The sequence below is a fragment of the Massilia aurea genome (assembly GCF_024753205.1).
GTDB classification, from domain to species: domain Bacteria; phylum Pseudomonadota; class Gammaproteobacteria; order Burkholderiales; family Burkholderiaceae_D; genus Telluria; species Telluria aurea.
The window spans coordinates 402,556-517,898 of sequence record NZ_JANUGZ010000003.1; the positions used below are offsets into that span (position 1 = coordinate 402,556).

Below are 115,343 nucleotides of genomic sequence, written 5' to 3' on the forward strand. Positions count from 1 at the left end.
GGCTCCTTCGTCAATGCCGGTCTGGTCGATGAAGTCAGCGTGCTGATATTGCCTCTGGTCGATGGGCGTGGCCATCATCCCGCGTCGTTTGAAATTGACGAAGATTCCTGGAAGCAGCCGAGCTATCTGAAACTCGAATCGGCAGAGGTTCAGGATGGTGGCGGCGTGTGGCTGCGTTACAAGCGGTCGTGACGCGTTCGGCGCGCGAAGATCATTGATTAACGCGCGCGAGCGGTTCCTTGAACGCTTACGGGGGTACGCCTCCAAGTGGTGCTACGCCTGGCGGGCCTCCTGCCTGGCCCGCGATTCCCGGTGCGTCTGAATCGTGGAGCAAATAGATTCCGCAAGCAAGTTCTCCGAGCCTGTGACGTCGGCAACGAGAACAAACGGAACATATCGGCACCGCGGGCAATCACGCAGAAGGCGGTGATCAGCGCGATACACGGCGCAATCTGCAGCAGATTGTCGAATCGAAGCGCTGCAGCAAAACAAAGTAGCACCGATACCGATGCCAGCTTTTTTCACAGAATCGGGTAAATATCAGATTACGCACCAGATACGTGGCCAGGATGCCACCTACAAATACCGCTGCGAATCGAAGACTCATTCGATCAGCCAACCTTCGGTGATCGCTGCGACCGAGACAAGCAGCAAGAGCAAACCTGGACCACCGACGGAACCAGCGACGCCAAGGGCTCGGCTGTTGGAGTGACATTAAAAACAGCTCAATCAGCCATGTGGGTAGAGATGTGGGCAGACCGAATTGAAAAAGCCCCTTCATAGGAGCTTTTTAGTGTTTTTGGCGGAGAGAGGGGGATTCGAACCCCCGGTAGGCTATGAACCTACACACGCTTTCCAGGCGTGCGACTTAAACCACTCATCCATCTCTCCTGATGGTCGACGTGTACGTTCCACGAAGCCGCTCATTATAACAACAATTCCTGGTAGTACAAGACCGACCTGACAACGGTCGGGCAAGCCCCTTCCCCCCAACCACCCGCGAATGGTATCGTTCCCGGCTGGCCTGCCCATCCGGCACGCTACCCGCAACGGATACGTCGTGAAACGCACATCACTTTATCTCATCATCTTCGCCGTGGCCGCAGCTGGCGCCGGCGCCGGCTCCTGGCTCGCGAACCGCACCCCGACCGGGGCACAGGAAACGAAGCCTGCCCCCGCAACCGCAACCGCAACCGCCACCAGCACGCAAGACGCCAGCGCCATCGCAACCGAGCTGCGCGCCATGCTCGACGCCTACCGCAAGATCATCGTGCTGACCCACGATGAGGCCACGCTGCCCGCCGCCGAGCGCGCGCAGGCAAACCGCATCGGCCAGCAGCTGTTCCACGAAAACCAGGAACGCATCGGCCGCGTCGAGACCGCCCTGACCACGCTGATCGCGTCGAACAACCCACGCCGCTTCGACGCCATCAGCACCCTGCTCGACTATATCGAGTCGGGCGACGGTCTGTACGACGCTGACCGGCTGGCGTTTCGCGAAACCCTGCGCAGCCTGCAGGCGCAGATCGCCAGCGATTCATCGCTCGCCGCGATCAAGCTGCACAAGCGGATTTCGGAAGACCTCGACGCGCTGGCCGAGATCGAGCGCAATTATGAGAAGGAGATCCGCGCGATCTTCGGGCGCTACGATACCCGCGCGATCGAGCTGAAGCGCGAGAAGTGGGACAGCTACATCGCTTACCTGAAAAAGCTCTACACGCGCGAGCGCATCCTGAAGGAATACGGCGTCGTGCTGCCCTACCCCGCTGCGCCGGAACCAGAACCTGCTGCCCCAGAACCGGGCGCGCCGCCGCAGGCCGGGCGCGAAGGCGCCGAGATCTTCGGCAAGTCGCTTCCGAAAAAGACCGTGCTTCTCACCTTCGACGACGGCCCGCACCGCCGCTACAGCGAAGAAATCGCCGCGATCCTCAAGCAGTACAACGCGCCGGCGATCTTCTTCAACGTCGGGCGCAACCTGGGCGCGCTCGACGCGCAGGGTGCCGCCAAGCTGAGCGCCAATGCCCAGGTCAGTCGCAAGCTCAAGGACGCCGGCTACGTGCTGGCCAATCACAGCCTCACGCATGCGCAGTTATCGAAGCAGACGGGCGCGAAGCTCAAGTCCGAAATCCTCGATACCGATACGCTGCTCAAGGCCGTCGATCCGCAGCGCTCGTCGCTGTTTCGCTTTCCGTACGGCGCGCGTAATCGCGAGGGCATGCAATTGCTGGCCGATGCGCAGCTCACGTCGATGATGTGGAATATCGATTCGCTCGATTGGGCCGACCCGGTCCCGTCGTCGATCGCCGACCGCGTGCTGCGCAGCGTCGAGAAGGAAGGCCGCGGCATCATTCTGTTCCACGATATCCACGAGCGCACCGTCAAGGCGTTGCCGATGATTCTGGAACGCCTGGCGGCCGAGGGCTATCAATTTGCCGGTTGGGATGGTGCCAAGTTCCAAGTCGACAGCAAGGCAGCGCCCGCGCCGGCACCACGTGCGGCGGCCACCGGCTACGCCAATTCGTGGGCGATCCTGGTGGGCATCGACAATTATCCGAAGTGGCCGCGCCTGGAATATGCGGTGCGCGATGCCGAGGGCGTCGAGCGGCTGCTGGTGCAGAAGTTCGGCTTCGCGCAGGAACGCGTGATCACGTTGAAGAATGAGCAGGCCACACGCCAGGGCATCCTGGCCGCGTTCCACGATCGCCTGGCCCACGGCGGCTTGCAGCCGAACGACCGCGTGTTCGTGTTCTTCGCCGGGCACGGCGCCACGCGCAAGCTCAGTTCGGGGCGCGACCTTGGCTACATCGTGCCGTTTGACGCCGACCCGAACAACCTGGCCACCGATGCGATTCCGATGACCGAAATCCAGAACATCGCCGAGAGCCTGCCGGCCAAGCACGCGTTGTTCGTGATGGACGCCTGCTATAGCGGCCTTGGCCTGACACGCGGCGCGGCCAATGCGTCGTTCTTGCGCGATAACGCGCGCCGCCTGGGCCGGCAGATGCTGACGGCTGGCGGCACTGATCAGCTGGTGGCCGATGGCGGGCCAAATGGCCACTCGGTCTTTACCTGGACCCTGATGCAGGGCCTGGGCGGCAAGGGTGACCTGAATGGCGATGGCTTGATCACGGCCACCGAGCTGGCGGCGTATGTGGCGCCGGCCGTGTCGAGCGTGTCGCAGCAGACGCCCGCCTTTGGCAGCTTGCCGGGATCGGAAGGCGGCGACTTCGTGTTCGAGCTGCCCGAAGAAACCGAGTTCCTCACGGCCGGCACGGCGCAGTTGTCGAACGATGCGATTGCGCTCAATACGCGGCTCGATGCGCAGGCATCGAAGGCAACGGGCACCGTCGTGGTCAAGGATCTGCAGGGTGGCGAGACGCGGCTCAAGGCGCCGGCGGCGGTGCCGGTGTCAAGCCGGCAGCAGGCGCAGCGTGCCAACGATCTGGGGCTGCAGCTGTATCGGGAGAAGCAGTATGCGCAGGCCGAGGCGCAGTTTACCGAGGCGCTCAAGCTGCGGCCGGATTTTGCGCTGGCGGCGAACAATCTGGGCTTCGTGTTTTACAAGCAGGATCGTTTTGTCGAGGCGGCGCGCTGGTTTGAAAATACCGTCAAGATCGATCCGTCGCGGGCGATCGCGTATCGCAATCTGGGTGATGCGTATGTCAGGTCGAAGCAGCCGCAGAAAGCCAGGGCGGCGTTCACCACGTATCTCGAATTAGCGCCGACCGGTGCGGGTGCGACGTATGCGAAGGAGCAGTTGCAGAAGTTGTGATGGTGGTTCGCGTCATAAAAAATGCCCGTGTTCGCAATGCGACCACGGGCATTTTTTTCACCGGCCTGCAGGCCGGTGCAGACGCTTGCGATTACGCCGATTCTTTCAACTGCTCCAGAATCGCTGGATTTTCAAGCGTCGACACATCCTGCGTGATGTTCTCGCCCTTGGCCAGCACGCGCAGCAGGCGGCGCATGATCTTGCCTGAGCGGGTTTTTGGCAGATTGTCACCGAAGCGGATTTCCTTTGGCTTGGCGATCGGACCGATCTCCTTGCCCACCCACGCACGCAGTTCATTGGCGATTTTCTTGGCTTCTTCGCCCGTTGGCCGCGCGCCCTTGAGCACGACGAAGGCGCAGATCGATTCGCCCGTCGTGTCGTCCGGGCGCCCCACCACCGCCGCTTCGGCCACCAGCGAATTGGCCACCAGCGCCGATTCGATTTCCATCGTGCCCATGCGGTGACCCGAGACGTTCAGCACGTCGTCGATGCGGCCCGTGATCGTGAAGTTGCCCGTGTCCTTGTTGCGGATCGCGCCGTCGCCCGCCAGGTAGTATTTGCCACCCAGCTCATCCGGGAAATAACTGGTGCGGAACCGGTCCGGGTTGTTCCAGATGGTGCGGATCATTGACGGCCATGGGCGCTTCACGACCAGGATGCCGCCCTGCCCGTTCGGCACGTCGGCGCCGGCTTCATCGACAATCGCGGCCATGATGCCCGGCAGCGGCAGCGTGCACGAACCCGGCACCATCGGCGTCGCGCCCGGCAGTGGCGTGATCATGTGGCCGCCCGTTTCGGTCTGCCAGAAGGTGTCGACGATCGGGCAGCGTTCGCCGCCGACGTTCTTGTAGTACCACATCCAGGCTTCCGGATTGATCGGCTCGCCGACCGAACCCAGCAAACGCAGGCTCGACAGGTCCGAATTCTTCGGATGGACTTTCTCGTCCACGTCCGATGCCTTGATCAGCGAGCGGATCGCCGTTGGCGCCGTGTAGAAGATGCTGACCTTGTGCTTTTCGATCGTCTTCCAGAAGCGGCTGGCGTTCGGGAAGGTGGGCACGCCCTCGAACACGACCTGCGTGCCGCCGACGGCCAGCGGGCCATAGGCGATGTAGGTGTGGCCGGTGATCCAGCCGATGTCGGCGGTGCACCAGAAAACGTCGTCGGGCTTCAGGTCGAACGTCCACTTCATGGTCAGCGCGGCCCACAGCAGGTAGCCGCCGGTCGAGTGCTGCACGCCTTTCGGAGTGCCGGTCGAGCCGGACGTGTAGAGGATGAACAGCGGGTGCTCGGCGTCGACCCATTCCGGCTCGCAGTCGGCCGACTGGCCTTCGACCAGCTCGTGCAGCCACAGGTCACGCCCTTCCTGGAAGGCGACGTCGCCGCCGGTGCGCTTGTAGACGATGACGTCCTTGACCGTGTTGCAGCCGCCCATGCCAAGGGCTTCATCGACGATGGCTTTCAGCGGAAGCGATTTGCCCCCGCGCTGCTGCTCGTCGGCCGTGATGACCGCGACTGCGCCGGCGTCGATGATGCGCTCCTGCAGCGACTTGGCGGAGAAGCCGCCAAACACCACCGAGTGGGTCGCGCCGATACGGGCGCAGGCCTGCATCGCGCTGATGCCTTCGACCGACATCGACATGTAGATGATGACGCGGTCACCCTTCTTGATGCCGCGCGATTTGAGCGCGTTGGCGAATTTGCAGACGCGCTCGTGCAGCTCGCGGTAGGTCACGCGGTTGACGGCGCCGTCGTCGGCTTCGAAGATGATCGCGGTCTTGTCGGCGTTGCCGTTTTCAAGGTTGCGGTCGAGGCAGTTGTACGACGCATTGAGCTGGCCGTCGCCGAACCATTTGTAGAACGGTGCGTCGGACTCGTCGAGCGTGCTGGTGAATGGCTTGTGCCAGTCGAGGTTCTCGCGCGCCAGGCGGGCCCAGAAACCTTCGTAGTCGCTGGCGGCTTCGGCGCACAGCTTGTCGTAGGCAGCCATGCCGCTGACGGTGGCGTTGGCGGCAAAGTCGTGCGGCGGCTGGAATACGCGATGTTCTTGCAGGCCCTGGGATTGCTCCTGCGTCGTCTCGTTCTCGGACATGTCAGTCTCCATTCTAGTTAGTGGGTTATGCCGATACCATAGGGGCGCTCGCTTACTGAGCCCTTACACATCGCCCCGGCGACCAGGCGTTGGGCCAGCCTGCGCCGCCCGATTCATTCTAACGCCGTCCGTTGCAAAGCGGGCAAGTGCTCTGCCGACGCCACCGTAACGCCAACGCCGGTGTAAAATGCCGTGCTGAATTTTCTCGCATTTCCTGGAGTTCCATCCCGATGTCGTCTCTGCCCCCGAACCAGCCTTTTCGCAAGCTGTCACCCCTCAATTCGCTGATTTTCTCGAGCCGCTGGCTGCAACTGCCGCTCTACCTGGGCCTGATCCTGGCCCAGTGCGTCTACGTCTTTCACTTCTGGGTCGAACTCGTCGACCTGATCGGCGCCGCCATGGGCAACGCCGATTCGCTCAAACACATCATCGATGCCGTCAGCGTCCCGGGCGCTACTCGCCCTACCCGGCTCAATGAAACCATCATCATGCTGGTCGTGCTCGGTCTGATCGATGTGGTGATGATCTCGAACCTCTTGATCATGGTGATCATCGGGGGTTATGAGACGTTCGTGTCGCGCATGCATCTGGATGGTCACCCGGACCAGCCAGAATGGTTGTCGCACGTGAACGCGTCGGTCCTGAAGACCAAGCTGGCGATGGCGATCATCGGCATTTCGTCGATTCATCTGCTCAAGACCTTCATCAACGCGTCGTCATACGATGTGAAGACGCTGTTCTTCCAGACCCTGATCCACTTCGCGTTCCTGCTCTCGGCTATGGCGATTGCCTACACCGACCGCATCGTGATGAGCACGCACAACGACAAACACGCTTAAAACAAACATTCCTGGTACCCCTGAAAGAGCGAACATGGCAACCGTGATTACCCAAGACGACCTGATCGAATCGGTCGCGGCAGCACTGCAGTACATCAGCTACTACCACCCTGCGGATTACATCCAGCACCTGGCGCGCGCCTACGAGGCCGAGCAGAGCCCGGCCGCCAAGGATGCGATCGCCCAGATCCTGACCAATTCGCGCATGTGCGCCGAAGGCAAACGCCCGATCTGCCAGGACACCGGCATCGTCAACGTGTTCCTCAAAATCGGCATGGGCGTGCGCTTCGAGGGTTTCACGGGCACCGTCACGGACGCCGTCAATGAAGGCGTGCGCCGCGCCTACAACTTCGCCGACAACAAGCTGCGCGCCTCGATCGTGGCCGACCCGCATTTCGAGCGCAAGAACACCAAGGACAACACCCCGGCCGTGGTCCACATGGAGCTGGTCGAGGGCGAAACCGTCGACGTGAAAGTCGCGGCCAAGGGCGGCGGCTCGGAAAATAAAACCAAGTTCGTCATGCTCAACCCATCCGACTCGCTGGTCGACTGGGTGCTGAAAACCGTGCCGCTGATGGGCGCGGGCTGGTGCCCGCCGGGCATGCTCGGCATCGGTATCGGCGGTACCGCCGAAAAGGCGATGCTGATGGCCAAAGAGTCGCTGATGGAAGACATCGACATGTACGAGCTGCGCCAGCGCGGCCCGAACAACAAACTCGAAGAACTGCGCATCGAGCTGTGCGACAAGATCAACGCGCTGGGCATCGGCGCGCAGGGCCTGGGCGGCCTGACCACGGTGCTGGACGTGAAGATCAATATGTACCCGACACACGCGGCGTCGAAGCCCGTGGCGATGATCCCGAACTGCGCCGCCACGCGCCATGCGCACTTCGTGCTGGACGGCTCGGGCCCGGTCTACATCGAACCGCCTGCGCTGTCGAGCTGGCCTGATGTGAACTGGACGCCGGACACGCAGAAATCCAAGCGCGTCGACCTGAACACGCTGACCAAGGAAGAAGTCGCTTCGTGGCAACCGGGCCAGACGCTTCTGCTCAATGGCAAAATGCTGACGGGCCGCGACGCGGCGCACAAGCGCATCCAGGACATGCTGGCCAAGGGCGAATCGCTGCCGGTGGACTTCACCAACCGCGTGATCTATTACGTCGGCCCGGTCGATCCGGTCGGCGACGAAGTGGTCGGCCCGGCTGGCCCGACCACCGCCACACGCATGGACAAGTTCACCGACATGATGCTTGAGCAGACCGGCCTGATCTCGATGATCGGCAAGGCCGAGCGCGGCCCGGCCGCCATCGAGTCGATCAAGAAGCACCAGTCGGCCTATCTGATGGCGGTCGGCGGCTCGGCGTACCTGGTCTCGAAAGCGATCAAGTCGGCGACCGTCGTCGGCTTTGCGGACCTGGGCATGGAAGCGATCTACGAGTTCGACGTGACCGACATGCCAGTGACCGTCGCCGTCGATTCGACCGGCACGTCGGTCCACACGACCGGCCCGAAGGAATGGTCGGCCAAGATCGAATCGCTGCGCGGCGTGCCGATCAACGTCGCATAACACCTCTCCCCTTCAGCATGGTCTCCACCACGCTTTCCCACGACGCCCCGGTCGGCATGTTCGACTCGGGCGTCGGCGGTCTCTCGGTGCTGCGCCACATCCAGGCGCAGCTGCCGCATGAACACCTGTTGTATGTCGCCGATTCCGGCTATGCGCCGTATGGCGACAAGCCGGAGTCGCTCGTCATTGCGCGTGTGCTGGCGATTGCTGATTTTCTGATTGCGCAAGGCGCCAAGGCGATCGTCGTGGCATGCAATACGGCCACCGTGGCGGCGGTGCGCGTGCTGCGTGAGACGCATCCGGGCATGCCGGTTGTCGGCGTGGAGCCGGGGTTGAAGCCGGCTGCTGCACTCACCCGCATTGGCAAGGTGGGCGTGCTGGCGACGGCGCGCACGCTGCAAGGCGCAAAGTTCTTGCTGCTGCGCGACCAGATCCATCGTGAGACCGGCGTGGATTTCTTGCTGCAGCCGTGCGTGGGCCTGGTGGACCAGATCGAACTGGGCGAGCTGGACTCCAGCGCCATGATGGCCACGCTGGACCGCTTCATTGCGCCGCTACTGGCGCAGGATGCCGATACGCTGGTGCTGGGCTGCACGCACTATCCGCTGGTGCGTGGGGCGATCGAGCGGTTGCTGGGTAGCTCTGGACATGGTGACGTGGCGCTGGTGGATACGGGGGATGCCGTGGCGCGGCAACTGGCACGCTTGCTCGTGGCTGGTGGGTTGGCGCGGACTGTTGGTTTGGATGCGCTGCCAGCTGGGCTAACAGGCTACACGACAGCCAGTGCGGTGGCGCTGACGGCGGCGTTTCGCAGCCTGCTGGGGATCGATCCGCCCGTGTACGCGGTCAACATTGCCGAGCCGCAAGCGCCCTCTGCTTCGACATGCAATTAAATTTGCAAGCACGGGCTAAAGTTTATATAATCTTGTTCTGTCGCGGAAACAACGAGACAGATGTAGTAGTTCAGTGGTGGCTGTAGCTCAGTTGGTAGAGTCCAGGATTGTGATTCCTGTTGTCGTGGGTTCGAGCCCCATCAGCCACCCCACAGAATGCAAGTAAAAAGCCCAGTCTTCGGACTGGGCTTTTTGCGTTCTGATCGGAGCAAAAGCCGGGGTCAGGTCTGACATTCGGACACGACCTCAAGATTGAGCCTGTAGTCCTTCCTGCACGGCATCGAAACTCTTTGCTCAGCAAACTTCCTAGGCTCTTGCTGCTATGTTAAGCGTGAGCTCGTGTCCGAATTTGATACCTGACCCCGGCTTCCCTGGCTTCACACGGCAACGCGAGAACGTCGATCGAGTCGGCGCTGCGCTCCTGGATGGCAGTCACGTCGTCTTCGGTGAGTGCGGGTGCTCCCCCGTCCGGACAAGCGCCGCGCCATAAGCAAGCAAGTGTTTGCTGAGTTATCTCTGATCCGGGTAAGTCAACCTCACATCTCAAGCCCGCTGACCCACGCCAAAATCTGGTAGCGACTATAAATAGAAAATATCCCTAACTCAATTGGGAGGGGCTATGGCCTATTTCATCTATTCTGGGGACGTGGAAAAACTAAACGGTCGCGCACCATTTTCAGACGGCGAGTGTGTAGCACTTGTGCAGGCAACGACAAGTGTTGGGCATACGAGCCGATGGAGGCCAGGACCTCGCGTAGTCGACCTAAGCTATATGAATCCGGGAACGGTGATCGCGAACTTCGTATTCGACAAGCAGGGTAATGGGCGCTTTCCGAATCAGCATGGATACCATGCAGCTCTTTTCGTGGAACTTTGCGGGAGGGGCGTATCGAGCGCCAAAAAAAGGAATATACGTGTCATGGACCAATGGCGCACGCGCATCCCGAATACCGTCAGGCAGCGGGAAATCGTCGCGCGGGGCAAAAGTAAGGCCCAAGGAAGTGCCTATTCCGACTCAGATAACGCAGACCAGTTCTACGTGGTGGTTTCCAAATGAAGGCAGCACTGCTCGCAATTATCTTGGCTTCTGGCGCCGTGCAAGCAGAGGTAATCGACTGTCCTGCGAAGAATTCTGGAGCGCGACTCATCGGGGCCGGCATGTTTGAAGGTGATGGAAAACAGTACGAATTGATGGGTGAGCCGAAAATGGTGCGCGGCGGCCACGATGTCAGATTCGGCTTCAGTGGTGGCGAGGTGAGGTGGATAGCCTGCTGGTACGAGCCCACTACCGCTCGCTGGTATCGCGTTAGCGCTTCCGCGAGACATTGCATACTCAAACAGCGAACAGTGGAGTCGCGCCAAGTGACAGCATCCGTCCAGTGCAAATGATTTTGCGCTTCTACTTCGGCCAGGCCCAAAAAAGTAGCGTCAGGTCAGAAAGATGGGGGCGGGTCCGACATTCAGACACGTGCCCTAGATTCATCCTGTTGTTCTTCCAATGAGGCAAACAATGTCTTTGCTAAGCCAAACTTTTCAGTCTTCGACGTTATGGTAAGCCTGAGCTCGTGTCCGAATGTCAGACCTGACCCCGGCTTTGGTTTAAGTCAGCGGCTGGCAATCATCACCTGCTCAACCCCATTCCATACCAACTGCGTATTCAAATCCCGCGACGCCGACAATTTGCCGTTGACGTACAAATTGGTCCGCAGCGCATACCTTCCCTGCGACGCATCCTTCGGCAACGTGATTTCAAACGAGTTTTCAAAGCGTCCGCCCGAGTTGTTGGTCAGCGCTTTGGAGCCTGATTTGAACTGCTTGCCATCCTGATCGAACACCACCAACTCTTCGCGCACTTGCATGACCGGTGTCGTCGCACCGTTCACCAGTTCAACGGTTGAGTTGACCACCACCGGTTTGCCACGCTGCACCGTGCTGGCATTTAGGCGTGGCTGGTACGACACCACTTGCGGCTCGGCTGGCAGGCGGCCGCGGGTGCGGATGAAGTCGTTGTCGACCTGGGCGGCGGTGCGGGTCTGACGTGATTGCGAGTTGATGGCCACGCAGCCCAGTGCGGCCACGATGCCACCGGCGGCGGCGCCCCTTGCTGCGCCGCGTTTGCCGTCCATCAGTGCGCCCAGCAGTGCGCCGGCTGCGGCGCCCATCAGTGCCGACGAGCCGACGGCGCACGGGTCCTGCTCGGCGGCGACGCCGCCTTGCGGGTACTGCGTTTGCGACATGCCGCTCTGGCCCGTGGTGGCGCAGCCGGATACCAGGCTCGTCAGCAACGTCAGCACAACGATCTTTTTCATTGGCGTTTTCATGGTTTTCCCTGATGAGACTGCATTATCTGATGGTGGTTTCTTCTTGCAGCATCTGGCGTTCGCGATCGCGGATCTGCTGCATCATGCTGTCGAGCTGCGGATTGTTCGGATCGGCACGACGTGCGCTTTCTACATAGGTTTTGGCGGCATCAAATTTTCGCTGCAACAGCGCCTGCTCAGCATCACGCAGGAACATCGTTGCCATCGACGTGCGCTGCGCTGCGCCCGCGTCTTGCGTACCTGACGCAGTCGGCGCGGTCGGCGCCCGCGGCGCAGCCGGCTCCTGCACCTGGCTTGGTGCGCGCGGAACCGGAACGGCGCCTGGCATGAAGACCTCGGCAGGCGGCGCCGGTTGGGCTGCAGCCGCAGCGGCGGCGTCCAGTGCGTCGACCTCCCATTTGAGCTGGTTCAGGCTGGGTTCATCGCGGTTCAGGCCCGTCAGTTTGGCCAGTGCGGCCCTTGCTTGCGCCTGATCACGTGCATCGAGCGCGCTGCGCACGTCAGCCAGCGCTGCCTTGATGGATTCCTGGGTCGCCTCCAGCCGGGTGCGCAAGGCTTCGGCCTCCGGCTTGTTTGAACACGCCGCCGTCAATTCGTTCAGTCCTGCGCGCGCACGACCAGGCCGGCTGTCTTGCAGCAAGCCATCGATTGAACGGAAGTTGCGCTGGCAGGCGTTGTCGGTCTTTTCAGCTGCTGCAATCGCACGTTGTAAGGTGTTGACCTTGGCGCGTTCCTTGTCGCCGCATTCGGCGCTGGCCCGTAGCGCCTGGGTACGCGCGGCGGCGAGGTCGCCCGACGTGACCGCCTGGGTGCCCAGGTCGAAGGCAGATTCGCAGGCGTTTTCCTCGATCACCGGCTTGTCCCCGGAACCCACGTTGTAGAGCACGACCAGCAGCAGTGCGATCCCGCCGGCAATCCACTTGCCCTTCCCGCCTTTGCGCGTTGCAGGCGGTATCGGCGCGCGATCGGCTGCAGAACGGAAAGGCGCTGCGGGCGCAGATGGCGGCGGCACGGCAGCAGCAGGCGGGACGCTTGCCGCCGGCGCGGCAGCAGATTGCGGCGTTACGACAGGCGCAGCTGGAGCGGGAGGCACAGGCACGCTCGGCGGCGCTGGTACCGCAGCAACCGAAGCAGGAGCAGCGACAGGAGCAGCACCCTGCCCCACCTTGCGCACCGCCCCATCCACCCCTTCACCACAGAATGGACAGAATGCCACCTCACCCTGCAGCGTCGCGCTGCAGCCAGAACACTGTTTCAAAGTCTCGTCCTCACAGCATCGGTGGCAACGGCGGCGGCGAGGCCGGCGCCCCGAACAGCATCGTCAATTCCGGCAACTGCCCCAGCTCACCCCACGCTGCAAGGCCCACGCGCCACACCTTCGTACCAGCGACCACGACCTGTCCCGCCTGCACCATCTGCGCGATCTGCTGCGGGGTGTACGGGCCGAACTGCTGCCCGCCAATGCCCAGATGATATTGATGCTCGACGAGCGGTGGCGGCATACCCAGTGGCGGTGGCGTCGCACCCAGCGGCGGCGGCATGCCAGGCATGCCCGGCGCGCCCGCCGGGAACGTGGCAGCTGGCGCAGTAGCCTGCGGGGCCAGCAAGGCGTCTAACTTGCCAGCATTGAACGCATCCGGCTTGATCACGTATTTCAGGCGCAGATGGCCGTCCTCGCCCGGCTCGCGCACTTCCCAGTCATACGCGTCTTCATCGGAATCCGGCACGACGCTCGCCCACTCCGTCAGCACCTCGAGCAGTTGCTCGTCGGCGCGGTCGATGTCGCGCTGGCTCATCCCCTTGCGGCGCGCCTTCTCGGCCAGCTCGCGCTTGGCTTCGCCGGCAATCGCGCTGGCAAAGCCCTTGCGATCATCCTGCGCGCCGGTCGCGTCTTCCACCAGTTTTGGCGTGTAGACGGCCGTCTCGTAATAGCTGGCCAGCGCCGCCAGCGCGACGGTCTGACTCGCGTCGAGTTCAGCCAGACGTTCCTGCACCCGCTCGACAATGGCGTCGCGGTAGGTGGCCGGCAAGCCATTCTGGCGAATCGCCCGTTCGTTGCCGATGCGGCGCACGTCGCCGCGCGCGACGGCAAACTGGTACTGTCCGCGCGGGATGACGCGTTGGGTCGAGCGGGTCAGGATGCCCAGCATGATCGCCTGCAGGTACTGCTTGAAGTCTTCGGCCAGGCGGTTGATCTCGTCAGTCGTCGGCGCCATCGGATGGCTGAACTGGGTCGAGTCGATGTGCGTGTGGGTCGGGTTCTTTTCGGCTTCCTTGCGGTAGCTGGTACGCCACCCTTCCATGCCGCGCAGCACCGTCATCGGGATACCGGACAGTTCGCAGTAGCAGACGGCGCGGCCCGGCACGCCGGTCTCGACGATCGACAATTGCGCCGCGGTGATATTGGCCTGGGTCGGCACACAGGTATTGAGCTCGGCGCCAAACAGGCGTTTAAAACGGTCGGCATTGGCCACGCCCACGAAGCATTTGAACTGGTCGGCCTTCACGGTGAAGTCGCCCGACAGGTTCGCATCGATCCATGGCATCGCGCAGGCCAGCAGTTTGCGGAAGCGGTCCATCCGTTCGGCCGGGTTCATCTGTTCCAGCGCCTCGATCAACGGATCGTGGTCGACGTTGTCCGCGTCGCCCGCACCGGCCAGCGTCAACTGCCGCTCGGCCATCCGTTTTACTTTGTTGATGATCTCGCTGCGCTGGGCGGCGTCGCCCAGCATCGGGAACAGCACCTTCGAGCCGCCCAGGTCCTTGAACGCCTCGTCCGCCCATTCGCGCAGTTGCAGCGCGTTCGGCATCGGCACGTTGCGCTCGGCTACCGGCACCGTGATCAGGGTGGCGTGGTCCTTGTTCAGGTCTTGCTGGATGATGGCGTTGGCGTGCTGCAGCTGGCCCAGCATGGTCAGCACGGCTTCGCGGCCGGCTTGCAATTCGCCGACCAGGCCGTTCCAGATGGCGCGGCCCTGCGCGTCGACGCCGTTCTTCTTGCCCAGCCAGGCAGACAGGTCGGCCATCAGGATCGCCGCTTCGTCGGCCGCCTTGGCGCGCAGGTGGAACTTGAGCGCGTTGGCGATTTCGGTGCGCAGGTGGTCCAGCACCGTGACTGCCTGCTTTTCATTATTGCTGCTGAAGAAGCCGCCCCGGGTCTGTTCGAGGTTGGCCAGCAGGCGTTCGTATTCGCGGGTACGCACCGCTTCCTTGATTTCGCGATAACGCTCGCTGTTGAGCTTGAGTGCGCTGATCAGGCCGGTGCCCGGTGCTTCGAGCCGGTCCTTGATCTGCTCGACCAGCGACAGCACGTATTCGAGGCCGCCGAAATCCTTGTTGTCGAGGTAGGCGTAGAGCTGGTCGCGGATCGCGTGCTTGATGCGTTCCAGCACCTCGCGCCGGCGTTTGACCACGCGGTCTTCGGTCGTATCGGCGGTGGAATCCTGGTCGCGCACCGAGTCGCGCTCGAGCTGCTGGACGGTTTCGCGCACCTGCGTCGGCCACTCGGCGCGATCGAAGCCGGTACGGATGCTGTCGATGCGTGCGTTGACGCGCTGCTCGACGCCGGCCAGCAGCAGGCCGTGCTTGTCCTGCAGCAGGTCGTCGACGAGGGCGTAATCGAGGAACTCGCCGCTCGAGCGTTTCAGCTCGACGTTGCGGTCGGAGAAGGTCGGGAAATCGCTGAACGGCGCGGCGCGCAGCGCCATCTGGGCCGCCATGAATTCGTCGCGCTGCTTGTCGGTGGCGCGGTTCACGCCGGTGTCGACGCCGCCCACGCCAAAGAAGGCCTTGAGCATGGCGCCGGCCCAGCGGTGCGCGCGCTCTTCGCGCCGCGCTTCCTGGCGCGTGTCGAGCACGGCCTGGCCAAACGACGAGAAGCGCTTCGAGTACGACAGGCGCATGTCGGCAAAGCGGTTCTTCGGCACCAGCGCGTCGTGCAGGAAGTTCTTGTGCTGCGCCTGGTTCACGGCCACCGAGCGCTTGCGGCGCGCGAAGTCGCCCGAGGCAAAATCTTCGAACAGCGTGTCGGCCACCATGTGGTAGACATCCTTGACGTCATTCGTGTGCTGCTGGGCCAGGTTGCCCGAGTCGATCAGATAGACTTCGCTGTACGGTTCGCGCGGCAATTCCGGCTGATCGTAGGCATCCCAGCGGCCCACGTAGCCCTTGTTGCCGAGCATGGCCGATTCGAGTTCCATCAGCGCGGCGTAGCCGTTCGCTTCGGTGCGCTCCTTGTTGGCGCCCGCGTAGCCGGTCGGCAAGAACAGCATCAGTTCGACGTCGGCATTGCCCACTTCGGACTTGGCCAGCCAGCGCGCCAGCAGACCCATGTCGAGGAAGGCGCCGGAGCCGGTGCCGCCGGCAACCGAGCCCACGATGACGATGCGGAACTTCTCGGTTTCCATGCGCAGGCCCAGGCGCGCCAGCTGCTGCTCGTGCGACAGGCCGGCCTTGAGCGTCTTGAGCTTCAGGCGGATCTTGTCGCGGATCTTGGTGTACTTGTCAAACAGGTACAGGCGCGAGACGGCGCGGATCTGGCCCGCGCCCTTGGATGGGTCGATGCCCAGTTCACGGATTTTCTTCGGCGTCAGCGACAGCCATTCCTTGATGTGCGGGTATTTCTCGAGCGCGTCGTCGTCACGGCTGTACTTGTCCATGTCGAACGCTTCGACGATTTTCTCTTCGTCGGTGAACTTGACCTGGTCAAATTGCAGGTCTTCGGCCTGGGCGCGGCCGCTGTCGATGACGGCGCCCGTGTCGAGGTCGAACTGGATGAACTGCGCGACCGGAAATTCGGCCAGGCTGTCGACGCGAGTGCGCGCCCCGTTGCCGCCCCACAGGGTGTTGAGGATGCGGCGGCGCACACGCATCAGCACTTCCATGCCGGTGCCGCCGATGCCGATGAACAGCGTCGGGCGCAGGTCGATGCTCTGCTCCTGCTTGCGCTCGCCGGTGCCGGCGCCGATCGTTTGGTTCAGATTATCTGCCATGTCGCGTGGTTCCTGGTCTGGGTACTTATTTGCGGGAAGACAGCAGCATCAACACCAGCGCAATCAGGCCGATCAGCGTCAGTGGCCCGATGATCAGGGGCGCCATGAACTTCGGTGCATTGATTGCCGCCAGTACGACGCCGGTCGACAGGCTGGCCAAAAAGATGAACAGCCACCAGCCGGCCGCATTCGCCTTTCCCGGTTGAATACGTTTTGCCACCAGCGTGTTGGCGTAGGCATTTTTGGCAAAGAAGAACGCGATGAACAGCACCAGCAGCACGCCCCCGCCGATCAGCGCATCGCGCGACGACGTGTCGACATCGGTGGTCGCCGGCAGCGATTCGACCGTCTCGGGCGTTCCCGTTGCCGGGGTCGCCGGGGTCGCTGCCGCGGCTGGCGCCTGCCCGCCTTCGACCGGTGCCGGCAGGGCAAAGCCTGCGTTATCTTTTGCTTGCTGCGTCATGCCACGTTCTCCTGAATGGGATAAAGACTACTTGAATGGATTACGACGCGATGGTCAACGTCTGGCCCGGTTCGACCTGGACCACGCTCGGGCGGCCGAGCCCGCGCCGGATTTCGCCAACCGCGGCGCCGTCGTCGGCCTTGATCGCCAGCGACTTGAACGGCTTGAGCAGCACGTTGCGGCGCACGCCGTTGACCATGATCGGATAGCGCGTGGTTTTCATGGCCAGAAACGCGAGCGCGGCCAGCGCCAGCAGCAACGCCAGCACGCCGCCAACGATCACGAGCACGGGCGTCAATGGATATTGCACGCGTACGATCAGCGGCACCTGCGCCGTCGACGATTTCACACTGTCCGGCGGCACGAACATGTCCGACAGCGGATCGCCCGGGAACAGTTCCTGCATCTCGGTCTTGAACGATGCCGGCAGGGCCAGCCGTTGGTTGCTCAGGCCCAGGCTCACCGACATCGGCATGATCACTTGCTTGCCCATCGCCGCGATGGCCTGGCGCGACCAGGCCGACGGCACTTCTTCGAGCGGCAGCTTGAAGCTCACCTCGATCGACTGGCTGGCGCCCGGCGCGAGATTGCTCACGGCTGTCGGCGTCACCGTGAGCGGCGTCGTGCCGGCGCGCGTGCGCAACTGGCCATCGACGGTGGCCTGAGCAATCAGGTAGGGATAGAACAGGTTCTGCAACGATGCCTTCAGGCGCACTTGCGGAACGAGTTTATCGGCGTCCACATCGAGCACGACCGTGCGCTTGTCGGTGCCCATCGACGCCGTCATGTTCGGGGTATTTAGTACCGCCTGGGGCACGATGCGTACGCCGTCCTGGTCCACTGGTTTCAGACGCGCCGGCGGTTTCGTCAGGATGCTGGCAAGCCGGCCTTCGGCCACCATGCGGCCCAGCTCGTCGCCGGCTTCCTTGCCGTAGGCCAGCCCGTAGACCATCAAACCCTTGGCGGCAAAGAACTTGCCCTGCACTGGCATGCGCAGCGGGAACACGACGGTGCGCGTGATGGATGGCTCCAGGTGCAGCAACCGGTAGAACTCCAGATTGCGCGCCGCCGTGGCGGGATCGTTGCCGGGGCTGTTCTTGTTATTGGTGAAGATCCAGATGATGCCGGGGCGCGACTTGAACGTCTCACCGATCGTCTTGGTCACCGCTTCGCGAAAATCCGTGTCGGCCAGCGCGCTGGCGCTCTTGCGCGCAGGCGCGAGCGGCGCCAGCCAGCCGGCCACCTGGGCAGCGCCATCGCCCTGCCCCAGCAATTGCGGCGACACATTGCTGCCGCTGGACTGGCTGAACGCGAGCACCATGACCTTGTCGCCCGGGCGCGCGGCGGCATTGGCCACGGCGGCAATCAGCGGCTTGAACTGCGATTGCGGATCGGCGTAGAACGGCTCCATCCAGCCGGAATTCTGCACCAGGAACGCTTGCTGAATGGCCTGCGCCGGCACAGCGCACAGACCCAGGACGACGCTCGCGAGCGCCGCACACCACGCGCGCGGCATCATTGCTGGACGTCCCAGCCGAGGATGCGCTGCATGCCGGGGTGGTAGGCCCACAAGTAACCGTTGTGCAGGAAGAGGCGCAGTTCCCATGGTTTGCTGACCGCGATGGTGTGGAATACGATGTCGTTGTTCTCATCATCGTAGACCAGTTGTGCGCGCATGCGTTCAGCCGAATTGAGCAAGGTACCAAGGCCGGCCGTGCTGTCGATGCGCAGCCCCAGCACGGCGCTGCGCTCGCCCAGCTCGAGCAGTGGCACGACGACCGTGTTGGCCGCGCCGTCGTCGCCATGTTCCGGCTCGACCCACGGATCGGTTTTCAGCTTGGTGGCAAAGCGGTAATTGATGGTGCCCGAGCCGATGCGCGGATTGAGTGCGGCGACCTGTTCGTGCTCGTTGACGCCAAGGCGCACGTACACATAGCTGTCGAGGCGGCTGTCAAAGCACAACTGCCACAGAGAACCCGAGCGCGTTATGTGCGCGCTGCCGAATTCGAAATGCGGCGTGATGCCTTCCGGCCAGGCCAGGAACGTGGCCGCCACACTGCCGTCGGTCATTTTCTGCAGGCGCAACTGTCCTTCCGCGCAGGGCCAGACCGCAAGCCGGCCATAGGCGCACGGCGCACCCATCTCGCCCAGGTCCCAGCGGTCATCGACGCGCAGTGGCGGACCGGCCACGCCATGGGCGTCGGCAAAGACGAACTGCACCACGCCGTCTTCATGGCGGATCGGCGCCCAGACCTGATGATCGAACGCCACCGGCGCGCCCACGACCGGGGCGTTGCCGACGTAATCGATCCGGAACTGCAGCGCCGCGAAATCGGGCACCAGCATCGCCAGGCCATGTTCGGTGGGGATATACAGGCGGCTATTGAACGCGGCGGCCATCTCGGCGCGCCACGCATGGACGGGCAAATTGGATTCGGACAGCAGGCGCGTGCCGGTACCGAGCAACGGCTGCCATTTTTTCGACGCCGGCAGCCAGCCGAACAATGTGCCCTTGCCCGTATCCAGCGCGAGCAACACAGCGCCGACGGTGCCGAACGTGCCCGAGAAAAATTCGTACTCACCGGGCGGCGGCAGCGGCAATTCCATGTCGGCCATGCTGTCGGCGTCATGCCGGCGCAGGCGATCGACCGGCACGCTGTGGCGCGTACGCTTCAGGCCAACGGCTTCGGGCATCCCGGCATCGGTAATGGCCGATGCGCCGCTTGGCGCGATCCAGCTGGCGCCGCTCGGGGGATTGGGCGCCAGTTGCGCGCCGTCGACGGGCGAGAAATTGAAATCGGGGGGATACAGCGTTGACACACCGTGCGCACGGCGCATGTTCATGATGGCGGCAATATCTGCGGAACCCAATGAGGGGGCGATGGCATTACCCATCACCGTGCGATTCAGGCGAATCTCGCCATCGTTGGCTGCCACCGTCCAGCTGCCGGAAGCGAGTTCCCAATCAGCCGTTTTCTTATGATCCATCTTGTATTCCGAATTTCTCAAACACGATTACCCTTCAACTGTTTTCAATACGCTTAACCAATAATAAGCGCTTATCAAAAACATAAAGGGAGCGACACTATCTTACCTTTTTTTTGTCCAAGTGGAAACTCAGCGCGTACCTTTCCCGCTCTGCGCACAACATCCTGCGACGTCTGTAAATTGCGTGCAATTTCCGATGAAATCAGGCACGAATTGGGCACGGGCAAATTCAGGTAAACTGCCGCCACCGTGCTGTTGACCGCCATGAGCGTAACCCGAGAACTTGACACCAGGCCGCCGCTTTGATGCGGGCTTTTTCAACACAAATTAATGCATACATTTACCGATTCCCCAAGCCGTGACGATATCGCTGCGGCACTTGCCAGCGGCAGCATTACGTTTATCGATTGCATGCTGGACGATGCCGATCTGTCGCGGCTCGATCTGCGTGGCAGCAGCTTCATCAATTGCAGCATTGCCGAAACCTCGTTTTACGCCGCCAAACTGGCGCAGACCACGTGGCAGCGCTGCCGCGGCCGCCAAGCCGATTTCGAGGCGGCCGACCTGACCGATGCGCAGTTCCAGAGCTGCGACCTGAACAACAGCAGCTGGCGCCGCGCGCGCCTTGCGTCCCTCACCTTCAAGGGCTGCAAGCTGACCGGTGCGAATTTCGAAGAAGCGGCGCACCTGGGTTTGACCTTCGAAGAATGCCTGCTGATCGGCGCCGACCTGCGCCGCATGTCGTTTCGCAAGTCGACGTTGAAGGGGCTCGATTTTTCGGATGCCGATCTGGCCGCCTGCGATTTTCGCGACACGGTGTTCGAAGGCGGCAGCCTGCGCAACGCCAGCCTGAAGCAGGCGCGCTTCGACAATGCCGACTTGCGCGAAGCGGATCTGTCGGGCTTGACGCTCGCCGACGTCAAGCTGTTCCAGGGCGCCTGGATCACGCCGCGCCAGGCAGCCGAACTGATCAGCGAGCTGGGATTGCGCGTGGCCTGAGCTTCCCGGCAGTTGTAACGGAACAGCGACAATTCGGGTGCAGCGGCGGCGCTGTGCGACAATTCGTCGGTTTTCTACAAGTAATCAGCGTCCCTGCAGCTGACGACCCTGGGCGTTTGTAGCGGCTCGCCATCTCCCACGATGCCAGACACCAGTGCCGTTCCCGAAATCTCCCGCCTGACCGCTGAAAAGCGCCCCGCCGTGCGCAATGCGGTGCTGTTCGTCGTTGCCCTGTGCCTGTTATTGCTGGCGATCCAGATCTCGGACAGCTGGCGCGCGCGCCAGGAACGTCTGGCCGAAGTGGCCGTGGCCACGGCCAATATGTCGCACGCGCTTGCGGCCCAGGGCGAGAGCGCCGTGCGCGTGGTCGATACCGTGCTGGCTGGCGTGGTTGAACGCGTGGAAACCGATGGGGCCGATCGCGGCGCTGAACGTGCCCGGTTGCAGCTGCATCTGAAGAATATGGCCTCGCAGGTCGAGGAGCTGCATGCGCTGTTCGTGTTCGGCGCCGACGGCCGCTGGTTGATGACGTCGCAAGACCGTACGCTGGCACACAACAATACCGATCGCGAGTACTTTCAATATCACCTGAAACACCGGGATCGCGGCGTGCACGTCGGCAAACCGGTGCGCAGCCGGTCGACCGGCGACTGGGTGCTGCCCGTGTCGCGCCGGCTGGATCATCCCGACGGCAGCTTTGCCGGTGTGGCGCTCGGCACCATCCGCATCGCGTATTTTTCGACGCTGTACGAAAGCTTCGACGTCGGCCGCGCCGGCGTGGTCATGCTCACGCTCGACGATGGCACGATGGTCTACCGCCTGCCGCACAGCGAGTCGCTGATCGGCACCAATGTCAGCAACGGCCCGATCCAGCAGATGTACCTGAGCCAGGGGCCGGTGGGCTCGGGCATACGGCGCTCGAAGATCGACGGCATCGAGCGGCTCTATAGTTACCGCCACCTCGACACCTATCCATTGATTGTCGCGACCGCACAATCGAAGGAGGAAATCCTCGCGAAATGGCTGCAGTCGGTGCTGACACAGGCCACGATCACGTTTGTCGCCATTGTTCTGCTGCTGGCTTTTGGCTGGCGGCTGGTGCGCCAGATCATGATTCGCGACCACCTGCAACACGAACTGGTGGGCGCGCGCGAGCAACTGCAGGAACATAACCGGGCATTGACCGTGCTGGCCGACCACGATGGCCTGACCGGCATTGCCAACCGGCGCCGTTTCGAAGCGGCGATGACTTTGGAAAATGCGCGCGCGGCGCGTAGCGGGCTGCCGCTGTCGATCGTGCTGATCGACGTCGACTACTTCAAGCGCTTCAATGATACGTATGGCCACGTGGCGGGCGACGCCTGTCTGCGCCAGGTAGCGGCGGCGCTGCGGGACAGCCTGGTGCGCCCGGCCGATCTGGCAGCGCGCTATGGTGGTGAGGAATTTGTGGCGTTGCTGCCGGATACCGATCCGGCCGGGGCCAGGATGGTTGCCGAGCGCATCCGCTGCGCCGTGATGGCGCTGCAGATCGCCCATGCCGGCAATGATACCGGCATCGTGACGATCAGCGCCGGCGTGTACACGTCAACGGTGGCCAGCACGACCGGAGAAGGCGTGGCCATTGCCGCCAGTAGCCTGGTGGAACGTGCCGACGCCCTGCTCTACCAGGCCAAGCTGTCAGGCCGTAACCAGGTCTGCGGCGGCGACAGCACGGCCACTTGAATCTAGTCGTGTGCTGCCGCTGCCTGCTTCATTAATAACGGTTAGGATTGTTCGGGCGGTTGTCATGGCGGTTCGGGACGCCATCGCGATCGCGGTCGCCGCGTGGACCGTTGTCACGGCCGCGCACTTCCTGACGCCAGCCGCCACGGTCGAGGTGCCAGCCATTGCGGTCCTGACGCCACTGTGCACGCTGATAAGCGTAGCCAGGACGCACTTTTTCCCAATGGCCGCCCACCCAATCATGGCGGCGACCGTTCCAGTTCCAGTAACCCGGCACCCAATCGAAACCACGGCGCGCGTTCGGCACAGCTTCGCGGCGCAGCGCTGGCGGCGCCTTCTTGATGATGATGACGTCGGCGCGCTGATGATGCGGCTGGGCTTGCACCGGTGCGAAAGCCGAGGTGCCGATCAGGAGCGCGGCAGCAGCAGCGGTGGCGGTGGAGAGGAAGGTTTTCATGGTGTGCTCCGTTTCGGTTGCTGTTTGTATGACTTCAATATACCGGGCGCATTCATTAAAAAGCGGGATTGAACCAAGTGATTACAGCAGTAACATATGGCAACAATCTTGTAACAACCAACATTGTTTGGTGCGGAGGGGAAATGACGCGGGAGGCGATGTTGCGAGGGATAAAACGACGCAGCCGGCACATGGCGCCGGCTGCGTGAAAGAGCGTACAGCGAGCGTGGATCAGTCCAGCTTGAAGGCGTAGTCGATCTTGGTCCAGGTCTGTGCTGGTGCGCCATCCTTGGTGCCCGGCTTGAACTTGCACGAGGTCAGGCCCTTGACCAGCGCGCGGTCCAGGTTCTTGAAGCCGCTCGACTTGTCGATCTTCGATTCCGTCACGGTGCCGTCCGCGGTGACCAGGAACGACGCGGTGGTCGTGCCCTGCTCTTCATTCATCAGCGACGCCTTCGGGTACTCGATGCTGCATTTCTTTGGATCGAACTGGGCCGAGGTTTCAGCGGCGAAGCTCGCGCCGGCAGCGGCGGTCAGGGTCAGTGCAACGAACAGTTTGGCGGACAGGTTTTTCATGGTTTCCCCACTTAAGGTTTTGAATTGAACGGCAATGGTCTGGGTGTGCGCCGCACGGCGGGCCGGCGCTGGTCGATTACTTAAAAATCAGAACTCTTCCCACTCGTCGGCGCTGGCGGTGGCGCTGACGGCGGCTTTCTTCGGCTTCGGCGCTGCAACTGCCTCGTCCGCTTTTTTCGGTGCAGCCGATGCTGCAGCCGGCTTCTTCAGTGCCGGTGGCGCCGGGCGCTTGACGACCGGACGCGCCACCACCGCAGTGGTGGTCACGGCTGGCGCTGCTGCCGGGGCCTTTGCCTGGGCCTGGGCTGGAACGTGGTGCTCTTCGCCCTCTTCCAGCTTGAAGATGCTGACCACGCGGGCCAGCTCGCCTGCCTGATCCTGCAGACTCTGTGCGGCTGCGGCGGCTTGTTCCACCAGCGCAGCGTTTTGTTGCGTCATGCTGTCCATCTCGATGATCGACGTGTTGACCTGGGCGATGCCGGCGCTCTGCTCGGCACTGGCGTTGGCGATTTCGCTCATGATGTCGGTCACGCGCTTGACGCTCGAGACCACTTCATCCATCGTCACGCCGGCCTGGCCGACCAGCTTGCTGCCGCGCTCGACCTTCTCGACCGAGTCACCGATCAGCGTCTTGATTTCTTTTGCTGCCGCGGCCGAACGTTGCGCCAGATTGCGCACTTCGGATGCCACGACCGCAAAGCCACGGCCCTGTTCACCGGCACGTGCCGCTTCGACTGCCGCGTTCAGCGCCAGGATGTTGGTCTGGAAGGCGATGCCATCGATGACGCCGATGATGTCCGAGATCTTGTTGGCCGAGGTATTGATCTCGCCCATCGTGCCCACCACTTGCGACACCACATCGCCGCCCTTGCGGGCCACGTCCGACGCGGTTGCCGCCAGCGCATTGGCTTCGCGGGCACTGTCGGCGTTCTGTTTCACGGTCGCGGTCAGCTCTTCCATCGCCGAGGCGGTCTTTTCCAGCGAGCTTGCCTGCAGTTCGGTACGCGACGACAGATCGATATTGCCAGCGGCGATTTCACGCGAGGCGGTGCCGATGGTTTCCGTACCGCGACGCACTTGCTCGACGATACCAACCAGGCTGTTGCGCATTTCTTTCATTTCGACCAGCAGGCTGCCGCGGTCCGACGCCTTCGTGTCGATGACGATCGACAGGTCGCCATGGGCGATGCTGCCGGCGATTTTCGCCGTGTAAGCCGGCTCGCCGCCGAGCTGCTTGAGCAGGCTGCGGGTAATGACCACGGCAGCAACGATACCGATGACGACCGCCAGCACCAGCAGGACCAGCATGAAGTTACGGGCATTGGCAAACGCCGTTTCGGCATCGGCCTTGCTTTGAGCATTCTGCTTGTCTTCCAGGGCCGACAGCGCATTCAGGGCGTCGGTCCACTTGCGCTGCACGGGACGCACTTCGCGGATCATCACGCGGGTGGCGCCCATCGCATTTGCCGCCAGATACAGATCGGTAGCGCGGCCAATGGCGGGCATCGCGGTCGCTTCGTGTTCCTTGATCTGGTTCAGCAGCGCCTTTTCCTGATCATTGGCATAGGTTGCGAACAGCGCAGCCAGCTTGGCCTGGGCCGCATCGTACTTGGCGGTTTGTTCCTTGAATTTGACGATTTCCGGTTCCATGTCGGCCGGGTCGGTCATCAGGGTCAGCACGCGCAGCGAAGCGAGGCGATCGCTGACGTTGTTGCGCATTTCGACCACGAGCCCGGTCGATACATTACTGACGCTCACCACGTGATCGAGGCGATCCTGGATCTGCGCCATGCGCAGGATGCCGACCACCGCGACTGCGACTAGCAGTACCAGAACCAGTGCGAAACCGAGGGCCAGACGGGTGCCGACCTTCATGTTGTTCAAATTCATTCGTGTTTTCCCTGTAACTTATTGATCGAAACTCGTCCGGTAGAGATCGCGTCCCGCGATACGCCGTACGATGCGCAAGTGAAAGCTATGTTTCTTATAGTTTTCAGCTATTTCCTAAAGGATAAATGAAGATTTCCTCGCTGAACGAGAAAATCTCTTTCTCCGATGAATTGTTTCAACACAACAACAGGGTTGATGTGGTTCAAGAATTGGAACAGAGAAACATTATGGAACTCACGTTGCCCTTCGGCAAGCAAATTTGAAGCCTCAAGATAGTTTCGGTATGGAAATGTCTCGCTTTGTCGACAGACGAAAAAAAAGCGTGCCAATGCACGCTTTTTGTCAGTGAGGTGTGCTTACGCGGTTGCAGGCATCCGGGCAGCGGCAGCCAGCAACAGGCGTGCATCGCCCAGCGCCAGCTGCTTCGAGTCCGACAACGTCTGGCGGAAAGCGCGTGCGCCCGGCAAACCCTGCATCAGGCCCAGCATGTGGCGCGTGATGCTGTTCAGTTTCAAGCCCAGCGGGCCGTACTGGCGCAGCTGCGCCTCGATGTACGGGATCATCGCTTCGAGCACGTCGGTGCGCGTGCGCGGTGTGCTGGGGGCATCGTAGAAACGTGCGTCCCAGTCAGCCATCGTCCACGGGTTGTGATAGGCCTCGCGACCGAGCATGACGCCGTCGACGTGCTGCAGATGCAGCGCGATCTCGTCGTCGCTCTTGATGCCGCCGTTGATGATGATCTCGAGGTCGGGAAACTCGCGCTTGAGTTCATACGCCACGGCGTAGCGCAGCGGCGGGATCTCGCGGTTTTCCTTCGGCGACAGACCTTTCAGGATCGCGTTGCGGGCATGCACGATGAACGTCTTGCAGCCGGCATCGGCGACCGTGCCGATGAAGTCGCGCACGAAGCCGTATTCTTCATTGTGATCGATGCCGATGCGGTGCTTGACGGTGACGTCGATCGAGACAGCGTCGCGCATCGCCTTGACGCAGTCGGCCACCAGTTGCGGCTCGTTCATCAGGCATGCGCCAAAAGAACCCTTCTGCACGCGCTCGGAGGGGCAGCCACAATTCAGGTTGATCTCGTCGTAGCCCCACTGCTCACCGAGCTTCGCGCTCTTGGCCAAGTCACCCGGGTCGCTGCCGCCCAGTTGCAGGGCAATCGGATGCTCGATGTCGTCGAAGCGCAGGTGACGTTCGGCGTCGCCATAGACCAGCGCGCCGGTGTTGACCATCTCGGTGTAGAGCCAGGTATGGCGAGTGATCTGCCGGTGGAAGACCCGGCAGTGGCGGTCGGTCCAGTCCATCATGGGGGCAACCGACAGGCGGCGAGATGGCGGCACAATGGCAGTAGCAGCCGGAATGGTCGAAGAAGTGCTCATGCTGGAGGGTGTGGTCGCCTGGGAGCAGGCGATGAATACTGTCGAAAACGCGCCATCATAAGCCAAAGCTGTTCACGCTGCATGCATGCAGCTGGATCGGTTGTGGTGAGCGCCGCGATGCACGAACGCCAGACTTGAGCAAAGATGTTGTTGAGGTCGGTTTTCGATTTCAGGGTGCGTGCCAAGGCTTGGACAGTGCCGTGCAAGCGCTGGGGGCCGATATGGTCAGGTCGAAGTCGTGTCTGAATGTCAGACCTGACACCGGAGTTAGACACTGGGCGCTGACATGGTCAGGTTGAGGTCGTGTCTGAATGTCAGACCTGACATGGGAGTTAGACAGAGAAAAGCTTTAAAATCAAAGCAGTGAATCGATATCCAACAAGGAGACTAAATGAACAAAGCAGGATTCTTGGTTTCGCGACGTGCTCATTCTTGGCTGGGCACCCCCCCAACAGTAGGTCATGAAGAATCTATAGCAGTGAGTGATGAAGACTTGATCATTCGAGCTAAGGAGATTATTTTTACAAAAGATTATCCGAACGGCTTAATGATAAAGGCTAGTCGTGGCGGCTTAATAACCTTTAATTTTGAAGGAATAAAAGGATTTAAAAGCAGTGAAGAAATCAACTCTAATCTCAAAAAAAATGAGAACTTGTCCGCTGCACTTCTAAATGCAAGAACTCCTATAGGTGATGCCCTGAATTCTTTCTTGGCTTGTCTAAATGGCTCCCTACAGCAATCAACAGGAATTGTTGAGCTTGAAGGGGTACAGAATAACAGACTATATGAAGTAGACTCTAACCTGTCGGCAATTCATACAGTATCTTATCCTGTTGGTAATTTACGCTATCGGCCCCACACTATCGGAGTAGCCCAGCTTGAGGCCGCTGCCGATGCTCTAAATTCATTGCTCACACACCCCGACAGTGATGCGATTAAGTGTATTTCCTTATACAATCTATCAGTCGCATCGTTTGGACAACTCGACTTTGCCCGTAGCTTAATAACAGCATGGGCAGTGGTGGAAAAGCTAATCAATGTTTTATGGACACAATTTATTTCCACAAATTCTCAAAACAATATCAACCGCTTCCTGTCTCCACCTACAAGCGGAGCACGTGCAGATAAATTGAAATCAAATAACATCACCGCATCGATCAAAACAGAAATTCTCTCGATAACCAACATAATCACCGAAGAAGAATACCGCGAAATAGAAAAATCTCGCAAAGCACGAAACGAATGGATGCACACGCTAAAAAATATAAGCCACGAGGATGCTATTTCATGCGCATTTGCAGCTGCTCTGTTAATTAAAAAAATCTATCATCTGAAAGTACAAACGAAATATCAAGCTTGGGGTTCATGGGCTGAGTGAAAAAAGCAGCGCCATATGCTAGTCAGAATTAATGATGCTATACCGATACTCTATAATTTGTAAAAGGATCGTTATCAGCATCTTTTCTTGTATTTCCGAAAGTCCTAGTTCAGCCATGCCCCGCAGTCTCTGCATAACGCGCCGCGCAGATTAGCATGCTGGCGTAGCAGTTTGATTGCCCTGGCCTACGACCTATCGTAGTCGTTGGTGACCGGACGCTCGACCGCCGGGCATGAGGCTGCCAGTGCGCTATCAAGGGATGCTTTTGTTGGTGAGTTCAACTGCAGTGGTGCATCCACCTAAAATTCTAAGTCATATCCAATGTGGATTGCGCATAAGTTAAATTCCGCATTCTCCATTTTTAACGAAAGGAACTCGGGTGAGCAAAAAAACTATTACCGAACAGATTGACGAAGAATTCGAGCGTAAGGTTGGCGCAATAGAGGATGCTCTACTGCTGCGACGCGCAGAAAAGACTTTTTTTCTAATCGCAGTAACCGCCATATTTATTTTGGCGATATATTCTCTTAATTTCGGATGGCCATTACTCTCTAAACTTCCCAATAGCGCAACATGGAAAGACTTCTCATCGATGCTTTCTGCCAAAGGTAGTGAATGGGGCGAATTTGGTGACTTTCTTGGAGGGGTTTTAAATCCAGTGATAGGTATAGGAACAATTTATTTGATCCTTGTAAATGTAAGATTGCAAAAAAAAGAACTAGGTCTAGCACTTAAGGAGATGAGGAATTCTAACGATTCGCTATCAGTTCAGAATGCAGCGATCGAAATACAAAATTTCCAAAACACTTTTTTTAATTGGTTCAACAGCTATCGTGAAATCGTAAGCGATGCTCGATTTATGTCCCACGACCGTGAAATCATTGGTGCACCAGCACTCCATTCGCTCTATAAGGGTAATTTTAATGGGTCAGAAATCGATCTTATATTCAAGGCGGAACAGATAGAAGACGCATTTTTATCTTTTTCCAATTATGACTCCATAACAGACAGCGATGTTAACCAAAAAATCGACGATATTATTTTGGAGAAGTGGTCTGATTTCAAATCTAAATATTATTCAGCAGATTCATCCGTCAATTCTCTCATGGGATTGATTGACTGGATTCAAAATCATGCGCTCACACCAAAAATAAAGAACGAATACATTAATATTCTAGCATCTCAGTTATCGTTGATTGAAATGACCTTCGTACTTTACGAAGCATATAAGAAGGGTGGATTAAGTCTAAGCCAATTAAACTACCATAAATTCTTTGATAAAATCACGAAATACGACGACCCATCCACCTACTTTCTTAGAATGCGATGCTTAGCGGCTGAATTAAATCAGGCTCGTACAATGGCGTAGGTGGAGATAGAATTTGGCAAAGTTTTAACCTCCTCATCATATTGCCTTCTAGTATTTATGGCACTGAGATGGATTTCTAGAGGCAATGCCGTGGGTGCCGGTCGATGGCGAGCTTTGGCACGGCATTACTTCGGCCAAGCCTATACAGTCTTCGTGTGGCGCGCCGCACGTAGCGTACTGGTGCAGCAACCCGATCGCCCACTCTTGCCAGGCATCGAAGTCGTCGGCTGCCGGGAAGGCTACATCCGGGCACGGCGTCGCCAGCGTGCTATCGAGGGATGCTTTTGTTGGCGGCTTCGATTGAGGCGCCGAGGTTGCGCACGCGATCAGCGCCAGGCATACAACCAACAGGCAGAGGTTTCACATTGCGCAGCTCCTTGGTGAGCGCCGACATGCGCGGCGCCAGGGTGGATTTAATTGGGGCGAACTCGGTGGTCGCCTTGGTGATGCGCGCGGCGTCGGCCTGCAGCGTGGTCAGCACCAGCTCCGAGTGGCTGCGCATGGTTTCCGCGTGCGCGCGCGTGCGCGCGCTGCAGCTCGGCGATTTCGGCATCGCGTCGCCAGCCATTCGATAACCGACCGACGGCGCTGGCCAGCGCCATCGTCAGTAGGCCCACGCCGGCTGCCAGCGCGCGGTATTGGTCCGGGATGATTTGGCCGCCATGCATTTACGGTGCCGCTCGAGTTGGCGCCCACACGCCTGGGCAGATCCGGTTGCCTGGGATTGAGCAGTCGTAACCGCCCGACTTCTTGTAGAGCAGCAGCTGGCTGCAGCCCTACGGATAGCAGCTGGTGAGCAGCTCGCGTCGCATGGAAGACGTCGACCAAGCGCCGGTGCCGTACTGGTAGATCCAGTCAATCATCGGGACGACACGCAGGCGCTGCTCGAGAAGTTAGTTGAATTCGTTGCAATTCACGCTTGTGTTCGCCTACCAGCACTGCGCGATGCTAGTTGTATTGCCGCGCTACGGCGACGTCGTTGCGCAACACCGCCACTGGACTTGATTAGTAAGAAGGAAGCAGTCCGTTCGCCAAAGGACGTACGACAACAGTTAAACCGTGCATTCCAGCGAGTGCGGCCACCTGCGCGCAGGGTATACCAGCAGACAAAAGAGCAGTGCGGACCGCCCTACATCATCAGTTGCAGGAAAGCCCCACTAAAATCCACCGCCTTCTCCAGCACCATATCGGCGCAATAAGCGCCGTCAAACTTGATCTGTTGCTGGACGATAGCTGACATCGCGCCGTCACCTGTATTGCTGGACGCCGATAGTACGCACTCCCATTGCTCTCCGGCTTTTTTCACTGTCGTGATCGCAAGGGAACGATCACTTATTTCAAAGGTTATAAGTTTCATCACATGTTCGCAAAATATGTGAAGAACTATACCCTAGGGCAACAGAATGCACGCGATTCAGTTACCGCAAAACAACGCCTGAAACAACTTTTTTGTTCCAAATCTCGTGCCTCATACCGGCGCTACCCAAAAAGCTCGGGACCTGCCTGCATTCGCCATGCAGGCCGGTCCCGGCAACCAACGTAGTACTACTTAGAAGTCGACCTGCGCCGACAGCAGCACCGTGCGCGGCGCCGCAGTCGTGCCAACCGTGGCCAGCGTGCTGCTCGACAGCCAGTAGCGCTTGTTGGCCGCGTTCTCGACGCTGGCGCGCAGCACGACCGGCTTGCCCATCAGTTCAGTACGATAACGCGCGCCGAGATCGAAGCGCGTCCACGACGAGATATACACGGTATTGGTCACATTCTGCGCCAGCTCGGCCGTGTGAATCGCGCGGGCGTTGAGGCTCAGGCCGCTAATCCATGGCAAGTCCCAGTCGATGCCGGCATTGAATGCATTCTTCGGCACGCCCGTGGCTTTCTTGCCTTCGTTGATGCCGCCGGCGGTGCGCTGCTGTTTGGCATTGTAGAACGTGGCGCTCGTCATCAGGCGCAGGCCCGGTGCGGCTTCGCCGACCGCCGATAGTTCCAGGCCGCGGTTGCGCTGCGTGCCATCCAGGCTGTAGACCGTCGTCAGCGGATCGGTGATCGCGTTCGGACGATCGATCTGGAACACGGCGGCGCCGAGCAGGACGCGGCCGGTATCGACTTTCGTGCCCACTTCGTATTGCTTGGACTTGAACGGGGCGAAGACTTCACCGGCGTTCGCGGCCGTGGCCGGGGCGGTGCTGCCGCGGGTCAGGCCCGACGTGAAGTTGGCGTACAGCGAGACGTTCTCCATCGGCATGACGACCAGGCCAGCCAGCGGCGAGACGGCGCTCTCGCTGTACGAGCTCGTCACCGCGCCGCCTGGCGCCACGTTGTCGGCCGACACCTTCTGCTTGCGCAAGCCGCCGGTGAACAGTACGCGACCGTCCAGGAACGTCAGCGTGTCGGTCAGCGAGACGCTCGACAGCTCGGTTTCCGACGTCTTGGTCGGCGCCAGGCGATCGCCCGTCATCGGCGTGATCGCGACCGGGTTGTAGATGTTCGACAGCTGCGACGAGCTTGGCGCGGCCGACAGGTAAAAGCTGCCCGCTTCGCTGTCCAGGCGCGAGACCGAGGCGGTGATGTAGTGCTTGAGGCCGGCCGTGTCCAGGCTCAGGCGGGCGCCGACTTCGCCGGTCTTGCTGCGTCCATAGGCGTCATACCAGGCGTTGGTCAGGCGGAAGTTGCCGGCGGCGTCGACCGCGTTCAGTGCGCGCGCCGTCGGGAAGTCCTGCTCGCTGGCGCCGTAGTGGTAGCCGGCTGTCGCGTAGACCATCAACTGCTTCGACACGTCGTATTCGAGGCGCGAGGCAATCGTCGCGTCGCGGAACTCGAGGTCGGCGCCGCGGTACACGGCTCGGTGGCCCGACGGTGGCGCCGGGATCGACGCGATGTCAGGCCGGAAGCTGTTCTGCGCGCGGAAGTTGTCGGTCTTTTCTTGCTGGCCGTAGCTGTCCAGGGTCCAGCGCAGTTTTGGCGACCGGTAGTCGAGTGCGATTGCGGCCAGGCCGACCTCCTGCTTGCCGTCGTCGATATTGGTGTCGCCGCCGCGGATCACACCGTTGACGCGCACGCCCCAGGCGCCGTTGTCGCCAAAGCGGCGGCCGACGTCCACATGGGTGCCAAACAGCGCCTTGCTTTCATAGGTAGCCGTCACGCGCGTCAGTGGCTGGTCGCCGGCGCGCTTGGTCACGATATTGATGTTGCCGCCGACGCTGCCGTTCGGGCTGATGCCGTACATCAGCGTGCCCGGGCCCTTGAGCACTTCGACGCGCTCCATGATGGCGGCCGGCATGCGGTTCGACGACGACAAGCCGTACAGGCCGTTCAGGCCGACGTCGCCGCTGGTGACATTGAAGCCCCGGATCTGGAAGTCTTCGCTGAACCCGCCGGTCGACGTCATCACGCGCACCGACGCTTCGTTGACGACGACGTCGGCCAGTGTGCGCACCTGCTGGTCTTCGAGGATCTGCGACGTATAGTTGGTTGTAGAGAACGGCGTCTTCATGATGTCCGCCTCGCCCAGGATGCCCAGTCCGCCGCTGCGACCGATCTGTCCGCCGGCATAGGCCGGATCGGCCTGCACTTTCGCACCGGTGATGATCACCTTCTCCACTGCGGCCGGCCCTGCTTCCTGCGCATTGGCGGCAAATGGCAGCGCCAGGATCGGCGCCGAGGCGACGACGCTGACGAGAGCGCTCCTGACCAGGCGCGACAGGATCGATTCGACGGGTGGGCGTGATGAGGCGTTGGCGTGCTGGGTCATGGTTTGGCGATCGTAAGGTGCGAAAAACCGGGATTCTAACAGAGATGAGAATCATTATCATCCTCATTCGCATTGTCAGGGCCTTCGCATCGCTGCCACGTGCGCCACGATGAGCTGGTCAGTCCGGGCCTTGTCACCCGCTGAAAAATTATTTTAAAAAATTTCGATAAAGAATTTAATGCCGTACGGAAATGTGTCGCCTTGTACTCATGAGAGCGAGTGACGCACTCGACATACAGAATTCTTACCCTACATTTTCGGAGTCCATCATGCTGAGCCTGCACACCAACAACGCTGCCCTGTCCGCACAAAACGCCATCTCGAAGACCCAGAGCAATCTTTCGACCTCGATGACCCGCCTGTCGACCGGCTACCGCATCAACTCGGCAATGGACGACGCGGCCGGCCTGCAGATCGCTTCGCGCCTCAAAGCCCAGACTTCGGGCATGAGCGTTGCCATGCGCAACACCCAGAACTCGACCGCAATGCTGCAAACGGCCGAAGGCGCGCTGGATGAAGTCTCGAACATGCTGGTTCGCATGAAGGATCTGGCAACCCAGGCTGCCGATGCATCGTCGAGCGCCAACGACAAGACCGCCATGCAGTCGGAATACGATGCGCTGGGCAAGGAACTGTACAACGTCATGAACAACACCTCGTTCGGCGGCAACAAGCTGCTGATCGGCGGTACCACTGCATCGTCGATGACCTTCCAGATCGGCGCGTCGTCGACCGAAACCATGACGGTCAACCTGGGCACCAACCTCACCGCAGTGGCAACCGCTGTCACCGCCGCTACCTCGAACTATGCTGCAGCGCCTGCAGCCGCAGGTACTGAGCTGACCGGCGCAGCCAATGCAACGATCGCTCTGCTGTCGACCGCACTGGACAGTGTGGGCACCGTGCGCTCGGACATCGGCGCCGCCGCCAACCGCCTGGAACACGTCAACAACAACCTGTCGAACATCAGCACCAACACCAAGCAAGCTACCGGCCTGATCATGGACGTCGACTTCGCTACCGAAAGCGCCAACATGACGTCGAGCCAGATGCTGCTGCAAGCCGGTACCGCCATGCTCAAGCAGTCGAACAGCATGTCGTCGATGGTCATGTCGCTGCTGCAATAATGGCCGCATACCCGGGCCTCACCCCGGGTTAGACTCCAAAGGCCAGCCACGCGGTTGGCCTTTTTTCATTTTTGACAGGCATTCCGATGGCCCATATGTTCCCCGTTGCCGCGCTGCCGCCGCCAACCCTCGCGCCATTGCAGGTCGGCGCCGTGGTGGCCCCGGCCGCCGTGCTGGCTGGCGGCGCCGATGCATTGCCGCTGCCGTTTTCAGCGCCACTGTCGCCGGATACCACGGCGACGGGCAAGCCGGGCGCCGAGTCCGGCGGCGATGGCGCCGCCATGCGGCCGGACCAGGTGCTCCTGGCGCGCCAGCTGGCCTATCAGCAGCAGGACGGCGCCGGCCTGGCGCGGGCCTGGCGCAGCCAGGTGCGTAATCATGGCAGCCAGCTGACCAGCCGCGCGCTGGCCGACATGGGCGGGCATCTGTCGCCGGCCATGCTCGCTGCGGGGCAACAGGGCCAGGTCGTGCACCAGCCCCAGCTGCTCGCGACGCACCAGGATGCCTGGCGCTTCACGGTCCATGGTGCCGGCGACAAGCCGCAGCACCTGGCTGTGGTGGCCGACGAGGCCGACAAGCCCCCCGGTCGCCGCCGCCGTGCGCGCGCCGCACTGCACCTCGAACTCGAACTGGCCGACGGCAGCGCCGTCGTGATCCAGGTCGAACCCACGCCGCAGGGCCTGGTGATCGACGTCTGCGCGCCCGATGCGGGCGCGCTCACGCGCCTGCGCTGGCTGCAGCCCGAACTCGAGACCGTGCTGAAGCGGGCCGGTCTGACAGTACTGCGCTGGGGCTTTCGCGATACCCTGCCCCCTGGGCGCAGCCACGCGATGATCGCCAACGCCGAAGAGGCGGCGCAAGCGCTGACGCCGGCCGTGTTCCGCGCCGTCGCCGAACTGGCGCTGCTGCTGCCCGCCGAGCGCGGGCGCGGCTGACTGATCCAGCCGGCTGAGCAGCGCGCCGCCCCCGGGGCTGCGCCGACTACAATGGCGCTTGTCTTCACGCATTCGCCCTATCAATGACACGCTGCAGATGCACGCGGCCAGCTGCGCCGCTGCCGGTGAGCTCACCGGCATGACCAAATCCCAGACCCCTGCTCCGGCGCCCTCGGCCAACGACGCCGCGCCGCCGCCATCGGCATTCGGCCCGATGCGCGCCCCCGTGTTCCGCATGCTGTGGCTGACCTGGCTGATCGCCAACACCTGCATGTGGATGAACGACGTGGCCGCCGCCTGGATGATGACGTCGCTGACGAGCGCGCCGATCTGGGTCGCGCTGGTGCAGACCGCGTCGATGCTGCCCGTGTTCCTGCTCGGGCTGCCCAGCGGCGCGCTGGCCGACATCCTCGACCGGCGGCGCTATTTCATCATCACGCAGTTCTGGGTCGCCGTCGTGGCCACGATCCTGTGCGCGGTGATCCTGGCCGACGCCATCACGCCGCCGGTGCTGCTGGCGCTGACGTTTGCCAACGGCATTGGCCTGGCCATGCGCTGGCCCGTGTTCTCGGCGATCGTGCCCGAACTGGTGCCGCGCGCGCAATTGCCGGCAGCGCTGGCATTGAATGGCGTGGCGATGAACGCGTCGCGCATTGCCGGGCCACTGGCGGCCGGGGCCATCATCGCCAGCCTGGGCAGCGCCTACGTGTTCGTGCTCAATGCGGTGCTGTCGGTGATTTCGGGCTTCGTGATCATGCGCTGGCGCCGCACGCACGTGCCAAGTCCGCTGGGGCGCGAGCGGATCGGCGGCGCGATGCGCGTCGGCCTGCAGTTTGCGCGGCACTCCAACCGCGTAAAGGCAGTGCTGGCGCGGGTGGCGGCGTCGTTCTTCCACTCCACCGCCCTGATGGCGCTGCTGCCGCTGGTGGCGCGCGCGCAGGGCGGCGGCGGCGCTGGCGTCTTCACGCTGCTGCTGGCCTGCATGGGTGGCGGTGCGATCAGCGCTGTGTTCTTCCTGCCGCGCATGCGCCAGGCGTTCAGCCGCGATACGCTCGTCATGGCCAGTACCGTGCTGTCGGCGGCGATGATCGCGGTGGCGGCCGTCAGCACGAACGTGGTGCTGACTTCTAGCGCGATGTGGCTGTCGGGGATGGCATTCATCGTGTCGGCCAATTCGCTGAGCGTATCGATGCAGATGGCCCTGCCCGACTGGGTGCGGGCGCGCGGGATGTCGATCTACCAGATGGCCCTGATGGGCGCGAGCGCGACGGGCGCAGCCGTCTGGGGCCAGGTCGCAACGCTCGACAGCGTGCAGCACAGCCTGTTGTATGCCGCCGGCAGCAGCGTGGTCGTGATGGCGCTCGTGCTGCGCCTGATCCAGGACCGCGAGCTGCTCGAAGACATGACGCCGTCGTCCGCGCTCAAGGCGCTGGCGCCATCGCTCTCGCCGCTGCAGGATGGCGGGCGCCTCGTGCTGACGGTGGAATACCGGATCGACCCGGAGCGCACCGAGGCCTTCATGGCGCTGATGGAACTGAGCCGGCGCGCGCGCCTGCGCCAGGGTGCCCTCAGCTGGACCTTGCTGCGCGACGTCAGCGATCCGGGATTATTCACCGAGCAGATCATCGATCCGTCCTGGACCGAGCACCTGCGCCGTTTCGACCGCGCCACGGCGGGCGACGCCGCGCTGCGCGAGCGCAAGCTGGCGTTTCACCTGGGACCGGACGGCCCGGTGATCACGCGACGCCTCGTGGCGAAGGGCTGATCAGCCCACCGTGCCGACGATCGACACGTCGCGGTTTTCGGGGATCTCGTTGTACGACAGCACGTGCAGGCCCGGCGCGAACAGCCGCGCATAGCGGGCCAGCAGTGGCCGCACCTGTGGCAACACGAGCAGCAGCGGCGGCGTGTGCTGGCCTTTCATCTGCTCGCGCGCGACCGGCATATTGATCTGCAGTTGCGCCAGCAGTTGCGGATCGATCGGGTAATTGTCCAGCGCGACCTTGCCGCCGCCATTCTGGCGCGCCTGATTCAGGGACCCGAGCAGCATGTTTTCCAGTTCGGCCGACAGGTTAAAGGCCGGCATGTCTTTCTTTTTGCCGAACAGCGTCGAGACGATCTGGCGCCGCAGCGCGCAGCGCACTTCGGCCGCCAGCAGGATCGGGTCCTTGGTCGTCTCCGAGCTGTCGAGCAGCGTGGTGGCGATCACCACGATGTCCTTCAGTGAGACGCCTTCGGTCAGCAGCACGCGGAACACGCGCAGCAGTTGGGTGTGCGTGAGCGCCTTGTCGAGCGCCGCGGCCAGCTTGGGCGACAGCGCCGTCAGGCGTTCCATGATCGCCGGCACGTCTTCGTGGCGGAACAGTTCATGCAGGTATTCGCGCACCACTTTCGACACGTGCGTCGCGATCGCGCTCGGCACTTCGACCACCTGATAGCCCAGCCCCAGCGCATGCGCCTTCTGCTCGGGCAGGATCCACGTGATCGCCATCCCGTAGGCCGGCTCGATGCCGGGGATGCCATCGAGTTCGCCGTACACGTTCGGTGACGGGATCGCCAGCAGATGGTCGGGCATGACTTCGGCCTCGGCCACGACGGTGCCCGACAGGCTGATCGCGTATTGCGTCGGGCGCAGCGCCAGGTCGTCGCGCACCGAGATCGCCGGCAGCAGCATGCCCATCTGCTCCGACAGGCTCTGGCGCACGCCCTTGATGCGCTTGGCCAGCGGCTCGGCCTGGGCACGGTCGATCATGCCCACCAGCTTGTAGCCCACTGCCACCGTCACCGCCTGCACGACCGGCAGCGCCTGCCAATCGAGCTCGGGCACGCGGTCGTCACGCAAGGCCGCTTCGATCTTTGCCACGCCCGCCACGTCCGGCGCGCCGATGCGCTTGGCCATCGTCCAGCCTACCCAGGCCAGCACGCCCGCGGCCACCGTGAAGAACCACCACGGCATGCCCGGCACGATCGCCAGGATCATCATCACCCCGGCGGCCGAGTACAGCACGCCCGGCCGGGCCAGCAATTGCTGGCTGACCTGGTCTTCGAGGTCGCCCGACTCGCCGATGCGCGTGACCAGGATGGCGGCGGCAGCCGACAGCAGCAGCGCCGGGATCTGGCCCACCAGGCCGTCGCCGATCGTGAGCAGCGCGTACACGCGGAACGCATCGGCCAGCGGCAGGTCGTGCATCAGCGAACCGATGGCGACGCCGCCGATCAGGTTGATGATCAGGATCAGGATCGAGGCAATGGCGTCGCCGCGCACGAATTTGGAGGCACCGTCCATCGCGCCATAGAAGTCGGCTTCGGCGGCGACGTCCTTGCGCCGCGTGGTCGCCTGCTCCTGGTTGACCAGGCCGGCATTCAGGTCGGCGTCGATCGCCATCTGCTTGCCGGGCAGCGCATCGAGCGTGAAGCGCGCCGAGACTTCCGAGATGCGCTCGGCGCCCTTGGTCACGACGATGAAGTTGATGATCATCAGGATCACGAACACCACCAGGCCGACGACGAAATTGCCGCCGATGACGACGTTACCGAACGATTCGATGACCTGGCCGGCCGCGTGCGTGCCTTCGTGACCGTTGAGCAGAACGACGCGGGTCGAGGCCACGTTCAGCGCCAGGCGCATCAGGGTCGTGCCCAGGATCACGGTCGGGAACACCGAGAAGTCGAGCGGGCGCTTGGCCGTCACGGCCACCAGAATCACGATCAGCGACAGCACGATGTTGAACGTGAACAGCACGTCGAGCAGGATCGGCGGCAGCGGCAGGATGATCATCCCCAGCAGCGCAATCAGGAACACGGGCGCGGCGAACTTGTGGCGGCGCAGCTCTCCCACGAAGGCGTTGAAGGTATTCGTCACGGTCATGCTTGAGCCTCACTCAGGTGCGGTGGTACGACCACCTCGTTGGGGAACCGCGGCGGCGCCTGGCGCCTGCCTGCACGGAACGCATTCAGTTGTAAAACATAATTGAGCACTTGCGACACGGCCTGGTACAGCGGCGCGGGAATCTGCTGCTGCACCTGGCTCGTGTGATAGATCGCGCGCGCCAGCGGCGGCAGCTCCACTACCTCGAGTCCGTGTTCGACGGCCACACGGCGGATGAACAGCGCCATCTCGTCGACACCCTTGGCCACCACGAACGGCGCCTCGGCGCGGTCGACGTCGTACTTGAGCGCCACCGCGTAGTGCTCGGGATTGACGATCACGACGTCGGCCGTCGGCACTGACTTGCGCACGCTGCGCTGGGCCAGCTGGTTTTGCAGCTGGCGGATGCGCTGCTTGATTTCCGGGCGGCCTTCACTGCTCTTGTGCTCTTCCTTGATGTCCTGCTTGCTCATGCGCTGGTTGCGCATGAAGAGAAAACTCTGCACCGGCACGTCGATCAGCGCGAACAGGATGAACACCGCCACCAGCGCCATCAGCGCGTCGAACACCAGCGTGCCGCCGGCGCCGATGGCAACGTCGAGCGGCATGCGCTGCAACTCGATATAGCCCTTGATGCTGCCGTTCGAGACATGCCACAGCACGATGCCGAGCACGATCGCCTTGGCCGCCGACGTCAGAAAGCCCACCCAGTGCTTCTGCTTGAACAGGTTGCCCAGATTGGTCAGTGGATTGAGGCGGCTGAACTTCGGCGCCAGGTTCTTGCCGCTGGCGACGATGCCGCCCGGGATCGCGCCGGCGATGACGATCGCCAGCGGCACGGCCAGCAATGGCAGCACCATGTGCACGAGCAGCAGCAGCGCTGACGAAAACACCGTGGACAATGCGTTTTCCATGGCGCCCGCCTCGCCCAGCGGCACGAACACGAGACGAAACAGGTGGCGCATGTCGTCCAGGTACCCCGGCAGCATCATCATGAAGACCTTCAGGCTGATCAGGATGCCGACGGCCGTCGCCAGGTCGCGCGAACGCGCCACCTGCCCCTCGTCGCGCGCTTTCTTGAGCTTTTGCGCCGAGGGTTTTTCGGTCTTGTCGCCGCTGCTGCTATCGGCCATGGGCCAGCCTCATTTGTTCGGTCAGCATTTCCAGCACCTGGTTGGTCATCGCGATGTAGTGCTCCGGGATGAAGCGCACCAGCTGGATCAGCATCAGCAAGCCAAAAATCGTCACCAGCGAAAAGCCCAGTGAAAACAGGTTCAGGCTGGGCGCGACGCGGTTCAGAAAACCAAAGCCGATCTGCACCACCACGGTGGAAAACACGAGCGGCAGCGCCAGCAGGATCGCGGCGGCAAATACCCAGCTCAGGTTCAGCGCCACGGCTTCGAGCAGCATCGGCTGCAAGCCGCCGCCGACCGGCCAGGCCAGAAAACTCTGGCCCAGCACCGCCACCAGCACCAGGTGCGCGTCGATGGCGAAGAACACCAGCATCGCCACCAGCGCCATCAGGCTCGAAATCACGTCCGAGGCCTGGCCATTGACCGGGTCGTTCATGGTCGCCATCGAAAAGCCGATCTGGCTCGAGGCCAGGAAACCCAGCATGCTGATGGCCGCCATCGCGAACTGCAGCGCCAGGCCGATGACGGCGCCGATCACGGCCTGCTCGAACATCGCCAGCACGCCGGCCAGCGAAAACGCATCGGGCATCGCGCCCTTGCTCGTCAGCGGCAGCATCAGAAACGACAGCACCACCGCCAGCAGCGCGCGCACCGGGATGGGGATCGTGCCGTCGCCCAGCACGGGCGCGGTGATCATCATCGCCATGATGCGGCAGAACGGCCACCACAGGGCGCCGATCAGCGGCATCAGGAAGCCGTACAGTTCCATCGGCGCGCGCCCTGCCCTAGCCGACGAGCGTTGCGGCGCGCTGGAACACCGAGATGCAGTAATCCATCAGCGTCGACGTCATCCAGTGGCCGGCCAGGATCACGGCCAGCAGCGTGACCAGCAGGCGGGGCAAAAAACTCAGCGTCTGTTCGTTGATCTGGGTGGCCGCCTGCACCAGCGCCACCAGCAGGCCGACCAGCAGGCCCGGGATCACCAGCACCATCACCATCAGCATGACAATCTGCAGGGCCTCGACCACGAGGTCGACGGCGATATCGGGACTCATCGCGATTCTCCCGTGGCCAGGCCGGGTTTGATACTAGTACGCATGGATACTGCCGACCAGTGTGCTCACCGTGAGCGTCCAGCCATCGACCAGCACGAACAGCAGCAGCTTGAACGGCAGGGAAATGACAAGGGGCGAGAGCATCATCATGCCCATCGCCATCAGCACCGACGACACCACCAGGTCGATGATCAGGAACGGGATGAACAGCATGGCGCCGATCTGGAACGCGGTCTTCAGTTCGGACAGCACGAACGCGGCCAGCTTGACGGGGAAGCTGTGCTGCTGCGGCGGCTGCGCCGTCGATTCTCCGGCCAGACGGGCGACCTGCGCCAGTGAGGCCTTGCTGGTCTGGGCCAGCATGAAGCGCGAGACGGGCTGTTCGGCGATGCGCAGTGCGGTCTCGAGGCCGATCTTGTCCTGGTCGTACGGCAAAAAGGCCTGGGTCCACACCTGCTCGCCCACGGGGCGCATCACGAGGATGGTCAGGATCAGGGCGATGCCGGTGATGATCCGGGTGGGCAGGCCCTGCTGCAGGCCAAGCGCCTGGCGCAGCAACGACAGCACGATCACGAAGCGCGTGAAGCAGGTCATCATCATGACCATCACGGGCAGCAGCCCGAGCAGCGTCATGAGCACCAGGATCTGCGACTTGACGCTCATGCCGGCGCTGGTCGAGGTGGCGCCGGGCAGCACGCCGGCCAGCAGGTCCTGGTTCTGGGCCGCGGCCGGGACCGCCATCAGCAGCCCCACCAGCAGCGCTGACAGAAGCGCAGGGGCACGGGCCCTTACGCCCCCGGTAAAGCACATCATGGCGCGAGAATGTCCAGGTTCAGGCCTTCGAGATCGATCACCTTCAGGCCGTACTGCTCGCCCGCGACCACCACTTCGGCGCGGCCGATCGGGGTGCCGTTGACCTTGATGACCAGCGGCTCGCCGGCCAGCGAATCAAGGGGCAGCACCGACGATGGCCCGATGTCCATCAGCTCCTGCAGCGAGATGCGCACCGAACCGACTTCGAGGGTCAGCGTGACAGGGATGCGCCGCATCATCTGCGGCAGCTGGCGCGCGCCGCTCCGGCCGGCGGCGGCGCGCAACGCATCCTCGCTGTCCAGATCGTCAATGATGACGTCACCACTCAGTTGCTCGTTGAGATTCATGTCCATTATTCGGCATCTTCAAAAGAGGTTAAACACAGCTTGCCCTTGTGCTCGGCCACCGCGGCGGTGAACAGGCGGGAGTTGTCCAGCACGACATCGGCACGACCGACCGACACCGGAATCACATCCCCGACCTGCAGTCCGAACAGCGTGCCGAGCGTGATCTCCTTGCTCACCAGGCAGCCTTCAAGCTTGACTTCGAGACGCGAGGCCAGTGGTTCACCGGGCATGCGCGCCCCGCCCGACGCCCGCACGGCGCCGCGGTCGGCCTTGACGCCCTGCAGTACGCAAGCCATCAGGGCATGGTCGAGCCCGATCCAGATCTGCCCTTCCGGCGCGGCCTGGGTTGGCTCATCGGTATCACGCCGGCCGTACTGGGCGCGCAGCATGGCGCGCAGCACCCAGCCGGTCTTGCCTGGTGCACCCGCCGGCACGATTGCGGCGCCGGCGCCGGCGCTGGCCTTGACGGGCGCGGGCGGGCTGTCCAGCCGTGCCAGGCCGTCGGCCACACGTGCATCGAGAAGGCTTGCCAATTGCTGGGCCAGCGTGACAGCAAGACGCTCCTCGGTCGCTGTCACACGTTCTGCAACCGGAGTTTGCTGCACTGCAGCAGGATTCGACGGCTGACGGCGTGCGTAACGCCCTTCCAGCAGCCCCAGAAGCAGGGTCCGCTCGAAGGCCACAGCCGCTACGCCGTATGGGCCACTGATCCCCAGCCAGCGCAGTCCTGGCTGCTCCGGCGCCCGCTCGAAGGCAAGGTGTTCAAGGCGGTATGCGCCCCAGTGCCGGCGCCCGCCAGGCGATGCCATTTCGGCACCAATCGCCTCGGCCAGACCGGCAGCAAACGCTGGAAGCAGATGCACCGGACGCCCCAGCAGGCACGGATCGAGCACCTGATGGTCGCGTCTTCGGTCAAGTTGATTGATTGGCATCTGTATTTATCAAAAGTTAATGTCACATTGCTTTGATTCCCGGCAGCAATAATTATACAGTGACTTTTGCCGCCGCAAGTTTGACATATCACTTTGATTTATCATTTGCCCTACGGTAATATCTAGTCGTTGCATCGCAGCATCACCCTGTTTTCAGAGTGAGCGCCTAGGGGAAAAGGATTCTTTCTGCATGAGGTGAGTCGCTCGACGTACTGACTCGCCAAGCCCGGATTTAACAATTTCATAACGGAAAATTCGGAAAAAGCGGTATTTTTTGTCGCCGATGAACAACACTAAATTTTGAAGGAAACACGATGGCAATGGAACTTGCCGGCCTCATTCGGGCCGATCTGGCACAACTAAGCAACGATGCGAGTCGCCTGGCCATCGCCCCGGCTGCCGCATCATTTGCCGAGCTCGGCGCTCCGTCGGGCGGGACGAGTGCTTTTTCATTTACCCAAGCCATGCAGAGCGCCATTGCCGGCGTCGATGCGCAGGACCAGGCCGCGAGCGCCCGGGTCACGGCGGTTGAGACCGGCAAGAGCGACGACCTGGTCGGCGCCATGCTGGCCAGCCAGGAAGCCAGCCTCTCGTTCTCGATGCTGATGCAAGTACGCAACAAGGTCATGGGCGCAGTCGATGAACTGCTCAAGCTCCCGATCTGATTCTTTCGATAAGCGACGCTCACGTGCTCTCCTCCCTCAAGTCCCCCTTCAGCGGCAAGTTCGCGCTGCCCGCGCTGCCGCCGCTGCTGCGCAACAACCTGCCGCTGATGCTGGGCCTGGCCGTGGCGGTCACCGCTGCCGTCATGATGTTCATGTGGCAGGATCAATCGAGCTACAAGCCGGTCTTCGGCGCGCGCGAGAAAGTCGTCGCTGCCGACATGATGACGGTGCTCGAAGCCGAACAGATTCCCTACCGTGTCCATCCGGACAGCGGCCAGGTGCTGGTGCCGTCGTCGCAGCTGGGCAAGGTGCGCATGCTGCTCGCGGCCAAGGGCGTGACCGCCCAGCTGCCGGCCGGCCTCGAACTGATGGACCGCAACGACCCGCTCGGCGTGTCGCAGTTCGTGCAGGACGTGCGGTTCCGGCGCGGCCTCGAAGGCGAGCTGGCGCAAAGCATCCTGACGATGGATTCGATCGCCAGCGCGCGCGTGCACCTGGCCATCGCGAAGACCAGCTCGTTCGTGACGGGCAATGCCGATGGCAACTCGGCGTCGGTCGTGGTCGCCGTCAAGCCGGGCCGCAGCCTGGGCAATGAACAGATCGCCGCCATCGTCAACATGGTCTCGGGCAGCGTGGCGGGCCTGTCGCCGCAGCGCGTCTCGCTGGTCGACCAGGCCGGTAACTACCTGTCCGCGCGGATCGACCTGGCCGACGGCTTCGATGGCGCCACGCAGGGCGACACGGCCGCAAAACGCCATGCCGACGAGGTGCGCTCCAACGTCAACGACCTGCTCGCGCCGATCCTGGGCATGGCCAACTACAAGGTCAGCGTCACCGCCGCCGTGGATAACGACCGCGTCGAGGAAACCCAGGAAAAATACGGCGAAGCACCGAAGGTCACCAGCGAAGCCATGCGCGAAGAGATGGAAAAAAGCCGCATGGCGATGGGCGTGCCGGGCACGCTGTCGAACCGGCCGCCGGCGCCTGCCACCGCCGACGCGGCGGGCGCCCCGCCTGCCGAAAAAACCGACGATGGCAATGCGCGCAAGAACGCCACCACCCGCCAGTACGCGTATGACCGCGCGATCACGCAGATCAAGCGCGAGCGCGGCCGTCTGAAAAAACTGTCGGTGGCCGTGGTGCTCAATGCGAGCAGCGCCGCCGACGGCAAGGCCTGGACCCCGGCCGAACTGACGAATATCGAGAAAATCCTGGCCGGCGGCCTGGGCATCGACGCTGCGCGCGGCGATGTGCTGGCCGTGTCGGCCATGAAATTCCCGGCCGCGCCGGTGGAACAGGCCTGGTGGCAGGAACGCGACAATATCGTCGACATGGCGAGCTGGCTCCTGTGGGCCGTGGGCGCGCTGCTGGCGTACTTCCTGCTGGCCCGGCCACTGCTGCGCGCGGTCACCACGCGCCTCGCGCCGTCATCGCCGTCGACGGCCACGCCCGCACTGGCGGGCGCCGCAGCAGCGCCGCTCACCGCGCTGCCGGCCGGCGTCACGGCGCTCGAAGCGCCCGCGCAGGGCAGCCCGGGCGCCGTCATTCCCCTGCTCGAAAACTATGACTTGCCGCCGTCCGGCTCGCCGGTCGACGTCATGGTCGATCACCTGAGAGTGCTGGCGGCCAAAGAGCCGGAGCGCGTCGCCGAAGTCGTCAAACAATGGGTACAGAAAAAACATGGCCGAACTGAATAACGTGGAAGACAGCGATCTCGAGGCTGGTCTGAGTCCGGTCGAACAGGCCGCCATCGTGCTGCTCTCGATCGGTGAAGAGCAGGCTGCGGCGGTGCTGCGCTGCCTCGAGCGCGACGAGTTGATGGAGCTGACCCAGGTCATGTCGCGCATGAGCGGCATCAAGGTCGACACCGTCAAATCGGCGCTGCAGAGTTTCTTCGACGACTACCGCCAGCAAAGCGGTCTGCATGGCGCCTCTCGCAGCTACCTGAAGCGCTCGCTGGACCTCGCGCTGGGCAGCGACATCGCCAACAGCGTGCTCAATTCGATCTATGGCGATGCAATCCGCCCGAAAATGGCGCGCCTGCAGTACGCGTCGCCAAAATGGCTGGCCGAATTCGTCTCGAGCGAGCACGTGCAGATGCAGGCCGTGTTCCTGGCCTTCCTGCCACCGGCGCTGGCCTCGCAAATCCTCGAAGCGCTGCCGCTGGAAGGCCGTGAACTGGTACTGCTGAACATGGCGCGCCTGGACGAGATCGACCGCGATGTGCTGCACGAGCTCGAAGAGCTGGTGGGCCGCTGCCTGGCCGCGCTCGACACGCAAAGCGCCAGCGTGGAAGGCGTGCGCCAGGTTGCCGACATCCTCAACCGCCTGCAGGACAACCGGGCCGGCATGGTCGAACTGCTGCGCGCCCACGACCCCGAGGTCGTCTCGCAGATCGAGATGTCGATGTACGACTTCTTCATCCTGTCGCGCCAGACCGAACAGGTCATCGCGCGCCTGCTCGACGACGTGCCGCTGGAGCAGTGGGCGATTGCCCTGAAGGGCGCCGAAGCGCCGCTGCGCGACACCATCCTGGCCGCCATGCCGCGCCGCCAGGCGCAAAGCTTCGAAGACCTGATGCGCCGCTCCGGGCCGGTGCCGATGTCGCGCATCGAGCAGACCCGCCGCGAAATCATGACCACGGTCAAGGAGCTGGCCGACGCCGGCGAGATCGACATCCAGCTGTTTGCCGAAGCGACCGCCGAATGAAGCCGTTTCGCACTTACCACTTTCCGCCGCTGCACCAGTTCAGCACGGCGCGCCCTGCCGGCGCGTCTGCCGGCGGCGCAGGTGGCAATGCTGCCGACGAGTGGCAAAGCGCGCTGGCCGACGGCTATCGCCAGGGCCAGCGTGACGGTTACGAAGTGGGCCTGGACCAGGGCCGCGCCGACGGTATTGCCGCTGGCAAGATCGAGGGCCTCGAACGGGGCATCGACGAAGGCCGCGCGATGGCGCTCGAGAGCTTCGAGCAACTGGCCAAGCCGGTCGACGCGATGCTCAAAAGCCTCAAGAAACTCAAGACCGATCTGCGCGCCGCGCAGCGCACCGAAGTGGTCGACCTGGTGGGCAAGATCGCGCGCCAGGTGATCCGCGCCGAACTGGCGCTGCAACCGGTGCAGCTGCTCTCGCTGGTCGAGGAGGCGCTGGCCGTGATGCCGCCGTCTCGCGACCAGGTCGAGGTGTTCATGAATCCGGAAGAACTGCGCCGCGTGCTGGAACTCGATCCGAAGCGCGCCAAGAAATGGACGATCCTGCCCGACCCGGCGCTCGACGCCGGCGAATGCCGGGTGCGTTCAGGCGACCATGAAGTCGATGCCGGGTGCCAGGGGCGCCTTGCGGCCGTGATGGAACAGGTCCAGGACCAGTTGCTGGGTGAAGGGGAACGGGCATGACGGGGTTGGCGCAGTCAATCGCAAATTCGCTGTCGCATTCGCTGGCTGACTCGCTGCGCGCCGTCGAACTCGGCGCGGTGCCGGTGGCCACGCCCACCGGGCGCCTGGTCGGCGCCCAGGGGCTGCTGCTGGAAGCGAGCGGCTGCCGCCTGCACACGGGCCAGCGCTGCCGCATCGAGACGGTCGATGGCGAGTGGCTCGACGCGCAGGTAGTCGGCTTTCGCGACAAGGTCTCGTACCTGATGCCGTTCAAGAAAGCGACCGGCCTGGCCACCGGCGCGCGCGTGCTGCCGGCTGCGGACAAGGCCGATCTGATGATCGGCCCGAGCTGGATGGGCCGCATGGTCAACGGCCTGGGCGAGCCGATCGATGGCCTGGGCCGCCTGGGTGGCGACCAGCCACTTGCCCCTGCCCCGCCGCGCGTCAATCCACTCAAGAAAACCCCGGTGGACGAACCGCTCGACGTGGGCGTACGCGCCATCAATGCGATGCTCACCATCGGCAAGGGCCAGCGCGTCGGCCTGATGGCCGGTTCCGGCGTCGGTAAATCGGTGCTGCTGGGCCTGATCACGCGCCAGACCGTGGCGGATGTGGTCGTGGTTGGCCTGATCGGCGAGCGCAATCGCGAGGTGCGCGAATTCGTCGAGCGCTCGCTCGGGCCCGAAGGCCTGAAGCGCGCCGTTCTGGTGGTCGCGCCGGCCGACGACAGCCCGCTGATGCGCGTCATGGCGACCGAGCTGTGCCATTCGGTGGCGGCGCATTTCCGCGACCGCGGCCAGAACGTGCTGCTGCTGTGCGATTCGCTGACCCGTTACGCGATGGCGCTGCGCGAAGTGGCGCTGTCGCTCGGCGAGCCGCCGGCCACTCGCGGCTATCCGCCATCGGTGTTTTCGAACATGCCGCAACTGGTCGAATCGGCCGGCAATGGCGAGAACCCGCAAGGCAGCATGAGCGCGATCTACACGGTGCTGGCCGAAGGCGACGACCAGCAGGATCCGGTGGTCGACTCGGCGCGCGCTATTTTGGACGGCCACATCGTGCTCACGCGCGAACTGGCCGAGCGCGGCCACTACCCCGCAATCGACATTGCACAATCGATCTCGCGCTGCATGGCGCAGGTGGTCACGCCGGAGCACACGCTGGCCGCGCGCAAGCTCAAGGCGGCCCTGGCGCGCCATGCGCGCGTGCGCGACCTGATCCCGCTGGGCGCGTATGTGCCGGGCGCCGACCCGGAGACCGACCGCGCGGTGGCGCTGCAACCGCATATCGAGACGTTCCTGTGCCAGGGCACGCGCGAAGGCGCCCCCATCGACAACTGCATCGACACCCTGAAAGCGATCATGGCATGACACGTTCGAAGACCATCCGCAGCCTCGGCACCCTCGTGCAACTGCGTTCGACCCAGGTCGAACGCCTGGAAGCCGACCTGGCGAGCCAGGAAGCGACACGGGTACGCTACCAGAACAACCTGGATCGCCTCACGGCGCTGACGCACGGCAGCGGCGCATCGGGCGCGGCGCTGCAGGTCAATCCGGCCATGGCGCTGAACTGCGGCGCCTACAAGCAGGGCGTGATGGCGCTGGCCGAGAGCCACCGGATCGACCTGTCGCTGCACCAGGCGAACATGGCGGTGTCGCAGACCCGGCTCAAGGATGCCTGGGTCGGCCGCGAACTGCTGGGCAAGGTGCTGGCCCGTACCCAGGACGCGCATGCGGCCGAGAATGAACGCGCCACCCGCAAGCGCGAAGACGATATCGCTACCCAATCCTGGCTGGCCGGACGGGCCTGAGCCCGCCCCAGACGCACACGCACACGCAACCACAAGGAACACGTCCCATGGCAACGGCAATCACTTCACCGACCTACGATCCCATCCCGACCGCGACCAATCTGGCGGACAAATACGTCGCGCCGCGCCAGCAGATTCTGACGACGCAGCTTGCCGCCGCCACCGCCGCCGAGCGTGGACTGACCGAGATGAATTCGGCGCTGCTGGCGTTCCAGACCAGCCTGACGGCGCTCACGGGCACGAACAAGACGGTGTTCGCGCAGTCCGCCGTGTTTGGCGACACGACGGTCGGCAGCGCCACTGCGAGCAGCAAGGCCGCCGCCGGCACGTATGCCTTCTTCGTCAAGCAGATCGCCACCGCCAGCCAGGTGTCGTTCACGGGCCTGGCCGACAACACCGGCGTGGCCGGCACGCTCAAACTGAACATGGGCGGCGCCCTCGCCTTCGATGTCGACATGGCCGCCGCCAACACCGACGGCGGCGCGCTGAGCACGCGCGAACTGGCCGCCGCCATCAACGGCGCAGCCGGCAACGGGGGCAAGGTCACGGCCTCGATCGTCACCACCGGCGGCACGGCGGAGCTGGTGCTTACCGCCAGGGACACGGGCCTGAACTCGGCCATCACGCTCGATACGAGCGGCATCACCGGCACGTCCAGCCTGGCTGACGCCAATGCCGACCCGGCGCGGCGCCGGGTGCTGGTCGGGGCGCAGGATGCCGAGATCCGCGTCGGCGCCGAAAATGGCACCGCGATCACGCAGGCCAGCAACACCTTCACCGCCATCGATGGCGTCAGCATGACGTTCACCAGGGCCCATGCAGCCGGCGCCGCGCCCGTCACACTGACCGTATCGGCCGACACCACCACCAGCACGGCCAACGTGCAGGCGTTCGTCGACGCCTTCAACAAGCTCAAGACCACCCTGAGCAAGCTGACCGCCAGCGGCGACGCCGCCAAGGGCGTTGCCGCTGGCACGTTCGCGCATGACAGTGGGGTGCGTGCGCTGAACGACCGGCTCGGCACGCTGCTGCGGCCGGCCAATGGCGACTCGCTGGCGGCCTACGGCATCATTTCCACGCGCACCGGCACGCTCGAACTGGACGCGAAGCGCCTGACCAGCCAGCTGGCCGTCAATCCGACCGGCCTGGACGCGCTGATCGGGGCGCCAAGTTCGTCGGCGCCGACCGGCATCGCCGGCGCGCTCGACAATTACCTGAAAACCTGGAGCAGCAGCGTCGACGGCCAGATCAAGCTGCGCCGCGAACAGACCACCAGCGAGCAATCGCGCCTGAGCGCGCGCCAGGCGTCGCTCGACGGGCAGCACGAAGCAGCCTATCAGCGCTACCTGCGCCAATTCACGCAGCTGCAGAACATGCAGTCCGTGATGAACAACAACGTGTCACTGTTCGATGCCCTGTTCGGCAACGACAAATAACCACAGCCGGATCCCCAATATGTCCTATCAAGAAGCCTACGGCAGTTACCACGCAGTGAACCTCGACGCGCAGACCACGCGCGCCTCGCCGGTCGACCTGGTGCTGCTGCTCACCGACGGCCTGCTCGACGAACTGGCGCGCGCCCGCGCGCACATCGTCGCCCGCCGCTACGAACAGAAAGCGGCCAGCATCAACAAGTGCGTCGAAATCATCAACGGCCTGGCCAGCTCGCTCGACTTCGACGGCGGCGGCGACACGGTGGCCAACCTTGCGCGCATCTACGATTTCTGCGCGGGCCACCTGCATACCGCCGGCATCAAGCTCGACCCGGACATGGTCGATGAAGTCATCCGCATCCTGTCGACTATTCGCCAGGGCTGGAAAGGTGTCCAGGAACGCAATGGATAGGTCAATCGTCATCGGCCGTCTGGGCGCGCAGCTCGACGCCGCTGCCAGCGGCGCCGACTGGGATGGCCTCGACCTGGCCGTGCGCGACCTGGCGCGCCAGCTGCGGGCGCTGGCGGTCAAGGGCCCGTGGAGCGCCGCCGAACGCGTGGCCCTGCGGCGCCTGCGCGCAGCGCACGACCGCGCTGCGCAGACGGGCGCCACTGCTGCTGCCGACCTGCAGGCGCGGATGGACGAGATGCGCGACAACAAGGAAGGCTGGATAGCCTATGCCCTCGCGGGCGAAACCGAACCTGGTGAGAACGTGCAATGAATTTCGCAATGAACAGCAGCATGACGACGATGCAGGCCGCTGGCAATGTGGCCGGCAATGCGGCCCCGGCAGCAGCCACCGCCATTCCCGGCGCGGCAACGGCCGACGCGCTCGTGCCCGCCGCTGGCACGGCCGGCACGGCAGCGCCGGGCCAGGCCCCGGCCACGGCGCCTGCGGCTGCCCTGCCCTTCGGTCACTGGATCGCGCTGGACCGCGCGCTGCCCGACGTCACCGCCAGCATGCCGCAGCAGGATGGCGTGGCTGCGCCGGGCGCCGACGCCGGCGAGGTCGAGGTCGAGACCGCCGTGGAGGATGACGTCGTCCCTGACGTCCTGCTGGCCGCGATGGCGCCGCTGCTGGCGCCGGCCGCACTGCCCGCCATGATGCTGGCGATGCACGGTGCAAAGCCCGGCGTCGCCGCCGACGCCGCTACCGCACCTGCCGAAGAAACCGCAGGCGGACCTGCTGCCAGCGTGCCGGCCGCCGTCGTCCAGGCAGGCGGTGCGCGCGCCACGCCGGCAACGGCCACCGTGTCGATTGCCGCAGCATCGTCGATCCTGCCAGCCCCTGCCCCGGCAGCCAGCCTGCAGACAGCCGCCCTGCCTGACCCGGGCGCGGCGCAACCGAATGCCATGCCTGCCATCGCGCCGGTGTCGGGCGAGGCCGCAGCCGAGGCCAGCGCCGACGCCGCCCCGGTCATGGCGGCGCCGGGCGTGAGCACCGCCGGCACGCCGCCGGTGAGCGCGCGCGGCGCCGACAGCATCGTGCTGGCCGGCCCGCCGACCGCATGGCGCCAGAACCTGCACGAGGCGCTGGGCGACCGTCTGCAGCTCCAGCTTGGCCGCAACATCGACCAGGCCACGATCCGCCTCGAGCCGCCGATGCTCGGCCGCATCGACATCGCGATCCGCCACAGCGGGGGCAACCTGGAGATCCATATCGCCGCCTCCAACAGCGACGTCTTGCGCCAGCTGAACGCCGTCAGCGACAGCCTGCGCAGCGACCTCGCGGGGCGCCAGTACAGCAGCGTCTCGGTCAATGTCAGCGACGTGCCGCGCATGCAGGCCAGCACCCAGACCGGCGGCCAGACGCCGGGCCAGGGCCAGGCCGATGGCCAGGGCCGTTCGCGCCAGGAGCAGGAACAGGCGCGCACCCCTGGTCGCGCGCTGCACGACGAAGCCGCCGCCGGCGCCACCCTTTTTTCGATGAGTTGACACGAGCCCCATGAAAGCAAAACTGATCATTGCAATTGTCGCCGCCGTCGTCGTCGTGGCGGGCGCCGCTGGCGGCGCGATGTGGTACATGAACACGTCCGCAAGCCACGCTGTGGCCGCCAAGCCGGCGCCCGAAACCAAGCTGACCAAGTACGTCACGCTCGACAAGGTCATCGTCATGCTGCGCCGCGCGCCGGCCGAGCAGGCCACCCATTACCTGTCGGTCGACCTAGTGCTGGCCACCACGGCAGCGGAAGAAAAAGCCACCAAGGAGCAGTTGCCGCTGCTGCGCAGCATCGCGGTGTCCGCCCTGTCGGCCCGCACGATGGCCGAAGCCTCGGCCATGACGGTGGACCAGTACGCGGCCGAGCTGAACAAGGTCTTCAATGCCAACTATGCGAAGGAAAACCACCTCAAGCCGTTTTCCGAAGTCATGGTCGGCAAACTGATCATCGAGTGATACGCAGCCTGATCCCGGAGACGCCGTGGCCTACATGACCGATTACGCCGATGCCGCCGCCAGCGAATATGGCGACGTGGTGGCCAGCGCGGGCTTGTCGCCGCAGGACGAGTCGCGTCACCTGGTGGCGTATGCGCCGCTGGTCAAGCGCATCGCGCGCCAGCTCGGCAGTCAGGTCTCGGGCGCGATGGGGCGCGAGGACATGGAACAGATTGGTCTGATGGGTCTGCTGGAAGCGCTGCGCCGCTACGGCGCCCCGGATACCGGGTTTTCCAGCTACGCCTCGTTGCGCGTGCGCGGCGCAATTCTGGATGAATTGCGCCGCCAGGACTGGCGCCCGCGCGCGGTGCGCCAGGACAGTCACCGCCAGCGCGACGCCCTGCGCGCGCTCACCCGCAGCCTGGGACGCGAGCCGTCCGAACAGGAAGCCGCGGCCGCACTGGGCCTGACGTCGGATGAATACCAGCAGTACCTGCTGGCCGAGAGCGCTGAAGAAATGCTCAGCTTCGACGAGATCCTGCAGGAAGCGGTCGGCGCGGAGCAGCACACGCCCGGCCCCGAAGACGCCTACATGGTGCGGCGCAGCCTGGAGCAGGCGCTGACCGCACTGAACGACAAGGAACAGCGCGTGATCCAGATGATCTACGAGTTCGAACTCAGCTACAAGGAAATCGCCGCCGTGCTCGACCTGTCCGATGCGCGCGTCTGCCAGCTCAACAAGAGCGCGCTGGCAAAAATGAAGACCGCGCTCCGGCGCGACTGAACCGACACCATAGAAACCGCCAGAAAGGCACCACGTCATGCAGCAATTACTCGGTATCGCCATCGTGCTTGGCGCCGTCTTCGGGGGCTTTACCCTGATGGGCGGCACCTTTACCTCGATCTTCCACCCGATCGAGCTGTTGATCATCGGCGGCGCCGCGCTGGGCGCACTGGTGCTCGGTAATCCGAAACACGTCCTGGCCGAACTGGGCCACCAGCTCAAGAAAGTGGCGGCGCGCAAGAAGCACGACTCGGAATTCCAGCGCCAGCTGCTGCTGTTGATGTACGAACTGCTGCAAACCGCCGCCGGCGGCCTGAAAGCGCTCGATGCGCACGTCGAGGCCCCCGCCGAAAGCCCGCTGTTCCAGCGCTATCCGGCGATCCTCGACGAGACCAAGCTGCTGGCGTTCATCGTCGATAACTTCCGCCTGATGGCGATGGGCAAGATCAACGCGCACGAGCTCGAAGGCGTGCTCGAACAGGAGCTCGAAGCCATCCACGAAGAGCTGACGCAACCGGCAAAATCGCTGCAAAAGATCGCCGAGGCGATGCCGGGCTTCGGCATTCTGGCCGCGGTGCTGGGCATCGTGATGGCCATGTACTCGGTCTCGGGCGGCGCCGATTCGGGCGAGATCGCCGAAAAGATCGGTGCGGCCATGGTCGGCACCTTCATCGGCATCTTCGCCTGCTACGGCGTGCTCGAGCCACTGGCCAACCTGATGAAACAGACCGTCAACTCGGACGCCTCGACGATGGAAACCGTGAAGGTCGTGCTGTGCACCCACGTGGCCGGCAAGCCCGCCCTGCTGGCGATCGACGCCGGGCGCCGCCTGATCCAGCTGAATACCAAACCCAGCTTTGCCCAGCTCGAACAGTGGATCAATGCGATGGGCGGCGAGGACGAATCGCAGAACAAACGCCGTCGCGCCGCCGACCGCATGACGGGGTAACACGTGTCGAAAACGAACGACAAGCACGAATCGACCATCGTCAAGCGCGGTGGCGGCAAGCACCAGCATGACGAGCATGGCGGCGCCTGGAAAGTCGCGTTCGCCGACTTCTGCCTGGCGCTGATGGCGCTGTTCCTGGTGCTGTGGCTGATCGCCTCGCGCGAACAGCAGAATCTCAAGGCCATCATCAGCGAGGCCACCGAGAGCGGGATGCTCGAAGGCCAGGGCCAGAAGCCCGCCATCGCCAGCGAGCCCAGCGGCAGCCTGATCGAACGCTTCCCGGTACCGCGCACGGGCGATGGCACCGGCAACGGCGGCGCCGGCACGCCGGGCAATCCGGGCGCGCCAAAGGTCGGTTATGAATCGCCTGCCGACCTGGCGGCGCTGTCGAAAGCGCTGACCGAATTGTCGGCCGAAGCGGGCCTGGCCCCGAACCTGGCTACCGTGGTCACGCCGTATGGCTTGCGCGTGATGCTGCACGACACCGACAAGCAAGGCATGTTCATGCGCGGCAGCGCCCTGCCCACCGGGCGCTTTGCGCGTCTGTTGCAAAAAATGGGGCCGCTGTTCGCGCAAATGCGCAACCAGATGCTGATTGTCGGCCATACCGATTCCAGCCGCTACGCCGGCATCGACCGCGGCGCCTATTCGAACTGGGCGCTGTCGACCGACCGCGCGCTGTCGGCGCGGGCCCAGCTGCTCACCGGCGGCATGCGCACCGACACCGTGCTGCAAGTGGTGGGCATGGCCGACCGCGGCCCGCTGCACCCCGAGCAGCCGCTCGACGGCAAGAACCGCCGCATCGAACTCTTGATCCTGACGGGTGCGCAATCGCGCGCGGTGGCGGGCATGTTCGGCGCGCCGGGTGCCGGCGCACCAGCGGGCAAGGCACTGGTCGGCAACGCCGGTGCAGGCGCGACCGTCAGCCTGCCCGACGCGGCGGCCCTGGAAACATTGCGCGGCCAGTTGCCGACATCGCCATGACCATCAACACCAAATCACGAGGTAACCGCATGAAAATCTCCGGCGCATCGTCGTCCGCCATCACCACCGTGACGCCTGGCGCCGGTGCGGTGTCGGTACCGGTCCAGACCGAAGCATCGGCGGCGCCGGCAGCCGCCTTGCAGTCGGCAGTGCTGCAGCCTGCCGCCGATGCGCTCAGTGCCATGCCGGATTTTGACGCCGTGCGCGTGGCCGAGCTGCGCGAAGCGCTCGCACACGGCGAGCTGCCGTTCGATGCCGGGCGCCTCGCCGGCCTGATTCAAAAATTTCACTCGGGACGCTAAGCATGGCCACCCTCACCCGCACCCAGGCCAACACGCTGCTTGCCGACGGCGTCACGCAGGACGTCAAGGAAGCGGCCAACATCCTGATGCTGCTCGAACGGCAGTTCGACGCCGCCGTGCGCCACCGCAGCGAAGAGCTGAGCGCACTGGCCGATGAACTCACCCCGCTGCTCGAGGCCATGGAAGCGCGCCGCCAGCAGCGCGTCAATCTCGTGCGCGCACTGCTGGGGCCGCAGGGAACGATGGCGCAGTACATTGCCACGCTGGCGCCGGCCCCGCGCGCCGCCTTCGAGGCGGCCTGGCAGTCACTGGAGCAGACGGTGCGCGCCTGCAAGGATGCAACGCTGCGCAACGGCCAGTTGCTGGCCGAACAGCACGGCATCATGCAGCGCGTGCTGCACGGCGAGGAGCAGTTGTATGCGCCACGTTGACATGACGACCCGCGCATTGGCACCAACTGCGCCAACCGCGGCAACCACCGCTGCGAGCCCGAGCCGCCCCACGACCGCATCGACCGGTGGCGAGTCCTTCGGCAATGTATTTAACGGGGTTGCCAGTGAAGTGGCTGCCTACATCCAGCATGGCGACCCGGATGGCGGCGCTGCCAGCGCACTGAGCGCCGAAGGCGCGCTGCTGCGCGCGCGCGCCACCGGCCTGATCATGGATGGCGCCGATGCACCGAACGCAGTCGCCAAACCGCCCCAGCAGCAGGCATTTTTGGACAGCATCGCGCCCTGGGCACGCCAGGCGGCGGCGCAGCTCGGCGTGGCGCCGGAACTGGTGCAGGCCCACGCTGCCCTTGAATCGGGCTGGGGCCAGCGGCCGCTGCGCGTCGAAGGCGGCGCGAGCAGCCACAACCTGTTCGGCATCAAGGCCGGCCCAAGCTGGAATGGCGCGACGGGCGACTCGACCACCACCGAATACGTGAACGGCGCAGCGCTGACCACCCGTGAGCGCTTTCGCGCCTACCCGAATGCGGCCAGCGCGTTCCAGGACTACGCCCGCGTGTTACTCGACAATCCCCGCTACCGCGCCGCGCTCAACACGGGCAACGATGCGCGGGCGTTTGCACAGGGACTGGCGCGCGGCGGTTACGCCACCGACCCCGACTACGCGTCGAAACTGGCGCGCATCGCCGGCAAGCTGCAGGGAATCACGGATTGATGCACCGCTTGACGCGTCATTCGCCCAGCGGCAAGTCGAGCGGCTGGACCGCCCCGGCGCCGACCACGCGCATGCGCACGACCTGGCCGCTGGCGCTGTTCTTGACCCGGACCACGGCGCCGCGCGCACCGGCGTCGAGCGCCTCGCCGGCCATGCTCACTTCGATGCCATCCTGGCGCGCCACCATCATCACGCCGTCGCCGCGCTTGACCACGACCGGCGCGGCCAGGCTGCTTGCGCGCAGCACGTCGCCCGCGCGCAGGCTGCGCCGGCTCGACTGGCCAACGACGTTGGCCAGCACCCCGACCGGATCGGCGATATTGGTGATGTCGCGCCGCTCGAGCGCCACATCGGACTCGCCGAGCACGGTATTGGCAGACAACGGGGCGCTGGCCACCGCCACCATGGCCGAGACCCGCGCGCGCACGATGAATTCATGGCGCCAGCCGCTGCCGTCCGGACAGCGGGCGACAAAGCGCATGCGTGCTGGCTGGCGCGTGTCGACGGTGTCGATGACAGGCGCCACGCTGCACGCCGGCGCCGGGCGGCTGCTGACCACGGCCAGATCGAACTCGGGCTCGCTCAAACCGCTGGCAGCCGCCACTTTTTCGAGCTCGTCACGTGCAATCTGTTGTATCTGTGCAGCAAGAGTTTGCGCTGACCATGCTGTGGTGCACGACGCACAGGTTACAATAATCAGTATTGCCTTACGGAAATCCATGGGTGGACAATATTGGTCGGGCGGAAACAACCATTTTAACCAATCCCACTGCACTTCACCGGAGAATCGCCATGTCGATCAATTTCAAAGAAGCACTTGGCGTACATGCCGACGCGCTTCAGCTGCGCGCTGAACGCACCCGCGTCCTGGCCGCCAATATTGCCAACGAAAGCACGCCGGGCTATACCGCCCGCGACATCGATTTCGCCAGTGCATTGCAAGATCAGCGCGATAGCGAGGACGGCATGCCGACCCTGTCGGCAGACGGCCCGCTGTACCGCGTCCCATACCAGGCCAGCGCGGACGGCAATACCGTCGAAATCGGCGTCGAGCAGGCGGCGTTTTCACAGAACGCTTCCGACTTCCAGACCAGCCTCACCTTCATCAACATGAAGTTGCGCGGTCTGAACAAAGTCATCTCGGGTCAATAAAGGTCATCAGGAGCATCGCATGGGATTCAAGGATATTTCACAAATCGCAGGCTCGGCCATGGCGGCCCAGACCGTGCGCATGAACACGATCGCCAGCAACCTGGCCAACGCGAATGCGGTCGCTGGCACCGAAGCCGATGCCTACCGTGCCCGCAAGCCCGTGTTCGCCGCGATGGTGGGCGACGCCGGCACCGCCAGCGTGCAGGTGCTCGACGTGGTCGAGTCGAGCGCGCCGCTGCGCCGCATGCACGAACCGGACAATCCGCTGGCCGATGCCGACGGCATGGTGTTTTACGCCAACGTCAACGAAGTGGCAGAAATGGCCGACATGATGGCCGCCTCGCGCGCCTTCGAGACCAATGTCGAGGTCATGGGCCGCATCAAGTCGATGCAGCAGTCGCTGATCCGCATGGGAGAAAGCTGATCATGGTCACCGCCACCTCGAATGCCTTCGGCCTGAACGGCAACACCAGCGGCAGCGCGGGCGCCGGCAATGCCGTCGCCCCGGCCGCCAGCCCGGTCAGCGCCAACAAGGACATGTTCACCAAGCTGCTGGTCGCTCAGATCCGCAACCAGGATCCGCTGGCGCCGTCCAATCCGGCCACGTTCGTCAACCAGCTCTCGCAGCTCTCGCAAACCGAGGCGCTGGAAAACATGACCCAGACCACCGCCGCCAGCGCCACCATGCTGCAAAGCCTGCAGGTGCTGGCGATGGGCGGCCAGGTCGGCAACCAGGTGTCGGTCGAGACCAGCCGCGTGCAACTGGGCGACACCCCACTCCAGGGCAGCGTCCAGCTCGGCGGGGCCAGCAACCTGACCCACCTGGTGCTCACGGGCGCCACCGGTACACAAACACGGATCGAGTTGCCGCCGCATGCCGCGGGGGCGCAGGGTTTCACGATCGACCCGGCCAAACTCGGCCTGCCAGCGGGCAAATACAGCATTGCTGCCGAAGCCGCCGATGGCACCAAACCCGCAGTGGAAATCGACGGGCGCCTGAACAGCGTGCGCCTGTCGTCGACCGGCGGCATCGTCATGCAGGTGGCCGGCATCGGCGATGTCGAGCCGGGCTGGATCACGGGTTTCAACGGCAAGACCACTGGCGCCGATGCGCCCGTCACGTTCAATTAAAAGGATATGCCATGAGCTTCAATATCGCCCTGTCGGGCATTCAGGCCATCAACGAACAGCTCACGACGCTGTCGAACAATATTGCCAACGCCGGTACTTACGGCTTCAAGAGCAGCCGCGCCAACTTCGCCTCGATCTATGCAGGTGAACAGGCGAACGGCGTGCAGGTGCAGTCGCTGACCCAGAACATCAGCCAGAACGGCAGCCTGTCGAGCACCGGGCGCGGCATGGACGCCGCGATCCAGGGGCGCGGCTTCTTCACCAGCCGCGATGCCCAGGGCGTCGTGTCGTACTCGCGCGTGGGTATCTTCTCGACCAACGCCGACGGCTTGCTGGTCGATTCGACCGGCAAGAAAATCCAGGGCTATGGCCCGACCGTGGGCGGCGCACTTGGCACGATGGGCGACATCGCCATCCCGACCGGCCAGATCCCGGCCGTGGCCAGCACCAAGGTCAGTTACGCCGGCAATATGTCGGGCGACTGGAAAGTCCCTACAGCAGGCTTCAATCCGGCCGACGGCAATAGCTACAATATGGTCAAGCAGTCGGTGGTCTACGATTCGCTCGGCACCCAGCACACCGTATCGCAGTACTTCGTCAAGACCGATGCCGACACCGTGACCGTACACTACGGCCTGGATGGCGCAGCACCGGACAACGCCAACAACTTCGCCATGAACTTTGGCACCAATGGCCAGATCCTGCCGGCGTCGACAACCGGCCCGACCCTGACCATCAATGCAGCCGGCGCGGCGAGCATGAACTTCAGCTTCGACTATACGGGCACGTCCAAGTTTGCCGGAGAAGCGACCAACACCACCAACCGCGCCGACGGCTATGCGTCGGGCACCTTCGTCGGCGTCGAGCTGGCCGAGAACGGTTCGATCGTGGCCAAGTACAGCAACGAGCAGCAGCAGGTCGTCGGCACGATCGCGATTGCCACCTTCCCCGACGAAGGCAGCCTGGTGTCGGTCAGCGATACCGCCTGGATTGCCAATGCCAATTCGGGCGCGCCGCTGTACACGACGCCGGGCGTCGGCCTGGGCGGAAAGCTGTCCAAGGGCGTGCTGGAAGGCTCGAACGTCGACATCACGTCCGAACTGGTCGGCCTGATGACGTCGCAACGCAATTATCAGGCGAACTCGAAGGTCATCACCGCCGAGAACGAGATGATGCAGTCGCTGATGCAGGCCCTGTAAGCGCCACGCCATGGATAAGCTCATCTTTACTGCCGTCAGCGGCGCCGAACGCACGCTGCGTGCGCAGCAGGTGCGGGCCAACAACCTGGCCAATGCCGACACTGCGGGCTTTCGCGCCAATATCGAGCTGGCGTCGGTGCAGTCGCTGGGCGGCTACGGCTACGACAGCGTGCACCAGTCGCGCTCGGAAGCCGACACGATTTCCACCCGCACCGGCACCGTGCGCGAAACCGGCCGTCCACTGGACGTGGCCCTCGCCGGCAACGGCTACCTGGCGGTCGAATGGGATGGCGGCGAAGCCTATACCCGCAGCGGCGCCATCGCCATCGACGCCAACGGCGCGCTGTCGGTCGCCGGGCGCCCGTTGCTGGGCGAAGGCGGCGCGATCGTGCTGCCGCCGCACACGGCGGTCGACATCGCCAACGACGGCACGATCTCGGTCATGCCGGAAGGCGGCACCGTGACCCAGGTCGTCGACCGGCTGCGGCTGGTCAGCGCAGAAGGGGCCGAGCTCACCAAGAACGAAGCCGGCCTGATCGTGGCGCGTGGCGGCGAGCCGCTGGCCGCCGACCAGAACGTCAACGTGCGCAGCCGCGTACTCGAAGGCAGCAATGTCTCGGCGGTCGAAGAAATGGTCGCCGTAATGGCCCTGAACCGCAGCTTCGAGATGCAGATGAAGATGTTCAAGGCCAGCGACAGCATGAACGAATCGGGCAACCGACTGCTCGGCGCCTGACGCCGGCACAACCTTACAGGGAGCAACCATGAATCCAGCAATGTGGATCAGCAAGACCGGTGTACAGGCGCAAGACGCCAAGCTGCAGGCCATCGCCAACAACCTGGCCAACGTCAATACCGTCGGCTTCAAGCGCGACCGCGTCGTGTTCGAAGACCTGTTCTATCAGGTCGACGCGCAGCCGGGCGCCCAGAATGCCGACAACACCGTCAGCAATGGCGTGCAGCTCGGTAACGGCGTGCGCGTGGTCGGCACCCAGAAAGCCTTCACCAATGGCAGCCTGCAGCAGACCAGCCAGCCACTTGACGTCGCCATCTCGGGCGCGGGCTTCCTGCAGGTGCGCCGTCCGAACGGCGAACCGGCCTATACCCGCGCCGGCCAGTTGCAGGTCGATGCCAACGGCACGCTGACAAATGCCCAGGGCTTGCCGATCGTGCCGCAGATCACGATTCCGCAAAACGCCGCCGGCGTGACCATCGGCGAGAACGGCGTCGTGTCGGTGACGATCGCGGGCCAGCCGGCGCCGCAGGAAATCGGCCAGCTGAACCTGACCGCCTTCATCAACCCGACGGGCCTCCTGGCACTGGGCGACAACCTGTTCCAGGAAACCGCTGCCAGCGGCGCGGCCAATGAAGGCCGCCCGGGCGACGCCGCATTCGGCAAGCTCAAGCAAGGCTCGCTGGAAGGCTCGAACGTGCAGGTCGTCGAAGAGATGGTCGACATGATCGCGGCTCAGCGCACCTACGAAATGAACACCAAGGTGCTGTCGGCAGCCGACAATATGCTGCAAACCCTGGCGGCGGCAGCACGCTGATGCGCCCGCTTTTCCACACGCTCGCCGCCGCCCTGTGCGGGTTGGTGCTGGCAGGCTGCTCGTCGCCGATGCCGGTGTCGCTGGCCGACGACGACGCCATGCCATTGCAGCGTCCGGTGCGCGCCGGCCTGTCCGGCGGCGTGTTCACGGCCGACACCGTCTCGCTGACGTCCGACAGCCGCGCCTACCGCGTGGGCGACGCCGTCACCGTGATCCTGCAAGAAACCACGCAGGCCAGTAAGCGCGCCGGCACCAGCATCTCGAAGGGCTCGTCGATCGGCATCTCGCCGCTGGCCGCGCTCGGCAAGGTGTATGGCAAGACCTCGCTCGATGTCTCGGCCGACCGTGATTTCGAGGGCGACGCCACCAGCACCCAGCAAAATGCATTGTCTGGCGCGCTGACCGTGATCGTGCAGGAAGTGCTGCCCAATGGCCTGCTGCGCGTGGCCGGCGAAAAGAACCTGATGCTGAACCAGGGCGAAGAATTCGTGCGCCTGAAAGGCTTTGTCCGCGCCGCCGACATCGATACTGACAACCGCGTCTCGTCGCTGCGCGTGGCCAATGCGCGCATCGCCTATTCCGCCCGCGGCGCGCTGGCCGAGGCCAACACCCCGGGCTGGCTGACGCGCTTTTTCAACAGCCCCCTGATGCCGTTCTGAGGATCTCCATGATTTCGCGCCGCTTTGCGCCATTGCTGTTTGCCGCGTTCTGCGCCAGCGCCCTGCTGTCCTTTCATCCCGCCCATGCTGCCCAGGCGCTGCGCAACCTCGTCAGTGTCGAAGGCGTGCGTGACAACCCGCTGGTTGGCTATGGCCTCGTGGTGGGCCTGAACGGCAGCGGCGACTCGACCCAGGTGAAATACTCGAGCCAGTCGGTCGTCAACATGCTCAAGCAGTTCGGCGTGCGCCTGCCCGAAGGCGAAGACGCCAAGAACAAGAACGTCGCGGCCGTGATGGTCTCGGCCACCTTCCCGCCCGGCTACCGCCGCGGCCAGACGATCGACGTGACCGTCTCGTCGCTGGGCGACTCGAAAAGCCTGCGCGGCGGCACGCTGCTGCTGACGCAACTGCGCGCGGCCGACAACGAAGTGTATGCGCTGGCGCAGGGCAATGTCGTGGTCGGCGGCCTGAACGCCAGCGGCCGCAGCGGCTCGTCGGTCACGGTAAATACGCCGACCGCCGGCCGCGTACCCAATGGCGCCCAGATCGAGCGCGAAATCGTCACCGACTTTGCCACCCGGCCGCAAATCACGCTGCGCCTGCGCCAGCCGCACTTCGAGACGGCGACCAATGTCGTCGATGCCATCAACAAGCGCTACGGCCCGGTGGCCACCACGCAGGACGGCACCAGCGTCGACGTCATCGCGCCAAGCAACCCGACCGAACGCGTGGCGTTCATGGCGCGCCTGACGGCGCTGACCGTCGAATCGGGCGTCGAGGTGCCGCGCGTCGTGTTCAATTCGCGCACCGGCACCGTCGTCATCGCCGACGGCCTGCGCGTGAAAGCCGCCGCCGTCACGCACGGCTCGCTCAAGGTGATCATCTCGGAGAGTTCGCGCGTCAGCCAGCCGGGCCCGCTCAGCCGCGGCCAGACCGCTGTCACGCCCGAATCGAAGCTGTCGGTCGATCAGGGCTCGGGCCAGATGTTCCGCTGGCCGCCGGGCGCGCGCCTGCAGACGATCATCGACACCGTCAACAGCCTGGGCGCCTCGCCCGACGACATCATGGCGATCCTGCAGGCGCTCGACCAGGCCGGCGCGATCGAAGGCGAACTGGTGGTGATCTGATGCGCATCGACGAACTTCGCAATACCGCGCTGACAGGCAACACCGACACTGCGGTCGTCCCTGCTGCCGAGCCACAGGCCGATCCGGCCTACGTCGCCAAGGCCACCAAGGCAGCGGTCGAATTTGAACGCTTCTTTATCGGCCACATGCTGCGCACGATGCGCGCCTCGACCCGCGAAATGGCGGACGAAGACAGCGTTTTCAACAACCGTGTCAACCAGGACATGCAGGACATGGCCGACGATCTGCTGTCAGGCAATATGGCCGGCCAGCGCGCGTTCGGCATTGCCGATGCGATCCTGCGCCAGCTGGTGCCGGGCGCCGGCAGCGGCAAGACCTGACCACCGGCACTGCCACCGGCAACCACAGCGCCAATGTGCGGCAAAGCTTAACAAGCGGCAAGAATTGGTCGCCTTATCAGGTTAACCCTGTCCCGAAAGAGTTTCACCATGACGATCATCAACAACGCCTTGTCCGGCGCCCTCGCCGCCCAGATTGCCCTGTCGGCCAGCAGCCAGAACATCGCCAATCTGCAAACCAAGGGATACACCCGGCAATCGGCGCTGTTTACGTCGGTGGGTCCGGATGCCAGCGGGCGCTCGGCCGGCAATGGCGTACAGGTCAGTTCGCTCATGCGCTTCTCGGACAACTACAAGAGCCAGGCCATGTGGCGCGCCGCGTCGGAACAAGGCGCTTACGCGCAGTCGCAGCCCTACCTGACCCAGCTCGAAAGCGTCATGGGTGACGCCTCGGCCAGCCTGTCGGCCGGCATCGACGATTTCTTCAGGGCGATCAACGCCGTGGCCGGCGATCCCGGTTCGACCCCGCTGCGCCAGCAGGTGCTCACGTCCGCCAGCCTGATGGGCGAGCGCATCAATGGCATGAACAATGTCTTCAACGCGCAGCTGACGTCGGTGCGCCAGCAGCGCAGCGCGCTGGTCGACGCAGCCAACAGCGATATCAGCACGATCGCGAGCCTGAACCGGCAAATCATGGAAACCCAGGCTGGCGGCGTCTCGGCATCCGGCCTGATCGATGCCCGCGACAACGCGATCGACTCGCTGGCGTCCAAGATGGCGCTGGAAGTATCGAGCAACGCCGATGGCAGTCGCGATGTCGCGCTCAAGAGCGGCCAGGCGCTGGTCATCGGCAGCATGCAGGGCACGCTGCAGGCTGCCGCGACGGCCGGTGCGCCGCAGGCGTTTTCGATCACGTTCGCCAATGCCACCTTCACCCTCGACGCCACGAAAATGGGGGGCCAGATCGGCGGCCTGAGCCAGTACGAAATCACGACCCTCAAGCCGTTGCAGGACGATATCGACGCGCTGGGCCGCACCATTGCCGAGCGCGTCAATGCCCAGCTGGCGCTCGGCTACAGCACGCCCGCCAGCGGGCCCGCCGTGGCCGGCACTCCGCTGTTTGTCTACACCCCGGGCGGCGGCGCGAATGCCCTGAAGGTTGTCACCGGCTTCAAGGCCGAAGACCTGGCCTTCTCGGGTGACGGCTCGCCGGGCGACACCGGCAATCTGCAAAAGCTTGCCGCACTGAAGAGCCAGCCGGTCACGCTGCCCGGCATCGGGACCGTCCTGCTGAGCGACGCCGATACCCAGCTGCTGGGTAAACTGGCCATCGACAGCAAACTCAACAAAGCATCCCTCAAGACCACCGACACCGTGCGCACGCAATCGATCGACGACTGGCAATCGACCAGCGGCGTGAACGAAGACGAAGAAGCGGTCAAGCTGGTGGAACTGCAGCGGATGTACGAAGCGAACATGCGGGTGATCTCGATTGCCAACTCGATGTTCGACGCCACGCTCGCGATGATGGGCTAAAGGAACAATCATGCGTATCGCCACTTCCCAGTACCAATCGACGATGAACGCCTCGCTCCAGGTCAACCAGGAGCGGGTCAGCCAGATCATGCAACAGATCGCCAGCAACAAGCGCATCCTGCTGCCATCGGACGACCCGGTTGACAGCGTGCGCCTGTCGCGCCTGGAGCGCGAGGAATCGTCGGTCCAGCAATACCGCGACAACATCGGCGCGCTGCAGCTGCGCCTGTCCAAGTCGGAAGGCTACCTGAGCAATATGGTGGGCGAGATGACCGAGGGCCGCGACCTGCTGGTCTGGGCATCCGACGGCAGCAATGCGCCGGCCGACCTGAAAGCGATGCTCGCGCCCCTGCAGGCGCTGAAGGACAGCCTGTTCTTCACGGCCAACACGGTCGACCACGAAGGCAACCATCTGTTTTCGGGGACGCTGACCCGGACCGCACCGCTGGCCTTCGATCCGGCCGCCGCACCGGGCACGCGCTACACCTACGCGGGCAATACCAACAGCCAGAACGTCACGGTCGGCAACGGCCTGACCCAGCCCGCCAACGAAGATCTAAAGGGCCTGGAGTCGCTGCTAAACCAGCTCGACGAGACCATCCGTGTGCTGTCGGCACCGGGTGCGAACGCCAATGACCCTGCCGTACGCACGGTGCTGGCAGCCAACCTGACCGGCTTCGACACGACCCAGAATCTGGTGTCGGGCAAGATCGCCACGATGGGCGGGCGCCAGAACGTCATCCGGACGCTCAACGACAACCATGCGAACATCAGCCTGTCGAACCAGATGGCCATCAACGACATCGGCCAGCTCGACGTCGGCCTTGCCGCCACTGAACTCAGCGGCTACTCATCGGCCCTGCAGGCGACCTACAAGGCTTATGCCAAGATCGGCAACCTGTCGCTGTTTGATGCAATCTGATGGCCATGGACGCACTGACCCGCACCATTACCCCACCAGCTGTTCCAGGTAGCAGCACGCCGGCCGGCCTTGTGCGCGCCAGCGCCGGGACGACCCGGGCTCTTGCCGCACAGCCGCCCGCAGCCGAACCCGCGCCGGGTTCCGCGGCAGCAGCCACGACCACGCCCCCCGCGCGGGCGGCGCGCCGCAGCGTTGCGCACGGCCCCGATCTTCAAACCGGCGTGGCGCAAGCCCAGCAGGCGCTCGATTATCTGGCGCGCATCGCCGCCCAGCTCGAAGCACTCAAGGCCGATTTAAGCACGCGCCTGGCCGGGCGCGGCGCGGCCTCGCGCCAGCTCGAAGCACGGGCACGCCAGCTGGGCGACACGCTGGACGTGCGCCGCAGCGAAGGCGGCGCCGGGCTCGATGCCGAGCTGGGCTTCGATGGCGACCGTACCGCGCAACAACGTTTTCGTATCGACGGCCTGGACATCGCCAGCCTGCAGGCCGCCGCTCCCCAGACACTGGGCTTTTCGGTCGGCAGCATCGGTGGCCCGCAACTGGCGGCCACGTTCGAACCGGGCATGACCGCAGAAGAAATCGCCCGGCGCCTGGACCGCACACTGGCGCCGGTCGGCATCCGCGCCGGACTCGACACACAGCGCGCGCTTGTCTTCACGACGCCCGAAGCCACGTTCGACGGCATCAAGGACGCCATCGCGGTCACGGGCCGTGGCCGCGTCGACACAAGCGCGTTGCCAGCCTCGCTGGCGCCCCGCGAGTGGCAGCTGGGCAATCCGGACGCACTGCGCCAGGGCCTGCGCGAGGTGGTGCAAGCGCTGTCGCGCGTGCGCCGCTCGCAGGACGCCGCCACGCTCGCCCTGAGCGCGGCCATGACGCGCACGGCGCAACCCGAGCTTCCGCAAGCCGAACTGGCGCTGCTGGCCGCAGATTTCTCCGGCACCGCCACCAGTCACGATTACCAGTCGCTGCTGGCCATCACCTCGGCGCTGGTCGGTGTCAGCCGCGAGCGGGTGCAGGCGCTGCTCGGATTGCGCTGAGCGGCGCGGATAGCAGATAACGGATAGCGGCCCGGATTTCCGGTGTAATTTGTGCAAGTCCCCAAGGCGCGCTATGATCGTTTGCTCATGCAACCGATCGGCGCTCATGGACTCATCCACCACTTCTGCCAACACACCACTGCGCTGCGGCGTCGCACTGATCACCCATAACGGTGTGAAGTACCTGCCGCAGCAACTGCACAGCATCCTCGCGCAGACCCGCGCCGTCAGCCACATCGTCGTGTCCGATGACGCTTCCACCGACGGCACCTGGGAATATCTGGAAGCCTGGGCCAGCGAGGCGCCCGTGCGCGTCACCCTGGTGCGCAACGATCCCCCGCTGGGTGTGAGCGCCAACTTCGAGCAGGCCATGCGCCTAGTGGATGCGGATATCGTGTTTTCGTCCGATCAGGACGACGTCTGGATGCCGGACAAGGTCGCGCTGCTGGCCGGCGTGTTCGAGGCCGACGACAGCGTGCAACTGGCCCACACCGATGCGATCCTGGTCGACGCCAACGGGCGCGAACTCGGATCGACCCTGTTCGACGAACTTGAGATCTCGCGAATGGAACGCCGCGATATCCGCAGTGGCAATGCGTTTCGCGTGTATTGTCGCCGCAACGTGGTCACCGGCGCCGCCGCCGCATTCCGGCGCCGCCTGATCGGGCTGGTGCAACCCCTGCCCCCCAAAACGATGTTCTACCACGACGGCTGGCTGGCGCTGATGGCCGCCGCCTCGGGCCGTGTCGTCATGCTCGACACGCCGACCATCCAGTACCGCCAGCATGGCGCCAACCTGGTGGGCGTCAAGCGGCTGGGACTGCTTACCAAGCTGCGCCGCCTGTGGTGGGCCATCGGCAGCCCGAGCCCGCTGAAAGCCACTACCGACAGCCTGCTGGCGGCGCGCGCCGCCCTGTATGCGCACATGGCCGGCCGCAACGATCTGGCGCCATCGCGCATCGCCATGGCGCAGGAAGCGCTGGACTACATGACCTGGCGCGGCCGCCTGCCCGCCAATCCCGTCAAGCGTTGCACCAAGGTGGCCGGGGCGCTGCTGACAGGGCGCTACCATACATTCGCGCACGAACCCTGGGTCGATGCGCTGCGCGACAGCCTGAATCGCTGATCGTCTTGCCCGATGCGATGCACCAGACGTAAAAAAAACCCGCTGCAGGCAGCGGGTTTTTTACATTCGAAGGAATTAACCTTCGCGGTTGGCTTTCTTGCGCTCGTGCTCTTTCAGGTAGCGCTTGCGCAGACGAATGCTCTTCGGGGTGATCTCGACCAGTTCGTCGTCCTCGATGAATTCGACCGCGTATTCCAGCGACATCTGAATTGGCGGCACCAGGCGCACCGCTTCGTCGGTACCCGACGAACGCACGTTGGTCAGCTGCTTGCCCTTGATCGGGTTCACGACCAAGTCGTTGTCACGCGAGTGGATGCCGATGACCATGCCTTCGTACACCGGATCGTTATGCGACACGAACATGCGGCCGCGGTCCTGCAGTTTCCAGATAGCGTAGGCAACGGCAGCGCCGTCATCCTGCGAGATCAGCACGCCGTTGCGACGGCCGGCCATTTCGCCCTTGCTGTTGTCGACTGGTGCGTACTCGTGGAACACGTGGCTCATCAGGCCGGTGCCGCGGGTCAGGGTCATGAATTCGCCCTGGAAGCCGATCAGGCCACGCGCCGGGATCAGGTACTCGAGACGCACGCGGCCCTTGCCATCCGATTCCATGTTCTGCAGGTCGCCACGACGGCGGCCCAGTTCTTCCATCACGCCGCCCTGGTTGGCTTCTTCGACGTCGACCGACAGGCTCTCAAACGGCTCATGGCGCACGCCATCGACCATCTTGAACACGACGCGTGGACGCGACACTGCCAGCTCGAAGCCTTCGCGACGCATGTTTTCCAACAGAATCGTCAGGTGCAGTTCGCCGCGGCCCGAGACTTCGAAGATCGTGTCGTCGTCGGTTGGCGAAACGCGCAGTGCGACGTTGGCTTTCAGTTCGCGGTCAAGGCGTTCGCGCAGCTGACGGCTGGTGACGAACTTGCCTTCGCGGCCGGCCAGTGGCGAGTTGTTGACCATGAAGTTCATGGTCAGCGTCGGCTCGTCGACGGTCAGCATTTCGAGTGCGTCCGGGGTGTCCGGTGCGCAGATGGTCGAACCGATGCCGATTTCTTCGATACCGTTGATCAGGACGATGTCGCCAGCGACGGCTTCATCGACCAGCACGCGCTCCAGACCCTTGAAGTTCAGGACCTGGTTGATGCGGCCCTTGATTGGGGTTGCGCCTGGACCGTTCACGACGACGACGTCCTGGCCAGCCTTGATGCGGCCGCGCGAGATACGGCCAATGCCGATCTTGCCGACGTACGACGAGTAGTCGAGCGACGTGACTTGCATCTGCAGCGGACCGTCCGGATTGTCGTCACGGACTGGCACGTGTTGCAGGATCGCTTCGAACAGCGGCTTCATGTCGCCTTCGCGGACATCTTCAGTCAGGCCGGCATAGCCGTTCAGACCCGATGCGTAGACGATCGGGAAGTCCAGCTGTTCGTCGGTCGCGCCGAGCTTGTCGAACAGTTCGAACGTCTGGTTGATGGCCCATTCAGCGCGTGCGCCTGGACGGTCGACCTTGTTGACGACGACGATTGGCTTCAAGCCCAGGGCCAGTGCCTTGCGGGTCACGAAGCGGGTCTGTGGCATCGGGCCTTCCTGCGCATCGACCAGCAGCAGCACGGAGTCAACCATCGACAGCACGCGCTCGACTTCACCGCCGAAGTCGGCGTGGCCTGGGGTGTCGACGATATTGATGTGGGTACCTTCGTACTCGACAGCGCAGTTCTTCGACAGAATGGTGATGCCGCGTTCTTTTTCGAGGTCGTTCGAGTCCATCACGCGGGTTTCCACCTGCTGATTTTCACGGAACGTACCGGATTGACGCAGCAGCATGTCCACCAGGGTGGTTTTGCCGTGGTCAACGTGGGCGATGATTGCGATATTACGAATCGCGCGTTTGGTGTTTGACATGGTCTCTGAGAAGTTGCGTTGTACGGAAGTGTACGATCTGCCGAGTATCTGCTGCGCTGTACCGCGATGTTTCTACAGTACTGCTGCGGTGCTGCCACGATCTTGCCGCGATGGTGCCGCGAACTTGCCGCGCACTTGCTGATTTCGGAAACCGACTAGTATAGCAGGTAAAGTACCGCTCTAACCGGGGTGGCTGGAAATAGCGAGGTATTTCAAGAGCTTGCCCGGTCGTTGGGCAGACGGGGCGCTGCCTGCAAGGGTAGCGCCCGTTGATGACTGCCGCGTGACATCAACCCTGGGGTGCGGTCGAGATCAGGCGTTCGGGCGCCAGGATCGCATACTCACCGAGAATGCCGGTGCCCAGCAGGCTGCCATCGTGATAGATGCGCACCCTGCCCTGCTGTTCTGGAACGGCGATGTCTTCCTTGCCGAGCGCCAGGCGCTGCCCTTGCAGGAAGCGGCGCGCCAGTTCGGGCGTCAGTTCAAGCGCCGGGAAACTCGACAGCAAGGCGTCGACCGGCTGCAACAGCGACAACGGGTCGGGGTGCGCCAGCAGATCGTCCAGCGTGATCATGCCCTCGATCGTCAATGGTCCGACTTCAGTGCGGCGCAGTGCGTTCAAGTGCGCGCCGCAACCGAGCGCAGCGCCGATGTCTTCGCCCAGCACGCGCACATACGTGCCCTTGCTGCAGGTGACGGCGATCTTCAGGAACGGCGCGTCGTAGGCAACCAGCGTCAGCGCGTGGATCGTCACGGGGCGCGCTTCGCGTTCGAGCACGATGCCTTCGCGCGCGTATTCGTACAGTGCCTTGCCGTCGCGCTTGAGCGCCGAATACATCGGCGGCGTTTGCAGGATCGGGCCGCGGTAGCGGGCCAGTGCGGCTTCGATCTGATCCAGCGTCACATCGACCGGTTTCGTCTCGACGGCCTCGCCTTCGGTGTCGCCGGTGGTCGTCGTGATGCCCAGGTGAACCGTGGCCAGATAGGTCTTGTCCGACTCCAGCAAATCCTGCGAAAACTTGGTCGCTTCGCCAAAGCACAGCGGCAAGAGGCCAGTGGCAAACGGGTCGAGCGTGCCGGTGTGGCCGGCCTTCTTTGCGTTGAGCACGCGCTTGGCCTTGATCAAAACGTCATTCGACGAAAACCCTACCGGCTTGTCGAGCAACAGCACGCCATTGACCAGGTCGCGCGGTTTTTTGGCGGGCCGACCGTTCACGCTTTGTTCGCCTTGTCGGCGTCGCCACCAATATCGCTGTCCTGCTCCTGCGCCTGGTCCTGGTCCTGATCCTGCTCCAGGTCGACGTCTACCTCCGGCGCCGGATGCGATTCCGGGTCATCCTTCGAGCGCGTCGCATTGGCCTGGTCGATCAGGGCCGACATCTGCAGGCCGCGCACGGTCGACGTGTCATGCACGAAGTGCAGCGCCGGCAGCGTGTGGATGTGCAGGCGCTTGCCCAGCATATTGCGCAGATAGCCGGACGCCTTGTTCAGGCCTTCCTGCGTCTGCTTGACTTCTTCGACGCCATCCTTGAGCAGGGTGAAATACACCTTGGCGTGGGCATAGTCGGGGGTCAATTGCACTTCGCTGATCGTGACCATGCCGACGCGAGGGTCCTTCAGTTCGAAGGCGATGAGTTCCGACAGATCCTTCTGGATCTGGTCGGCCACGCGCAGGCCGCGCTTGGGAATGCTTTTGCTGTGTTTAGCCATGATGTTGCTGCATCTTTTTCTGGAAAATCAGAGAGCCAAAATAAAAGGGCCAGGCCCTTCGCGACGTTGCCGCGAAGCGTCCTGGCCCCCATGTTACGCCAACGTGTCGCTTACAGCGTACGTGCCACTTCGGTGACTTCGAACACTTCCAGGACGTCGCCGACCTGGATTTCGTTCTGGCCCTTGAGCGACAGGCCGCACTCGAGACCGGCGCGCACTTCTTTTGCGTCGTCCTTGAAGCGCTTGAGCGAATCGATCTCGCCAGTCCACAGCACAATGTTGTTGCGCAGCAGACGGACCGACGACGAACGCTTGACGACACCATCGGTGACCAGACAACCCGCAATCGCGCCGACTTTCGAGACCAGGATGACCTGGCGAATCTCGACCTGACCGGTGATGGTCTCGCGCTTTTCTGGCGCCAGCATGCCCGACAGCGCGGTACGGACTTCGTCGATCGCATCGTAAATGATGCTGTAGTAACGAATGTCCACGCCGTTCGACTCGGCCAGCTTGCGCGCCTGGGCATCGGCACGGGCGTTAAAGCCAATGATGACTGCCTTCGACGCGGTTGCCAGGTTGACGTCCGACTCGGTAATGCCGCCGACCGCTGCGTGCACGATCTGGACCCGCACTTCCGAGGTCGACAGCTTCTGCAGCGAACCGACCAGTGCCTCTTGCGAACCCTGCACATCGGTCTTGACGATGAGCGGCAGGTTCTTGATTTCGCCTTCGGCCATTTGCTCGAACATGTTCTCGAGCTTCGCGGCTTGCTGCTTGGCCAGCTTCACGTCACGGAACTTACCTTGACGGAACAGGGCGATTTCACGCGCCTTGCGCTCGTCGGCCATGACCATGACTTCTTCGCCAGCGGTTGGCACTTCGGTCAGACCCTGGATTTCGACCGGGATCGATGGGCCAGCCGAGGTGACTGCCTTGCCGTTTTCGTCCAGCATCGCACGAACACGACCGAACGACGAACCCGCCAGCACGACGTCGCCGCGCTTCAAGGTACCCGACTGCACCAGGATCGTTGCCACCGGGCCGCGGCCCTTGTCCAGACGGGCTTCGACCACCAGGCCACGGGCCGGGGCTTCGGTCGGCGCCTTCAGTTCCAGCACTTCGGCCTGCAGCAGCACTTGCTCCAGCAGATCGTCGATACCGGTACCGATTTTCGCCGACACCGGCACGAATGGCGATTCGCCACCGTATTCTTCAGGCACGACGCCTTCAGCGACCAGCTCTTGCGTGACGCGGTCGGCGTTGGCACCCGGCTTGTCGATCTTGTTGATCGCCACGACCAGCGGCACACCAGCGGCTTTTGCGTGAGCAATTGCCTCTTTGGTTTGCGGCATCACGCCGTCGTCCGCCGCCACCACCAGGATGACGATGTCGGTCGCCTTGGCACCACGGGCACGCATGGCGGTGAACGCCTCGTGACCTGGGGTGTCAAGGAAGGTGATCATGCCGCGTGGGGTATCCACGTGGTATGCACCGATGTGCTGGGTAATACCACCGGCTTCGCCCGAAGCGACCTTGGCGCGACGGATGTAATCCAGCAGCGACGTCTTGCCGTGGTCGACGTGACCCATGACGGTGACGACCGGTGCGCGCGAGGTCGATTCGAACTCGGCGTGCTCGCCATTGTCGGCCAGCAGTGCCTCTGGATCATCCTCGGCGGCAGCGAAGGCCTTGTGGCCCATCTCTTCCACCAGGATCATCGCGGTTTCCTGATCGAGCACCTGGTTCATCGTGCACATCTGGCCCAGCTTCATCAGTTGCTTGATGACTTCCGATGCCTTGATCGCCATCTTGTGTGCCAGTTCGGCCACGGTGATGGTTTCCGGCACGTGCACATCGCGCACGATCGCTTCGGTTGGCGCCTGGAAGTTGGTTTCGCGGTCATCATGACCACGACGACCGCCACGGCCGCCACCAGCACGCCAGCCATCACGGCCACCGGTGCTGCTGCCTGCGCCGCCGCGCGTTTTCACGCTCGGGCCGCCACGCTTTTTAGCATCGTCCGACCAGGTCGACGACACATTGGCCGACTTGATCGACTTCTTGTCGCCAGGCTTCTTGGCGTCGTCTTTCTTGACTTCGCCAGGCTTCTTGTCGGCAGGCTTGTGCAGCGTACCGGCTGGGGCCGCTGGTGCGACGACCGGCTTCGGTGCTGGCTCAGGTGCCTTGATGACGCGGCGCGGCTGACTCATCATCAGCTTGATCTGCGCGACTTCGTCAGCCACGGCCTTGCGTGCGCGCTCGGTAGCGGCAACGCGTTCGGCCGCTTCCTTGCTTGCCGCTTCATTGCGGGCCTTGACTTCTTCAGCGGCGCGCTTGGCCGACTCGTCAGCAGCAGCACCGGCAGCGGCTTCTTTCGCGCCGGCAGCAGCTTCCTTGGCAGCACCGGCAGCCACGGCAGCAGCAGCCGATTTCTCGGCGGCGTCGCGCTTGGCTTGTTCAGCCGCATCGCGCTTGGCCTGCTCTTGCGCTGCCTGGGCTTGCGCCTTTTCCTCGGCTTCGAGTTTGATCAGGCGCTCTTGCTTCTCACGCAGATCAGCCTCTTGGCGGGCGATCGCTTCATTCTGGCGCGCTGCTTCCTCTTCGCGACGTGCTTGTTCAGCAACGTCGACGACTGGCTCTTCAGGTGCTTTGGTCGTGACCAGGTCGTCGCGCTGCACGAAGGTGCGCTTCTTGCGAACTTCGACCTGGATGGTGCGCGATTTGCCCGACGAATCAGCTTGCTTGATTTCGCTGGTTTCCTTGCGCGTTACCGTGATCTTTTTCTTTTCACCGGTGTCGCTCGCGCCGTGGGTACGACGCAGATGGTTCAGCAGCTTGTCCTTATCATCTTTCGACAACGGATCTGACGTCGAACTTTTTTCGACGCCGGCCGAGCGCAGCTGCGTCAGCAGCAGGTCTGCAGGCATCTTCAGCTCGGTGGCAAATTGGGCTACGTTGTTACTCGCCATTCAGTCCTCTTTTCTATGTGTCGCGACAGATGATAAAGATTTGCTCAAGCTTTGGCCGTTTCAGCCAGGCTCCAGGCTTTCGCCTGCAGTGCTTTCGCCCGGTCGTCGTACTTGCCATCGACCAGCTTCATCTCGTCGTCGGTCACATCATTAAATTCACTCTTGATCAGGTCGCGGGCACGTTCCGACGGCAGCGCCAGGATGGCGCCAAACTCGTCATAGGCCAGTGCCGCGAATGCGTCGACCGTCTTGATACCAGCCAGGCCAAGCTTGCCGGCAACGGTACGGTCCATGCCTTCCAGATTGACCAGAGCTTCTTCCATGCCTTCGAGGCCTTCTTCGGAAGCAATCGCCTCGGTGACCAGCGCATCGCGTGCACGGGTACGGAGTTCGTTGACAGTGTCTTCGTCGAACGATTCAATTTCCAGCATTTCGGAAATTGGCACATACGCGATTTCTTCCAGGCTCGAGAAGCCTTCTTCCACCAGGATGTCGGCCACTTCCTGGTCGACGTCCAGTTTTTGCATGAACAGCGCGCGGATGGCCGCCGATTCCTGCTCCACCTTGTTGGCCGATTCCTCGGCCGTCATGATGTTGATCTTCCAGCCGGTCAGCTCGGACGCCAGGCGCACGTTCTGGCCCGAACGGCCGATCGCGATGGCCAGGTTTTCTTCGTCCACGACGACATCCATCGCGTGCTTTTCTTCGTCAACCACGATCGACGAGACATTCGCCGGCGCCAGGGCGCCAATGACGAACTGCGCCGGATCGTCGGACCACAGCACGATGTCGACGCGCTCGCCGCCCAGTTCACCGGTCACGGCCTGGACGCGCGAACCGCGCATCCCGACGCAGGTACCGATCGGGTCGATGCGCTTGTCGGCCGTGAACACGGCGATCTTGGCGCGCACGCCGGCATCGCGGGCAGCGGACTTAATCTGCAGCAGGCCCTGCTCGATCTCTGGGACTTCGAGTTCGAACAGCTTCATGATGAAATCAGGCGCGGTGCGCGACAGGATCACCTGCGGGCCACGCATATTGCGGTCCACACGCAGGATGAAAGCGCGCACACGGTCGCCGATACGCAGGTTCTCTTTCGGGATCATCTGGTCACGCGGCAGGCGTGCTTCGATCTTGCCCGATTCGACAATCGCGTCGCCGCGTTCCATGCGCTTGATGGTGCCGGTGACGAGCGAATCGCCACGTTCCAGGAAGTCTTGCAGGATCTGCTCGCGTTCGGCATCGCGCACGCGCTGCAGCACGACCTGCTTGGTGTCCTGGGCAAAGCGACGACCGAAGTCGACCGATTCGATCGGCTCTTCGATGTATTCGTCGACTTCGATGTCCGAGATCTGCTCTTTGGCTTCAAAGTGCAGGATCTCTTGATCAGGCAGTTGCAGGCCGGCTTCGTCGGGAACGACGTGCCAGCGGCGGAAAGTCTCGAATTCGCCGGTGTCACGGTCGATTGACACGCGAATGTCGACTTCGCCTTCATAACGCTTCTTCGTGGCCTGTGCCAGCGCGAACTCGAGCGCTCCGAAAACGACTTCCTTGTCGACGTTCTTTTCGCGCGCAAGCGCATCCACCAGTAACAAAATTTCGCGACTCATGCTTTGCGACTCCTAAAATCCACCTGCGGCACTAAACGTGCCTTATCCAATTCGGCCAGCGTAAATTCCATCAACGCCGGGCCATCTTTACTGTCAAATTCCAAGCCGACCTTGTCGTTTTCGACGCCGCGCAGGATACCGGTGAACGTCTTGCGGTTATCACTGCCCGGCACCGCGACACGCAGCTTGACCGTGCACTCAAGGCCGGCAAAGCGCGCGAAATCGGCGAGGGTTCGTACCGGGCGATCGAGGCCCGGCGACGAAATTTCGAGTCGTTCGTAATCGACGTTTTCCACGGTGAAGACATGCGACAGCTGGTGACTCACCTTGGCGCAATCCTCGACCGTGATCGGGCCCTTTTCGTCCGCGTCGGCAGCCGGAAAATCGATATACACACGCAGGATCCCGCGGTCGCCTCGTTCCACATCGACGAGTTCATAACCGAGACCACTGACTGTCGTGGCGATTAAATCAAACTGCTGCACGGCACTTCTCCAGGGCTTCTAAAACGATTTACCAAAAAAAAAATGGGCATCTGCCCATCTTTTTGTCATTACACCCCAATCAAAATATGACGCTTACACCGGATGCACGCTGAACAACACGTCGGGAAGGTCTTCGATTAGGCTGCAAATTATACTGCTTTTCGGCGTGCCTCGCAATCCGCACGCCAAAATGAGCAGCTATACAACAGTTAGCAGACTGCCATCGGCAGCCCGCCCTGAATTGGGCTTAGCCGCGACGGCCGCGGCGCGGTGCCGCATGCTCGGCGCCGCCACGCGGACCCTGGCCGCCGCCCGCACCGCCGCGGCGTGCGCCGCCACCGGTGTTGGCAAAACCGAACGTGGTCTGCAGCGGATCGGGCTGACGTGGACGGCTGCTGGCGCCAGCACCACCCGTCTTGCTGCCCTGCCCGCCGCCGAAACCGGCGCCGCGGCCTTTGCCGCCACCCTGGCCACCCGGACGACCACCGACTGGCTTGTTGCCAGGCACCGGACCATTCAGGATGCCCTGGCCGCGGGTGCTGCCCACGCGCGTTGCCTGCGGACCGAACGGATCGACATTGCGGTTGGCGTCGGCGCGGTCGATGCGGTTGCCATCGCTGCGGTCGTTGCCACGCTCATCGTCGGCCCCGGCGCTGCGCACGTTGCCGCGCTCAGGACCGCGCGTGTTTCCACGTTCGTTGCCACGCTCATTGCCACGCTCGCTGTCGCGCGCACCGTTCGGACGCGGACCCTTGCCCGGCTTGCCGCCCGACTTGGCGTTTTTCTCCGGCGCCGCTTTTTTCTCGACACCAAAGGCCGTCATCAGCGAACGGACATCGTTTTCTTCGAATTCTTCCCAGCGACCGCGCTTGAGGCCACTTGGCAGGGTCATCGCGCCGTAACGGGTACGGATCAGGCGCGAGACGGTCAGGCCGACCGCCTCGAACATGCGGCGCACTTCGCGGTTACGGCCTTCGCCGATGACCACGCGGTACCAGCGGTTGATGCCTTCGCCGCCGCCGTTCTGGATTTTGGAGAATGCCGCCTTGCCGTCGTCGAGATCGACGCCGGCCAGCAGTTTCTGGCGCATGCCTTCTTCAAGCTCGCCCAGCGTGCGCACCGCGTATTCACGGTCGATATTATAACGCGGGTGCATCAGGCGGTTCGCCAGGTCACCCGACGTGGTAAACAGCAGCAAGCCTTCGGTGTTGAAGTCGAGGCGGCCAACGGCCAGCCACTTGCCTGCTTTCATCGACGGCAGGCGATCGAACACCGACGGACGACCTTCCGGATCGTCATGGCTGACGATTTCGCCGGCCGGCTTGTGGTACACCAGCACGCGTGGTGGCTTGCTGCTCACGCGGCGCTGGATCAGCTTGCCGTTGATGCGCACCGCATCGGTCGGCAGGATGCGCTGGCCGATGTGGGCCGGCTCGCCATTGACCGACACGCGACCGGCAACGATCAGGTCTTCCATGTCGCGGCGCGAACCCAGGCCCGCTTCGGCCAGCACCTTGTGCAGCTTCGGCGCGTCGTCGTCCGCGGTCAGGTCGCGGCGCACGGCCTTGACCGGCGCATTGCGGCGGGCGCCGTCGTTGGCATCGAAATCGTCCGACGTGACGAACGAGAACACGTTATCGGCCTCGTCCATCGGCTGCGGCTTGCCGCCGGGTTTACCCGGCTTGCCGTTGCGGCCGATCTGCTTGACCGGCTGGCCCTGGCGACCGGCGCCCTGCACCGGACGGTTGCTTTGCTGGTTGCGCATGCCCGGCTTTTGCTGGCCACGGCCGCGGCCTTGCGGCGCGCCGTCGACGGCAGCCTCGGCGCCAGCAGCTTCCGCCGGCGCGTCGCCTTCTGGCGCAGCGTCGGCCGCAGCAACGGCAGGCGCCGCCAGCTGCTCGAGCGCTTCGCGTTCGGCGCGCTTTTCGCGCATCTGACGGGGACCGCGTGGCTTCGGTGCAGGGGCAGGTGCTGCCTCGGCGCCGTCGGCGGCCGGCGCTGCGGCCAGCTCTTCCTTGGCAGCCTGGACTTCTTTGGCGGCCTTCATCGCGCGCGGCTTGCGCACTTTCGCGGCTGGCGCGTCGGCAGCTGGTGCATCACCAGCCAACTCGGCAGCGACTGGCGTGGCGGCGCCGGATTCACTGGCGACGGCGACCTTGCGGGTGCGCTTTGCCTTGACCGGCGCTTCCACGGCGGCGTCGACCGGCGCGGACCCGGCAGCAGCAGCCTCGGCTGCAATCATAGCCTTGGTGCGGCGCTTTGGCTTGGCGGCGGCGGTCTCGGCTGCGTCGACAGGCTTGTTTTCGGTTGGTTCAGTTGGGTTCATCATTCGTATCTTTATTGTGCTGACCCGCCTCGGCAATTCCGTCGTCTGTCAGGTCTGGTATCGACACTTCAATCGGTGAAGTGTCCGGATGTGGGACGGGCGCGCCGGCGTCCGCCTTCTCAAAATTGTCGTTCAGTGCTGCTTCCAGTGCTTCCAGACTGCGTGCGTCCGGCCCCTCGGCCAGCGCCTGCAGCGGCGGCAGTTGCGACAGCGACGCCAGGCCCAGGTCATCCAGGAACTGGCGCGTCGTGCCCAGCAGCGCCGGGCGCCCTACTACTTCGCGGTGGCCAAGCACGTCGATCCAGCCGCGGTCTTCCAGCATTTTGATCGTCTGCGAATTGACCGCCACGCCGCGAATTTCTTCGATATCGCCGCGCGTGACCGGCTGGCGATAGGCAATGATGGCCAGCGTTTCCAGCGTCGCCCGCGAATACTTCGGCGGCTTCTCGGGTGACAGCCGGTCGAGATATGGCTTCATTTCGGGACGGCTCTGGAAACGCCAGCCCGAGGCCAGGCTGACGATCTCGATGCCGCGGCCGTCCCAGTCCTGGCGAAGTTCTTCCAGCAAAATCTTGATCGTATCGGCGCCAACGCCGGCGCCCTGGCTGCGACCGCTCGCATCGACGTCGGCGAACAGCTTTTTCATGCCGTGGATCGACATTGGCTCGCGGGCGCACAGCAAGGCGGTTTCGAGGACGCGCTTGGCCTCGTCAGTATTCATAGTGCGATGTCGTCAATCCACAAACAATAGCGGTAGCAGAAACAGAATCCGCGCAACAGAACAAGGGCAAACACGGTTAGCGCCCGGCAACCGCGCAACGAGCGACGCCGGCGCATGGGCGGCTAGCCTGCTGTTTGCGATTTGCTGCCTGATACTGGAATCCGTGGGTCCGGGGCTGATGCGCCGGACAGTCTATTACACGACGGACAAGGAACCCGTCGCGGGCAACCTGCCTCTGAATGTTGATGCTCGTTGGGAAACGCGGCGCATCGGCGCACTCGCCATGTTCGGGAGGCGCCGGGGAGCGGCCTGTGCGGCACGCGGAGGGACGACGACGTTTCTTGCAACTGGCGGCCATTGTACCCGATAAAACCGCGTAGTGGACAAGCGACCAGCCACGCGGCGGATAGCTAGTGGCGTCAGTCTGACAGTTTTTCGGACAAAATCGCTGACACGCCAACAAAGGCCGGGTATTCGGCGGTGATGACGTAGGTCGGCACGGCCGTCAGGTAATGGACGAAGCGCCCTTTTTGTTCGAAGCGGCGGCGGAACGACGAGCGGTCGAAGCGCGCGCCCAGGCGGGGAACGATGCCGCCACCAATATAGATACCGCCCTGCGCGCCGAGCGTAACGGCCAGATTGCCGGCCACGGTGCCCAGCATGCCGCAGAATGCTTCGAGCACGTCGTCGCACAGCGGGCACTCGCCCGACAGCGCGCGGCGCGAAATCTCGGCAGCGCTGAGGCGCTCGTTGGGGCTGCCGGCGCGATCGGCCAGCGCGCGGTAGATCAGTTCGACGCCGGCGCCAGACAGGAAGCGCTCGAACGAGACGTGGTCGTATTCGCGCCAGGCAAATTGCAGGATCGCGATTTCGTCGTCGTTGATGGGCGCGAAGCTCACGTGCCCGCCTTCGCTGCGCAATGCCGTCCATGAGCTGGCGCACGGGATCAGGCCCGACACGCCCAGGCCGGTGCCGGCGCCGATCAGGCCCAGCGCCGTGTCCGGCTGTGGCACGCCGCCGCCGACCTGGCGCTTGTGCTCGCCCAGATGCGGCAGCGAACGGGCCAGTGCCGAAAAGTCATTAACCACCATCAGGATCTCGAAGCCGCATTCGACCCGCAATGCTTCGGTCGAAAATTCCCAGTGGTGGTTGGTCATGCGCACATAGTCACCCGTGACCGGGTTGGCAATTGCCAGCGCCGCATGCCGGATGGGACTGGAGGTCAGCGCCTGAACGGTCGGACCAGCCAGGTAAGTGCGCATTGCGTCGCCCAGCGTGGCATAGGCGGCGCATGGCAGGATTTCGACGCCCTCGAGCTGACCAGGACCACGCTCGATCGCGAAACGACAATTGGTGCCGCCGATATCGGCCAGCAGGCGGGGGCCGCCAGCATGCAGGCGGGGGAACTCAGTCATGGACATGGAAGCGGTCATTGCGGGCACAGTAAAGGCGAAGCCGCAAGCTTACTAAATATTTTGCCTTCAAGACAAGAACTATCTGTAGTTTTGCTACAGACAATGGCATGTGTCAGGGCTTACTTACGTAAAAAAACCGCTTTTTCATCGTAATTGCACTACCTGTACACTCTGCTGTGCCGAAGACCGGTCAGCAAGGCGCCGGATCGAGCGAGGATGTGACGTCGCCCCGCCCGTTCCAGGCATCGAGCCCGCCCTTGAGCGCGCGCACGCGGCGAAAGCCGTTGGCAGCGAACTGGTGTGCAACCTGTGCGGCCGTCACGTCGTCGGGACAACTGCAGTAGACCACAATCTCGCGCTTGCGGTCGAGCGATGCCATTAATTTACCCGGCTCGCACGCGCGGAAAATGAGCGCGCCGGGAATGGGCGCTTCAAGATCCTGCGCCGTCAGGCTGCGCGCATCGATGAGCACCGGCTGTGCGCCGCTGTCGATCAGCGCCAGCAATTCGGCCATCTCGATGCGCTCGGCGCCGCTGCGTGAACGGTGCCGGCGCCGCTCGGCATACTTGAAGGCGATGAACAGGCCCAGCACGCTGGCGACGACGACCAGCGCCGTGCTGCCCATCGTCGACAGAATGTCGAGCACGTCGTCGACGCTGTCGTGGAACCAGGCGCCCAGCAGGATGCCGACGCCGCTCCACAGCGCCGCGCCCGTGACAGCGTACAGCAGGAAGGGCTTCGGGGCCACGCCCATCGCGCCCGACAACGGCGCGGCGATGGTGTTAAAGCCCGGGATGAACTTGGACACCAGCAGCGACTTCACGCCAAACCGGCTGAAGCGGTCTTCGGTCTGGTTGACGCACGAATCGGGGGACAGGGAAATTTTGCACAGCAACCGCAGGATGCGCTTGCCATAGAAGCGCCCGGCACGGAACCAGAACACATCGCAGATCAGGCAGGCGCTGATGGCGGCCAACCACACGAGCTGCCAGCTGACATCGGCCTCGACCGACAGCGCGCCAGCCACGATGAGGATCGGGTAGGCGGGAATGGGCAAGCCAAACTGCTCGACGAGAACGATGCCGAACACGATCAGCACGCCATAGACTTGAATGAGTTCGACTAACTGGGGCATCGTCACAGTGTACGTGAATTGCGCTGGCGGCACAGGAATGCGACCTGTTTCGGCAGCCTGTTTGGCATATTCGCAACGGTCTTTCGCGGCATCGGCAACGACCCGTCGTTACACCCCGCGCGGAATCGCCGCCAGCAGCGACTTCGTGTACGGATGTTGCGGGTTGCGGTACAGCGCATCGGCATCGGCGACTTCGACCACGCCGCCGTTCTGCATCACCATCACCTGGTCGGAGATGTACTTCACCACCGACAGGTCATGCGAGATGAAGATATAGCTCAGGCCAAATTCGTCCTGCAAATCCTGCAGCAGGTTCAGCACCTGGGCCTGGACCGACACGTCCAGCGCCGAGACGGATTCGTCGCAGACGAGGATCTCGGGCTGCATCGTCAGGCAGCGCGCAATGGCAATGCGCTGACGCTGCCCGCCCGAAAATTCATGGGGATAACGCCCGTAGGCCGCGTCCGGCAAGCCGACGCGCCCCAGCAGGGTGCGCGCCAGCGCGGCGCGCTCGGCCTCGTGCGCGCCGATCCCGTGGATGCGCATCGGTTCGAGCAGGATCTGGCCGACCGTGAAACGCGGATTGAGCGAGGCATACGGATTCTGAAAAATGATCTGGATGCGCCGCTTGTAAGGCTGGAATTCGCGGTCGGACATCGCCACCAGATCGCGCCCTTCAAACAGCGCCGAGCCGCCCGTTGCGCGGTGCAGCCGCAACAGCGTCAGGCCCACCGTCGTCTTGCCCGATCCCGATTCACCGACCACGCCCAGCGTCTTGCCGCGCGCCAGCGTGAACGACACATCCTTCACCGCCTTGAATTCGCGCTTGCCGCACAGGCCCTCGCGCGTCCAGAAACTCTTGGCCAGATTCCTGACCACCAGCAGCGGCGCATCGCCGGCATGCGTGCCGCGCACACGCTGCGGCAGTTGCGCACCAGCGAGCACGCGCCCTGCCAGATAATCGTCGATCACCGGCAGGCGCAGCGGACGCGCATCGAGCGATGGCCGGCAATGCAGCAGTGCACGGGTATAGGCGTCCTGCGGGGCGCCGAATACCTGCGCGGCAGTGCCCTCCTCGCGCACCTCGCCGTGGCGCATCACGATCACGCGATCGGCGATTTCGCCCACCAGTCCCAGGTCGTGCGTGATGAACAGCACAGCCATGCGCCGCTCGCGCTGCAGGCGCGCGATCAGGTCCATGATCTGCTTCTGGATCGTCACGTCGAGCGCCGTGGTCGGCTCGTCGGCAATCAGCAATCTGGGCTCGCAGGCAATGGCCATCGCGATCATCACGCGCTGCTGCTGGCCGCCCGACAGGTGGCCCGGGTAGGCGTCGATCTTGCGCGCCGGATCGGGAATGCCCACTTCGGCCAGCAGCTCGAGCGTGCGGGCACGCGCCGCGCGCTTGTCCATGCCCATGTGCTGGCGCAGCACTTCGCCGATCTGGAACCCCACCGTGAACACGGGATTGAGCGACGACATCGGCTCCTGGAAAATCATCGCGATGTCCTTGCCGCACAAGGCGCGCCGCGCCGCCAGCGGCAGACCCAGCAGCTCGCGGCCGGCAAACGCGATGCGCGAGGCTGGATCGACAATCGTCGTCTCGGGCGGCAGCAGCCCCATCACGGCGAGCGAACTGACCGACTTGCCGCTGCCCGATTCGCCCACCAGCGCCACCGTGGTGTTGTCCGGCACGTCGAACGAGACGCCTTTCAGCGCGGCGCTGGTGCGGTGCTTGTCGACCCGGAACGCGATGCGCAGATCGCGCACCCGGAGCAAAGGCATGGTTTCTTGGGTCATTTGATCTTGGGGTCGAGCGCGTCGCGCAAGGCGTCGGCAAACAGCGAAAAACTGGTGACCAGCACCGCCATGGCGCCAGCCGCGGCCGCCAGTTGCCACCACTTGCCGAGGATGAGTTCATTCTGCGCTTCGTTGAGCATGCTGCCCCACGAGACAGTGCCCACCGGCACACCGAAGCCCAGGAACGACAGGATCACTTCGGCCTTGATGAAGCCGACCACGAGGATCGACATCTGCACCAGCGCCACGTGCGACACGTTCGGCAGGATGTGCCCGAACATGCGCTGCCAGTTCGATGCGCCGATGGCGTTGGCCGCCATCACGTATTCGCGCGCGCTGTGCTTGATGTACTCGGCGCGCATCAGGCGAAACGGTCCCGTCCAGCCGGTCAGGCCCAGGATCAGCACGATGGTCGTCACGCCCTTTTGCTGCAGCACGGCGGCCACGGTCAGGATCATCAGGATCGACGGAATCGACGTGAAGATGCTGTAGAACCAGTTGAACAGATCGTCGACCCAGCCACCGAAGAACCCGGCGACGGCGCCGAACAGCGTGCCCAGCGTGACGGCCAAGAGCGCCGCAACCAGGCCGACGACGATCGACGTTTCGCCGCCCTTGATCGTTTTCCTGACGATGTCGTGGCCCCATTTATCGGCGCCAAACAGCAGCGTCGTGCGCTTGGCCACCGGCGGGTGCGTTGCCGCCACCTGGGCCTGCAAGGCTGCCAGTTCGGCCGCGAGCGGATCGAACGCATTCGGCGGCGTGGCGCGCGGCAGTTGCGCCTGCGCCAGCGCGCGCGCCGTCGCATCGGCGCCGACAAAGCCCGGCGGCGCGTAATTGACGGCCACTTCGTCTTCCCAGTCGGCGGCCACCAGGCCCGTGCTTGACAGCAGCACCAGCAGCAAAAAGCCGGCCACGACGGCAAGCGCCGCCATCGCCACGCGGTCGGCCCGCAGGCGGCGCCAGGCCAGCGTCCACAGGCCGGCTGAATCGTCGGATGTCTGCATCGTCATCATCGGAATTGCACGCGCGGATCGACGGCGCGGTACAGCAGGTCGGCCAGCAGATTGAACACCATCGTCGCGGCCGCGACGTAGACCGTGATCGCCTTGATCACCGGGAAGTCGCTGCGTTCAACGGCAAGAATGACTTCGCGCCCGATGCCGGGAATGCCGAAGAAACGCTCGAGCAGGAAAGCACCGATCAGCAGCGCCGGCAGGTTCGCCATCACGTGCGTGATGATGGGAATGGCCGCATTGCGCAGCACGTGCACCCAGACGATGCGGCGTTCGCTCAAGCCCTTGGCGCGCGCCGTGCGCACGTAGTCCTGCCCCACTTCGTCGAGCACGAAACTGCGGTACAGGCGCAGCGTCGGCGCAATCGAGACCGCCAGGCCAATGATGATCGGCAGCAGCGCGTAGTGCAGCAGATTCTCACCCAGGCTGCTGCCCCAGCCCTGCACCGGAAACAGGCCCAGCTGGTAGGCAAACACGTACTGGAACACCGAGATATACACGAGGATCGAGATCGACATGCCCACCGTGCAGGCAACCATCACGGCGCGGTCGGTCAGCGAGCCGCGCACGAAGGCAATCCCCAGCGCCAGCGCAATGCCGAAGAACACTTCGAGCACGGTCAGCGGGATCAAAACAGTGAGCGATGGCCCCAGGCGGCTGGTGATGATCTGCGCCACCGGTTCGCCCGTGCTCCAGGCATTGCCGAAGTCGAACGTGACGATTTGCTTGACGAAGATCCACAGTTGTATCGGATACGGCTCATCTAGGCCCAGCTGGCGCCGGATGTTCTCGATGGCGTTCGCATCGGCCATCTTGCCCGCCAACAGATAGGCCGGATCACCGCCGACCCAGTTGAACAGCATGAACACCAGCAGCACGACACCCGCCATGGTCGGCAACATTTGCCACAGGCGCCGGACGATATAAGCAAGCATGACACTCCCGAACCGGGACCAGGCAAATGTGCCATTTCCCGCGAAATTCACTAACCCGATACAGGCGTTGCGAACCCGACACGATAGCGCATATCGGCGTGGGCTGACAGATGCAGGATGTCATGCGGGAATAGATACGGGTTATCGAATGTACTGACATTTGTGACATTTAAATCGGGACGACAACGTGTCATCGACGACTCTGCATACATACGCCGAACAGCAATATCTGCCAAATATTCTAAAAATCACCGCATTAAATACCGAACAAACTATATTTTCCTTCATATATTCCACATATTATTTTTCATGTCGGAATCATGGCTAGCACCAAAATGCATACTTGTACAGACTAGTTGGCGCACAGTTGTATTTTTGATTCGTAAAGACTTTATACGTTGACACTGCCTTACCGGAAATGTTTTTATTGCCAAGTAGTAAAAATTCGACGCCGCTATTCGCGGTGGCAATCCAATGACATCACTGCAGGCGACATCCGCCCTGCAGGTCTTACCTGGGAAAATCGACATGATGGTTGAAACAGTGTTATCTCGATCGGTTCGACTGATCTGTGCAGGCGGCATGCTCGTCGCGTTCTCGGCGGCCCACGCCCAGGACACGGCGCCCGCCACAGGCGAACCTCAGCGCGTGGAAGTCACCGGTTCACGCATCGCCACGGCCAACCTGGAAAGCATCAGTCCAGTTACCGTCGTCAACGCCAAGGACATCAAACTCGAAGGTGTGCGTTCGGTCGAGAGCCTGCTCAACAACCTGCCCCAGGTCTTCGCCGACCAGGGCGGCTCGGTCTCGAACGGCTCGACCGGCACCGCGACTGTCAACCTGCGCAACTTCGGCGCCGACCGCACCCTGGTGCTGGTCAATGGCCGCCGCCTGCCAGCAGGCAGCCCGCGCAATCCGGCCGCCGACCTGAACCAGATCCCGGTGGGCCTGGTCAAGCGCGTCGAAGTGCTGACCGGCGGCGCCGGCGCCATCTACGGCTCCGACGCCGTGGCCGGTGTGGTCAACTTCATCATGGACGACAACTTCCAGGGCGTCCAGATCGACAGCAATTACCAGTTCTACAACCACCAGCAAAACGGCGGGCCGGCGGCCGATGCCGCCACGCGCCGCAACTTCCAGCTGCCGGGCGACAAGAGCGCCGACGCCAAGGTCAAGGACATCAGCCTGACGATGGGCGGCAACTTCGCCGACGGCCGCGGCAATGCCGTGGTGTTCCTGGGCTACAAGAAGGAAGACCCGCTGCTGCAGTCGGAGCGTGACTTCACGGCCTGCTCGCTGGGCGGCTCCACCACGGGCGACACGTTCAACTGCGGCGGCTCCGGCACCAGCTTCCCGGGTCGTTTCCTGGTCGGCACGCGCAGCTTCACCGTGGCCGATGCGAATGGCGGCGTGCGTCCGTATATCGGCGCAAACGATGCCTACAACTTCGGTCCGCTGAACTATTTCCGCCGTCCATCCGAGCGCTACACGTTCAGCTCGTTCACGCACTACGACATCAACGACAAGACCCGCGTCTACGGCGAGGCCAGCTTCCACGATGACAGCACCGTCGCCCAGATCGCGCCGTCCGGCCTGTTCGGCCTCGACGCTTCCGGCGCCAATGCGATCACCTTCGAAAACCCGCTGCTGTCGAATGCCTGGCGCCGGACACTGGGCCTGAACGCCCCTGGCGATACGGCCGACCTGGTCATCTTCCGCCGCAACGTCGAAGGCGGTGGCCGCCGCGACGATCTGAACCACACGTCCTACCGCGGCGTGGTCGGCGTCAAGGGCGATGTCGGCAACTGGAAGTACGACGTCTTCGCCCAGGTGGGCAAGGTTCGCTACGCCGAAACTTATTTCAACGACTTCTCGGTGGCGCGCAGCGCGCGGGCACTGGACGTCGTCCCCGGCGCCAACGGTGCACCGGTCTGCCGCAGTACCCTGAACGGCATCGATCCGAACTGCGTGCCCTACAATATCTGGAGCCTCGGCGGCGTCACCAGGGAAGCACTGACCTACCTGCAAACCCCGGGCTTCCAGCGCGGCAACACGTCGCAAACCGTGCAAGGCGTCAACCTGTCGACCGACCTGGGCGAATACGGCCTGAAGCTCCCGACCAGCACCGAAGGCATCGGCCTGGCGCTGGGCTGGGAACACCGCACCGAAAAACTGTCGCTGGACAACGATGCAGCCTTCGAATCGGGCGATCTGGCCGGCCAGGGCGGCCCGACCAAGAACGTGAGCGGCCAGTTCAGCGTGCGTGACTATTACGCCGAAACCCGCATCCCGATTCTGCAGAAGCAACCGTTTGCTGACCAGCTCAACGTCACGGCCAGCTACCGCAAATCGGATTACTCGACCGGCCAGAAGACCAGCTCGTATGGTGCGGGCATCGAATGGGCACCGATCAAGGAAGCCAAGTTCCGCTTCAGCTATCAGCGCGCCGCGCGCGCCGCCAACGTGGTCGAACTGTACACGCCGGCCGGCCTGGGTCTGTACGACATGTCGTCCGACCCATGCGCCGGCGAAGCCCCGACCGCTACCCTGGCGCAGTGCGCACGCACCGGCGTCACGGCGGCCCAGTACGGCAACATCGTCGATTCGCCAGCCCAGCAGTACAACCAGATCACGGGCGGCAACACGAACCTGGCGCCAGAGGAATCCGACTCGTACACGCTGGGCCTGGTGCTGACCCCGACGCGCAACACGTCGGTCACCATCGACGCCTTCGACATGAAGGTCAAGGGAATCATCGGCGGCTTGCCCGCAACGACCAGCCTCGAGAGCTGCCTGGCAACGGGCGACCCGACGTTCTGCTCGCTGATCACGCGTGACCGTCTGGGCACCCTGTGGGCACTGGAAACCGCGCAGATCGTCGCCACCAACCAGAACCTGGGCATGTCGTCGACCAAGGGTATCGACCTGGGCGCGAACTGGAACGCCAAGCTGGGCGACTGGGGCAGCCTGAACCTGTCGCTGATGGGCACGTACCTGAAAGAGTTCAAGCAACAGGACTTGCCAGGCGGCGATACGCGTGAGTGCGCCGGCCTGCACGGTCCTACCTGCGGCGTGCCGCTGCCAAAATGGCGTCACAAGGTGCGCGCTGTCTGGGGCACCCCATGGAATGGCGTGGAACTGGGCGCGACCTGGCGCTATGTGCGCGGTGTCGATCTGGACACCGAATCGGAACCAGCGGATGCAAGCCTCGGTGCACGCAACTACCTGGATCTGGTCAGCAGCTGGCAGATCAACCGCAACTTCACCCTGCGCGCCGGCATGAACAACGCGCTGGACAAGGATCCACCGCTGTCGGGCGTGGTTGCTGCCGTCTTCGGCAACGGCAACACCTACCCGCAGGTGTATGACGCGATGGGCCGTCATATCTTCCTGAACCTGACCGCCAAGTTCTGATCGCGGCGAGCAGATAGAACAACGGCGCACCTCGGTGCGCCGTTTTTTTATGCCTGCTTGATTATTCCTGGCGCAGGCGGCGCTGGCGCACCGCGGCCGCCAGGCCATCGAGCACCTGCAGGCTGCTGTCCCAGTCGATACAGCCGTCGGTCACCGACTGGCCATAGGTCAGCTCCTTGCCCGGCACCAGATCCTGACGTCCACCCACCAGATTCGACTCGATCATCACGCCCACGATGCGATCGTCGCCGGCCGCGATCTGCGTGGCAATGTCGGCACACACGGGCACCTGGTTCTCGGGTTTTTTCGAGCTGTTGGCATGCGACGCGTCGATCATCAGGCGGCTGGCCAGGCCCAGCGCGGCGATCTGGCGGCAGGCTTCATCGACGCTGGCGGCGTCGTAGTTCGGCGCCTTGCCGCCACGCAGGATGATGTGGCAATCCTCGTTGCCCGAGGTCGACACGATGGCCGAGTGGCCGCCCTTGGTCACCGATAAAAAATGGTGCGGCTGCGATGCGGCCTTGATGGCCTCGGTCGCGATCTTGATATTGCCGTCAGTGCCGTTCTTGAAACCGACCGGGCACGACAGGCCAGACGCCAGTTCGCGGTGCACCTGCGACTCGGTCGTGCGCGCGCCGATGGCGCCCCAGCTGATCAGGTCGGCGATGTACTGCGGGCTGATCACGTCAAGGAATTCAGTGCCGGCCGGCAGCCCCATCTCGTTGATGTCGCGCAGCAGCTCGCGCGCCATGCGCAGGCCGTCATTGATGCGGAAGCTGTTGTCCATGTACGGGTCGTTGATCAGGCCTTTCCAGCCCACCGTCGTGCGGGGCTTTTCAAAATAGACCCGCATCACGATCTCGAGTTCACCGGCAAAGCGGCGGCGCTGTTCCACCAGGCGGCGCGCGTACTCGATCGCGGCTTTCGGGTCGTGGATCGAGCACGGCCCGATCACCACCATCAGGCGGTCGTCCTGGCCGTGCAGGATGCGGTGCAGGTCGACGCGCGCGCCGGCCGCGGTCTGCTCGGCTGCCGGGGTGACGGGGTACTCGCGGATCAGGTGCGAGGGTGGCGTCAGTTCCTTCATTTCACGGATGCGTAGGTCGTCGGTGCGGGGCATGCTGGACTCTCTTTCGTACTCGGTTGAGTTTGGTTTTATAGTGTCTGACAATAAAAAAACCGCCATTGCTGGCGGTTTGTCTGGATGCTGCCGGGACTTTTACTGCGCGTACCCGCTGCTGTTCCACCGCCTGAGGCTGGAATGGCTAAAGTAAAAAAAGCGGGTAAAGAAAGCGAGGCGCATGATGTCGTCCGTGTTTGGTCAATTGACTATAGCAACAACCCGCAAAACTTGGCAAGCCCTTTATCCGCCGATGACGGCTTGTACAGACAGCTTGTTACCGCATACCACAGCAGCGCGGCATCAACGCGGCATCAAGCCGTACCGCCGACCGTCACGCCATCGATGCGCAGGGTCGGCTGGCCCACACCCACCGGCACGCTCTGGCCTTCCTTGCCGCACACGCCCACGCCCGAATCCAGGCGCATGTCGTTGCCGATCATCGAGATGCGGTTCATGACCTCAGGGCCATTGCCAATCAGCGTCGCGCCCTTGACCGGGTACGTCACCTTGCCGTCTTCGATCATGTAGGCCTCGCTGGCCGAGAACACAAACTTGCCGTTCGTGATATCGACCTGGCCACCGCCGAAGTTCACCGCATACAGGCCGTTCTTGACCGAGGCCAGGATTTCCTGCGGGTCCTTGTCGCCTGCGAGCATATAGGTATTGGTCATGCGCGGCATCGGCAGGTGCGCGAACGATTCGCGGCGCGCGTTGCCGGTGACGGGCATCTTCATCAGGCGCGCGTTCATCGTGTCCTGGATATAACCTTTCAGGATGCCGTCCTCGATCAGCGTCGTGCACTGGGTCGGATTGCCTTCGTCGTCGACATTGAGCGAGCCGCGCCGGTCCTGCAGCGTGCCGTCGTCGACGATGGTGACGCCCTTGGCCGCCACGCGCTCGCCGATCATGCCGGCATACGATGACGAGCCCTTGCGGTTGAAGTCACCCTCGAGGCCATGGCCGACCGCCTCGTGCAGCAGCACGCCGGGCCAGCCCGGGCCCAGCACGATCGTCATCGGCCCTGCCGGCGCCGGCCGTGCTTCCAGGTTCACGCAGGCTGCCTTGACCGCATCGGTCGCATAGCGGTCGAGCACCTCGTCGGTAAAGTAACCATAGTCGAAGCGCCCGCCGCCGCCGGACGAACCGACTTCGCGCCGCCCGTTCTGCTCGGCGATGACAGTGACCGACACGCGCACCAGCGGCCGGATATCGGCCGCCAGCACACCATCACTGCGCAGTACCAGCACGACATCGTATTCACCAGCCAGGCCGGCCATCACCTGCACCACGCGCGGGTCTTTCGCGCGCGCCATCTTTTCGACACGCTCGAGCAGCGTCACCTTGGCCGTCGCATCGAGCGAGGCCAGCGGATCGTTGGGCAGGTACAGCGAGCGCCCGCCGCTATGCTGGGTGCTGCGCGCGATCTTGATGCGCCCGGCGCCCTGGCGTCCAATCGTGCGCGTGGCGGCAGCAGCGTCCAGCAGCGCCTGCTCGGAAATCTCGTCGGAATACGCAAACGCCGTCTTTTCACCCGACACGGCGCGCACGCCGACGCCCTGGTCGATCGAGAAACTGCCGCTCTTGACGATACCTTCTTCGAGGCTCCAGCCTTCGCTCTTGGTGAACTGGAAGTACAGGTCGGCGTAGTCGACCTTGTGCGTGAACATCGTCCCCAGCGCGCGCAGCAGCTTGTCTTCGTCCAGGCCAAATGGCGTCAGGAGGACGTCGCGGGCAACAGCGATGGAGGACAGGTTCGGTTCGAATGGCGTCATTGTGGGTCGATTCATGCGGTCGGTTGGAAGGGGCATTGTGCCATATCCCGTTTATTCGCATCGCTGCGCCCGGTACACTACCTGTACTACATCTTCCGGTGCCGCAGCGCCGGCAGGCTGTCGCGCACTCCCAGCAGGAACACCGGATCGAGCTCGCCCGCAATCACGCCCTCGCCTTCCGGCAGCACCGCCTTGACCTCGCCCCACGGGTCGACCAGCATGCTGTGGCCCCAGGTGCGGCGGCCATTGACGTGCATGCCGCCCTGGGCCGCGGCCAGCACATAGCACTGGTTCTCGATGGCGCGCGCCCGCAGCAGTACTTCCCAGTGCGCGCGGCCGGTGGTGTAGGTAAACGCGGCCGGCACGATGATCAGTGCGCACTCGCCCATCGCGCGGTACAGCTCGGGAAAGCGCAGGTCGTAGCACACCGACAGTCCCACGCGGCCGAACGGTGCATCGAATACGCCGACCGTATCGCCCGGCACGATGGTGCGCGCCTCGTCGTACGATTCCGTGCCCTTGTTGAAACCGAACAGGTGGATCTTGTCGTAGCGGCTCATCGACACGCCCTGCGGGTCATACACGAGCGTGGTGTTGAGCACCTTGCCCGCGCTCGGCGAGACGATCGGCAGCGTGCCGCCGACCAGCCAGATGCCATGCTCGCGCGCCAGTTCCGCCATGCATGCCTGGATCGGCCCGGCGCCCGGTTCTTCGGCCAGCGCCACCTTGTCGACGTCGGTCATGCCCATGATCGGCCAGTACTCGGGCAAGGCCACGAGCGTCGCGCCCTTGCCGGCGGCCTCGGCCACGAGGCGGCGCACGGTGACCAGGTTGTCTTCAAGGTGGGGAGTGGAAACCATCTGGATCGCGGCTACGGTCGTCATGTCATTCCTTGCTGGCGGTGGGGGCGGCTGGCGTGCTGACAGGGCTATTGTCAGGTCCGTTAGGGATTTTGGTAATGGTCGGCGATTTCCACGGTCCTGTCACCTGCATCTGGTAAGTCAGCGCCTTCATCACCGGCGCGCGCAGGAACAGCTGGGCCAGATAGCCGCCCAGGCCCAGCACCGGATTGACGGCCAGGCCGTACACGAGCGGGCCGGTGCCCAGATTGAATTCCGGGATCACGACCACGCGCAGATTGGTCGATTCGTTGGCGATGTCGGCCGTGCCATTCATCAGGACGGTGGCTGCCACGCCATGCATCCTGAGGTTATCGGTGCGCACCACACCGCGCGTGATCAGCGCGTTGGCCGTGATGCCGTCGAATGCCAGGCCATCGGAAAACACGTCATGGAAGTCGAGCTTGAGCAGGCGCGGCAAGGCTTGCAGGCTCAGCACGCCCAGCAGCTTGGCCGCGCCCGGGTCCTGCTTGAGGAACTGGCCCGACTCCACATTCATCTCGATCTGGCCCGACAGGCTCGGGATGTCCATCGCATACGGCAGGCCGGCCCATGAGATGTCGCCGCGCAGGTAGCCGTTGCCGCGCCCGATCGTGTCCGGGAAGCCCACGCGGTCGAGCAGGCGCCCGGCATTGTCCATGTCGAGCGCGAAGTTCAGGCTGGTATTGCTCTTGCCATCCTTGGTCAGCCAGCGGCCGGACGCGTTCAGCTTGCCATCGGGATTGCTTAGTGCAAGCCGGTCGATGCGCCACTCGCGCCCGGCCAGTGCCCGCACATTGCTGGCGTTCAGTTCCAGGCGCCCCAGGTTCTTGTTGAACAGCTCGAAGCGCTCGGCCACGATGTCGAGCGACGGAATGCTGGCCGTGGCGCCCTTGTTCGACTCGAGCAGGTCCTTGACCTCGGCCTCGGCCGATTCGGGAATCACGAGCGACGCCAGGCGCGCCGTGACCTTGCCCAGGCCGCTGGGCGTTTCGGCCCAGGTCAGATAGCCACTGGCCTGGCGCGAATGCAGGTTGGCGCGCCACGTATCGCCCACGTGCGTGGCGCCGATGACCACGTCGGCCACGCGCCGCTCGCCGACCGTCAGTTCGCTGACCCGGCCGGCCACCACCGCCGGCAGCACGTATTGGGTGACGTCGGCACCGCTGGCGGGGGGGGCATCCGCTGCCGGGGCAGGCGCGTTGACGTCCATGCCGGCAATGGCGCGGCCCGCCGCCAGCCAGTGGTCGACGTTCAGCGCCTTCATGTCCAGGTGTACCATCAGGCCCTGGTCCGGGCGCGGTGCCGGCACGTTCACGCCAATGCCGCCATGGGTCACGCGCCAGGCGCCCTTGCCCTGCTTTTCGCGTTCGTACCGCGCCCCCAAGCCCTGCCCCACGCCGACGCGGATGACGTCGCGCGCCAGGCCCTCGACGGTCGGCTCGCCTTCGAGCACGAAGTGCAGCGGCAGGTTCGCGTCCTGCACCTTGTTCAGCGGCGCCGGCAGTTCGATGCCCAGGCCGGCCAGCGCCGAATCGATCGTGATCGTGCGATGCCCGGCTTTGACGACGATCTCGCCCCGATACGGTGTGCTGCCCGACAGGCGCTCGGCCAGACGGCCCAGCGCCGGCGCCGGGGCCGTGCGGCGCATGCCCTCGGCCGACAGCGTGCCGGCCAGCGTCACGCGCGTGCTGCCCTCCGGCGTCGTGCCGCCACCCACTGCCAGCGGCGCGCCCAGGAAGTCGGCGCCGACGCCTTCCAGGCCGAAGCCGTGATCGTAGAACGCGATCCGGCCCTGGGCATTCTGCAGCGCCGGCAGTTCGGGGAACAGCACCACATCGTTGCCCTGCAACTGCAGACTGCCCTGCACTTTCGCTTCGTTCATGTGCGCCAGCGGCAGGCGCAGCTTCAGGTCGAGCTTGGCGTTGCCGGTGCCCTGCGTGTCTTCGGTGAAGTGGCCGATCCAGCCCAGCACCGGCGTGGCGGCAACGTAGCGCAAAAGTTCCTGCAGCGGCCCGGCGCCGGCGCCATCGATCTCCAGCATCATCTTGTCATGCGCGCCCAGGTCGGGAATCACGGCCTTGACGTTCGACAGCGCCACGCCCAGCGTGCGCAGGGTCTTGCCATTGATTTCCATGCGCGCACGGTCGAACACGATGCGCCCGTCGATCGCTTCGGCCAGCGGCCACAGTGGCGTGCCGTCCGGATGGCGGTGGCCAGGCGCGTATTCGAGCCGCGCGCCTGCCAGGCGGCCGGCGACGCGGAATTCGCCGCTACCTGCGGCCTTGAACGGGAACTGCGCGAGGTCGCCGCGCAGGCGCAGCGTGGTGTCGTGCAGCTGGCCGCCCTGCAGCGCGCCGACCAGCCAGTCGTGCAGGCCATGGGGTGTGGCCAGCGGCAGGAAGGTGCCGATCCTGTCGATCGGGAAACCGTCGAGGCTGCCGGTGAAGTCGGCCGTCCCTGGCCCGTGACCGGGCGTGAGCGGCATGGTGTGGCGACCCGAGACCGAACCCTTGAACGCGCCCTGCGCAAAGTCCAGGTCGTCGATCTCGACCTGCAATTGCCGGCCCGCGTCAAACTGCCAGCGCGCATCCAGCACCAGGCGGTCGAACGGCATGCGCGGCTCGGCGAACCAGGCCGGCATATTCAGGGCAAATTGCTGCGAATCGAGCTTGACGCTGCCGGTGCGCTCGTTGGCGTCGATACGCCCGCTCAGGTTCTCGAAGCCGGGCGTGGCGGCACGCCCCGGGCGCGCGGCCTGGGCTTTGAGCGCCAGCCCGGCGACGTCGCCGCGAATGCGCCAGCCTGTCACGCCGGGATAGCGTCCGTCCCATTCAACACCGACATCCTGCAACACCCCGCGCGGTGCGTAATCGGCCAGCAAGCCGCGCTGCACGGGCGAGATCGGCAGATACTGGGCGAGCGCCGCCAGTGCGCCGATATCGAGGCCCTGCGCGCGGAGCGTGCCTTGCTCGGGCTTGCCGTTCGCAGCGGGGCGCCAGGTCTGTTCGAGCGTGGCGGGCGGCAAGGCACGGCCATCGCGCGCCACCACCGTGAAATTGTCGAGCCGCAGCGCGTGACCATTGGCGCCGAAGGTGGGCTTGCCATCGCCCTTGCCAGTCAGCAGCGTTTCGCGCGCGCTCAGGCGGCCCGATACGCGCGCCAGTTGCAGCGGCGCGATGTCCGGGCCCAGGCGCGCATTCACGCCGGCCAGCGCCAGGTCGGCGGTGAAACCGGCCAGACGGGCCTGGTCGACATTGATCCAGGTGCGCAGCGAGCCACGGCCCCGTTCGAGCTGGATCGGATAATCGACGAAACGCTTCCACGCGCCCAGGTCGATGTCGCGCAGGTCGGCGTACAGCTCGCCCTTCCAGCGCGTGACGTCGGACGGTTGCTGACCGAAGCGGTGCCGGAAGCGCGCGCGGATGTCGACCGGGCCGCCCAGCCGCGCCGGCGGCGTCGCCGTCAGCGCCAGGTGGTGCGCACCCCAGCGGTTGAGCAGCGCCAGCGTGACGCCCTGCAGCGCCAGCGGCGGCGTACCGCGCAATTCATCGACCCAGTCGACGCGGCCATTGCGGATGACGATTTCGCGCTGGCGCAGCAGCCAGTCGGCGCCGGCGCCATTACCCTGCTGCTGCTCGAGCCGCACGCCGGCCACGACCAGCACGCCGTCGCGGCCACGCCGCACGGCCAGGCGCGGACCGATGATTTCAAGCGATGCAAAGCGGGGTTCGAGCGCGGCGATGCTCCACCAGCCGATCGTGGCATTGACTTGCGGTAAGGCCAGTACTTGCCGGCCCCGGCGGTCGTGCAGGCGCACGTCGCGCAGCGACAAGGCCGGGCGCATGCCATGCCAGGACGCCGCCAGCTGCGCGATCGTGACGCGGCTGCCGAGCGCATTGCCGGCCACGCGCTCGATGTCGCTCTTGTACAGGTCGATGTTGGGAAGGATGGCGTAGCGCAGCACCAAGAACAGCACCGCCAGCGCGAAATACACGATCAGCAGCAGCTTGACGGCAAAGCCCAGCACGTGGTGCGAGGCCAGGTTCGCGAAGCGGTAGCACGCGCGCAGCCGGCGCCAGCGTACGGCCAGCGGCCGGGACGCGGACGTCGCCTGCGGATCCGGGTTGTGCATCAAGGTGCTAATAACAAAGGCTCGCCGAAAAATGTACAGCTCAAAAAAACAGGTCGCTTGCGTGCGTTGCGGCGTCTACCTTACCATCGGTGCTGACCCGGGCAGCAGCGACGGCCTGTTAGCGGGCCATTTTAACGCATCGACTGCCTGCCGGCCCCGACTAATGGCCTATTGAAACGGCCATCCATCGCGTTTCCCAGGATCAACGATGACCGAAGTTTCCCCTGCACCACAGCCTGCCCCTGTCCCTGTCCCTGTTACCGTTCCCGTCACTGCCTCGCGTTTCGTCGCACGCTGGCTGGGCGCCGCGCCCGAGCGCGCAGAACAGCTCGCCAGCCTGTCCGCCATATCGCTGGCCGACGCCGATTTTCGCGCGCTGCTGGAGGGCGAACTGGCCAGGGGCTTGCCGCTCGAGCGCGCCATGCGCCGGGTGCGCAACCTGTTGATCTCGACCATCGTCGCACGCGATCTCGGCGGCCAGGCCGACCTCGATGAAGTCGTCACCGCGATGACAGCCTTTGCCGACTTCGCGATCCAGACCCATGTGGCCAGCCTGATGGCCGAGCTGGTCGCGGCGCACGGGATGCCGGTCGGCGAGGATTCGGGCCGCCCGCAGCACCTGATCGTGCTGGCCATGGGCAAGCAGGGTGGCGGCGAACTCAATGTGTCGTCGGATATCGACCTGATCTTCGTGTACCCGGAAGACGGCGACACGGCCGCAGAGGCCGGCCAGCGCCAGCTGTCGAACCACGAATTCTTCATCCGTCTGGGGCGCCGCCTGAGCGCGGCCTTGTCCGAAGTGATCGAGGACGGTTTCGTGTTCCGGGTCGATATGGCGTTGCGCCCCAACGGCAAGTCGGGCCCGCTCGCGGCCAGCTTTGGCATGGTCGAGGAATACCTGATCGTCCAGGGCCGCGAATGGGAACGCTATGCGTGGGTCAAGGCGCGCGCCGTCACGGGCGAGCCGGACGACATCACGGCGCTGGATGCGATCGTGCAGCCGTTCATCTTCCGCCGCTACCTGGACTTCGGCGTGATCGACGCCATTCGCACGATGCACGCCCAGATCCGCGCCGAGGTGAAACGCCAGGAGCGCCTGCATCCCGAGCGCAGCCACAACGTCAAGCTGGGCCGCGGCGGCATCCGCGAGATCGAGTTTTTGGCCCAAGTCTTCCAGCTGATCCGTGGCGGGCGCGATCCGGCGCTGCGCGAGCGTTCCACACGCAAGACGCTGCTCCTGCTGGCCGAGCGTGAGCTATTGACGGTCGACACCGTTGAACGCCTGCTGGCGGCCTACACCTTCCTGCGCAACCTCGAACACCGTTTGCAATACCTCGAAGACGCCCAGACCCACACGCTACCGGCGAGCGACGACGATCGCCTGACGGTGGCGCGCATGATGGGTTGCCCGGATGAAGCCACGCTGCTGGCGCGACTGGAAGAACAGCGCACCTACGTCGCGCAGCAGTTCGACGCCATCTTCGCCGACAAGGAAGCGCCCGAACCAGACCCGGACACCCCGGCGCTGGTCGACGACCTGGACAACCTCGATACGCTGACTGAGCGACTGGCCGGGCTGGGCTTCAACGACAGCCGCGCCGCCGCCGGCCGCCTGATCACTACGCTACAGGGCGCGCGCCTGACGAGCCTGCCCGACTTCAGCCGCGTGCGCCTGCTGGCGCTGGTCGAGGCCGCCCTGCCCCTGATCGCCACCGTCGTGAAGGACGCGGGGATGGGCAGCCACGCCGCCACGCTGGGGCGCCTGCTCGACCTGTTCGAGGCGATCGCGCGCCGCTCGGCCTATCTGGCGCTGCTGACCGAATACCCGCACACGCTCGAGCGCGTGATCCGCATGATCAATGCCAGCGGCTGGGCCGCCACGTTCCTGACCCAGCACCCGATGCTGCTCGACGAGTTGCTGGACGACCGCAACGCCGGCGCCGAAGCGCTGCCGCAGCTGGCGGCCACCCTCGACACGCAGCTGACCGACGCTGCCGGCGACACCGAGCGCCAGCTCGACATCCTGCGCGAGACGCACCACGCGCAACTGTTTCGCCTGCTGGCGCTGGACCTGGCCGGCGAACTGTCGGTCGAGCATCTGGCCGACCACCTGTCGGCGCTGGCCGACACCATCGTCGGCGCCGTGGTCACGCATGCCTGGCACGCGGTCAACGGCCGCCACCGCGAGGTGCCGCGCTTTGCCGTCATCGCCTACGGCAAGCTGGGCGGCAAGGAGCTGGGGTATGTGTCCGACCTGGATGTGATTTTTCTGTACGAGGACGACGATGGCGACGCGCCGCCCCTGTACGCCCGCCTGGCCCAGCGCTTCATCACCTGGATGACGGCGCCGACGCCGGCCGGCATTCTGTTCGACATCGACATTGCCCTGCGTCCGGACGGCGCCAGCGGCATGCTGGTATCGTCCATCGCCGCCTTCGAGCGCTACCAGGGTGAAGCGGCCTGGATCTGGGAACACCAGGCGCTGACACGGGCGCGCTTCTGTGCCGGCGACGCCGCCATCGGCGCGCGCTTCGAGGCGATCCGCGAACAGGTGCTGCGCAAGGACCGCTCTGGCCAGGCCGACGTGCTGAAGAGCGAGGTGATGCAGATGCGCGCGCGCATGCATGGCGCGAACCTGAACCGCAGCACCCAGTTCGACCTCAAGCACGATGCGGGCGGCATGATCGACATCGAGTTCATCGTGCAATACCTGGTGCTGCGCCACGCGCACACCTACCCGCAACTGACCGCCAACGCCGGCAACATCGCCCTGCTGCACTTGTGCGGCGAACTGGGCCTGATCGACGCGGCCCTGGCCAGCCAGGTCGCGGCCGCGTACCGCGCGATGCGCAAGCTGCAGCACAGCGTGCGATTGCAAAGCCATGACAAAACCCGGGTCGAGCGCACCCAGCTGGGCGTGCATCCGGACAACGTGCTGCGTTTGTGGCATACCTGTTTCGGGGACTGAACCCGCCGTTTCGTCAAGCAGCCTGACCTGTACTGCAGGCTGCAGTTGCCCCCAGCAGTCTTTTCTTTGCCCCTCCCCACCCCGCGTTTTTGCATGCGCACCCACCGGGTGCGCATGTCATTTTTTGCTGCACCAGAGCGTGTCATATCCATGCTTTTCGCACCTCTGCAGTGCCACCGCAAATCCTGACTTTTCAGTCATTTATTTTCTTTTCGTCAACTGTTGTATTTTAGACAGAAATGCCCTGCTTCTACATTGACATGACTGAAAGCAAGATGGTCTTATACATACGCGCTTGCAGTCCGGTGAGCCGTTGTCCACAAGATGGATTGCAGGCGCATGGGATGCACTTTTTAATCAAAAAAAAGCTGTTTCACAGACGTGAAATGCAGGATGGAGAGCACATGCAACAACGTACCAAAATCGCATTAGCCGTAGCGCTCGCGCTGCCGACGCTGACCGCCATCGCGCAGGAGAATCTCCAGCGCGTCGAAGTGACCGGTTCGCGTATCCGCCAGGTTGACCTGGAAACGGCGCAGCCAGTTCAGGTGATGACGCAGGAACAGATCCAGAAAACGGGCCTGGTCACCGTTGGCGATATCATCAACAACATGACCTCGGCAGGCTCTCCTGCATTCAGCAAAGGCGGCGCACTGACGTCCAACCGCGAAAACGGCGGCCAGTACGCCAACTTGCGCAATCTGGGCGCCCAGCGCGTGCTGGTGCTCGTCAATGGCAAGCGCTGGACCCAGTCCGTCGCCGGCTTCACCGACATGTCGACCATCCCTTCATCGATGATCGAACGCATGGAGATCCTGAAGGACGGCGCATCGTCGATCTACGGCTCGGACGCCATCGCAGGCGTCGTCAACATCGTCCTGAAAAAATCGATGGAAGGCGGCCAGCTGAGCCTGTACACGGGCCAGAACGAAAAGAATGACGGCAAGAACAAAGACTTCTCGCTGGCCTATGGCGCAGGCGACGAAAAAGCATCGCTGATGTTTGGCCTGGCGCATACCGAAAGTGGCGCTGTCTGGGCGCGCGACCGCGCCATCACCGCCAATTCGCGCGGCCCGAACTTCCCTCTCGAAAACCTCGGTGGCGGTCCATGGGGCCGTATCCGCGCTGTCAGTGCCAGCGGCGCCGCCACCGGATTCGACCGCATCCTGAACCATACGGGCTCCTACGATGGCATGGGCGCCGGCGCCAATTCGCGCAATATCGCCAACTACCACAACGTCAACGCCCTGACCCCGGTGCCGGACGACCTGTTCAACACCACGAGCCAGATGGTGTTCGCGATGCCGAACAAGATGGACAACATCTTCGTCAAGGGCGAGATCGCGCTGCCGAAGAGCATGCGCCTGACAACGACCGCAATGTATTCGCAGCGTACGAGCCTGGCGACCACTGCCGGTTATCCACTGCAATCGGCCGCGCAGGCGAACTACCCGGTCTACGTTGACAAGAACAGCTACTACAATCCGCTGGGCAGCTCGGTTCCCGGCAACGGCGCCGGCCAGGACCTGTTCTTCTATCGCCGCAGCATCGAGGTGCCACGCACGACCGAAAACGAAAGCCGCACCCTGCACATCGATGCGGCCCTCGAGGGTGAATTCACGCTGCGTGGCCTGCCATGGAACTGGAGCGCCGGGTACAACCACAACAAGGTGAGCGGTTCGACCCTCGGTACCGGCAATGTCAACCTGCTGAACCTGAAACGCGCTCTCGGCCCGTCGTTCATGAACTCGGCCGGCGTCGTCCAGTGCGGCACGGCTGCAGCGCCAATCGGCCTGGGCACCTGCGTCCCATGGGACATCCTGGGCGGCCCATCGGCCTCGACCCCGGAAGCACTGGCCTACGTCATGTCCACCGGCCAGGCGAGCTACGGCAGCACGATCAACAGCGCAACGGCCGACATCGGCGGCGAACTGCTGCAACTGCCTGCCGGCGCGCTGGGCATTGCAGGCGGCATCGAACACCGTGAAGTCATCGGCACCGATATTCCCGGACAGTTCGAGCAGTCGGGCTATTCGACTGACCTGGCCGGCAACGCCACCCGCGGCCGCTACACGGTGCGTGAAGCTTATCTGGAAGTCAACATTCCGGTCCTGAAAGATTTGCCATTTGCACAATTGCTTAACTTCAACCTGGCCACACGCCATTCGGATTACAGCAACTTCGGCACCACCAACAACAGCAAGTTCAGCTTCATGTACCGTCCGATCACCGACGTCCTGGCACGCGGCACCTGGGCTGAAGGTTTCCGCGCGCCAACCGTGGGCGACACCTTCGGTGGCGGCCAGCAATCGTTCGACACCGGCTGGCTCGACCCGTGCGACACCGTGTACGGCGAAGCTGCCCGCACCCCAGCGGTGGCAGCACGCTGCTCGTCGGGCTTCGGCGGGATCATCGGCACCCCTGGCGGCTACCGCCAGCGCATCCAGAGCGGCTCGCCGATCACTTCGAGCGGCGGCGCACAGACCGCGTACCCGTTCCAGGCCAGCGCCGGCAACACGTTCCTGACGCCGGAAACGGCCGTGACCCGCACCCTGGGTCTGGTGTACAGCCCATCGTACGTCCCCGGCTTCTCGGCATCGGTCGACTGGTACAGCATCAGTATCAACAACCGCATCACTGCCGTGTCGTCGAGCTATGTCGCCAACCAGTGCTACACCGAAGGCCTGACTGACTTCTGCCAGAGCATCCGCCGCGATCCGGTCAGCGGCCAGGTGGTCGGCCTGACCCGCGGTAACGCCAACCTCGGCCAGATCAAGACCGAAGGCGTGGACGTCGAACTGCGCTATCGCCTGCCGCGTTTCTCGTGGGGCCAGATCTCGCTGCGCAGCGAAACGACCTACCTGGACGAGTATTCGACCAAGAGCTCGGCTGCCGCACGCTGGATCGACTATTCGGGTGAATACGACTTCCACCGCTGGAAGTCGAATTTCACGACCGACTGGTCGCAAGGAAACTGGAGCGCAACCTGGGGTGTTCGCTTCCTCAGCTCGGTGCTCGACCAGTGCCTGAACATCCCGCGCGGCTGGGAATGCAACGCACCGACGACCTTCCGTCCAGGGGCAACGTCGGCTGGCGCGAACCGCCTGTCGTCGCTGACCTACCATGACATCAGCGCCGGCTACAAGTTCGACTGGAACGCCAATGTGCGTTTCGGCGTGAACAACGTGTTCGACAAATCGCCGCGCTTCACACTGCTGGGCGCCTCGTCTGCGACGACCATCGACGCTGACCTGCCAATCGATCGTTTCTTCTACGTTCGTTACAACCAAGCGTTCTAAGCAATAAAATTGCTTTAAAAGCCCGTCCGGCGCAAGCCGGGCGGGCTTTTTTGCGTTTCTCCAAACTTAGATCAGCAAATAACCGAACAGTCAATTACATGTGATATCGAAAGCGGATAAATACACATTTCTGCAACAAAATGGTCACATTCTCACCCTTCTGGTGCGTATGCATTGACAGTGAAGTACCGTAAATGGTTTTATCGCTGACTTGAAAGTCGTTTAACCAGTTTCGTTGGCGCTTTTCAGCGAGTCGCACCGCGACATTTTTTCGGTGGCAGGCCCTTACCCAGGTCCCGCCGCGCATACACCCCTAGGAGTTCTGCAACATGATGGAAACACTCTTGTCCCGTTCGGTCCGCGCTATCTGCCTCGGCGGTATGACCCTTGGCATGACCGCCGCGATCGCTCAGGAAGTTGCTGCGCCACAGCGCGTTGAAGTGACCGGTTCGCGTATTCGCCAGGTTGACCTGGAAACCGCGCAGCCACTGCAGATCATGAGCCAGGAACAGATCCAGAAGTCGGGTCTGGTGACCGTCGGCGACATCCTGAACAACCTGTCTTCGGCTGGCGCCCCTGACTTCTCGCGTTCGGGCTCGCTGACCTCGAACACCGAAGCCGGCGGCCAGTTCGTCAGCCTGCGCAACCTGGGCTCGAACCGCCTGCTGGTGCTGGTCGACGGCAAGCGCTGGACCCAGTCGGTCGACGGTTACACCGACCTGTCGACCATTCCGTCGGCAATGATCGAGCGCATGGAAATCCTGAAGGATGGCGCATCGTCGATCTACGGCTCGGACGCAATTGCAGGCGTGATCAACATCATCCTGAAAAAGAACATGCAGGGCGGCCAGCTGTCGCTGTACACCGGCCAGAACGAAAAGAACGACGGCAAGAACAAGGACTTCTCGCTGAGCTACGGCGCGGGCGACGACAAGGCCTCGCTGATGTTCGGCCTGTCGCACACCGAGCAGGGCCTGGTGAGCACGCAGACCCGCAACAGCACCACCTACTCGGATGGCCCGAACCACCCGTTCGAAGGTCTGGCCGCAGGCCCATGGGGTCGCATCACACCGGTCAATCCACTGAGCGGCGGCTCGCTGACCAATCCAATTGCTGGCGGCTTCAACCAATACCTGAACCACACCGGCTCGTTCGACGGTCGGGGCCAGGGCGCAGATTCGCGCAACCCGGCCAACTACCACCCGTACGTCGGCAGCAATGAGGACAAGTACAACTCGACGCAAGACATGGATCTGCTGTCGCCGAACAAGCTCGACACGCTGTTCGTCAAGGGCGAGATCGCGCTGCCGAAAGACATGCGCCTGAAGACCACCGCGATGTACTCGCAGCGTCAGTCGCTGCGCACCATCGCCGGCTATCCGCTGCAGTCGACCTCGCAGGCCGCCTATCCGGTCTACGTCGACAAGGACAGCTACTACAACCCGTACGGTAGTTCGGTTGCTGGCGCCGGCCTTGGCCAGGATCTGTTCTTCCAGCGCCGCACGATCGAACTGCCGCGCGTGACCGACAATGAAAACCGCACGCTGCACATCGACGCGACCCTCGAAGGTGAATTCACCATCAAGGATCTGGCGTGGAACTGGAGCGCCGGCTACAACCACAACAAGGTCTCGGGCACGTCGAACGACAGCGGCAACATCAACCTGCTGAACCTGAAAAAGGCTCTGGGCCCATCGTTCCTGAACGCCAGCGGCGTCGTGCAGTGCGGTACCGCTGCCAACCCAATCCCGCTCGCTTCGTGCACCCCGTGGGACATCCTGGGCGGCCCATCGGCGTCGAACCCGGACGTGCTGGCTTACGTCAACACCAACGGCACCAAGACCTACGGCTCGACCATCAACAGCGCCACCGCCGATATCGCCGGTGAACTGTATCAACTGCCAGCCGGCGCGCTGGGCATTGCAGTGGGTATCGAGCACCGCGAAGTCAAGGGTTCGGACGTTCCTGACCAGTTCTCGCAGTCAGGCTACTCGACCAACCTGTCGGGTCAGGCAACCTACGGCCGCTACACCGTGCGTGAAGCGTACGCAGAGCTGCAGATCCCGGTCCTGAAGGACCAGCCATTCGCAGAACTGCTGAACTTCAACCTGGCCACCCGCCACTCGGACTACAGCAACTTCGGCGTGACCAACAACAGCAAGGCCAGCTTCATGTACAAGCCGGTCAAGGATGTGCTGTTCCGCGGTACCTGGGCTGAAGGCTTCCGCGCACCAACCATCGGTGACACCTTCGGTGGCGGTTCGCAGTCGTTCGACACCTTCCTGGATCCATGCGACACCCGCTTCGGCGAAGCTGCGACCAGCCCGACCGTGCAAGCACGTTGCGTGGCGCAAGGCACGAACGCGACTTACCGTCAGCTGCAACAGGCAGGCACGCCAGTCAACAGCACCATCGGCACGCAGTCGCTGGTCGCCTTCAACTCGGGCGCCGGCAACAGCTTCCTGAAGCCAGAAACCGCAGTCACCAAAACGGCCGGTATCGTCTACAGCCCATCGTTCCTGACCGGCCTGACCGTTGGCCTCGACTGGTACAACATCAAGATCGCCAACCGCATCACTGCAATCGGCGCCGATTATGTTGCCAACGAGTGCTACATCTCGGGCAATGCAGACTACTGCAGCGTGATTCGTCGTGACGCGGTCACCGGCCAGATCAGCGCCCTGTCGCGCGGTAACGCGAACCTGGGTGCGATGGAAACCGAAGGCCTGGACATGTCGGTTTCGTACCGTCTGCCACGCACTGCCTACGGCCAGTTCAGCGTCCGTAACGAGACGTCGTATGTCGATACGTTCCGCACCAACGACGGCGCAGGCACCCCATGGAAAGAATACGCAGGCGAGCTGTTCTACAACCGCGTGAAATCGAACACCAACCTCGATTGGGCGATGGGTAACTGGAGCGCCACCTGGGGTGTTCGCTACTTCAGCCCGGTCAAGGATGCTTGCTACGATGTGCCACAACAGATCGAGTGCAACATGCCTACGTTTGAAACCGCTGATAACGGCACTGGTGCCAACAAGCTCGGTTCGTACGTGATCCATGACGTGAACGTCGGCTTCAAGACGTCGTGGGATGGCCGTATCCTGTTCGGTATCAACAACGTGTTCGACAAGTCGCCACGCGTCGCTTACAACACGCAAGCATCGGCAACGGCTATCGACGTCGATCTGTCGCTGGACCGCTTCTTCTACGTCCGCTACAACCAGTCGTTCTAATGGACCGGGGTCGCAAGACCCTGTCCTGAAGTCCTGACCACATGCCCGCCCGGCCTCGCCTGGCGGGCATTTTTACATCCCTGCCCTGCCCGCCTGCCCCCAACGCGGTATCATGGCGGTTTGCCTGCGGCGCTGCCGCGTCACTCCCTCCCCGTATGACCATCAAACTCAAGAACGACAAAGACATCGCCAAGATGCGTATCGCCGGCCGCATGGCTGCAGAAGTGCTGGACATGATCAGGGAATTCGTCGTGCCCGGCGTCTCCACCGAAGAACTCGACCGCCGCTGTCACGACTACATCCGCAAGGTACAGAAGGCCACACCGGCCAATATCGGTTACCACGGCTTCCCGAAAACCCTGTGTACGTCGATCAACGGCGTAGTCTGCCACGGCATCCCGAGCGAAAAGGACGTCCTCAAGGACGGCGACATCGTCAACATCGACGTGACCGTGATCAAGGATGGCTGGCATGGCGACACGAGCCGCATGTACTTTGCCGGCACGCCGTCGCCTGAAGCGAAGAAGCTGGTGGAAGTCACCTATGACGCGATGATGGCGGGCATCCGCGCCGTTGGCCCGGGCGCCCGCCTGGGCGACGTGGGCCACGCGATCCAGACGCTGGCCGAAGGCGCTGGCTTCTCGGTGGTACGCGATTACTGCGGCCACGGCATTGGCCGCGTCTACCACGAAGAGCCACAGGTGCTGCACTACGGCCGCAAGAATACGGGCCTGCTGCTCAAGGAAGGCATGACCTTCACGGTCGAGCCGATGATCAATATGGGCGAAGACGATGTGATCCAGTTAGAGGACGGCTGGACCGTGATGACGCGCGACGGTTCGCTGTCGGCGCAGTGGGAACACATGCTGGTCGTGACAAAGAACGGCGCCGAAATCCTGACGCCGTGGCCGGACAAGCGCTGACCGGCGCAATGACATGGCGGGCGAGTCAGAGACAAAATAGTGGATACTGCAGGTCGAGCTGATGTAGCTGGCCGACCCGCATGTCGGTCACTCAACATGTCGTTGTCAGCGTCGATCGTGCCACTTGGCTCACGCCTGAATCAATGCGAAGACTCACCGAAGAGCCATCGGCTCGACAACTGTCTTAAAGAGTTGTCGAGCCGTTGATTCGCAGATTTCGTTCAGATCCCGCAACCATCCCGGCATTCACCCAGCTCCTGCCTGCACTGGTCAACGCCAGATCCAGCAGCCAGGCATGCCCGATGGGACTGGAGACAATCCCGCGCGCACTGGTTCATATCTATCTGAAAAGCCGATACTGTAGCTGCGCTGCCAATGCCGATAGCGAATAAAAATGCTGCAACTTTTGCATTCATGTATCTCTCCTGGATTAAACATAGAGGCGGTGGATTATTCCGGAATATTGCGCCGCTCATCGCTATATTTCGGATACAACAAAATTCGCCTGTTTCTGGTGGTGTTGACGGCTATTTGATATAACCAGCATTGATCAAAGCAGATTCAAGATGGTCCGGGTCAAAGCCAGTCAGCAGGCGTTCGCCGACAAGAATGACGGGGACCGCCTTCCTCCCGAGTTGTGCAAATTCACGACGGTTTTGGGCCGAAGCTGAGACATCACGATCGATAAAGGCGATGTTTCGTTCACGCAAAAATGCACGTGCCTGGATGCAGTAGGGACAAGAATCCGTCCCGTAAAGAACGATGCTATTTTTCCCAGCCAAATAATACCTGCCGTAATCGCCTTCAATGTAAGCCGGTTTTGATGCATTGATAATGTAAGGGACTCCTGAGCCAATTCCCAAACCTGCCGCAAGGATTAAAAAATAGCTCATGACTGTTCTGGCACGTAGCGCACGCATATTCTGTTCCGGCTTGAGAAAACAACTCCAAAATTACATATGCATTGATCGTTGTCAAGAATGTGTCATTTAATCTGGATATTTTCAGCAATTTGATGCGTAGTGAGTAAGATTACTCCCCAGTGCGTGGCCGAGTAGGCGCAGCGCCGGTGATCGTACGTCCCGTCGGTGAGTACTTGGTGGATTTCCCTACCGATGACGTCATGCAGTGGATTGGCCAGTCGGGCCAGGCAGAAGCCGCGCCGTCGGTACGGGCACATGCCTGGGCCACGTCGGCACACTGGCCAACAGCAACTCTGAAGCACAATTGACAAGGGCCGGAACCGCAAGCGGTTCCAGCCCTTTTCTTGCCCGCCAGGCCAGGCCGGGTAAGGATCGTGGTGCTGTTTAGAAGCTGTAACGGGCCGACGCAGTAAAGTAGCGGCCGTATGGATTGTGCAGTCCTTCGTTGTAGCCGGCCAGTGGCGCACCCGCCGTGGCGCCATAACGCGGATCAAACGGCGCCGCCTTGTCGAACAGGTTCTGGACGTTGAACGTGAGCGACAGGTTCTGGATGCCGGTGTACGTATAGCCTACGCCAAAGCGCACCCATTCCTTGACTTTGCAGTCCGGGAACTCAGCCAGGTAGCCAGGTACGGTGATGCTCGCGCTGGGCGCGCCTGCACTCGTTGCCGGCTGGTAGTGGCAGAACGCCGCCTCATAGGTGGTCTGGTTGTCGTACTTGCGCAGCAGCGAGACAGGGCCGGTATAGTTGACGTTGGCGCTGAAGGCATGTGCACCGCGGGTCAGCGAGGCGGACAGACTCGTTTTCCAGCGCGGCAAGTCGATGCCACTACTCAGGTTCCAGTCAATCAGACCGGCATTGTAGCCAACCAGATTGCGTTCCGGGTCGCCCGGCTCTTGCTGCAGCGTGTACGAGTGCAGGTAGGCCGACGTGAGCTTGGCGCTGAAATTGCCCCAGTCGCCCAGGTTCTTGCGGAAGGCAACGTCGATATCGATGCCCTGCACTTCCACCGAACCCTTGTTCAGCCACGGCTGGCGCACCGTCAGCAGCGGGCCCGTGTTCGGAATCGGCCTGCCGGCGGCATCGGTAATGAAGTTGGCCGGCGTCTGATCGCGCACGATCAGGCCGGGATTGGTGTCCTCGTCGCGCAGCGCGTCAAACGCCGAACCGAGTGCCACCTCGCCTTCCTTGCGGATCTTGAAGAAGTCCAGGCCGATATCGAAGCTCGGGGTCGGCGAGAACAGGATACCGAAGGTGTAGCTCTTCGATTCTTCCGGCTTGAGGTTCGGGTTGGCGCCACCGGTGCCGGAGGCCGACTTGCGGCAATCGATTTCGGTCGCGTTCGGCTTCGGCGTCACTTCATCGCTTTCGCAGCGGCGTGGGTCATACAGGTTGGTGAGGAAGAACTGCGCGCCGCCTGGTGTCACCTGCGACAACGCCGGCGCCCGGAATCCTTCGGAATAGCTGCCACGCAGGGCAAGGCTGTCGATCACGGTCCATTTGGCGCCCACCTTCGGCACGAAGTTGGTCTTGATGCCCGGGTACTTGTCCCAGCGACCGGCAAAGTCCATCTCGAAGTTTTTGAGGAACGGGGTACGCACTTCGATGAAGGCCGACTTGACGTCACGCTCGCCATCGATGATGGTGTTGGCCAGGCCGTAGATCTGACCGGTTGCCAGCAACTCGCCAGGATTCATCTGCAGCTTTTCGCGCCGCGCCTCCGCGCCCACCGCGACGCCGATTGCGCCGCCGCCCAGTTGGCCGAACTGCGTATTGGCCTTGACGTCGAAATGGGTGATCGACGATTTGTCGTCGCTCTGGGTCTTGCGGAACAGGTCCGGGTTGGCCGACAGCTGCGCCAGCGTAGCGCCAGCGTTCAGTTGGCGCAGCACAGGCAGGTACAGGCGGCCCTCGTAGCTGTCGTTGCGGCGTGCTTCATTGTAGAGCAGGCCCACTTCCCAGTCCCAGTTGAAATGCGAGCCTTGCAGGCCCGCGAGCAAGCGCCCCTGTTCATTGATCGTCTCGGTGCCGCTCGGTGCATTCTCGAAGCGGTAAGCCACCGAGGCGCGCGCATTCGGGAACGGGTTGTCCGGGTGACCGACCGGCAGAATCGTCTGGTAGCTCGGCGCCACGCCAGTCGCGTTGAAGTTGGTCACCGGCGTGGTATTGATCGTGATCGGATTGGACGTGTAGAGGCGCTCTGTGCGGGCATACGCGCCCTCGACGAACGCGCGCACGTTCGGGCTCAGCTTGATCGTGCCGCGGGACAGGAGACTGGCATCCTTGCCCTCGCCCGTGCCTTCCAGGTTCTGGTTGGTGTCATAGTTACAGAACGTACGGCCCACGAACACGCTGGTCGCGGCCAGGCCCATCGCCGTCGAGCCGGTCAACTGGCGCGCTGGGTCGCAGTTCGTGCTCAGGCGCAGGCGGTCGGCGGCATTGGCGCGGGTCGCGGTGAACTGACCGGAGCCAGGCGCGGTCTCGCGGTAGAACGCAGGAGCGCCTGACACCGCGCTGCCGTAGGGCGTGGCGTAGCGGTTCGACAGGCGGCGGTACTGTTCGAACTCGATGTCCTTGACGTTTTCGCGCAGCACGCGGTCGCGGTCGGACAGGTCGGCCGTGAAGAACACGTTATAGCCATCGGTGTCGAGGTCGCCCGTGCCGGCAACGACGTTGACGCCCTTGCGCTTGAATTCGTTGTCGTCGTTGGCACTCACGCGCGCCGAAATTTCGGCGCCCTTGTAGTTCGAGCGGGTGATGAAGTTGATCACGCCGCCAATCGCATCCGACCCGTACACGGCCGAGGCGCCATCGCGCAGGATCTCGACCCGTTCGAGCGCGGCCAGCGGAATCGAGTTGAGGTCGTACAGCGTCGAGTTGCCATCGTTCGGATCGGCGTACGCGACCGGCGTCATGCGGCGGCCGTTGAGCAGAATCAGCGTGGAACTGGAAGACAGCCCGCGCAGCGAAGCGGTTGACACACCACGGGAAAACCCGCCGTCGTTGGTGTCGAGGTTCACATCCGAACCCATCGATGGCACCAGGCGGATCAGCTCCGTGACCGTGGAGGCGCCGGTTTCGCGAATATCCTTCGCGGTGATGATCTGGATAGGCTGGGTGCCCTCCTTCTCGGTGCGCTTCAGGTTCGATCCCGTGACATACACGGTTTGGGCACCCTCTGTGCCGGCGCTCTGCGCCGACGCATACGGGGATGTAGCAATGGCCATGGCGACCGCGATAACGCTGTATTTCAGGACTGGCGGCTTCATTGAATTCCTCTCACTGCGTTTATATTTTTTAGACATGTATGACGGGTACATACAAGCAATAAGTTTCGCAGATCAGTTCAAGAAAGAACACTATTAAAATAATTAAAATCAATTTTATTAATACTATGTTGCGTTTTAAAAACACCGATTTTTATTCGACAAAAATTCACGATATTTTATTTATATCTTACGATTTTTAAAATTAACAGAATTAATATTATGCGCGCTTGTTCTGCACATCATATTCGCAATACGCCAAACAAGGGCGGATTCCGCCTTTAACGGTGCATGGACCTCAGATCAATGCGCTATGGATAACAGAAACACCGATATGGTATTCAGGACGGGTCAAACAGCACCAAACATGTGCATGACTGGATCAGCGCAATATGCGCAAGCGTATGCAACCCATCGCGCATATATTTGGCGCCGCCCCGTCGGATCGCCGATCGGACAGATATCCAACGCCCATAAAAAAGGCGCAGTCAACGTTAAATAGAGACTAGCTTTGAACTGACGAGCACTCCAATGGTCCAACCCCTGTCCCCAGCGTCAGGAGTCGATCATGAAAGCGCCACGTTTCAAGGGCTGGTTTGCAAAACTGCCTTCGCTGAATCAGCCGCAGCGCCGGCAAGTGCTCGATGCCCTGCATCCTGCAGCCGGGCTCGATCAGGTGGTCGCACTCATCAGTGAGGTCAGAGCGCCAGGCCGCTGCTGCCCCAGATGCGGCAAAGAGCGCTGCTACCGGCACGGGTTCGCTAATGATTTGCAGCGCTACCGCTGCTGTGCCTGCGGCCGCACCTTCAACGACCTGACCGGAACGCCGCTGGCACGGCTCAGGCTCAAGGCCAAATGGCTCGCCTATTCGCAGGTGCTGCTCGATTCACTCCCCGTGCGCAAGGCAGCAGATCGGGTCGGGGTACACCGCAACACGGCCTTTCGCTGGCGCCACCGCTTCCTGCACTGGGTCAAGCTCGACCGGCCGATAGCACTCAATGGCATCGTCGAGGCTGACGAAACATTTCTGCTCGAATCGCAAAAAGGTTCGCGCACGCTCGATCGGCCACCGCGCCGTCGCGGCGGCCGCGCTGCCAAACGGGGCATTTCAAGCGAACTGGACTGCATCCTGGTCGCGCGCGACCGCGAGGGGCGCACGGTCGATGCCGTCACCGGCCGCGGTGCGCTCACGGCTGCGCAACTCGACCGTAACTTGCTGCCCAGGCTGGATCGGCAGGCGTTGCTGGTCAGTGACAGCCATCCCGCTTACCTTGCCTTTGCACGCAAGCACAGGATCGCGCATGAGGCGGTCAACCTGCGCGCCGGTGTGCGTGCGAGGCGGCTGGGCAACCTTGCCATCCACGTACAGAACGTGAACGCCTACCATCAACGCTTCAAGGCTTGGTTACAGGGATTTCGTGGCGTGGCGTCGCGCTACCTGCCCAATTATCTGGGCTGGCGCTGGGCGCTGGATGGTGAGCGGGTTATTTTGCCGGAGCAATTGCTTCGCATTGCTATCAGCGTCATCAACAGATAACGCTGACTGCGCCATAAAAAAACCCGGTCACTGGGCGTGACCGGGTTTTCAGTGAAGCACCAGCAGATTACTTCGCGTTCATCAGTGCGACTGTGGTGTCGAGCATGCGATTCGAGAAGCCCCACTCGTTGTCGTACCACGACGTCACTTTCACCAGGCGGCCCGACACTTTGGTCAGGGTCGCGTCGAAGTTCGACGAGGCCGGGTTGTGGTTGAAGTCGACCGACACCAGCGGCTCGGTCTGGTACGTCAGGATGCCGTTCAGCGCGCCGTCGGCGGCTGTCTTCATGATCTCGTTGATTTCATCGACGGTGGTGTCGCGCTTGGCGATGAAGGTCAGGTCGACGATCGACACGTTGATGGTCGGCACGCGGATCGCGAAGCCGTCCAGCTTGCCGTTCAGCTCTGGCAGCACCAGGCCGACTGCAGCGGCAGCGCCGGTCTTGGTCGGGATCATCGACTGCGTGGCCGAGCGGGCGCGGCGCAGGTCTTCGTGCATCACGTCGGTCAGCACCTGGTCATTCGTGTACGAGTGCACGGTGGTCATCAGGCCGGTTTCCAGGCCGATGGCGTCATGCAGCGGCTTGACCAGCGGGG

At 63.3% G+C, this 115,343-nt stretch carries 91 protein-coding genes, 2 tRNA genes and 1 pseudogene (2 of these 94 only partly in view); 51 read left to right on the plus strand and 43 right to left on the minus strand.

All coding sequences use genetic code 11. The features are described 5' to 3' along the window. Positions 1-192, plus strand: partial view of a dihydrofolate reductase family protein gene (locus tag NX775_RS12435; RefSeq protein WP_258836297.1) — the final stretch only. Its footprint begins 495 nt before the window's first position; only the last 192 of its 687 coding nucleotides appear in the window; its start codon lies beyond the left edge, outside the window; its stop codon occupies positions 190-192. Positions 193-800: 608 nt separating this feature from the next. Here NX775_RS12435 and NX775_RS12440 read toward each other — a convergent pair. Further along, positions 801-891, minus strand: a tRNA-Ser gene (locus NX775_RS12440). A 169-nt stretch (positions 892-1,060) separates the two neighbouring features. On the opposite strand from NX775_RS12440, the gene NX775_RS12445 reads away from it, so the two are divergent. Further along, positions 1,061-3,772: a polysaccharide deacetylase family protein gene (locus NX775_RS12445; protein WP_258836298.1), complete on the plus strand. Its 2,712-nt coding sequence runs from the start codon at positions 1,061-1,063 to the stop codon at positions 3,770-3,772. Positions 3,773-3,863: 91 nt separating this feature from the next. On the opposite strand, the gene acs is transcribed toward NX775_RS12445, so the two are convergent. After that, the gene (gene acs / locus NX775_RS12450; RefSeq protein ID WP_258836299.1) at positions 3,864-5,864 is read right to left on the minus strand and encodes an acetate--CoA ligase; all 2,001 of its coding nucleotides are present in this window, start codon (positions 5,862-5,864) and stop codon (positions 3,864-3,866) included. 230 nt (positions 5,865-6,094) lie between these two features. Here acs and NX775_RS12455 point away from each other — a divergent pair, with 230 nt between their 5' ends. From NX775_RS12455 to NX775_RS24170, 6 genes are all read left to right on the plus strand, one after another. Continuing rightward, complete coding sequence (locus tag NX775_RS12455) at positions 6,095-6,703, plus strand: TIGR00645 family protein (RefSeq protein ID WP_258836300.1); 609 nt, start codon at positions 6,095-6,097, stop codon at positions 6,701-6,703. A gap of 34 nt (positions 6,704-6,737) precedes the next feature. Beyond that, complete coding sequence (locus NX775_RS12460) at positions 6,738-8,273, plus strand: fumarate hydratase (RefSeq protein WP_183549636.1); 1,536 nt, start codon at positions 6,738-6,740, stop codon at positions 8,271-8,273. 17 nt (positions 8,274-8,290) lie between these two features. Next, positions 8,291-9,166 (plus strand): glutamate racemase, encoded by an 876-nt coding sequence (gene murI / locus NX775_RS12465; RefSeq protein ID WP_258836301.1) that lies wholly within the window; start codon positions 8,291-8,293, stop codon positions 9,164-9,166. 76 nt (positions 9,167-9,242) lie between these two features. Beyond that, positions 9,243-9,318, plus strand: a tRNA-His gene (locus NX775_RS12470). Positions 9,319-9,785: 467 nt separating this feature from the next. Next, positions 9,786-10,223, plus strand: a complete 438-nt coding sequence (locus NX775_RS24165; RefSeq protein WP_370660579.1) for a BPSL0067 family protein — start codon at positions 9,786-9,788, stop codon at positions 10,221-10,223. Continuing rightward, positions 10,220-10,555, plus strand: coding sequence for an STY0301 family protein (locus tag NX775_RS24170; protein WP_370660580.1), 336 nt, complete (start codon positions 10,220-10,222; stop codon positions 10,553-10,555). Before NX775_RS24165 ends, NX775_RS24170 begins: the two co-directional genes overlap by 4 nt. Positions 10,556-10,770: 215 nt before the next feature. Here the strand turns inward: NX775_RS24170 and NX775_RS12475 are convergent, their stop codons facing one another. The 6 genes from NX775_RS12475 to NX775_RS12500 form a co-directional block, all read right to left on the minus strand. After that, positions 10,771-11,475, minus strand: a complete 705-nt coding sequence (locus tag NX775_RS12475) for a hypothetical protein (protein ID WP_258836302.1) — start codon at positions 11,473-11,475, stop codon at positions 10,771-10,773. Between the two features lie 34 nt (positions 11,476-11,509). Then, positions 11,510-12,580 (minus strand): hypothetical protein, encoded by a 1,071-nt coding sequence (locus tag NX775_RS12480; protein ID WP_258836303.1) that lies wholly within the window; start codon positions 12,578-12,580, stop codon positions 11,510-11,512. Between the two features lie 175 nt (positions 12,581-12,755). Next, positions 12,756-16,478, minus strand: a complete 3,723-nt coding sequence (locus NX775_RS12485; RefSeq protein WP_258836304.1) for a tubulin-like doman-containing protein — start codon at positions 16,476-16,478, stop codon at positions 12,756-12,758. A gap of 25 nt (positions 16,479-16,503) precedes the next feature. Continuing rightward, complete coding sequence (locus NX775_RS12490; protein WP_258836305.1) at positions 16,504-16,941, minus strand: hypothetical protein; 438 nt, start codon at positions 16,939-16,941, stop codon at positions 16,504-16,506. Positions 16,942-16,981: 40 nt separating this feature from the next. After that, positions 16,982-18,460, minus strand: a complete 1,479-nt coding sequence (locus NX775_RS12495; RefSeq protein WP_258836306.1) for a hypothetical protein — start codon at positions 18,458-18,460, stop codon at positions 16,982-16,984. Then, on the minus strand, positions 18,457-19,929 hold the full coding sequence (locus NX775_RS12500) for a hypothetical protein (RefSeq protein WP_258836307.1): 1,473 nt from the start codon (positions 19,927-19,929) through the stop codon (positions 18,457-18,459). Before NX775_RS12500 ends, NX775_RS12495 begins: the two co-directional genes overlap by 4 nt. 330 nt (positions 19,930-20,259) lie before the next feature. On the opposite strand from NX775_RS12500, the gene NX775_RS12505 reads away from it, so the two are divergent. Together NX775_RS12505 and NX775_RS12510 are read left to right on the plus strand one after the other, a co-directional pair. Next, the gene (locus tag NX775_RS12505; protein WP_258836308.1) at positions 20,260-20,928 is read left to right on the plus strand and encodes a pentapeptide repeat-containing protein; all 669 of its coding nucleotides are present in this window, start codon (positions 20,260-20,262) and stop codon (positions 20,926-20,928) included. Positions 20,929-21,069: 141 nt separating this feature from the next. Beyond that, positions 21,070-22,650, plus strand: a complete 1,581-nt coding sequence (locus NX775_RS12510) for a sensor domain-containing diguanylate cyclase (RefSeq protein WP_258836309.1) — start codon at positions 21,070-21,072, stop codon at positions 22,648-22,650. A gap of 31 nt (positions 22,651-22,681) precedes the next feature. Here NX775_RS12510 and NX775_RS12515 read toward each other — a convergent pair whose 3' ends face one another. The 4 genes from NX775_RS12515 to dusA all read right to left on the minus strand — a co-directional run bounded on the left by NX775_RS12515 (position 22,682) and on the right by dusA (position 26,955). Then, on the minus strand, positions 22,682-23,107 hold the full coding sequence (locus NX775_RS12515; protein ID WP_258836310.1) for a YXWGXW repeat-containing protein: 426 nt from the start codon (positions 23,105-23,107) through the stop codon (positions 22,682-22,684). Between the two features lie 231 nt (positions 23,108-23,338). Further along, a complete protein-coding gene (locus tag NX775_RS12520; protein WP_183549598.1) occupies positions 23,339-23,683 on the minus strand; it encodes an energy transducer TonB in 345 nt (114 codons plus the stop codon). A gap of 87 nt (positions 23,684-23,770) precedes the next feature. After that, a complete protein-coding gene (locus NX775_RS12525) occupies positions 23,771-25,573 on the minus strand; it encodes a methyl-accepting chemotaxis protein (protein ID WP_258836311.1) in 1,803 nt (600 codons plus the stop codon). Between the two features lie 356 nt (positions 25,574-25,929). Continuing rightward, positions 25,930-26,955: a tRNA dihydrouridine(20/20a) synthase DusA gene (dusA, locus tag NX775_RS12530; protein WP_258836312.1), complete on the minus strand. Its 1,026-nt coding sequence runs from the start codon at positions 26,953-26,955 to the stop codon at positions 25,930-25,932. A 391-nt stretch (positions 26,956-27,346) separates the two neighbouring features. Between dusA and NX775_RS12535 the strand changes: the two genes are divergently transcribed. Together NX775_RS12535 and NX775_RS12540 are read left to right on the plus strand one after the other, a co-directional pair. Continuing rightward, entirely contained in the window at positions 27,347-28,333 is a 987-nt protein-coding gene (locus tag NX775_RS12535) for a hypothetical protein (protein ID WP_258836313.1), read from the plus strand. Between the two features lie 379 nt (positions 28,334-28,712). Then, on the plus strand, positions 28,713-29,702 hold the full coding sequence (locus NX775_RS12540; RefSeq protein WP_258836314.1) for a hypothetical protein: 990 nt from the start codon (positions 28,713-28,715) through the stop codon (positions 29,700-29,702). Between the two features lie 268 nt (positions 29,703-29,970). Here NX775_RS12540 and NX775_RS12545 read toward each other — a convergent pair whose 3' ends face one another. The 3 genes from NX775_RS12545 to NX775_RS12555 form a co-directional block, all read right to left on the minus strand. After that, positions 29,971-30,255 carry a hypothetical protein gene (locus NX775_RS12545; RefSeq protein ID WP_258836315.1) on the minus strand — a complete coding sequence of 95 codons (285 nt, stop codon included), beginning with the start codon at positions 30,253-30,255 and terminating at the stop codon, positions 29,971-29,973. A gap of 576 nt (positions 30,256-30,831) precedes the next feature. Further along, entirely contained in the window at positions 30,832-31,059 is a 228-nt protein-coding gene (locus tag NX775_RS12550) for a hypothetical protein (protein ID WP_258836316.1), read from the minus strand. 192 nt (positions 31,060-31,251) lie between these two features. Continuing rightward, positions 31,252-33,450 (minus strand): TonB-dependent receptor, encoded by a 2,199-nt coding sequence (locus NX775_RS12555; protein WP_258836317.1) that lies wholly within the window; start codon positions 33,448-33,450, stop codon positions 31,252-31,254. Between the two features lie 269 nt (positions 33,451-33,719). Between NX775_RS12555 and NX775_RS12560 the strand changes: the two genes are divergently transcribed. The 3 genes from NX775_RS12560 to NX775_RS12570 all read left to right on the plus strand — a co-directional run bounded on the left by NX775_RS12560 (position 33,720) and on the right by NX775_RS12570 (position 37,277). Continuing rightward, positions 33,720-34,577 carry a flagellin N-terminal helical domain-containing protein gene (locus tag NX775_RS12560; protein WP_258836318.1) on the plus strand — a complete coding sequence of 286 codons (858 nt, stop codon included), beginning with the start codon at positions 33,720-33,722 and terminating at the stop codon, positions 34,575-34,577. 86 nt (positions 34,578-34,663) lie between these two features. Further along, positions 34,664-35,512, plus strand: coding sequence for a hypothetical protein (locus NX775_RS12565; protein WP_258836319.1), 849 nt, complete (start codon positions 34,664-34,666; stop codon positions 35,510-35,512). A gap of 139 nt (positions 35,513-35,651) precedes the next feature. Then, a complete protein-coding gene (locus NX775_RS12570) occupies positions 35,652-37,277 on the plus strand; it encodes an MFS transporter (protein ID WP_258836755.1) in 1,626 nt (541 codons plus the stop codon). On the opposite strand, the gene NX775_RS12575 is transcribed toward NX775_RS12570, so the two are convergent. The 7 genes from NX775_RS12575 to NX775_RS12605 are packed head-to-tail and all read right to left on the minus strand — an operon-like array spanning position 37,278 to position 43,660. After that, the gene (locus NX775_RS12575; protein ID WP_258836320.1) at positions 37,278-39,380 is read right to left on the minus strand and encodes a flagellar biosynthesis protein FlhA; all 2,103 of its coding nucleotides are present in this window, start codon (positions 39,378-39,380) and stop codon (positions 37,278-37,280) included. It lies immediately after the preceding gene. Beyond that, positions 39,377-40,513, minus strand: a complete 1,137-nt coding sequence (locus tag NX775_RS12580; protein ID WP_258836321.1) for an EscU/YscU/HrcU family type III secretion system export apparatus switch protein — start codon at positions 40,511-40,513, stop codon at positions 39,377-39,379. The genes NX775_RS12575 and NX775_RS12580 overlap by 4 nt, the downstream gene beginning before the upstream one ends. Then, complete coding sequence (gene fliR / locus NX775_RS12585) at positions 40,503-41,282, minus strand: flagellar biosynthetic protein FliR (RefSeq protein ID WP_183549577.1); 780 nt, start codon at positions 41,280-41,282, stop codon at positions 40,503-40,505. Before fliR ends, NX775_RS12580 begins: the two co-directional genes overlap by 11 nt. Positions 41,283-41,298: 16 nt before the next feature. Continuing rightward, on the minus strand, positions 41,299-41,568 hold the full coding sequence (gene fliQ / locus NX775_RS12590) for a flagellar biosynthesis protein FliQ (protein ID WP_258836322.1): 270 nt from the start codon (positions 41,566-41,568) through the stop codon (positions 41,299-41,301). A 33-nt stretch (positions 41,569-41,601) separates the two neighbouring features. Continuing rightward, positions 41,602-42,378: a flagellar type III secretion system pore protein FliP gene (gene fliP / locus NX775_RS12595; RefSeq protein WP_370660589.1), complete on the minus strand. Its 777-nt coding sequence runs from the start codon at positions 42,376-42,378 to the stop codon at positions 41,602-41,604. Further along, a complete protein-coding gene (locus NX775_RS12600; RefSeq protein WP_258836756.1) occupies positions 42,378-42,728 on the minus strand; it encodes a FliM/FliN family flagellar motor switch protein in 351 nt (116 codons plus the stop codon). Before NX775_RS12600 ends, fliP begins: the two co-directional genes overlap by 1 nt. A gap of 5 nt (positions 42,729-42,733) precedes the next feature. Continuing rightward, positions 42,734-43,660, minus strand: coding sequence for a FliM/FliN family flagellar motor switch protein (locus NX775_RS12605; RefSeq protein WP_258836324.1), 927 nt, complete (start codon positions 43,658-43,660; stop codon positions 42,734-42,736). A gap of 314 nt (positions 43,661-43,974) precedes the next feature. On the opposite strand from NX775_RS12605, the gene fliE reads away from it, so the two are divergent. Genes fliE through NX775_RS12690 form a run of 17 tightly spaced genes read left to right on the plus strand, consistent with a single transcriptional unit; the run spans position 43,975 to position 57,497 of the window. After that, positions 43,975-44,325, plus strand: coding sequence for a flagellar hook-basal body complex protein FliE (gene fliE, locus NX775_RS12610; protein ID WP_258836325.1), 351 nt, complete (start codon positions 43,975-43,977; stop codon positions 44,323-44,325). Between the two features lie 23 nt (positions 44,326-44,348). Further along, positions 44,349-46,022: a flagellar basal-body MS-ring/collar protein FliF gene (gene fliF / locus NX775_RS12615; RefSeq protein ID WP_258836326.1), complete on the plus strand. Its 1,674-nt coding sequence runs from the start codon at positions 44,349-44,351 to the stop codon at positions 46,020-46,022. After that, positions 46,006-47,034 (plus strand): FliG C-terminal domain-containing protein, encoded by a 1,029-nt coding sequence (locus NX775_RS12620; protein WP_258836327.1) that lies wholly within the window; start codon positions 46,006-46,008, stop codon positions 47,032-47,034. Before fliF ends, NX775_RS12620 begins: the two co-directional genes overlap by 17 nt. Continuing rightward, positions 47,031-47,717, plus strand: coding sequence for a flagellar assembly protein FliH (gene fliH / locus NX775_RS12625; protein WP_258836328.1), 687 nt, complete (start codon positions 47,031-47,033; stop codon positions 47,715-47,717). The genes NX775_RS12620 and fliH overlap by 4 nt, the downstream gene beginning before the upstream one ends. Further along, the gene (fliI, locus tag NX775_RS12630) at positions 47,714-49,066 is read left to right on the plus strand and encodes a flagellar protein export ATPase FliI (RefSeq protein WP_258836329.1); all 1,353 of its coding nucleotides are present in this window, start codon (positions 47,714-47,716) and stop codon (positions 49,064-49,066) included. Before fliH ends, fliI begins: the two co-directional genes overlap by 4 nt. Then, entirely contained in the window at positions 49,063-49,506 is a 444-nt protein-coding gene (locus NX775_RS12635) for a flagellar FliJ family protein (protein ID WP_258836330.1), read from the plus strand. Before fliI ends, NX775_RS12635 begins: the two co-directional genes overlap by 4 nt. A 47-nt stretch (positions 49,507-49,553) precedes the next feature. Beyond that, positions 49,554-50,942, plus strand: a complete 1,389-nt coding sequence (fliD, locus tag NX775_RS12640) for a flagellar filament capping protein FliD (protein ID WP_258836331.1) — start codon at positions 49,554-49,556, stop codon at positions 50,940-50,942. A 19-nt stretch (positions 50,943-50,961) separates the two neighbouring features. After that, a complete protein-coding gene (gene fliS / locus NX775_RS12645; RefSeq protein ID WP_258836332.1) occupies positions 50,962-51,351 on the plus strand; it encodes a flagellar export chaperone FliS in 390 nt (129 codons plus the stop codon). Beyond that, positions 51,344-51,661, plus strand: coding sequence for a hypothetical protein (locus tag NX775_RS12650; protein WP_258836333.1), 318 nt, complete (start codon positions 51,344-51,346; stop codon positions 51,659-51,661). Before fliS ends, NX775_RS12650 begins: the two co-directional genes overlap by 8 nt. Positions 51,662-51,669: 8 nt before the next feature. After that, positions 51,670-52,875, plus strand: a complete 1,206-nt coding sequence (locus tag NX775_RS12655; RefSeq protein WP_258836334.1) for a flagellar hook-length control protein FliK — start codon at positions 51,670-51,672, stop codon at positions 52,873-52,875. 10 nt (positions 52,876-52,885) lie between these two features. Further along, positions 52,886-53,335: a flagellar basal body-associated FliL family protein gene (locus NX775_RS12660; RefSeq protein WP_258836335.1), complete on the plus strand. Its 450-nt coding sequence runs from the start codon at positions 52,886-52,888 to the stop codon at positions 53,333-53,335. Positions 53,336-53,369: 34 nt separating this feature from the next. After that, complete coding sequence (locus NX775_RS12665; protein WP_258836757.1) at positions 53,370-54,098, plus strand: FliA/WhiG family RNA polymerase sigma factor; 729 nt, start codon at positions 53,370-53,372, stop codon at positions 54,096-54,098. A gap of 37 nt (positions 54,099-54,135) precedes the next feature. After that, on the plus strand, positions 54,136-55,047 hold the full coding sequence (gene motA, locus NX775_RS12670) for a flagellar motor stator protein MotA (protein WP_258836336.1): 912 nt from the start codon (positions 54,136-54,138) through the stop codon (positions 55,045-55,047). A gap of 3 nt (positions 55,048-55,050) precedes the next feature. Beyond that, a complete protein-coding gene (locus tag NX775_RS24175) occupies positions 55,051-56,031 on the plus strand; it encodes a flagellar motor protein MotB (protein ID WP_258836337.1) in 981 nt (326 codons plus the stop codon). Positions 56,032-56,060: 29 nt separating this feature from the next. Next, on the plus strand, positions 56,061-56,333 hold the full coding sequence (flgM, locus tag NX775_RS12680) for a flagellar biosynthesis anti-sigma factor FlgM (RefSeq protein WP_258836338.1): 273 nt from the start codon (positions 56,061-56,063) through the stop codon (positions 56,331-56,333). A gap of 2 nt (positions 56,334-56,335) precedes the next feature. Then, positions 56,336-56,764, plus strand: coding sequence for a flagellar export chaperone FlgN (gene flgN / locus NX775_RS12685; protein WP_258836339.1), 429 nt, complete (start codon positions 56,336-56,338; stop codon positions 56,762-56,764). Further along, complete coding sequence (locus tag NX775_RS12690; RefSeq protein ID WP_258836340.1) at positions 56,751-57,497, plus strand: glycoside hydrolase family 73 protein; 747 nt, start codon at positions 56,751-56,753, stop codon at positions 57,495-57,497. The genes flgN and NX775_RS12690 overlap by 14 nt, the downstream gene beginning before the upstream one ends. Positions 57,498-57,513: 16 nt before the next feature. Here the strand turns inward: NX775_RS12690 and flgA are convergent, their stop codons facing one another. After that, positions 57,514-58,101, minus strand: coding sequence for a flagellar basal body P-ring formation chaperone FlgA (flgA, locus tag NX775_RS12695; RefSeq protein ID WP_258836341.1), 588 nt, complete (start codon positions 58,099-58,101; stop codon positions 57,514-57,516). Between the two features lie 188 nt (positions 58,102-58,289). On the opposite strand from flgA, the gene flgB reads away from it, so the two are divergent. The 13 genes from flgB (at position 58,290) to NX775_RS12760 (ending at position 69,238) form a co-directional block, all read left to right on the plus strand. Beyond that, positions 58,290-58,649, plus strand: a complete 360-nt coding sequence (gene flgB / locus NX775_RS12700; protein ID WP_258836758.1) for a flagellar basal body rod protein FlgB — start codon at positions 58,290-58,292, stop codon at positions 58,647-58,649. Positions 58,650-58,668: 19 nt separating this feature from the next. After that, on the plus strand, positions 58,669-59,073 hold the full coding sequence (gene flgC, locus NX775_RS12705; RefSeq protein ID WP_258836342.1) for a flagellar basal body rod protein FlgC: 405 nt from the start codon (positions 58,669-58,671) through the stop codon (positions 59,071-59,073). Between the two features lie 2 nt (positions 59,074-59,075). Continuing rightward, on the plus strand, positions 59,076-59,780 hold the full coding sequence (locus tag NX775_RS12710) for a flagellar hook capping FlgD N-terminal domain-containing protein (RefSeq protein ID WP_258836343.1): 705 nt from the start codon (positions 59,076-59,078) through the stop codon (positions 59,778-59,780). Positions 59,781-59,791: 11 nt separating this feature from the next. Further along, complete coding sequence (locus NX775_RS12715) at positions 59,792-60,979, plus strand: flagellar hook protein FlgE (RefSeq protein WP_258836344.1); 1,188 nt, start codon at positions 59,792-59,794, stop codon at positions 60,977-60,979. Between the two features lie 10 nt (positions 60,980-60,989). After that, positions 60,990-61,715 (plus strand): flagellar basal body rod protein FlgF, encoded by a 726-nt coding sequence (locus tag NX775_RS12720; protein WP_258836345.1) that lies wholly within the window; start codon positions 60,990-60,992, stop codon positions 61,713-61,715. A gap of 28 nt (positions 61,716-61,743) precedes the next feature. After that, positions 61,744-62,529 (plus strand): flagellar basal-body rod protein FlgG, encoded by a 786-nt coding sequence (flgG, locus tag NX775_RS12725; RefSeq protein ID WP_183549500.1) that lies wholly within the window; start codon positions 61,744-61,746, stop codon positions 62,527-62,529. Then, positions 62,529-63,188: a flagellar basal body L-ring protein FlgH gene (gene flgH / locus NX775_RS12730; protein ID WP_258836346.1), complete on the plus strand. Its 660-nt coding sequence runs from the start codon at positions 62,529-62,531 to the stop codon at positions 63,186-63,188. The genes flgG and flgH overlap by 1 nt, the downstream gene beginning before the upstream one ends. Positions 63,189-63,196: 8 nt before the next feature. Then, positions 63,197-64,315 (plus strand): flagellar basal body P-ring protein FlgI, encoded by a 1,119-nt coding sequence (locus tag NX775_RS12735; RefSeq protein ID WP_258836347.1) that lies wholly within the window; start codon positions 63,197-63,199, stop codon positions 64,313-64,315. Beyond that, complete coding sequence (locus NX775_RS12740; RefSeq protein ID WP_258836348.1) at positions 64,315-64,656, plus strand: rod-binding protein; 342 nt, start codon at positions 64,315-64,317, stop codon at positions 64,654-64,656. Before NX775_RS12735 ends, NX775_RS12740 begins: the two co-directional genes overlap by 1 nt. Before the next feature lie 108 nt (positions 64,657-64,764). Continuing rightward, positions 64,765-66,150, plus strand: a complete 1,386-nt coding sequence (gene flgK, locus NX775_RS12745; RefSeq protein ID WP_258836349.1) for a flagellar hook-associated protein FlgK — start codon at positions 64,765-64,767, stop codon at positions 66,148-66,150. A gap of 10 nt (positions 66,151-66,160) precedes the next feature. Further along, positions 66,161-67,072, plus strand: a complete 912-nt coding sequence (gene flgL / locus NX775_RS12750; protein ID WP_258836350.1) for a flagellar hook-associated protein FlgL — start codon at positions 66,161-66,163, stop codon at positions 67,070-67,072. 5 nt (positions 67,073-67,077) lie between these two features. Beyond that, on the plus strand, positions 67,078-68,112 hold the full coding sequence (locus NX775_RS12755) for a hypothetical protein (protein ID WP_258836351.1): 1,035 nt from the start codon (positions 67,078-67,080) through the stop codon (positions 68,110-68,112). 106 nt (positions 68,113-68,218) lie between these two features. Further along, positions 68,219-69,238, plus strand: a complete 1,020-nt coding sequence (locus NX775_RS12760) for a glycosyltransferase family 2 protein (RefSeq protein ID WP_258836352.1) — start codon at positions 68,219-68,221, stop codon at positions 69,236-69,238. 75 nt (positions 69,239-69,313) lie between these two features. Here the strand turns inward: NX775_RS12760 and typA are convergent, their stop codons facing one another. From typA to NX775_RS12825, 13 genes and pseudogenes are all read right to left on the minus strand, one after another. Beyond that, entirely contained in the window at positions 69,314-71,146 is a 1,833-nt protein-coding gene (gene typA / locus NX775_RS12765) for a translational GTPase TypA (protein WP_183549484.1), read from the minus strand. Positions 71,147-71,435: 289 nt separating this feature from the next. Beyond that, positions 71,436-72,362 (minus strand): tRNA pseudouridine(55) synthase TruB, encoded by a 927-nt coding sequence (gene truB, locus NX775_RS12770; RefSeq protein ID WP_258836353.1) that lies wholly within the window; start codon positions 72,360-72,362, stop codon positions 71,436-71,438. 119 nt (positions 72,363-72,481) lie between these two features. Then, a pseudogene (rbfA, locus tag NX775_RS12775) lies at positions 72,482-72,856 on the minus strand (30S ribosome-binding factor RbfA); the annotation flags it as partial. Positions 72,857-72,966: 110 nt separating this feature from the next. Continuing rightward, positions 72,967-75,828, minus strand: a complete 2,862-nt coding sequence (gene infB / locus NX775_RS12780) for a translation initiation factor IF-2 (RefSeq protein ID WP_183549478.1) — start codon at positions 75,826-75,828, stop codon at positions 72,967-72,969. Positions 75,829-75,872: 44 nt separating this feature from the next. After that, complete coding sequence (gene nusA / locus NX775_RS12785; protein ID WP_183549475.1) at positions 75,873-77,438, minus strand: transcription termination factor NusA; 1,566 nt, start codon at positions 77,436-77,438, stop codon at positions 75,873-75,875. After that, complete coding sequence (rimP, locus tag NX775_RS12790) at positions 77,435-77,923, minus strand: ribosome maturation factor RimP (RefSeq protein ID WP_183549472.1); 489 nt, start codon at positions 77,921-77,923, stop codon at positions 77,435-77,437. Before rimP ends, nusA begins: the two co-directional genes overlap by 4 nt. Before the next feature lie 247 nt (positions 77,924-78,170). Next, on the minus strand, positions 78,171-80,249 hold the full coding sequence (gene rluB, locus NX775_RS12795) for a 23S rRNA pseudouridine(2605) synthase RluB (protein ID WP_258836759.1): 2,079 nt from the start codon (positions 80,247-80,249) through the stop codon (positions 78,171-78,173). After that, a complete protein-coding gene (gene scpB / locus NX775_RS12800; RefSeq protein ID WP_183549464.1) occupies positions 80,236-80,970 on the minus strand; it encodes an SMC-Scp complex subunit ScpB in 735 nt (244 codons plus the stop codon). The genes rluB and scpB overlap by 14 nt, the downstream gene beginning before the upstream one ends. Positions 80,971-81,389: 419 nt before the next feature. Beyond that, positions 81,390-82,391, minus strand: coding sequence for a glucokinase (locus tag NX775_RS12805; RefSeq protein ID WP_258836355.1), 1,002 nt, complete (start codon positions 82,389-82,391; stop codon positions 81,390-81,392). A gap of 184 nt (positions 82,392-82,575) precedes the next feature. Next, on the minus strand, positions 82,576-83,520 hold the full coding sequence (locus tag NX775_RS12810) for a VTT domain-containing protein (RefSeq protein WP_258836356.1): 945 nt from the start codon (positions 83,518-83,520) through the stop codon (positions 82,576-82,578). Between the two features lie 108 nt (positions 83,521-83,628). Then, on the minus strand, positions 83,629-85,320 hold the full coding sequence (locus NX775_RS12815; RefSeq protein WP_258836357.1) for an ABC transporter ATP-binding protein: 1,692 nt from the start codon (positions 85,318-85,320) through the stop codon (positions 83,629-83,631). Further along, positions 85,317-86,333, minus strand: coding sequence for an ABC transporter permease (locus NX775_RS12820; RefSeq protein WP_258836760.1), 1,017 nt, complete (start codon positions 86,331-86,333; stop codon positions 85,317-85,319). The genes NX775_RS12815 and NX775_RS12820 overlap by 4 nt, the downstream gene beginning before the upstream one ends. Further along, the gene (locus NX775_RS12825) at positions 86,333-87,271 is read right to left on the minus strand and encodes an ABC transporter permease (protein ID WP_258836358.1); all 939 of its coding nucleotides are present in this window, start codon (positions 87,269-87,271) and stop codon (positions 86,333-86,335) included. Before NX775_RS12825 ends, NX775_RS12820 begins: the two co-directional genes overlap by 1 nt. 582 nt (positions 87,272-87,853) lie before the next feature. Between NX775_RS12825 and NX775_RS12830 the strand changes: the two genes are divergently transcribed. Then, complete coding sequence (locus tag NX775_RS12830; RefSeq protein ID WP_258836359.1) at positions 87,854-90,685, plus strand: TonB-dependent receptor domain-containing protein; 2,832 nt, start codon at positions 87,854-87,856, stop codon at positions 90,683-90,685. Positions 90,686-90,746: 61 nt separating this feature from the next. Here the strand turns inward: NX775_RS12830 and aroG are convergent, their stop codons facing one another. The 4 genes from aroG to NX775_RS12850 all read right to left on the minus strand — a co-directional run bounded on the left by aroG (position 90,747) and on the right by NX775_RS12850 (position 98,593). Beyond that, positions 90,747-91,805 carry a 3-deoxy-7-phosphoheptulonate synthase AroG gene (gene aroG / locus NX775_RS12835; RefSeq protein WP_258836360.1) on the minus strand — a complete coding sequence of 353 codons (1,059 nt, stop codon included), beginning with the start codon at positions 91,803-91,805 and terminating at the stop codon, positions 90,747-90,749. A gap of 314 nt (positions 91,806-92,119) precedes the next feature. Beyond that, positions 92,120-93,580, minus strand: coding sequence for a metalloprotease TldD (gene tldD / locus NX775_RS12840; protein ID WP_258836361.1), 1,461 nt, complete (start codon positions 93,578-93,580; stop codon positions 92,120-92,122). Positions 93,581-93,666: 86 nt separating this feature from the next. After that, positions 93,667-94,464, minus strand: a complete 798-nt coding sequence (locus NX775_RS12845; protein ID WP_258836362.1) for a carbon-nitrogen hydrolase family protein — start codon at positions 94,462-94,464, stop codon at positions 93,667-93,669. 1 nt (position 94,465) lies between these two features. Then, positions 94,466-98,593 carry a YhdP family protein gene (locus NX775_RS12850; RefSeq protein ID WP_258836363.1) on the minus strand — a complete coding sequence of 1,376 codons (4,128 nt, stop codon included), beginning with the start codon at positions 98,591-98,593 and terminating at the stop codon, positions 94,466-94,468. Positions 98,594-98,801: 208 nt separating this feature from the next. On the opposite strand from NX775_RS12850, the gene glnE reads away from it, so the two are divergent. The 4 genes from glnE (at position 98,802) to map (ending at position 109,019) form a co-directional block, all read left to right on the plus strand. Next, positions 98,802-101,561: a bifunctional [glutamate--ammonia ligase]-adenylyl-L-tyrosine phosphorylase/[glutamate--ammonia-ligase] adenylyltransferase gene (glnE, locus tag NX775_RS12855; protein WP_258836364.1), complete on the plus strand. Its 2,760-nt coding sequence runs from the start codon at positions 98,802-98,804 to the stop codon at positions 101,559-101,561. Between the two features lie 404 nt (positions 101,562-101,965). After that, positions 101,966-104,860 (plus strand): TonB-dependent receptor domain-containing protein, encoded by a 2,895-nt coding sequence (locus tag NX775_RS12860; RefSeq protein WP_258836365.1) that lies wholly within the window; start codon positions 101,966-101,968, stop codon positions 104,858-104,860. Between the two features lie 329 nt (positions 104,861-105,189). Further along, positions 105,190-108,096 carry a TonB-dependent receptor domain-containing protein gene (locus NX775_RS12865; RefSeq protein WP_258836366.1) on the plus strand — a complete coding sequence of 969 codons (2,907 nt, stop codon included), beginning with the start codon at positions 105,190-105,192 and terminating at the stop codon, positions 108,094-108,096. A gap of 155 nt (positions 108,097-108,251) precedes the next feature. After that, positions 108,252-109,019 (plus strand): type I methionyl aminopeptidase, encoded by a 768-nt coding sequence (gene map / locus NX775_RS12870; protein WP_258836367.1) that lies wholly within the window; start codon positions 108,252-108,254, stop codon positions 109,017-109,019. A 527-nt stretch (positions 109,020-109,546) separates the two neighbouring features. On the opposite strand, the gene NX775_RS12875 is transcribed toward map, so the two are convergent. Beyond that, a complete protein-coding gene (locus NX775_RS12875) occupies positions 109,547-109,912 on the minus strand; it encodes a glutaredoxin family protein (protein ID WP_258836368.1) in 366 nt (121 codons plus the stop codon). A 414-nt stretch (positions 109,913-110,326) separates the two neighbouring features. Then, positions 110,327-113,212, minus strand: a complete 2,886-nt coding sequence (locus NX775_RS12880) for a TonB-dependent receptor domain-containing protein (RefSeq protein WP_258836369.1) — start codon at positions 113,210-113,212, stop codon at positions 110,327-110,329. Between the two features lie 565 nt (positions 113,213-113,777). Here NX775_RS12880 and NX775_RS12885 point away from each other — a divergent pair. After that, the gene (locus tag NX775_RS12885; RefSeq protein WP_258836370.1) at positions 113,778-114,746 is read left to right on the plus strand and encodes an IS1595 family transposase; all 969 of its coding nucleotides are present in this window, start codon (positions 113,778-113,780) and stop codon (positions 114,744-114,746) included. Between the two features lie 67 nt (positions 114,747-114,813). Here NX775_RS12885 and gap read toward each other — a convergent pair whose 3' ends face one another. Further along, positions 114,814-115,343, minus strand: partial view of a type I glyceraldehyde-3-phosphate dehydrogenase gene (gene gap, locus NX775_RS12890; protein ID WP_258836371.1) — the 3' portion only. The gene runs 481 nt beyond the window's last position; 530 of the gene's 1,011 nt are visible here — the last part of the coding sequence; its start codon lies beyond the right edge, outside the window; its stop codon occupies positions 114,814-114,816.

Coding starts and splice junctions, on each gene's coding strand:
- NX775_RS12455 (WP_258836300.1), top strand. CDS start 6,095: ATGTCGTCTCTGCCCCCGAACCAGCCTTTTCGCAAGCTGTCACCCCTC.
- flgB (WP_258836758.1), top strand. CDS start 58,290: ATGTCGATCAATTTCAAAGAAGCACTTGGCGTACATGCCGACGCGCTT.
- fliS (WP_258836332.1), top strand. CDS start 50,962: ATGTCCTATCAAGAAGCCTACGGCAGTTACCACGCAGTGAACCTCGAC.
- NX775_RS12755 (WP_258836351.1), top strand. CDS start 67,078: ATGGACGCACTGACCCGCACCATTACCCCACCAGCTGTTCCAGGTAGC.
- NX775_RS12825 (WP_258836358.1), bottom strand. CDS start 87,271: ATGCTTGCTTATATCGTCCGGCGCCTGTGGCAAATGTTGCCGACCATG.
- NX775_RS12715 (WP_258836344.1), top strand. CDS start 59,792: ATGAGCTTCAATATCGCCCTGTCGGGCATTCAGGCCATCAACGAACAG.
- NX775_RS12475 (WP_258836302.1), bottom strand. CDS start 11,475: ATGAAAAAGATCGTTGTGCTGACGTTGCTGACGAGCCTGGTATCCGGC.
- flgH (WP_258836346.1), top strand. CDS start 62,529: ATGCGCCCGCTTTTCCACACGCTCGCCGCCGCCCTGTGCGGGTTGGTG.
- fliR (WP_183549577.1), bottom strand. CDS start 41,282: ATGGAACTGTACGGCTTCCTGATGCCGCTGATCGGCGCCCTGTGGTGG.
- fliD (WP_258836331.1), top strand. CDS start 49,554: ATGGCAACGGCAATCACTTCACCGACCTACGATCCCATCCCGACCGCG.
- NX775_RS12575 (WP_258836320.1), bottom strand. CDS start 39,380: ATGACCGTGACGAATACCTTCAACGCCTTCGTGGGAGAGCTGCGCCGC.
- NX775_RS12580 (WP_258836321.1), bottom strand. CDS start 40,513: ATGGCCGATAGCAGCAGCGGCGACAAGACCGAAAAACCCTCGGCGCAA.
- fliH (WP_258836328.1), top strand. CDS start 47,031: ATGAAGCCGTTTCGCACTTACCACTTTCCGCCGCTGCACCAGTTCAGC.
- NX775_RS12710 (WP_258836343.1), top strand. CDS start 59,076: ATGGTCACCGCCACCTCGAATGCCTTCGGCCTGAACGGCAACACCAGC.
- NX775_RS12600 (WP_258836756.1), bottom strand. CDS start 42,728: ATGAATCTCAACGAGCAACTGAGTGGTGACGTCATCATTGACGATCTG.
- tldD (WP_258836361.1), bottom strand. CDS start 93,580: ATGACGCCATTCGAACCGAACCTGTCCTCCATCGCTGTTGCCCGCGAC.
- flgM (WP_258836338.1), top strand. CDS start 56,061: ATGAAAATCTCCGGCGCATCGTCGTCCGCCATCACCACCGTGACGCCT.
- NX775_RS12735 (WP_258836347.1), top strand. CDS start 63,197: ATGATTTCGCGCCGCTTTGCGCCATTGCTGTTTGCCGCGTTCTGCGCC.
- NX775_RS12490 (WP_258836305.1), bottom strand. CDS start 16,941: ATGACGCAGCAAGCAAAAGATAACGCAGGCTTTGCCCTGCCGGCACCG.
- flgL (WP_258836350.1), top strand. CDS start 66,161: ATGCGTATCGCCACTTCCCAGTACCAATCGACGATGAACGCCTCGCTC.
- flgC (WP_258836342.1), top strand. CDS start 58,669: ATGGGATTCAAGGATATTTCACAAATCGCAGGCTCGGCCATGGCGGCC.
- NX775_RS12820 (WP_258836760.1), bottom strand. CDS start 86,333: ATGACGATGCAGACATCCGACGATTCAGCCGGCCTGTGGACGCTGGCC.
- NX775_RS12500 (WP_258836307.1), bottom strand. CDS start 19,929: ATGGATCATAAGAAAACGGCTGATTGGGAACTCGCTTCCGGCAGCTGG.
- dusA (WP_258836312.1), bottom strand. CDS start 26,955: ATGAGCACTTCTTCGACCATTCCGGCTGCTACTGCCATTGTGCCGCCA.
- aroG (WP_258836360.1), bottom strand. CDS start 91,805: ATGCCCCGCACCGACGACCTACGCATCCGTGAAATGAAGGAACTGACG.
- NX775_RS12525 (WP_258836311.1), bottom strand. CDS start 25,573: ATGAATTTGAACAACATGAAGGTCGGCACCCGTCTGGCCCTCGGTTTC.
- fliE (WP_258836325.1), top strand. CDS start 43,975: ATGGCAATGGAACTTGCCGGCCTCATTCGGGCCGATCTGGCACAACTA.
- NX775_RS12655 (WP_258836334.1), top strand. CDS start 51,670: ATGAACAGCAGCATGACGACGATGCAGGCCGCTGGCAATGTGGCCGGC.
- NX775_RS12810 (WP_258836356.1), bottom strand. CDS start 83,520: ATGCCCCAGTTAGTCGAACTCATTCAAGTCTATGGCGTGCTGATCGTG.
- infB (WP_183549478.1), bottom strand. CDS start 75,828: ATGGCGAGTAACAACGTAGCCCAATTTGCCACCGAGCTGAAGATGCCT.
- NX775_RS12665 (WP_258836757.1), top strand. CDS start 53,370: ATGACCGATTACGCCGATGCCGCCGCCAGCGAATATGGCGACGTGGTG.
- typA (WP_183549484.1), bottom strand. CDS start 71,146: ATGTCAAACACCAAACGCGCGATTCGTAATATCGCAATCATCGCCCAC.
- NX775_RS12660 (WP_258836335.1), top strand. CDS start 52,886: ATGAAAGCAAAACTGATCATTGCAATTGTCGCCGCCGTCGTCGTCGTG.
- NX775_RS12505 (WP_258836308.1), top strand. CDS start 20,260: ATGCATACATTTACCGATTCCCCAAGCCGTGACGATATCGCTGCGGCA.
- NX775_RS12845 (WP_258836362.1), bottom strand. CDS start 94,464: ATGACGACCGTAGCCGCGATCCAGATGGTTTCCACTCCCCACCTTGAA.
- motA (WP_258836336.1), top strand. CDS start 54,136: ATGCAGCAATTACTCGGTATCGCCATCGTGCTTGGCGCCGTCTTCGGG.
- NX775_RS12740 (WP_258836348.1), top strand. CDS start 64,315: ATGCGCATCGACGAACTTCGCAATACCGCGCTGACAGGCAACACCGAC.
- NX775_RS12815 (WP_258836357.1), bottom strand. CDS start 85,320: ATGACCCAAGAAACCATGCCTTTGCTCCGGGTGCGCGATCTGCGCATC.
- NX775_RS12560 (WP_258836318.1), top strand. CDS start 33,720: ATGCTGAGCCTGCACACCAACAACGCTGCCCTGTCCGCACAAAACGCC.
- NX775_RS12860 (WP_258836365.1), top strand. CDS start 101,966: ATGCAACAACGTACCAAAATCGCATTAGCCGTAGCGCTCGCGCTGCCG.
- acs (WP_258836299.1), bottom strand. CDS start 5,864: ATGTCCGAGAACGAGACGACGCAGGAGCAATCCCAGGGCCTGCAAGAA.
- NX775_RS12885 (WP_258836370.1), top strand. CDS start 113,778: ATGAAAGCGCCACGTTTCAAGGGCTGGTTTGCAAAACTGCCTTCGCTG.
- fliI (WP_258836329.1), top strand. CDS start 47,714: ATGACGGGGTTGGCGCAGTCAATCGCAAATTCGCTGTCGCATTCGCTG.
- NX775_RS12515 (WP_258836310.1), bottom strand. CDS start 23,107: ATGAAAACCTTCCTCTCCACCGCCACCGCTGCTGCTGCCGCGCTCCTG.
- NX775_RS12830 (WP_258836359.1), top strand. CDS start 87,854: ATGCTCGTCGCGTTCTCGGCGGCCCACGCCCAGGACACGGCGCCCGCC.
- NX775_RS12550 (WP_258836316.1), bottom strand. CDS start 31,059: ATGAAACTTATAACCTTTGAAATAAGTGATCGTTCCCTTGCGATCACG.
- flgG (WP_183549500.1), top strand. CDS start 61,744: ATGAATCCAGCAATGTGGATCAGCAAGACCGGTGTACAGGCGCAAGAC.
- NX775_RS12570 (WP_258836755.1), top strand. CDS start 35,652: ATGACCAAATCCCAGACCCCTGCTCCGGCGCCCTCGGCCAACGACGCC.
- NX775_RS12620 (WP_258836327.1), top strand. CDS start 46,006: ATGGCCGAACTGAATAACGTGGAAGACAGCGATCTCGAGGCTGGTCTG.
- scpB (WP_183549464.1), bottom strand. CDS start 80,970: ATGAATACTGACGAGGCCAAGCGCGTCCTCGAAACCGCCTTGCTGTGC.
- NX775_RS12875 (WP_258836368.1), bottom strand. CDS start 109,912: ATGAGCTATTTTTTAATCCTTGCGGCAGGTTTGGGAATTGGCTCAGGA.
- NX775_RS12495 (WP_258836306.1), bottom strand. CDS start 18,460: ATGATGCCGCGCGCGTGGTGTGCGGCGCTCGCGAGCGTCGTCCTGGGT.
- NX775_RS12460 (WP_183549636.1), top strand. CDS start 6,738: ATGGCAACCGTGATTACCCAAGACGACCTGATCGAATCGGTCGCGGCA.
- NX775_RS12760 (WP_258836352.1), top strand. CDS start 68,219: ATGGACTCATCCACCACTTCTGCCAACACACCACTGCGCTGCGGCGTC.
- NX775_RS12865 (WP_258836366.1), top strand. CDS start 105,190: ATGATGGAAACACTCTTGTCCCGTTCGGTCCGCGCTATCTGCCTCGGC.
- fliQ (WP_258836322.1), bottom strand. CDS start 41,568: ATGAGTCCCGATATCGCCGTCGACCTCGTGGTCGAGGCCCTGCAGATT.
- NX775_RS24165 (WP_370660579.1), top strand. CDS start 9,786: ATGGCCTATTTCATCTATTCTGGGGACGTGGAAAAACTAAACGGTCGC.
- NX775_RS12520 (WP_183549598.1), bottom strand. CDS start 23,683: ATGAAAAACCTGTCCGCCAAACTGTTCGTTGCACTGACCCTGACCGCC.
- NX775_RS12565 (WP_258836319.1), top strand. CDS start 34,664: ATGGCCCATATGTTCCCCGTTGCCGCGCTGCCGCCGCCAACCCTCGCG.
- NX775_RS12635 (WP_258836330.1), top strand. CDS start 49,063: ATGACACGTTCGAAGACCATCCGCAGCCTCGGCACCCTCGTGCAACTG.
- flgN (WP_258836339.1), top strand. CDS start 56,336: ATGGCCACCCTCACCCGCACCCAGGCCAACACGCTGCTTGCCGACGGC.
- NX775_RS12510 (WP_258836309.1), top strand. CDS start 21,070: ATGCCAGACACCAGTGCCGTTCCCGAAATCTCCCGCCTGACCGCTGAA.
- NX775_RS12880 (WP_258836369.1), bottom strand. CDS start 113,212: ATGAAGCCGCCAGTCCTGAAATACAGCGTTATCGCGGTCGCCATGGCC.
- NX775_RS12545 (WP_258836315.1), bottom strand. CDS start 30,255: ATGCCGAAATCGCCGAGCTGCAGCGCGCGCACGCGCGCGCACGCGGAA.
- murI (WP_258836301.1), top strand. CDS start 8,291: ATGGTCTCCACCACGCTTTCCCACGACGCCCCGGTCGGCATGTTCGAC.
- NX775_RS12850 (WP_258836363.1), bottom strand. CDS start 98,593: ATGCACAACCCGGATCCGCAGGCGACGTCCGCGTCCCGGCCGCTGGCC.
- NX775_RS12690 (WP_258836340.1), top strand. CDS start 56,751: ATGCGCCACGTTGACATGACGACCCGCGCATTGGCACCAACTGCGCCA.
- rluB (WP_258836759.1), bottom strand. CDS start 80,249: ATGAACCCAACTGAACCAACCGAAAACAAGCCTGTCGACGCAGCCGAG.
- NX775_RS12720 (WP_258836345.1), top strand. CDS start 60,990: ATGGATAAGCTCATCTTTACTGCCGTCAGCGGCGCCGAACGCACGCTG.
- NX775_RS12555 (WP_258836317.1), bottom strand. CDS start 33,450: ATGACCCAGCACGCCAACGCCTCATCACGCCCACCCGTCGAATCGATC.
- NX775_RS12650 (WP_258836333.1), top strand. CDS start 51,344: ATGGATAGGTCAATCGTCATCGGCCGTCTGGGCGCGCAGCTCGACGCC.
- NX775_RS12485 (WP_258836304.1), bottom strand. CDS start 16,478: ATGGCAGATAATCTGAACCAAACGATCGGCGCCGGCACCGGCGAGCGC.
- map (WP_258836367.1), top strand. CDS start 108,252: ATGACCATCAAACTCAAGAACGACAAAGACATCGCCAAGATGCGTATC.
- glnE (WP_258836364.1), top strand. CDS start 98,802: ATGACCGAAGTTTCCCCTGCACCACAGCCTGCCCCTGTCCCTGTCCCT.
- flgK (WP_258836349.1), top strand. CDS start 64,765: ATGACGATCATCAACAACGCCTTGTCCGGCGCCCTCGCCGCCCAGATT.
- NX775_RS12605 (WP_258836324.1), bottom strand. CDS start 43,660: ATGCCAATCAATCAACTTGACCGAAGACGCGACCATCAGGTGCTCGAT.
- NX775_RS12805 (WP_258836355.1), bottom strand. CDS start 82,391: ATGTCCATGACTGAGTTCCCCCGCCTGCATGCTGGCGGCCCCCGCCTG.
- NX775_RS24170 (WP_370660580.1), top strand. CDS start 10,220: ATGAAGGCAGCACTGCTCGCAATTATCTTGGCTTCTGGCGCCGTGCAA.
- fliP (WP_370660589.1), bottom strand. CDS start 42,378: ATGTGCTTTACCGGGGGCGTAAGGGCCCGTGCCCCTGCGCTTCTGTCA.
- nusA (WP_183549475.1), bottom strand. CDS start 77,438: ATGAGTCGCGAAATTTTGTTACTGGTGGATGCGCTTGCGCGCGAAAAG.
- NX775_RS12535 (WP_258836313.1), top strand. CDS start 27,347: ATGAACAAAGCAGGATTCTTGGTTTCGCGACGTGCTCATTCTTGGCTG.